This window comes from Pseudomonas capeferrum, from assembly GCF_013523055.1.
GTDB lineage: Bacteria > Pseudomonadota > Gammaproteobacteria > Pseudomonadales > Pseudomonadaceae > Aquipseudomonas > Aquipseudomonas capeferrum_A.
Map to the genome: position 1 here is coordinate 115,065 of NZ_JAAMQM010000008.1, position 112,868 is coordinate 227,932.

Here is a 112,868-nt window from a genome sequence, read left to right on the forward strand (position 1 = left end):
GTCCGAGGCGCCCGGTGATCACCGTCGTAATTCCAAGGCCGCTGAAGACCTGGATGGCTTACTGAACGATCAATGGACCGGCGCAGGCCTGCGCCGGACCCCCGCAGAGGTTGACCGATGAAAACCCTCACTACGACCCCACGCGCCGATGGCTTCCATATGCCCGCCGAATGGGCGCCGCAATCCCAGGTCTGGATGGTCTGGCCCGAGCGTCCGGATAACTGGCGTCTTGGCGGCAAGCCGGCGCAAGCCGCGCACGTGACCTTGGCCAAGGCTATCGCTCGTTTCGAGCCAGTCACCGTGGCTGTCTCAGCCGCCCAATACGAAAATGCCCGCAGTCGCCTGGACCTGCCTAATATCCGCGTCGTCGAAATGAGCAGTGACGATGCTTGGGTACGGGATACGGGCCCGACGTTCGTGATCAATGACGACGGTGAAGTGCGTGGCGTCGACTGGGCGTTCAACGCCTGGGGCGGCTTCGATGGCGGCCTCTATGCACCCTGGAACCGCGATGAAGCGGTGGCGAGCAAGATCCTCGAAATGGAACGCTGCCAGCGCTACCAGACCGAAGGTTTCGTGCTCGAGGGCGGCTCCATCCATGTGGATGGCGAGGGCACGCTGATCACCACCGAAGAGTGCCTGCTCAATCGCAACCGCAACCCGCATTTGGATCGTCAGCAGATCGAGGACATTCTTCGCGATTCGCTCGCGGTGGAACGGATCATCTGGCTGCCCGATGGCCTGTACAACGACGAGACCGATGGCCACGTCGACAACTTCTGCTGTTACGTAAGGCCGGGCGAAGTATTGTTGGCCTGGACCGATGATCCACAGGACCCCAACTACTCGCGTTGCCATGCCGCACTGGAAGTGCTGCAGAACAACCGGGATGCCAAGGGCCGTGAATTCATCGTGCACAAGATGCCGATCCCAGGGCCGTTGTATGCTACCGAAGAGGAGTGTGCAGGCGTTGATCAGGTGGCTGGCAGCCAGGAGCGTAATCCGTCGGTGCGACTGGCCGGGTCCTACGTCAACTTCCTCATCGTCAACGGCGGCATCATCGCGCCCAGCTTCGATGATCCCGCAGACGAGCCGGCCAGAGCGATCCTCGCCGAGATTTTCCCGGACCATGAAGTCATGATGATTCCGGGCCGTGAACTGTTGTTGGGCGGTGGCAATATCCATTGCCTGACCCAGCAGCAGCCGGCGCCGGTTCAGCGCTGACATTAGTTCTGTACAAAAAAGGCCTGTCTTTTGACAGGCCTTTTTGCTGGGCCATCCCCGGCCAATGATTACTCGTTTCTACACGTCGTCCTGCCATAGATGATTCTGACGACCATTATCGACATGACTGACAACTTATTCAGAGAAGACAGATTGCACCATCGTCTCGCCTATCTCCATGAAAATGCACTAGGACGGGACTATTTTTTAGTTATAACGGCCTGCTTTTCACGATTTTTTGACATCTTCGCGCAGAGGCGGATAGGATTCTCGCCAACGCCTGCAGGCCATCCATTGGTCATGCCGCTGGACAAGGCTTGCCATCCGCTCTACGGCAAGCTTTTCAGTTCGGATCCGCGAAGCGTCGAACCTACGTAGGGGCGTTGGTTCCTGGCGTTTGATTACGCAGAGCGTCTTGATTTGATAATAAGGAAAACAACATGTTGAAAGCCAGAATCAGCCTGGTCGCATTGGCACTGATCGCCGCGACCCAGGCACAAGCCAACGAACAGGCCGCAAGCAAGGGCTTCGTCGAAGACAGCAGCATGAAACTGCTGCTGCGCAACGCTTACATCAACCGTGACAAGAAGCACGGCACCAACGACCAGATCGAGTGGGGCCAGGGCTTCATCGCCAACTTCTCCTCGGGCTTCACCCAAGGTACCGTAGGCGTGGGCGTTGATGTCTTCGGCCTGTACGCTATCCGTCTGGACGGCGGCAAGGGTCATAACGGTGGCGGCGGCGTCGACTTCTTCCAGCCAAGCGATACCGCTCCGGCCAACTCGCCGCACAACCTGGCCCGCGGCGGCGCGGCAGTGAAATTCCGCATCTCCAACACCGTGCTCAAGTACGGTGACCAGATGCCATCGCTGCCGGTCCTGCAGCACGACGACGCTCGCCTGTTGCCAGAAAGCTTCACCGGCACCCTGATCACCTCCAACGAGATCGAGGGCCTGGAGCTGAACGCGGGTCGTTTCACCCAGGAAGCGCGCAAGAGCGCCGAGGGTCGCGACAGTGGTGGCCTGAAGTCGATCAACGTCTTAGGCGGCCGCTACAAGTTCACCGACAACCTGACCGCCTCGCTGTACACCTCCGATGTCGAGGACGTGCTGAAGAAGCATTACCTGGGCGTGAACTATGTTCACCCGATCGCCGACGACCAGTCGCTGACCCTGGACTTCAACGGCTACAAGACCGACATCGACAGCAAGTTCGAGCGCGAAGCTGGCCTGACCGGCGACTCCAACACCATCTGGAGCCTGGCAGCCACCTACACCCTGGGCGCGCACTCGTTCACCATCGCCCACCAGCGCAGCACGGGCGACACTGGTTACAACTACGGTTGGTACCAGAACCGTGGCGGCGTGGGTGACGGTGGTTCGACCATCTTCCTGGCCAACTCCTACTGGTCCGACTTCAACGCTGAAGACGAGCGCTCGTGGCAGATCGGCTACGGCCTGGACTTCGGCGCCTACGGCGTGCCTGGTCTGACCTACAACGTGGCCTACGTGCGTGGTGACAACATCAACACCCACGGCTTCGGCGAAGGCAAAGAGCGCGAAGTGTTCAACCAGGTCCGCTACGTGGTCCAGGAAGGCCCGGCCAAGGACCTGTCCGTCAAGCTGCGCAGCTCCATCCTGCGTACTTCGGACAGCGTGCGCCAGAACGAATACAACGACGACGGCAACGAAGTCCGCGTATTCGTGGAGTATCCGATCAGCATCTTCTGATCCTGATGCGGTGCCAACAGCCCCGGCTTATGCCGGGGCTGTTTCGTTTCCGCCCGCGAAATGGCTGGTAGTGGGCTCTTGATAGGCTGGGATGCATGGGAATTCTTCTACAGATTCCATTCATACCTTGAGAACTGGGTACACACCGATTTTCCTGGCTTGCCGGGACGCCTGTGATCGAGTCCGAGGGACTCGCCTGGCAATGCATACCGCCAAATCGTTAGTGGTGGAAAAACCGCCTAGCGCTTAATGCTGGTCAGTTAAGGAAAAGCCATCAAATTTCGTTGGCTGGCGTTCTTGTTTAGCTTCCACATTCTTCAGTGACACTGCTGGCCTATCGCGGGACAAGCCCGCTCGCCACAGGGAACACCACGCACCGGTGGCGAGCGGGCTTGTCCCGCGATAGGCCAGCAATGTCACTGGAAATTCCAGAAGCCGAAGGCTAAGCGCCAGCACGTGAAACGACTGCTTTCCCTCAGCTGGCTAGCATTACTTAGAGCGCCCCATCCTTATGCTGCCTTGTCACCTACGCTCAATCCTCCGCTATCTCATACCTTGTACTCCGTCCACCTCCAGGAAGACGCCGCAATAGTCCCTTGTCCAACAGATCCGCCAGATGCCTGGTAGCGGTCGCCTTGCTCACCTTCGCGACAGCCTGATACTGAGTGGCACTGATCCCACCCTCGAAACCCTTAGGCCCACCATCGAGCAACCGATTGATAACCTTCAACTGCTCCGCAGACAACGGTTTCGAACGATGTGTCTGCCAAAATCGGGTTTTCATCAACACCTGGTCGATTTCCACCATCGCCTGATTCAACGCCGCCAGTAGGGTTTCCAAGAACCATACAAGCCATTCCGTGACATCCAGCATACCTTTCTGAGTCCGTTCCAGAATCTGGAAATAGCTTTGGCGCTTATCAAGAATACTGGCCGACATCGCATAAAAACGGATCGCCTGGTGTTCGCCCTGGGCGAGTGCGAGATCGGTCAGTGCACGTGTCAGGCGGCCATTACCGTCATCGAATGGGTGCAATGTGACGAACCAGAGATGAGCAACCCCGGCCCTGATCAGGGGATCCAGGGTTTTGCTCTCGATGTTGAACCACTCGATGAACAGACTCAGTTCCCGCTCGAGGCCCGTACGTGGCGGAGCTTCGAAATGCACGGTAGGCCTGTCCAGTCTTCTTGAGACCACCTGCATCGGCTCATCTCCTCGCAGCGCTCCAACGTTGGTGAGAGCAGTCGACAGCGAGTCCTTCTGGCCTGGGAAGAGCAGGTCATGCCAGTGCAACAGGCGCTCCAGGGTCAACGGCTGTGAATTATGCCGGGTAGCGTCGACCATCAACTCTGCAAGGCCCTCGCTGCGAGGAGTGTGCCGAACGGTGGTGCTTTCAGCCACACCCAGGCGACGCGCCAATGATGATCGTACCGAAGCTGCGTTCAATGCCTCACCTTCGATGGCGGACGAAGTGATGATGTTTTGAAGCAAAGCATCGAGCATGCTCTGTTGGCTGTGTTCATCGCCAATCGACCCCATTTTTCCCAACAGGCGCCCTTGGTCATGAAGGCATTGACGAAGAAGGCCATCAAGCTTTTCCGCTTGCCATTTAAAGGCAGGCCATGCTGGCTGTTGCCAGATCCAGTTTGGACTATCCATTCACGTCTCTGAAGTGAGCCGAATACAAACGCTATTCGGCTCATTTTTTGAGCCGAATAGATACTTTAATCGGCTCGGGACAGTTAGCAAGTCAGATCTCGAGCCTCCTACGTCAAATCTGGTTGATGTAAATCCAGGTCATGTATACGAGACATGGATCACGCTCTGATCACTCAATGCTTTGGGCAGCAGATCAAAAAAACGGCGCTTGAACCGGGGCCTTACCCAGGCACAAGTGGCTGCGCTGCGGAGATGACTCGACAAAAAGTCATCGCAATCGAGCAGGGCAATCTCTCCGTGGGAATGGCTTCTTATGCTCGCGTCCTGGCGGCGTTGGACAGCGAGCTGCAGGTCATCACCGCTGTGATGCCCACACTGGAAGAAGTCCAGGGGATGTTCGAATGAGCGTGACATTGACGGTAAGCATGTCGGAAGGAGAAAGCGGATCGCTCTTCACAAGCGAACAGGACTACCTGTTTTGGTACCTTGAAAAAGCGTCAAAGCGATCTGCTGTCAGCATTTCTAATGCCCGTGCGCCTTGAGGAAAATAAAAGGGCACGCACACAAAAAAACTGACAGTCTCGAACGCCAAAACGAAAAAACCCGCCAGAAGGCGGGTTTTTCGGGGGTTACAGAGATTTTGAAAGCTTTCTATGGAACCTTGTATGGTGCGGCACCAGGAGTCGAACCCGGGACCTACTGATTACAAGGCACCTGCACACAACAATGAAATCAACGAGTTACGTCACTTTCTTGTTACGCGCTAACGCCTGAAAAACCAGTGTTTTCAGGGGGTTGTGAGGGCTTGTTACGCAAGGGGGTGGGGGCGCTTTGGCGTATCGGAGGGGTCAACCAGAGGGAGGCTGTGGTCATAGATGTCGAGCATTGCTTCGTCCCGGTGGCCGCTGGCCTGTTGCTTCTCTGCTCGGGTATCAACCAGGAAGTGTACGGGCTACCAGAGTGGCTACCGGCGCTGCAGTCGGCGCTGCTCAATGAGGCCGCCACCCTGTTCCGCCGGAAGTACTACCAGAACGGCAGTCATGCCGGCTTCATCCTGTACATGACCGACGCTGCCCACAATGAGGACTTCGTCGATGACTTGCGCAAGGCCATGAAGAACAGCAAGGGGCCGGGCAACTTCCGCAACCTGTTCATGTACGCGCCGAACGGGAAGAAGGATGGAATCCAGCTGATCCCGATCAGCGAGGTCGCCGCCAAGGATGACTTCGGCACCATCAAGAACATCAGCCGCGACGACCAGCTGGCCATGCTACGCATACCACCCCAGCTGATGGGCGTGGTGCCGCAGAACGCGGGCGGCTTCGGTTCGGTCCGTGACGCAACTCAGGTTTGGGCCATGAACGAGCTGGAGCCTGAGCAGGCCAGGCTTTTGCAGATTAACGACTGGCTAGGGGAGGAGGTGGTGCGCTTTAAGCCATATGAAATTGGTGGCTCGGAGTACCAAGTGTAAGAGTTCGATCAGGCGCCTTACATAGGCGCCGTTGACTTCGTTATCTTATGACTTTTGATAAAGCTTGTTTCTTGGGTTGTGTTATATATTTTTGCTGAGGTAGATCTATTTCGGCTGAACTTCCATTTTTCTTTTGCGCAAGTCTTCGTCGAACATGTGTGCTGGCAGTGAAGTGGTTGACAGTTCCATGAGTATTTGAGGATCCATGCCCTTGTTCTTTGCTAGCACTATTGAATGTTTTTTTCCAAATGCATCTGTAAGGATTAGCTTATATTTGTGCCCGTTGATTGTGTACAAATTAGTTGGCCCTAAGAAAGGAGCCCATCCATGCAAGGGGACGCCATGCTTTACTATCCCGCCCTTAGCGTAAATCAGCTGTTCTTTTAGATTGCCAAGGCTTATAGATTCGCCCCCTATGGAGGTTGAATTTATCTTGATGTTTTCTAGTCCATAAGCTCTCGCGGCACGCTTCCAAGTGCTGTACCATCTTTCCTTGTAGAAAAGTTTGTACTCAAGAATGTGAACCTCATTCTTTCTGGCGTTGGTAATATATGGGTACAGAAGTAAGCTTGTGTATATGGTTCCCTCATAGGTTAACTGCCCCTTGAGTACGCCTAATATTCGGCCTACAAATTTTGGTCGAGTTCCAATGTGGTCTAAGTAGACCTTGGTCCAACCTGAAAGCGCTAAAATCGCCCCGATCCACTTAAGTGTTGTCTCAACTTCCATATACTCTCCATTATCTATCGTGCGGTGCCCACTGGGTAGTTGGTTTTCTAACAATGATCATGGTAAATGACGCTCGAACATGATTGCCTATTGTGGCGATGCTTCGAATGAGGCCAATTAAATGTCTAGTTTAGATTGCGGTTTGATATTTTACAAATGGCTGAGTGTTGGTGCCATGGCTTTAATTTAAGCCATGGCGTCCTATTTATTTTATGTTGCTCGTTTTGATTCCTGTATTTTGGAGTTGTAAAAGAACGCTTATGAAGCCCGATTGGTCCCAGTCTGCCTCATAATCTTCATTGAGTAGGTGTCGCAGAGGTATCCCAAAGGCTTCTGCAATAGGTATTAATGTCCAAATGGTTTGAAGGATTACTTGGGATTGCTCATCAGCCTCCTCGCTCGTATCTCTGGTGTACCAAAAGTCATCAGGGTGCGAACCGGGTGGGGAGATACTTTCGTTTGTAAGGCAGATCGGAATGCCATTTTCCGATATTCTCTTAATGAAAAATTCGCAATCTATGTAAGGAATTGTGCGCCAGACGTTAAGCAGTTGAGATTTACTATAGAAGCTCAACGGCCATTTCGCTTGTTTTTGAAGAGCTCTTTGAGCTTCAATTATCCCCATTAACAAGCTAAATAGAATGCTTAAATTCACTACCTTTGTTTGATCTATCTTCGCTCGTTCCAGTATCTGGATGAACTCGTCGCAGTGGTCGTGTTTGTGCAGGTTGCTTTCTATGGTTAAGGTTGATCCGCTTGCAAAACTAAATGGTATCAGTATCTCACCACTAAGGTCTGGGAAGATGTGCCATGTTAGGCCTGTAGAAGTTGGATTTGAGTTGATGCATTGCCGCGCGACGATCCCTTTCGATGAAGTATATATCGTCTCAAATGGTAGAGATGAGCGACGTCCCTCGGCGCGATTGAGCGTGTTTTTTACCATGTCTACATTGAACAAGAAATTTGATCTGGGCATTTTCCAGAGGTTGGGTACTATCATTAGCCTGAGAAACGGAAAGTCAGATTCGCTTTCAGATAGTTCAGGCTTTCGATCTATCCAATCTTTGAATGAATCAATGGTGTCCTTGGATCGCTGAAACATTTTATCAATCATATGTCTATCTGTTTCAGCTACAGGTTCTGACCCGTCAGCTATTCGACGATAAATTACGCCTTTGCTATGAACGTGAGGTGCTTCGATGCTCTGTGGCACCGCTATGCAGATGATACACTTTTGATCGTCTAGCCCTATCTCATTGCAAGGTCCATTTATCGCCCTCGCTTCATAATGGCAGTGTGGGTTAAGTGCTCCTGCGACAGCTTGCCGTATTTTTTGCAGTGATGCGTCGGCATCACTAATGTTAACTCCAGGGAATGCGCCGGCTACCGAATTGCTTTTACTTTCCTCTTGTACGCCATAAAAGATCCAGCCACCGTAACTATTTGCCATCGCGGCAATAGATTTTGCTATGGATTCTGATTTCGGCACTTCCTGCTTGTATTCGATATACCATCCCTCTGCTGTATTACGCAGAGCTTTGAGGTCGCTAGGAAGAAGATCAAATAGCGATTTTTGAAATGGGGAGTAATGACTCATTTGCTAATAATCCATAGTGATTTCCACGCAATAGCGTAGTGGCCACTGGCCTTCGGCACAATGCTTTGAGTGTTAAGCTGCGGCCTCTCTCGGATTGCGCCGTAGGTGCACTGGAGCGGGGAGCTTCAAGAGCGCTCGAACACCCAGCATTTTATGGTCTTGCCTGTGATGCCGCTGTGCACCGCACGGTTCTTATGCAGACAGCGAGGCGAGGTACTTTGCCTGAGCGCCTGTCGAAGGGTGCTGTCGAAACGCATCGGATGGCCGACCTCGATCAGCATCCGGGCCAACTCCGGAAAATTCACTGCAATCAGATTCTGGGAGCGTGCGTGGTTGTAGGTGATGTCTTTGCCGTCCAGATAGGCCAGGGCCTGCCAGAACGGTTGCACTTCGTGTGGAGTCTTGGGCGAAGCATGACCGAGACTGTCCAGGTCCGGTACTGGCAGGCCCAGAGCGTTGGACACGTCAGCCAACTGTTGATGAATCAACAGACGCAGCTCCCGATCGCGGGTCCGATATAGCTCTTTGGCCAAAGACAGACGCAGACGATGATTGGAAATACGAGTGGAGGCTGGCTGTGCGCCAGGATTTACAGCGCAGCCCTTTGTCCAGTAGTCCCACAGCGCATCGTCGCATTCGTTCTGGTAGCGCGTGATCTTCTCACGCAGCTCAGGCTTCACTTTGTTTGGGCTGATTGAGTAAAGCCAGGCTGGCAGCTTGCGCAGAGGGAGGCAGGTCATCCCTCTCAGCTTTCCATCCTCAGCAACTGAGGTGATTTCCACCACACTTGCGTGGAAGCGGTCATTGATCTTGGTGCGCTGGCTGTGCCAATCCAAGCCTATGTTCACCACAAGTGGCTTCATTGCCACATACGGCTCATTGTCTCGGCCGACCAGCAACACCGTGTCTTCGTAGAATGGAACTGGGATCAGTTGCTGTGCTGCGTTCATCGCTGTACTCCTTACAGAATCTCGTCCAATACGTCTTCGGCTTCATCGAGGATGCCTTCGGGCGGCTGCACTAAGCAATGGAGATGGCCACCATCCGGTACCCGGCGCGCGCCCTCGTCCCCCCGCCACGCCTGCGGGCTAAACGTGTCGGAATTTCCGCGCCCCTGCAGCCAGGGTCAAGCCGCCCCGTGTCTGGGCTTGGGCAGGCGATGGGGGGTGGGGGACTTCTGCGAATCCCTGCGGCCGGGGTGTTTTGGTGGCGAAGGGGGGTTGTGCCGTCTCGTTCTCGGGGGAGCCGTGGGAAAAAGGTAAGTTTTAGTTGAGAGGGCTTTGGTGGATCTCAAGTGCCCGGATTTGCTGGGCTTGGTCGCTAACTTTGGACGGTTAGGAATAGTTAGGATTGAGGTTAGGGATTCTCAAGTGCCTGATTTTAAAGGGTTTTATTTTTGAGGAACTGACTATAGATAAAGGTTAGTAAATTACCAATATTTAACCAAAACCTAACTTTTACAGGTCTTCTGGAAGCCAGAAAGGGAGAGGGACGCAGCCTGTTCGCCAAAAAACTAACCGACCTAACCTTTTTCCGATGGGTCAACATCAAACGGCGGTCGCCCCTAGGGGGAGGCTGGTGGAGGGTGACACGCAGATCTGCGCTGACGCACGCCTCTTGTTATGTCGGTTGTTACGCGTACTGCCGTATCTACATGAAGAAACGCGCGTAACACCCTGATAAATATGGTGCCGGCACCAGGAGTCGAACCCGGGACCTACTGATTACAAGTCAGTTGCTCTACCGACTGAGCTATACCGGCAATGGGGCGTCATTATAGCGATCGGTTGGCTGCTGTAAACCACTTCCTTGCATTTGTACTGAAAATCTCTAAGTCACCAGCGCCAAAGGAGATTTTTCCTATCATCTGCCGCCGATCTGTGCCCCGCCTGCCTCCACCCGTCCGGGGTTGAAAAACAGCTTGTGGTTGTCCGCATTACGCTTCGAGGGTGGCGCTATTGGATGCAAGGGCAACCCATGATCGCCGCCCAACTCCATGCATGGCGCGTCCCATTCGAGAGAAGACGACGGAGCTGTAGGACTGTGGCAGCCGATCAATAGCAGAGGCAGCATCAACAACGGTATAAGCGAGATTTGGTTCACGAGGTACACCCATGGTGAAAGGTGGCTTCCAGGTTCATCTACCATCCAAGAGGAATCGTCCCTCGCCTGGAAGGAAGGAACCTGATTCAGAGCACGGGATGATAAGAAATCAGCCAAGGGAGCGCTGGCCAGAAACCTCCATAAATCGTGCAAGACTGTTCCGATAACTCCGCACCAGCGTAGGACCAACCGACCCTTTTTCGCTGCAAGAACCGGAATTTTCCCGACCTGAAAGGCCATATCCAGGCTTACAGGCACGCGCTTCAAAAACCTTATGCACAAAATGAATGTCAGTTCTTCCAATAGCCCATGCCAACGCCCCATACCGTCGGTCTTTGCGCAAATGCCTGTTTTTGCTGGTTTTCAGTTATCGAAAGGAATAATGAAAAGGTTCTGAATACCCTATGGTCCCCAGCAAATCCACACCTCATCAAAAGCTTGTGCACAGACTTATCCACAGGCTGTCCACCGTCACCCGCGGCAATCAGTCGCGCTCTGCGAGGATCATCAGGTTGCGCGGAGTAAGGGGTCGTTCGCAGAATTCGCCCAAGCGCACCCGATAATTCTGTTCACGAAGAAACAAGGCTCGGTCCAGGACCAGCCAGACTTCCAATGGGCGCCGAAAAAGATTACGTACCCGTTCCAGATTGCGGACCTGCGCCAGGCGCTGCCAACCTGCTGCTTCCAGTTCGCTCCAGTCAGGCTCGTCCTCCACCGTGAATCCCTTGAGCTCAGCAAGGTCGCGGCAATATTGTCCGAAGGGCTTCTCCAGCCAGCTCACCGGCAACGAGGGCGTGGGCAGGTAGTCATCGCTCCGCCGTTGCTCGCGTTGCAACAGGTCGAAACCGAGACGGCGGGCCATGGAGCGGTCGCGCTGGCGGCGGACGCGGGCGCTGGAGGTGACGGCCTCGCTCATGGGCAGGCCCAGATCACTCAGGGTCAGCTCCAGCGAGGAATCCGCGGCTGCGGAAGATAGCGGCCGGTACACCTCGGCTTGGGTACGGTTGTAGCAGCACGGTGCCAGCGCCACCTGGCGACAGCCTTGCCGGCTGGCCAATTGGAGCAGGCGTACATGCAGATCGCCGCAGGCGTGAAGAGCGACCACGCTCTTGTCGATGTCCAGATAATGGACGCTGTCGGGTGCAAGGACGTCCTGGTGAACATGCAAGGCAGGCAGATGATGATGATCGCTGAGGCTCTGACCCGCTGCGACCAGTTCGGCATCGTACTCCAGGCAGGTCAAGCGCTGGCCGGGTTGCAGCAGGCGTCGGCCGAGGTGGCCTTTGCCAGAGCACCAGTCGAGCCAATGCCGCGGCTGATCAGCGAAGGCCAGGCGTTGGGTGAAGGCTTCGATCTGTTGCCACTTGCGACCGGGGACATGCACATCCAGACGATGCCCGGCGGGGTGCAGGCCGACATCGGGCAACACACCAATCTCGGAAAGCTGCCGGGATCGAGCGGCCAGCTCGAACAAGGGCGCGGGCAAGGCCTCCAGATGTGCTTCAGCCGCTTCGGCATCCTTTAGCGAACGCTGGCGCAGCCAATTCGACAAATCGGGGTACTGGTCTTCCCATGGCATGCGCAGGTGCATGAACGGGCGGGGTCGCCACAGGTGCTGGTGCCGGCAGATGAACGGGTCGAGTGCCTGGAAGCGCTCGAGCAGTTGTTCATCCTGGAGGAAAGCGGTCGTGCTCATGGGCGATCGTCGGGAAGCGGGGCTGTCACCAGCCCCGAGAGGGTCAGCGGCCCTGGCAGGCGTCGACGCGCAACCAGCGCTCGAGCAGCTTGAAGCCTTGCACCAGGAAGAAGGAGATCAACAGGTAGAATAGCCCCGCGGCAAAGAAGATCTCTACCGGCAGATAGGTGCGGGCAATGATGGTCCTGGCCATGCCGGTGAGTTCCAGCAGGGTCACGGTGCTGGCCAGGGCGCTGGCCTTGAGCATCAGGATCACTTCGTTGCTGTAGGCCGGCAGGCCGATTCGCGCGGCGCGCGGCAGCATGATGTGCACCAGGGTCTTGGCCTGCGACATGCCCAGCGCCCGCGCTGCTTCGATCTCGCCACGGGGGATCGCCTGTAGAGCCCCGCGCAGGATCTCGGCGATATAGGCCGCCGTGTGCAGGGTCATCGTCAGTACCGTGCACCAGAATGGATCGCGCAGGTATGGCCAGAGCGAGCTGCCACGCACGGCATCGAACTGTGCCAGGCCGTAGTACACCAGAAACAGCTGTACCAGCAGCGGCGTGCCGCGGAAGAAGAAGATGTAGCCATAGGGCAGGGCGCGCACGTACCCGTTGCGCGAGGCGCGAGCGATGCCCAGCGGGATGGCCAGGATCAGGCCGGCGATGACCGCGATGGCGACCAGCTCAAGGGTCAGGGTCGCGCCCTGGGCCAGGCGTGGCAGCCACTTGATGATGACTTCCCAGTTCATTGGCTGGCCCTCGCGAAGCCGCGAGCGGCGCGTTTTTCCATGAAGTACATGCCGGTCATGGCCAGGACGGTCAGGCCCAGGTAGATGAAGGCGGCGACCATGTAGAAGGCGAAGGGCTCCTTGGTCACTGTCACGGCGTTTTGCGAATGGCGCATGATTTCTTCCAGGCCGATCACCGAGACCAGGGCGGTATCTTTCATGAGGATCATGAACAGGTTGCCAAGCCCTGGCAGGGCGATGCGCCACATCTGTGGAAGGATGATCCGCGAGAGGATACGTCCACGGGACAGGCCCAGGGCCAGGCCGGCTTCACGGTGACCTTTGGGAATGGCCAGGATCGCGCCGCGAAATACTTCGGTGGCGTAGGCGCCGAAACACAGGCCGAGGGCGATGACGCCCGCGGCGAAGGCGTTCAGCTCCAGGCCGGGAAGGTGCAAGGCCTCGCCCAGCGTGTTCATCAGGCTGACGGTGCCGAAATAGATCAGCAGGACCCAGAGCAGTTCGGGAATGCCACGAACCAGGGTCGAGTAGGTGCCGCCAAGCCATTGCAGCGGCTTGAGCGGAGAAGTCTTGGCCAGGGCGCCGAGCAGGCCGAGGACTAGCCCCAGCAGCAAGGCGCAGAGCGCCAGTTTGACGGTCATCAGGGTGCCGGCCAGCAAGGCCGGACCGAATCCGTGTAGGTCGATAGTCATGGGCAGGTGTGTTCAAGGGACCGGCACCGCCCGTGGGCGGCGCGGGTCGGGCGAATCAATAGATATCGAACGGAAAGTACTTGTCGTTGATCTTCTTGTACGTACCGTCGGCAATGATTTCTTTCAGGGCGGCGTTCAGCCGGGTGCGCAGCTTGTCGTCACCCTTGCGCACGGCGATGCCGATCTCGTCGCTCTCGACAACCGGGTCGCCCTTGAACTCGTAGTTCTTGCCGGCATCGGTCTTGAGCCAGTCATAGTTGACGTACTTGTCGGCTAGGATGGCGTCGACGCGGCCCGAGGTCAGGTCGAGGTAGGCATTTTCCTGGGTATCGTAGAGCTTGATGTCGATGTCGCTGCCGTAGTTGTCTTCAAGCCAGCTACCGGCCAGGGTGGCGCGCTGGGTGCCGATGATCTTGCCCTTGAGCGAAGCCTTGTCGGTCTTGAAGTCGACGTTCTTCGGTGCGATGAACTGCAGCTTGTTGGAGTAGTAGCGATCGGTGAAGTCGACGGCCTGCTTGCGTTCGTCGGTGATCGACAGCGAGGAGACCAGGAAGTCGAACTTCTTGGCGTTCAGGGCCGGGATGATGCCGTCCCAGTCGGAGGTGACCACTTCGCACTCGGCTTTCATCTTGGCGCACAAGGCATCGCCGATGTCCTTGTCGAAGCCGACAACCTGACCGCTGGCGTCCTTGTTGTTGAACGGCGGATAGGCCGCCTCGATACCCATGCGCAATTTTTCCGCAGCCATGGCGTTGGCCGAAAACACCAGCGAGGCGGCAGCTGCCAGAAGGAGTTTCTTGTAGGTATGCATGTGTTGCTCCGTTAGCGGTTGCTGGACATGAATTGCTTACAACGCGCCGAGTTCGGGTTATCGAAAACCTGCTGCGGCGATCCTTGCTCCTCGACCAGCCCCTGGTGCAGGAAGACGACTTCACTGGACACCTGGCGGGCGAAGCCCATTTCGTGCGTCACCAGCAGCATGGTACGGCCTTCTTCGGCGAGCGCGCGGATTACGTTAAGCACTTCCTGGACCATTTCCGGATCGAGGGCCGAGGTCGGCTCGTCGAACAGGATGACCTTGGGTTTCATGGCCAGGGTGCGGGCAATCGCGGCACGTTGCTGCTGGCCACCGGAGAGTTGCGCCGGATAGGCATGGCGCTTGTCGTGGATGCCGACCTTGGCCAGCAGCGCTTCGGCATGCTCGATGGCCTCGGCCTTGCTCTGGCCCAGCACGCGACGGGGTGCCTCGATGATATTGTCGAGGACCGACATGTGCGGCCAAAGGTTGAAATTCTGGAAGACGAAGCCGATCTCGCTGCGCAGCCGGTTGATCTGGCGATTGTCGGCAGCGAACAGCTCGCCGTTCTTGGCGGGCTTGAGCTTGAGCGTTTCTCCCGCGACGAGGATCTCGCCCTTGTGCGGGTTCTCCAGCAGGTTGATGCAGCGCAGCAGGGTGGACTTGCCGGATCCCGACGACCCGAGGATCGAGATCACATCACCGTCACGAGCGGTCAGCGAAATGCCCTTGAGTATCTCCTGCTCACCGTAGCGTTTGTGCAGGTTGCGGATTTCAAGCGCGGGCGTGGCCTGAGCCATGTGCGGTCCTCATGTATTCGGGGGCGGTCCCAGCTGTTGGCGGCCTTCCTGGCGAGCGCCACGCTAGCATAGCGGCGGAATGACAGCCAACCAGGTCGCAGGGGCAACAGGGCGCTGGCGGGGCAGGTGTCGCATCGTTGCAGCACACTGTCGCGCGGATGTCCGGCAAAGGCTCGGTCCGGCGCCAGGCCCCTGATGAAAAAAGGCGCGATGGTGCCAGTTTTGGGAAGGTCTGGGAAGCCGTTTCTGGGCAGGTGGCACTCGGTCGGCAGTTTATCGAGCGCAGGTTGCGCCAAAGGTGACACCCTTCTTGCCTCATTTTTGTGCATGGGTGTTACCTAGGGGCACCTTTGGCGCGTTTGTAAGTGAGTATTTCAGTAATCTTGATTGTTCGACAAGATCCGAGGGGCATTCGGTCACTCAATGGCCGAAAGGCCTGTAAGCCTTATTGCACGGGGGTGTGCGGATTATCGGACGGAAGTCGACTTGGCATGGCGCGGTAATTGCCAGGGGTAGGGTAACGGATGTATGCGAGCTTGAACGATTCAGCGTGGTCAGCTCAAGCCAGTACGCCTAGTCCACTCCTTGCAAAGGTAGTTTTATGAGCGGTATACACAATTCCAACGACCTCGCTCAGGGGCTCAAACAACGGCATGTGACCATGCTTTCCATCGCTGGCGTTATTGGTGCCGGACTGTTCGTCGGTTCTGGCCATGCCATCGCGGAAGCCGGCCCTGCCGTTATTCTGGCCTATCTCGCGGCCGGTACCCTGGTGGTCCTGGTCATGCGCATGCTCGCCGAAATGGCCATCGCCTCGCCGGATACCGGCTCGTTCTCCACCTATGCCGATCGCGCGATCGGACCATGGGCGGGCTTTACCATCGGCTGGTTGTACTGGTGGTTCTGGGTCTTGGTGATCCCCCTGGAAGCCAACGCTGCCGCGGCTATCCTGCATGGCTGGTTCCCCGCCGTGGACCTGTGGATATTCTCCCTGGTCATCACGCTGGCCTTGACCGTGACCAACCTGTTCAGCGTCAAGAACTACGGTGAGTTCGAGTTCTGGTTCGCGCTGCTCAAGGTATTGGCCATCGTCGCCTTCATCGTCGTCGGTTGCGCCGCCATGTTCGGCATGGTGCCCGGCAGCCAGGTCAGCGGCGCCAGTCACCTCTACGATACCCAGGGCTTCATGCCCAATGGTCTGGGCGCCGTATTGGCGGCCATGTTGACCACCATGTTCTCTTTCATGGGCACCGAGATCGTGACCATTGCCGCTGCCGAGTCGAAGGATCCGGGCAAGCAGATCACGCGTGCCACCAACTCCGTTATCTGGCGCATCTGCCTGTTCTACCTGGTGTCGATCTTCCTGGTCGTGGCCCTCGTGCCATGGAACAGTCCTGAGTTGGCGTCTGGTGGCTCTTACCAGACCGTGCTGTCCCTGATCGGCGTGCCCAATGCCAAGCTGGTCGTGGATATCGTGGTACTGATCGCTGTGACCAGTTGCCTGAACTCCGCGCTGTACACTGCTTCGCGCATGCTCTTTTCCTTGAGCAAGCGCGGTGATGCCCCTGCCATGGCGCGTCGCACCACCAAGGCCGGCACCCCACACCGCGCAGTGTTGATGTCTACCGCGGCAGCCTTCCTGACCGTGATCGCCAACTATGTCGCGCCTGCCCAAGTCTTCGAGTTCCTGCTGGCCAGCTCCGGCGCGATCGCCCTGCTGGTGTATCTGGTGATCGCCGTTTCGCAACTGCGCATGCGCCGCCAGCGTGAAGAGCGTGGCGAGCAGATCGCCTTCAAGATGTGGCTGTTCCCAGGTCTGACCTGGGCGGCCATCGTCTTCATCATCGGTGTATTGGTGGTGATGGCGATCCGTCCCGACCACCGTGCCGAGATCATCGCCACCACGCTGCTGAGCGTCGGTGTGGTAGCCGCTGGCCTTCTGGTACACCGTCGGCGCAAGGCCCATGGCCACGCTGGCGCGCGGGTAGCGCTGGATAGCTAAGCTGCCCTGGGCAATACAAAAGGCCGCGTCCGGAGAGGCTGATGTTCGGCTTCCGAATTTTCAATGATGCTGCTGGCCTCATCGCGGGACAAGCCCGCTCGCCACCGGACGCCTGGTCTTTGCTACTCTACCGCGCACTTGTGGCGAGCGGGCTTGTCCCGCGATGAGGCCAGCAATGGCACTGAAAACCCCAAAAGCCGAAGGCTCAGCACCGACATTTGAGCCGGCTGCTTCCCTTAAGTGACTGGCATTAGGGACGCGGCCTCTTTTTTGTTGGGTTGCTCGCAGCGCTTATCGAAATGGGCTGCGAAGACAGCCTGTCAGCCGAACTGCTTTTGCTGTTGCTGCTGCTTGGCCACCACCTCGGAGGCCGCCACGTACGCTTCCTGGAACTCGTCGCTCTCCAGCCAGGCCATGGTGGTGTCTTCGTCGGCACCGTCCAGCCAGGTGCGATAGGCGGTGAACACCAGGACAATGTAGTCGGTCGCGTGTTCTTCCTTGTGGCCCTTGAGAACCAGAGTCAGCAACGGATCGACCAGGAACACCGAAATCATCGGCACCAGGCCGTTCACCTGGGCTTCCTTCATCTTCTCGAACAGGCTGTCGTAGCTGCCCGATTCCATGGCCTTGCCGAATATCTGTTCGACGCTGGCGCTGTCCCCGGCGCTGGCTTTCACGGCTTGGCCGCTGCGCACCATGCGGTTCTGCTTGGCCTTGATGGCGGCGCGCTTGGCGCGCTTCTGTTGCTTGCTGCTGGTGGCCATGGGCGAATCCTTGGTGAGCCGGAAAATTCGGCGTATTGAATCGCAGATGGGCTGGAAACCCAAGGGGTGTCTTATTGACTGAGTAGTGGTCAGCAGACAGATGGCTATCAGGTGCATGCCATTGCATCTCCAGCGCACTGCTTTTCCAGGCATAAACAAAAAACCCCTGAATCTTTCGATTCAGGGGTTTCGATGTTTTGGTGCCCAGAGACGGAGTCGAACCGCCGACACGAGGATTTTCAATCCTCTGCTCTACCGACTGAGCTATCTGGGCAACGGGGCGCATTAAAAGGCTTTTTCAGGATTGGGTCAAGCAATTTTCTAAATTTTTTTTCAATCAATACCGACGCTTACGATTTTCGGCCTATTGAGCAGGCGGAACGTAGCCTTCGGCCTTGGCGTAGTCTTCGCCCGAGAAGTACTTGTCCATCTCGCCCTGGAGGAACTTGCGGTCTTCGCCGTTCATCATGTTCAGGCGCTTCTCGTTGATGAGCATGGTCTGCTCCTTCTGCCAGTCCGCCCAGGCTTTCTGCGAGATGTTCTCGAAGATGTCCTGGCCCTTGGCGCCAGGGTAGGGCGGGCGCTCCAGGCCTGGCAGTTCTTCTTTGTACTTGCGGCACATCACGGTGCGGGTCATTGCGGCTCTCCTGCGATCAGTTCATCGGCCGCGCGTTTGAGCAGTTTCTTCACCGGAGCGGCGAGCCCCAGGCGCGGCGGGGTGGCGAGGTTATACCAGAGCCAGTCCGGCTCGGCCACGTGAGCGCCTAGCGGGTCGACGCGCACCAGCCAGGGTTCGATGGCCAGCTGGAAGTGGCTGAAGGTATGCGTGAGACCGTCCAGGGGGCGGCGCTCGTTCAAACGCAGGCCGTGCTGGTAGGCCAGGTCGTCGAGCTGCTCCAGGTTGTCCAGTTCGGGCAGGCTCCAGAGACCGCCCCAAAGGCCTGTGGAAGGGCGCCGGTAAAGCAGGATGGCGCCTTCGCGGTTGGCCAGCAACGGCATCAATGTGCGCCGCTGTGGAAGCGTCTTGCGAGGCTTGGGCTCGGGGTAATGGGTTTCCTGGCCGAGCATGTGCGCTTCGCAGCCTCGCTGCAGTGGGCAGATCAGGCAACTGGGTTTGCTGCGCGTACAGATCGTGGCGCCCAGGTCCATCATCGCCTGGGTGTAGTGATTGACCCGCGTCAAAGGCGTGAAGCGCTCTGCGCTTGTCCACAACGCATTGGCCACCTTCGGCTCGCCCGGATAACCCGCCTGGGCCGTGAAGCGTGCCAGGACCCGCTTGACGTTGCCATCGAGGATAGGCGCACGCAGGCCCATGCTGATACTGGCGATCGCGCCCGCGGTGGAGCGACCGATACCTGGCAGCTCGATGAGCTGTGCGACACTGCGCGGAAATTCCCCCGCATAGTGTTCGACCACGATCTTCGCGGCTTTCTGCAGGTTGCGCGCGCGGGTGTAGTAGCCCAGGCCGGTCCACAGGTGCAGCACTTCGTCCTCCGGCGCTTCGGCCAGGGCCTGCACGGTCGGCAGGGCCTGCATGAAGCGGTCGAAGTAGTTGAGCACGGTACTGACCTGGGTCTGCTGCAACATGATTTCCGAGACCCATACGCGGTACGGATTGATGTCCTGTTGCCAGGGCAGGTGGTGACGGCCGTGTTGGTCGAACCAGTCGAGCACGGCCGTGGAGAACTGCTGGGGACTCATCGTTTGAACAGCCCCTTGAGCGCATCCTTCAGCTCGGGACTGACCTTGTCGCCCAGCTTCTCGTCGATCTTCTCGTTGAGTTTTTCATTGAGGCGGTTGCCCGCCAGCTTGGCCGCGACCTTGCCCAGGCCTTCCTGGTCCAGGCGACAGGCCTTGGCGCCCAGCTCGAGCGGGCCACGGCAGCGCAGCGGCAGTTCGACGCCGACATAGCGTTCGTTGACCTGGCAGGCGGGATCGGGCATTTCGCGCTGATCGCCTTCGACAATCACCCCGATGCGGTAGTCCATGCCCAGCACCCGCAAGTCCAGATCGCCATTGCCGTTGACGCTCAGGCCCGGAATGCGTGCCTTGAGATCCGGATTGCTGGCGACGCCATTGCGCATCACCAGGCTGCCCTTGAGCTCCTGGAACGGCGTGTCCTTGCCGCGCTGATCGCCGCTGAGCTGCTTGCGGTTGAGTGTGGCGATGGCCTGGCACAGTTGCTGTTCCAGATTGGCGTTGACCAGTACGCCATCGTTGATGGTGAAGCTGGCGTTGCCGTTGAGGGTATCGATCAGTGCCTTCTGGCTGTTGCCGGACGCGGTCATGTCGCCGGACAGGGTCAGCAGGCCCTTGACCGGTGGTACCTGGTCCGGGTTGTCGCTCTTGATGAAGTGCTCCACCGGGACCCGATTGATCCGCGTGCCGACCCCGATCTGCGGGACGGCTGGACGCACGTCGACCGTGCCATGAGCTTCGAAGTCGCCGTTGTAGAGCCCGCCACGTAGGGTCTGCAGGGTCAGCAGGCCGCCCTGGCCGCTGGCCTTGAGGCTGGCGTTGCTGATGGGCAGCTTGTCCAGGGTCAGGGCGCCGAAACTCAGGTCGGCCTGCAGGTCGATCTGCCGCAAGCGATCGACCGGCAGCAGCTTGTCATTGCTCCAGGCGACCTGGGTCGGCGCATTGGGCAGCGGGCTTGCGCCGGCGCCCGCGACGGCGCTGGCTTCCTGCTGCTTGACTTCGGCCTGGCGCGCAGCGGTGGCGCCTTTGGCTTCCTCGCTCTTGGCGGGCAGGTAGCGATCGGCATTGAACGTATCGCCCTTGAGCCGCAGGCGCAGGGCTTGCTTGGTGAAGTCCTCGATGGCCACTCGGCCACTGAAGTTGCTGTCATCCAGTTTTACCGCCAGGTCCTCCAGGGCCAGGCTGTTCTGGCCGCCTTCCAGGCGGGTGACCAGCTCGAGCTTGCCGAAGGCAGTCGGGTCGGCCGTGGCGGGCAGCGGGTGGCCGATGCTGTCGAGGAAGGCGCGCAGGTCGAATTGGGCCAGGGACAGCCCGCCGCTGAGTCTCGGCGCCTTGTCCAGGTCACGCACGTTCAGTTCACCCAGCGCACGCAGCTGATTGGCCGAGATCTTCAGACCGTTCCATTCGGCGACATTGGCCGCCAGGTCGACCAGCAACTGGCCTTGGGCGGCGAATGTCATGGTCTTGCCTGCCAAGGGCTCGCCCGACGTCTCGCCACTCAGGCGCATGTCTTCGAAGGTGTAGCGCTTGAGCTTGCGATCGAAGCGCAGCCCACCCGCCAGTTCGGTGCGGGCCTTGAGGTTCGGCTGGCCGATGCTCAGGAAGGCGGTTGCCTTGACGGGGATGTTGTCGCCCTCGTGGACGGCGCCCGTGCTCAACTGGATGCTCTCGACGGTCAACGTCTGTCCGGTCTTGGCGTCCGTGTACTGCACGCGAGCGTTGTTGACGGTGAGGCTGTCGATGTCCAGCTTGACCGAGCGCTCGTTGGCGCTGTCCTGACCGGATGCTTGGTCAGCTGGCGCAGCGGTCGGCGGGGTGGCCGGCGAGCCATCGGGATTCTTCGCAGGCAGCGGCTTGCCGATGTCTTCCCAGTTGCCGTGGCCGTTCTCGTCCCGGTTCAGGACCAGGTTCAAGCCTTCGACGCGCACGTCGCTCATCTGCACTTCACGACGCAGCAGCGGTAGCACGCGTACCGATAGGCCGAGCATCTGCAAGTCGGCGAATGGGGTCTTGGGGTTGGTCAGCGTGGCGATGCTGGCCTCGTGCAATTCCAGGCCGAGCCAGGGGAACAGGCTCCAGCCGATATCGCCATTGAGGGTCAGCTCAACATGGGCCTTGTCGCGGGCCAGCTGACGGATCTCGTCTTTGTAGTCGTTGGGATCGAACAGATGGGTCAGGGCGAAGCCCAGAGCCACGATGATCAGCAACAACCCGAGAAGCACCAGCCCCAGGATTTTGCCGAACGCTTTCATGGGCGAGTCCTTGTAGTCCAGATTCTGAATTCAAGCGGCAGATTATAGCGCCGCACTCATCACTACCGAGTGTCTGACAACAGACTGCGAAAAAATAACAGTATCAGATTGCCCTCATTGACAACGGCAACTGCTAATCTTGCGCCGATTTTTCAGCAGCCTGCGACTAAATGCCACGTACTTGGCCAAGTGCTCAAGCATCGTCCAGGTACGGCCGTGACCAGGTCGGGTGCTGAATCCTCGCGTGCAGACAATCTACAAAAGGAATGCTTCATGAACAGCAGTATCGCGGCAGAAAGGTTGGCGCCAGCGCCAGGCTTCCTGTCCAAGGAGCGGATCATCGCTCGTCCTGGCTTCAATCGCTGGCTGGTACCCCCGGCAGCCCTGGCCATTCACCTGTGTATCGGCATGGCCTATGGCTTCTCGGTGTTCTGGCTGCCGCTGTCGCAGGCCATCGGGATCAGCGCACCCGTCGCCTGTGCGCCGGACATGGGGGTCATCGCTCGCCTGTTCAGCGCCGACTGCGATTGGCCGATCTCGATGCTGAGCTGGATCTATACGCTGTTCTTCGTCTTCCTGGGTTGTTCGGCGGCGGTCCTTGGCGGCTGGCTCGAGCATGCCGGTCCGCGCAAGGCCGGTCTGGTCTCGGCAGTTTGCTGGTGCGGCGGGCTGCTGATCTCGGCTATCGGGGTCAAGACCCATCAATTGTGGCTGATGTGGCTGGGTTCGGGGGTGATCGGGGGGATCGGCCTGGGCCTGGGATATATCTCGCCAGTGTCGACGCTGATCAAGTGGTTCCCGGACAAGCGCGGCATGGCCACTGGCATGGCGATCATGGGCTTCGGTGGTGGCGCCATGGTCGGCGCGCCCCTGGCGACCGCGCTGATGGGGCATTTCGCCAATGGCCAGGAAGTCGGCGTGTGGCAGAGCTTCGTGGTGATGGCGCTGATCTACTTCGTGTTCATGGTCGGCGGGGCATTGGCCTATCGCGTCCCGCCTACCGGCTGGAAGCCTGAAGGATGGAGCGCGCCGACCAAGAAGGCCGGCAATTCGATGATCACCGATCGCCATGTTCACGTCAGCGTGGCGTGGAAGACACCCCAGTTCGTGCTGATCTGGCTGGTCCTTTGCCTGAACGTGTCGGCGGGTATCGGCATCCTCGGCATGGCGTCGCCACTGCTGCAGGAAGTCTTCGGTGGCCGGTTGCTGGGCAACGAGCTGAGCTTCGGCGAATTGAACAGCGCGCAGCTGGCGCAGATCGCTGCCATTGCCGCCGGCTTCACTGGGCTGTTGAGCCTGTTCAATATCGGTGGGCGCTTCTTCTGGGCGTCGTTCTCCGACTACATCGGCCGCAAGAATACCTACTTTGCTTTCTTCGCCTTGGGCGTGGCGCTCTACAGCCTGGTGCCGAACATGGGCCATCTGGGTAATGTCGCGCTGTTCGTGGCGGCGTTCTGCATCATCCTGTCGATGTACGGTGGCGGCTTCTCTACCGTTCCGGCCTATCTGGCCGACCTGTTCGGTACCCAGATGGTAGGCGCCATTCACGGCCGCCTGCTGACCGCCTGGGCGGCGGCCGGCGTACTGGGGCCGGTGCTCATCACCTATCTGCGCGAGTACCAGCTCGCCCTGGGCGTCGAGCGGGCGGCGGCGTACGACATCACCCTGTATATCCTCGCTGGATTGCTGGTCCTGGGGTTCATCTGCAACGCGCTGGTGCGCCCTGTGGCGGAAAAGTACTTCATGACCGATGCCGAACTGGCCGCCGAACGCGCCCTGAGCCACGACAAAGGTGCCGATGGCGCACGCTCGTTGGAGTGGAAAGCCGCGCCGGGCAGCCTGCCGCTGGCCATCGCCGCCTGGCTGGCAGTCGGTGTGCCTCTGGCATGGGGTATCTGGGTCACGCTGCAGAAGACCGCCGTGCTGTTCCATTGATGGCACGGGCGGGTAGTTGATTGGCGGGCTCTGATGCCCTTTCGCGGGCAAGCGCGCTCCCACAGGTACGGCGGCAGCTTCAGAAATGGTCTGCGCGACAGCGCGGCTCAAGAGGCTGAGAGACCGCTACGGGGCAATGCCTGACCTGGGAGCGAGCTTGTCTCGCAATGCATTCCACCACCATATGTCATCCGCGTTTCAAGCGGGCGCGTTCTAGGCCTATAATGGCCGCCTTTTCGCCCAATGATTCTGCGGAGCTGGTGATGGTCGAACGTAAGGCTTCCGTCGAGCGCAATACCCTGGAAACCCAGGTCAAGGCCTCGATCAACCTGGATGGCACTGGCAAGGCCCGATTCGATATCGGTGTGCCTTTCCTTGAACACATGCTCGACCAGATCGCCCGGCACGGGCTGATCGATCTGGACATCGAGTGCAAGGGCGACCTGCACATCGACGACCACCATACCGTCGAGGACGTCGGTATCACCCTTGGCCAGGCCTTCGCCCAGGCCATCGGCGACAAGAAGGGCATCTTCCGCTACGGCCATGCCTACGTGCCGCTGGACGAAGCGCTGTCGCGCGTGGTCATCGACTTCTCCGGCCGTCCCGGCCTGCAGATGCATGTGCCCTACACCCGCGCATCGGTCGGCGGCTTCGATGTCGACCTGTTCCAGGAGTTCTTCCAGGGCTTCGTCAATCATGCCCTGGTGACCCTGCATATCGACAACCTGCGTGGCCACAACACCCATCACCAGATCGAGACCGTGTTCAAGGCCTTCGGCCGTGCCCTGCGCATGGCCGTCGAGCAGGACGAGCGCATGGCCGGGCAGATGCCGTCGACCAAGGGTTGCCTCTGATGCAGACAGTAGCCGTGATCGACTATGGCATGGGCAACCTGCACTCGGTGGCCAAGGCGCTCGAGCACGTGGGCGCCGGCAAGGTCCTGGTCACCAGCGACGCCGCGGTGATCCGCGAGGCGGATCGGGTGGTCTTCCCCGGGGTCGGCGCGATCCGCGACTGCATGGCCGAGATTCGTCGCCTGGGCTTCGACAGCCTGGTGCGCGAGGTCAGCCAGGATCGACCCTTCCTCGGCATCTGCGTCGGCATGCAGGCGTTGCTGGAGCATAGCGAAGAGAACGATGGCGTCGATTGCATCGGTCTGTTCCCTGGCCAGGTGCGCTTCTTCGGCAAGGACCTGCACGAAGAAGGCGAGCACCTTAAGGTGCCGCACATGGGCTGGAACGAGCTGCGCCAGACCGTCGACCATCCGTTGTGGCACGACATTCCCGAGCGCGCGCGCTTCTATTTCGTGCACAGCTACTACATCGATGCCGGCAAGCCAGCCCAGGTCGTCGGTCGCGGCCACTATGGCGTCGACTTTGCCGCGGCGCTGGCCGAGGGCTCGCGCTTCGCCGTGCAGTTCCATCCCGAGAAGAGCCACACCCATGGCCTGCAACTGCTGCAGAACTTCATCGCCTGGGATGGACGCTGGTAATGGGCAGATCGCGGACCAAGACGCCTTTCATCACCCTCGATCCGGAGCAGGAGCGCGAGGCGCTGCAGACCTTGAAGCGTTTCCTCGAGGAGCGCTTCGAGCTGCGACTGGGGTCGTTCGAGGTGGCCGAAGTCCTCGAAGTGTTCAGCAAGGACATTGCCCCGCACTATTACAACAGGGCGATCGCCGATGTTCAGCTGCATCTCAAGGAGCGCTTCGAGAGCATCGAAAGCGATCTCTGGGCGCTCGAGAAAAACAGCTGAAGGACTGAAAGCGTCGACCGTATTGATCATCCGACACGCATGCTTGCAGCTTGTGGCTTGCAGCTTGCCGCTTGAATTGACGAAGGAAAGAGCATGCTGATTATCCCCGCTATCGATCTCAAGGACGGCGCTTGCGTCCGTCTGCGTCAAGGCCGCATGGAAGACTCCACCGTGTTTTCCGATGACCCGGTGGCCATGGCCGCCAAATGGGTCGACGGTGGCTGCCGTCGTCTGCACCTGGTCGACCTGAACGGCGCCTTCGAAGGCCAGCCGGTCAATGGCGAAGTGGTGACCGCGATTGCCAAGCGCTATCCGAACCTGCCGATCCAGATCGGCGGCGGTATCCGCTCCCTGGAAACCATCGAGCATTACGTCCGCGCCGGCGTCAGCCATGTGATCATCGGCACCAAGGCGGTCAAGCAGCCGGAGTTCGTCGCCGAAGCCTGCCGCGCCTTCCCGGGCAAGGTCATCGTCGGCCTGGACGCCAAGGACGGCTTCGTCGCCACTGACGGCTGGGCCGAGGTCAGCACCGTGCAGGTCATCGACCTGGCCAAGCGTTTCGAGGCCGATGGCGTCTCGGCGATCGTCTACACCGACATCGCCAAGGACGGCATGATGCAGGGCTGCAACGTGCCCTTCACCAAGGCGCTGGCCGAGGCGACCTCGATCCCGGTGATCGCGTCGGGCGGCATCCACAACCTGGGTGACATCAAGGCCCTGCTGGATGCCAACGCACCCGGCATCATCGGCGCCATCACCGGTCGCGCGATCTACGAAGGCACCCTCGACGTCGCCGAAGCACAGGCGTTCTGCGACAACTACGCGGCCGGCGGCCAGCGCTAAGCGGCGAGAGGCGAGAGGAGCAGCGCCGCGGTGTGCTTCTGCTTGCCGCTCGAGGCTTCCCGCTTGCAGCTTCCGTTACGGAGAAGTTCATGGCTTTAGCAAAACGCATCATCCCGTGCCTGGACGTGGACAACGGCCGGGTAGTCAAGGGCGTCAAGTTCGAGAACATTCGCGATGCGGGTGATCCGGTCGAAATTGCCCGTCGCTACGACGAGCAGGGCGCGGACGAGATTACCTTCCTGGATATCACCGCCAGTGTCGATGGTCGCGATACGACCTTGCATACCGTCGAGCGCATGGCCAGCCAGGTATTCATACCGCTGACCGTGGGTGGTGGCGTGCGGACCGTCCAGGACATCCGCAACCTGCTCAATGCCGGTGCCGACAAGGTCTCGATCAATACGGCCGCGGTGTTCAATCCTGAGTTCGTGGGCGAAGCCGCCGAGCGTTTCGGTTCCCAGTGCATCGTGGTCGCGATCGACGCGAAAAAGGTGTCGGGCCCCGGTGAAGCGCCGCGTTGGGAGATCTTCACCCACGGTGGCCGCAAGCCGACCGGCCTGGACGCAGTCGAGTGGGCAAAGAAGATGGAAGCCCTGGGCGCCGGCGAGATCCTCCTGACCAGCATGGACCAGGACGGCATGAAGAGCGGTTTCGACCTGGGTGTGACCCGTGCCATCAGCGATGCCCTGGGTATCCCGGTGATCGCCTCCGGCGGCGTGGGCAACCTGCAGCACCTGGCCGACGGCATCCTGGAAGGGCATGCGAGCGCCGTGCTGGCTGCGAGCATCTTCCATTTCGGCGAATACACCGTGCCGGAAGCCAAGGCGTACATGGCTCAGCGCGGTATCGTCATTCGTTAAGAGAGTGATCCTGTCGCGGTCCGTCCTGGGCGCGACGCACCTGCTACCGGGCGCTGCTGGAATCGCAGCGTTCCAGGTGGCAAGACTTCCCGGCCATGCTCGGACGCGGATGCCCTCCTGCGGGAACGTGCCTGCTCGGGGCGCCTGACCGGCCGCCACCGAGGCTGACGTCAACCGTGGTTCCTGCCCAATAGCGCATGATACAGCTCGCTATCGCCCAGGATCCCCACCACCCGGTTGTTCTCGTGCAGCACCAGCTTGTTGCCGGTCTGGTAGCGGATCTGCAGGGCCTCGCGCATGCCGATGTCGGCATTGACGACGGTAGGCTTGCGGTCAAGCCCTTCTACAGATTCGCCTGGAGTCCAGTTCTGCAGGGAAAGACCGTTGAGACCCTGGCGGGCGCCCTTGATCGTATTGCCCTCGGCCAGGTCGAGCCACGAGTCGCCGCCTGGATCCAGGCATACCGAACCGTTGATCCGCTTGCACTTGTCCAGCGTGCGCATCAGGCTGCGACCGCAGAGCACGTTGAGCGGGTTGGTGTGGGCCACGAAGGTGCGCACATACTCGTCGGCCGGGTTGAGCACGATCTCTTCGGGCTTGCTGTACTGGATGATCCGGCCATCTTTCATGATGGCGATCCGGCTACCCAGCTTCAGGGCTTCGTCCAGGTCATGGCTGACGAAGACAATGGTCTTGCTGAGTTTGCGCTGCAGCTCGAGCAGCTCATCCTGAAGGCCTTGGCGGATCAGCGGATCAAGTGCCGAGAACGGTTCGTCCATCAGCAGGATATCGGCGTCCATGGCCAAGGCTCGTGCCAGCCCGACCCGCTGCTGCATGCCGCCCGACAACTCATCGGGCTTCTTGTTACGCCATTGGGTCAGGCCCACCAGCTCCAGCTTCTCGTCCACTAGCTTGCGTCGTTCCTTTTCCGGACGACCCTGCATCTCGAGGCCGAAGCTGATGTTCTCGCGCACGGTCAACCACGGCATCAGGGCGAACTTCTGGAACACCATGGCGATGCGCTTGGTACGCATCATCTTCAGCTCCGCCGGCGTGCAGTGAGCGATGTCTATATGGCTGCCCTCATGCTCGACGAACAGCTTGCCGCGGCTGACGGTATTCAGGCCATTGATGCAGCGCAGCAGGCTGGACTTGCCCGACCCGGACAGCCCCATCAGCACGCAGATCTCGCCTTTGTCGATATCCAGGTTGGCCTTTTCCACGCCGAGCACAAGGCCGGTCTTCTTCAGGATCTGCTCACGGGTCATGCCCTGATCGAGCAGGGCGAGGGCTTCGCGTGGCTTGTTGGAGAAGATGACGTCGACATCTTCGAAGCGAATGATGCTCATGCTTCACTCCTTGCCTGTGGCTCGGGTTGCTTGCAGATACGGTCGAGCATGATCGCCAGCAGCACGATCGCCAGGCCGGCTTCGAAGCCCAGGGCGATATCGGCGGTGTTCAGTGCGTTGACCACGGGTTTGCCCAGACCGTCCGCGCCTACCAAGGCGGCGATCACCACCATCGACAGCGACAGCATGATGCACTGGGTGATGCCGGCGGCGATGCTGGGCATGGCGTGCGGCAGTTCGATACGCGACAGCAACTGGCGGCGTGAGCAACCAAAGGCCTTGCCGGCGTCCATCAGCTCTTGGGGCACATCGCGAATGCCCAGATAGGTGAGACGGATCGGCGCGGCGATGGCGAACACCACCGTGGAGATCAGCCCCGGTACCACGCCCAGGCCGAACAGCGTCAGGGTAGGGATCAGGTAGACGAAGGTCGGCACCGTCTGCATCAGGTCGAGCACCGGACGCATGGCGGTGTAGAACATCGGCTTGTGCGCTGCAACGATGCCCAGCGGTACGCCGATGGCCACGCAGACGAATGTGGCGAACATGACCTGGGCCAGGGTCTCCATGGTTTCCTGCCAGTAGCCGAGGTTGAGGATCAGCAGGAAGGCGAGGGCGCAGAAAGCGGTCAGTGACCACTTGCGCTGGATCAGATGGGCAAGCGCTGCAATCAGGGCAATCAGGACGAGGGGATTGAACCAGGTGAGAGCGCTGGTCACGCTGTGAATCATGAATTCGAGGCCTTGTGCGATGGCGTCGAAATAGTCGGCGCCATTCTGCGTCAACCATTCGACGAAGGCCGCGATGTACTGGCCCAAGGGTATTTTTTGATCGATCAGCATGATAGCGAGCTTCCACCTGCAAGATTGAAGTCAACCCGGGGCGGGCACGGTCCTGCCCCGAATGGGTGCTTGGGGCTATTGCGTCAGCTTGGCCTTGGCCGCCTCCAGTCCCGGTTTGCCGTCCACGGTGGTCACGCCGGCAAGCCAGGTATCGAGAATCTGCGGGTTGTTCTTCAGCCAGGCTTTGGCGGCCGCATTGGCTTTCATCTTGTCGTCCAGGACGTTGCCCATCAGGGTGCTTTCCATGTCCAGCGTGAAGGACAGGTTCTTGAGCAACTGGCCGACGTTGGCGCATTCCTGGGCATAGCCCTTGCGGCTATTGGTCAGCACGGTCGCCTTGCCGTATTCGGGGCCGAAGAAATCGTCTCCGCCGGAAAGGTATTGCAGCTTGAAGCGCTTGTTCATGGGGTGCGGCTCCCACCCCAGGAAGACGACGGCCTGATCACGCTTCTGTGCGCGATCGACCTGCGACAGCATGCCCGCCTCGCTTGACTGCACCAGCTTGAAGCCGGCGTCCTTCAAGCCGAAGGCATTCTTGTCGATCATGCTCTGGATGGTGCGATTGCCATCGTTGCCTGGCTCGATGCCATAGATCTTGCCGTCCAGTTCCTTCTTGAACTTGGATATATCGGCGAAATCCTTCAGGCCCTTGTCATACAAGGACTGAGGAACAGCGAGTGTGTACTTGGCGTTTTCAAGGTTGACGCGGACGGTTTCGACGGTCCCGGCATCACGATACTGCTTGATGTCGTTTTCCATGGTCGGCATCCAGTTGCCGAGAAATACATCCAGGTCCTTGCCCGTGGCCAATGACTTGTAGGTCACCGGCACCGAGATCATGGTGGTGTGGGTCTTGTAGCCCAGGGCTTCGAGCACGGCGCTGGTCACGGCGGTGGTCACGGTGATATCGGTCCAGCCGACATCGGAAAACCTGACCGTATGACATTGCTCGGGTTCGACGGCCTGGGCTAGCAAGGGGGCACCGAGTAGTGCAACCAGCAATAGCGGTGGTGAACCTTTCATGGTGGACTCCTGTGTTTTTTCTTCGGGTGTCCCGCCTCGCCGTGCTTCTCGGGCATCGGTCGGCTGGGTCTGCCAGGCGGCAAACTACGGGGCCGTATAAATCGAGTCGCCTTCGATAATCCTCCAGTGCCGGGCAAACGCATACAGGCAGGGTCGTATCCAGTGCGGCACGGGTCGCATCCAGTAAGGGCGATGTCGCATATGGAATTTTGCGCCCTCGTACGTGCATTTCCACGCCGACCTATCCCTCGAATACGGCGTCGGAGACCGGAGCCGGGGCGGCGTTGCTGGACAAAAGTACGTCGGTTGGAGACGTCGGGTGCGGGGGTAAAAGCCCGATGATGCATGCACTTACGGCGGCTCGTCGCTTCTAGCCTAGCAGCCCCGCCAGCCTGCGCGCCGCGCGGGGTACAAGCCCAGCAAGAGGTGATTCGACAATGGCCATCAGCGTATTCGACCTGTTCAAGATCGGTGTCGGACCTTCAAGCTCGCATACCGTCGGGCCCATGCGCGCCGCCGCGCTCTTCGTCCAGGGGCTGCGCGAGCGCGGCCAACTGGAGCAGGTACGACGCGTCGAGGTACGTTTGTACGGCTCGCTCTCGGCCACCGGTATCGGCCATGGATCCGACAACGCCACGATCATGGGGCTGATGGGCGAATGGCCCGATGCTATCGATCCTGCCCGGATCGTCCCGCGCATCGCCGATCTGCGGGAAACCAATACCCTGTTGCTGGATAACCGCCTACCGATCGAATTCGTCTGGGCCAGGGACATGCGCCTGCTCGATGAAAACCTGCCCTACCATCCCAACGCCATGACGTTGGTGGCCGAGAGCGAAGAGGGCGAGTTGCATTCGGACACCTACTACTCGGTGGGGGGTGGTTTCGTGGTCGATGCCGCCCAGGCTGCCAGCGGCGTCCTGGACGCTGACAATACCGTGCTGCCCTACGACTTCGACAGCGCGGCGGAACTGCTGCGGCTATGCAAGCAAAACGACTTGCGCGTGTCGCAATTGATGATGGAAAACGAGAAGGTCTGGCGCAGCGAGGCGGAAATCCGCGCAAGCCTGCTCAAGCTCTGGAGCGCCATGCAGGACTGCGTCAGCAATGGCTTGAAACACGAAGGCATATTGCCTGGCGGTCTCAACGTGCGTCGCCGCGCAGCGAAGTTGCATCGCAACCTGCAGGAGCTGAACAAGCCCAACGTGATCGGTTCCACCCTCAGTGCAATGGAGTGGGTGAACCTGTTCGCCCTCGCCGTCAACGAGGAAAACGCCGCTGGCGGACGCATGGTGACCGCGCCCACCAATGGTGCGGCCGGGATCATCCCGGCAGTCCTGCATTACTACATGCGTTTCAGTGACGTGGTGGACGAATCCCACGTGGTCGACTTCCTCCTGGCCGCGGCGGCGGTGGGCATCCTGTGCAAGAAGAACGCTTCCATCTCCGGTGCCGAGGTAGGCTGCCAGGGCGAGGTGGGTTCAGCATGCGCCATGGCTGCGGCAGGCCTGGCCGACGTGCTTGGTGCCAGCCCGGCACAGCTGGAAAACGCCGCCGAAATTGCCCTCGAGCATAATCTCGGCCTGACGTGCGACCCGGTCGGCGGCTTGGTCCAGGTGCCCTGCATCGAGCGCAATGCCATCGCCGCGGTGAAGGCGATCAATGCCGTGCAGATGGCCCTGCGAGGCGATGGCGAGCATTTCATCTCCCTCGACCAGGTCATCCGCACCATGCGGGACACGGGTGCAGACATGCACGACAAGTACAAAGAGACCTCTCGCGGCGGCCTTGCCGTCAGCGTCATCGAGTGCTGATTCCAGTCGGCATGTCTTTCCTCATGGCCGGTTCGCCTCTTGCTGGTGCACCGGCCATCTGCCTTCTGCCCGGTTTGCCCAACTGAGTCGATAATAGAGCCAGTGACATCTGAACCTGTCGTTTATGGACATGTGGCGCTCGAATGCTACCGAAATGCTCATCAATCTAGCGTCCATGCCCTGGCACGTGGCTTTGCAACCGACTGCGACCGCCTCTGCAAGTGCCGTGTCATGGTTGTCGAAGGTCGTTTTTGGTTTAAGTTGTATGGGCGTTCAATTTCAGGCATGGCATTTGCGTAAGATTCGCCAAAAGCTCCTGCATACGAATTGGGGCTATTACAAATACAGTGCCCGCCTGAGGCACCCCTGCATTGTGTGAGGAGAAATCGCGATGACATCGTCCACCTCCGGGCCTCAATCCCAGAACCGCACAGCACCCCAGTCCATTGGATTTCTTCTTCTGGACAACTTCACGCTCATTTCCCTGGCATCGGCCGTCGAACCCTTGCGCATGGCCAATCAGCTCTCCGGTCGGGAGTTGTATCGCTGGCATACCCTTACGCTCGACGGTGGCCAGGTCTGGGCCAGCGACGGTCTGCAGATCACCCCGGACGGCTCGGTTCACAATGCACCCTTGATCGATACGGTCATCGTCTGTGGTGGCGTTGGCATCCAGCGTGCCGTGACCCGTGAACATGTCACCTGGCTACAGAGCCAGGCGCGCCAGTCTCGTCGTCTTGGCGCGGTATGTACCGGCAGCTGGGCCTTGGCCTGCGCGGGCCTGCTGGACGGCTTCGACTGTAGCGTGCACTGGGAGTGCCTGGCATCCATGCAGGAGGCCTTCCCGCGGGTGAACATGAGTACACGCCTGTTCACCCTCGACCGCAACCGCTTCACCAGCTCCGGCGGCACCGCGCCCCTGGACATGATGTTGCACCTGATCAGCCGAGACCATGGGCGTGAGCTGTCCGCGGCAATCTCGGAGATGTTCGTCTACGAACGTATCCGTAACGAACAGGACCACCAACGCGTGCCGCTCAAGCACATGCTCGGTACCAATCAGCCGAAACTGCAGGAAATCGTCGCGCTGATGGAAGCCAATCTGGAAGAACCGATCGATCTGGACGAGCTGGCGGTGTATGTGGCGGTCTCCCGGCGACAGCTCGAGCGATTGTTCCAGAAGTACCTGCATTGCTCGCCTTCGCGCTACTACCTCAAATTGCGCCTGATTCGCGCGCGGCAGCTGCTCAAGCAGACGCCCATGTCGATCATCGAGGTGGCATCGGTGTGCGGTTTCGTTTCCACACCGCACTTCTCCAAGTGCTATCGCGAGTACTTCGGGATTCCGCCGCGGGACGAGCGCGTGGGTTCGAACACCGCCCAGCAGGTGGCGATGATGCCGATACCGCAGGCCATGGTCCTGTCGCCCCATGGCGGTCCGCTCGGTGCCTTGAGCCAGGCGCGCAACGAGTCGACTTTCGCCAGCGTGAGGTTGTAAGACAGGGCCCGGCAAGGGCTTGCAAGAAGTTTCAGGTGGCAGGGAGGGTCAAGGCAGGCGCCTGCCTTGACTGAAAACGCACCGTTAATGTCTGCTGCTGTTGAAGTGGGCCAGAGCGGGGAGCAATTGCTTGTCGATGGCCTGCCGCACGGCTGGGAGGATGGTGGCGCTGCCGGTGTACATCCGCTCGACCATGCTTCGCAGGGCTTTCGCGTTGGCGTCGTTCAGGCCGCGCACGGCATGTTCGCATGCCTGCTCGGCGCTGGCGCCGGCCGGCATTTCGAAGCCAAGGGCGCGCAGGTGGCCAAGCAGGTCATCCTGATCAATCAAATCCGCATGCATCATGGTTTTTATCCTTGTTGACTGCCGTGATCGTCAGCCGATTCTGTTACCAGCCCGAGAGGTCGGCAAGGACTGAATGTTGCGATGACTGCTTTGGCTAAGAACACGTCGTTCTCGGCTAAATCGTCTCGCCGAGAAGTCAGCACACTGGGGTCATTCACCTAACGCGGGGTTTGGTCACCCTGGCTCGTCTCGTGGATGCTGCACGCACTTGGCCCCGGTTGCTCACGGCTCCCGGGGCCATTTTTTTGTAGGGGATGGATCGCCAGGTACCAATTGCACGCAGGCAAAAAAAATCCGATGCCAGGCTTCCGGCATCGGATCTTCGAGCGCTCGGCCAGCAGGTGCTCAGCTGTTGGGCAGCAACCGGCAGGTAATGCTCTTGATATAGCGCGTCTCGGCAATCGCCGGGTGCACCGGGTGATCCGGGCCCTGGCCGCCGCGCTCGAGCAGTTGCAGGTTGCGATCCAGGTGACGGGCGCTGGTCAGAAGAATGTTCTGCAGATCGTCTTCGGGGAGGTGCATCGAGCATGAAGCACTGACCAGGATGCCGTCCTTGTTGAGCATGCGCATGGCCTGCTCGTTCAGTCGACGGTAGGCCGCCTCGCCATTCTTGAGGTCTTTCTTGCGTTTGATGAAGGCGGGCGGGTCGGCGATGATCACGTCGAAGCGTTCTTCACCGGCCTTGAGCTCGCGCAGCGCCTCGAACACGTCACCTTCGATGCAGGTGAGCTTGTCGCTGATGCCGTTGAGCGCGGCGTTACGCTCGACGCCATCGAGGGCAAAGGCCGAGGCATCGACACAGAACACTTCGCTGGCACCGAATACGCCGGCCTGCACGCCCCAGCCACCGATGTAGCTGAACAGGTCGAGGACCCGCTTGCCCTTGACGTAGGGCGCCAGGCGCGCACGGTTCATGCGATGGTCGTAGAACCAGCCGGTCTTCTGGCCTTCGCGCACCGGGGCTTCGAACTTCACGCCGTTTTCTTCCAGCGCGACCCAATCGGGCACCTCGCCATATACAGTCTCGACGTAGCGACCCAGACCTTCGGCATCGCGCGCGGCCGAGTCGTTCTTGAACAGGATGCCGCTTGGCTTGAGCACTTGCACCAGCGCCGCGATGACATCGTCCTTGTGCGCTTCCATGGTGGCCGAAGCCAACTGGACCACGACAATGTCGAAGAAGCGGTCGACCACCAGGCCCGGCAACAGATCGGAATCACCATAGACCAGGCGGTAGCAAGGCTTGTCGAACAGACGCTCGCGCAGCGACAGGGCAACGTTGAGGCGATGCACCAGCAGCGACTTGTCCAACGGCAGCTTGACGTCACGCGACAGCAGGCGGGCGCAGATCAGGTTGTTCGGGCTGATCGCGACGATACCCAGGGGCTTGCCGCCAGCGGTCTCGAGAATTGCCTGTTGTCCGGCCTGGAAGCCTTGCAGCGGGGTCGCGGCGACGTCGATTTCGTTGCTGTAGACCCACAGGTGACCGGCGCGCAGGCGGCGGTCGGCGTTGGCTTTGAGGCGAAGGCTGGGCAGTGACATGACGTCGCTCCGAGAAAAAAGAGCGGGATTATAGCGCGTCGGCCGCGTACCCGGCGCGGCCGACGACAAACAGCTGTCTCAGCCGCGCAGGGCTTCGATCAGCTTGTCATTGAACGCAGGGATATCATCGGGCTGGCGGCTGGTGATCAGGTTGCCATCGACCACCACTTCCTGGTCGACCCACTCGCCACCGGCGTTGCGAATGTCGTCCTGCAATGTCTTGTAGCTAGTCATGCGGCGACCTTTGGCCAGTCCGCAAGAGACCAGCAGCCAGCCTCCATGGCAGATGATCGCCAGCGGCTTGCCGGCCGAGTCGTGGCTTTTGACCAGTTCCTGGGCGCCTGGCAGAAGCCGGATGGTGTCGGAGTTCTGCACGCCACCCGGCAAGACCAGGGCGTCATACAAATCGAGCTTGGCGGCGTCGAAGGTGGCATCGACATCGAATTCGTCCGCGGGCTTGTCGTGGTTCCAGCCACGCACCTTGCCTTCTTTCTCGCTGAGGATATCCACGACCGCGCCGTGCTCGACCAGCGCATCGCGCGGGCCGGTCAGTTCCAGCTGCTCGAAGCCGTCGGTGACGAGAATGGCTACGCGCTTGCCGCTCAGGGATGAGCTCATGGTGTGTACTCCTTTTCTTTAGGGGTTGGAAAAGAGGCCGATCCAGAGCGGTGAAAGTTCCGGGGCAACGTACCAGCGGTTGCTGCCAGAGGTTAGAATCGCGGCTTAATCCCGAGTGTGTGCACATGTCCCAGGAACTTACCGCCGAACAGATCCAGCAAGCCTTGCAGGGCATCAGTATTCCGCCGCAACCGCAGATCATGGTCGACCTGCAGTTCGAGCAGTACATGCCCGATCCGGACCTCGAAACGATCGCCAAGCTGATCTCCCAGGATCCAGGACTGTCCGGCGCCTTGCTCAAGCTGGTCAATTCGGCGCATTTCGGCTTGAGCAACAAGATTGGCTCGATCCAGCGCGCGGTAAATCTCCTGGGCAGTCGGTCGATCATCAACCTGATCAATGCCCAGTCGATCAAGGGCGAGATGAGCGACGAGACCATCGTCACCCTCAACCGCTTCTGGGATACCGCCCAGGATGTTGCCATGACCTGCCTGACACTGGCCAAGAGCACTGGCATACAGGCCGTGGACGAGGCCTATACGCTGGGCCTGTTCCACGATTGTGGCGTGCCCTTGATGCTCAAGCGCTTTCCCGACTACATGGGCGTGCTCGAGGATGCCTACGCCAGGACGAGCGGCACGTGCCGCGTGGTGGATACCGAAAACCGCGCGCTCAATACGAATCATTCGGTGGTGGGTTACTACACGGCCAAGTCCTGGCGCTTGCCGGAGCACCTGACTGCTGCGATCGCCAACCATCACAACGCGCTCGCCATCTTCCAGGACGACTCTTCACGCAATACCTCGCTGAAGAATCTGCTGGCGGTTCTGAAGATGGCCGAGCACATCTGTGCATCGTACCGAGTGCTGGGCAATCAGAGCGTGGATCACGAATGGAACGCAATCGGGCCATTGGTCCTCGATTACATAGGGCTGTCGGAATACGATTTCGACAATCTCAAGCAGATCATTCGTGACATGGGCGGACGCTGAATCATGCCGGAATTGCCAGAAGTCGAAACAACCCGTCGGGGCATCGCGCCTCATCTTGAAGGACAACGTGTCAGCCGCGTGGTGGTACGAGACCGTCGTCTGCGCTGGCCTATCCCGGAAGACCTCGATGTACGCCTGTCAGGGCAACGCATCGTCACGGTCGACAGGCGGGCGAAATACCTGCTGATCAATGCCGAGGCCGGCACCTTGATCAGCCACCTGGGCATGTCCGGCAACTTGCGCCTGGTCGAGCTCGGCATGCCGGCGGCCAAGCATGAGCACGTGGATATCGAGCTGGAGTCGGGGCTGGCCTTGCGCTATACCGACCCGCGGCGATTCGGCGCCATGCTGTGGAGCCTGGACCCACTCAATCACGAGTTGCTGGTGCGTCTGGGCCCCGAGCCCCTGACCGACCTGTTCGACGGTGAGCGCCTGTTCCAGTTGTCGCGTGGCCGAGCCATGGCGGTCAAGCCGTTCATCATGGACAACGCCGTAGTGGTGGGGGTCGGCAATATCTACGCGACCGAGGCGCTATTCGCGGCGGGCATCGATCCGCGTAGAGCAGCCGGCGGTATCTCCCGGGCCCGCTATCTGAAGCTGACGATCGAGATCAAGCGCATCCTGGCACACGCTATCGAACGCGGAGGCACCACCTTGCGCGACTTCATCGGGGGCGATGGTCAGCCAGGTTACTTCCAGCAGGAGCTGTTCGCCTATGGGCGTGGCGGCGCGCCGTGCAAGGTATGCGGAACCCTGCTGCGAGAGGTGAAGCTGGGCCAGCGCGCCAGTGTGTACTGCCCACGATGCCAGCGCTGAGACGCCGGAGGCGTCCAGGAGCATTGAGGTAACGAGCCGCTACTGGCCCTCGCGCTTCAAGCCTTGCCGGTGATCTGACGGTACTTGGCCATCAATTGCTCTTCGCTCTCTGGATGAGCTTCATCCAGCGGGATGCAGTCGACCGGACAGACCTGTTGGCATTGCGGCTCGTCATAGTGACCCACACACTGTGTGCACAGGTTCGGGTCGATCACGTAGATCTCTTCGCCTTGCGAGATCGCGGCGTTCGGGCACTCGGGTTCGCAGACGTCGCAATTGATGCAATCGTCGGTGATGATCAGGGACATGGAGACTCCGGCCGGGGCTCATGGCCCAGGCATGTATAAACCGATGCGCACAATTGTGCCGCATTCGCGCCCGCAGTGCACGCGGGCGCGATGTTCAGGCAGCGGTTGTCATTTCTTGAAGCGTTCGGTCAGGGCTTCGGCCACTACCGGATGGACGAACTTGGTGATGTCACCCCCCAGGGCGGCGATTTCCCGGACCAAGGTCGACGAGATGAACGAATAGCGTTCGGACGGCGTCAGGAACAGGCTTTCGACCTCCGGCGCCAACTGACGATTCATGTTGGCCAGCTGGAATTCGTACTCGAAGTCCGAGACGGCACGCAAGCCTCGAAGAAAGACATTGGCGCCCTGTTCCTTGGCAAAGTGTGCCAGCAAGGTAGAGAAGCCGATGACCTCGACGTTGGGCAGGTGGCTGGTAACCTCGCGCGCCAGTGCGACCCGATGCTCCAGAGGGAACAGGGGGTTCTTCTTGGGACTGGCCGCGACCGCGATGATCACATGGTCGAACAGTCGTGAAGCACGCTCGACCAGATCGCCATGGCCTTTGGTAATGGGGTCGAAAGTACCCGGGTACAACACTCGGTTCATCGCGTCATCCTGGCTTGGAGTGCGTTGGGGGGTCGGATGGTAGCGCAGCGACTGCGCCCGGCCAAGTCACGGAGCCGACTGGAGGCACTATAGACACTGCGGTCATGGCTTGTCATGCCCCTCCAGATGATCTCGTTCGAGATAATCGAGCATCAGGTGCGTGTTGCCTTGGTGCAAAACGGCGGATGCCGTGGTCCCGGGATGCAATTTTTCCTCTGCCTTTGCGGTACATCCGATGTGAAATAAACCGTAAGATGGTGCCATTCCTGCCTGAGCCGTAGACAGAGAACCGGGCAGGGCCACGCGCAGCCAGGGGAAGAAATCTTCATGCGAGATGTCTATCGGGTACTGGTGCTGGAGCCGGGTTTCATCACGCCCGCAGCTCGCCCGGCCGTGGACGCGCCATGCGGTGAATTCCACGTTCCGTTCAACCAGGCCCTGGAGCAATGATCCGGCGCCTTCGCTTACCGTTCAGGAGAAAGTCATGCCTCTCGCGCAATTGATCACCCCCCAGCAATTGGCCGAGCGTCTGGAGTCGCCCGGCCTGGTGATACTCGACTGCCGCTTCGCCTTGGAGGATGTGGATTATGGCCAACGCAGCTATGCCGAGGGTCATATCGCCGGGGCGCATTTTGTCGATCTCGAGCGTGATCTGAGCGGACCGGTGGTAAGGGGCCAGACCGGTCGTCATCCACTGCCCGAGCCAGAGCGGCTCGTCGAGCGCTTGCGCAGTTGGGGCTTGGACGATGACAGCCAAGTCGTGCTGTATGACGACGGCCCAGGTGCCTTTGCGGCGCGCGCCTGGTGGCTGCTGGCCTGGCTGGGCAAGCGTAGCGCGGTGTTCATTCTCGATGGTGGCCTCAAGGCCTGGCATGCCGCGCACCTGCCGCTGAGCCTGGATCCGCCCGAGAAACGCGACGGTCGTTTCAATGGAAAGCCGGACAGCGACCTCTTGATCGACGCCGAGCAACTCGCCGACAGTCTTGGTCAGCCGGAATTGACTTTGCTCGATGCCCGCGCGCTGGCGCGTTTTCGTGGTGAAGTGGAGCCGATCGATCCGGTGGCAGGACATATTCCAGGGGCGGTGTGTGCGGCCTTTACCGACAATCTGGGGCCGGATGGGCGCTTCCTTGCGCCTGAACAGCTGCGCGAGCGCTTTGAAGCGAAGCTGAACGGTCGTGCGCCCGAGCAGATAGTGGCGTATTGCGGTTCAGGCGTGACCGCGTGCCACAACCTGTTCGCCCTGGCCCTGGCAGGCTATCCGCTGGGCCGCCTGTACGCGGGATCCTGGAGTGAGTGGATCAATGACCCGCAACGTGGCGTGGCCACGGGGATCTGAGCGGGCAAGGCGCCTGCATCTGTGTCGGGCTCGGTGTTACCAGGCGCACGCCTGCTCCGCCAGCCACTGTGGAATGCGCCGCTCCAGGTAATACCCGGGATTGCGCAGACTGCCATCGACGAAGCCCACATGGCCGCCTCGGCTGTGCAGCTCCAGACAGGTTCGCGCCGCCAGCTCCCGCTTCTCCGGCAGACTGTGGCTGAAGACGAAAGGGTCGTCGCTGGACTGGATAAGCAGGGTTGGCGTCTGGTTCTCGCCCAGGAAGTATCGGCTCGATGAGCGCCGATAATAATCGTTGGCGCCTTCGAAACCGTTGAGCGGGGCCGTGACCCGCCCATCGAAATCCCAGAAGGTCCGCATATTGCGCAACGGCCCCAGGCGCTCCAGTGCGGCAAGCCCTTCCTGGTGTCCTTGGTGCTGGAAATGCCGTTGCTTGTTCTTCACATAGGCGAGCATGGCGCGCATGAAATGCGCTTGGTAGACCCTTGAGAACCCCAGGCCGATGCGGTCGGCGCATTGATCCAGGCGGAACGGCACGGAGACCGCCACCGCTGCCTGCAATTGACTGGAGGACCCGGTTTCGCCCAGGTACTTGAGCAGGATATTGCCACCCAGCGAATAACCTACGGCATACAAAGGCGCCATCGGGCGCTGGGCACGCAGGTGGTCGACGATTTCGCCAAGGTCCTCGCTGGCCCCCGAGTGGTAACTGCGAGCCAGGAGGTTGGGCTCGCCCGAGCAGCCGCGCCAGTTGGCTGCGACGCTCGCCCAGCCGCGCCGCTGCAATGCTTGTTGCAGGCCTTTGACGTAGGGCGAATCGGCAGAGCCCGTGAGCCCATGAAGGACCAGCACCAGCGGCGCATCGGCCTCGTGCGGATCCAGCCAGTCGAGGTCGATGAAGTCACCGTCGGCCAGCCAGATCCGCTCTCGGGTGCGCGCCAGCGGGGGCATCTTGCGCCAGAGGGGTCCCCACAGGGTCTGCAGGTGTGGATTGGAAAGGCCGAGGGCCGGGTGGAACGAGACAAGGGGGTTGGGCATGCTCGGTGACTCTCGCTGTGCTTGTCCAGGGGGTCATGAAAACACAACCTATCTGAATTGTAGATCAGCGCCCGATCCATCTGGCCCTGGCAACGGTTGTTGCTCGACTGTCGGGCCGACGCTTGCCAGTACTGTGCGGTCAAGGTCGAAGTGACGTTGCAAGGCGTCCCTGACCCCTTCGGGTGTCAGCGCCCGCATGCGGTCCAGGTACGTCGCCAGGTAATTGCTCGGTAGCTTGTCCTGTCCCATTCTCATCAAGGTATCGGCCATCGCCCGGTTGCTCGAGACCGCTTGCAGATACTGGTTGGCCACTTGCTCTACGGCGAGGTCCAGCTCAGCCTGAGTCGGCCCCTGGGCCACGAAGTCCGCCAGCAGTTGCTGCACCAGGTCCTGGGAGGCGTCGGCAAATCGCGCGTCGATGTCCCACTCCATGAGCCATAGGCCGTTGTCTTCCAGCATGATCAGCCCGGCTGAAGGCCGGTAGCTCAACCCTCGCTGCTCGCGCAATGCCTGATGAAAGCGTGAAGGCTGGCTGCTGCCGAGCATCTGTTCAACCACCGTCAGTGCCAGGTAATCGGGATCTCGAGCGTTGATGGCCAGCGGTACGGCAAGCCCGACCCAGTTGCCTGCGCCCGGTCGTTCCAGATGGATGATCTCTGGCTCGCTCACGGCCACGGCAGGCAAAGGCGGTAAAGGGGCGCCCTCTGGCAACGTCTGACTGATCTGCTGCGCGAGCGCTTCAGCTTCTTGCCGAGACAGATCCCCCACGATCGACAGTGTCAGGTTGCGGGCAGTGAAGGCTTGCCGGTGAAAGGCTGCGAGCTGAGCGGTGGTCAGGGCGGCGATCCCTTCCGGGGTGCCCGAGAAGTAGTGGGTCGCATAGGGATGACCGACAAAGATCTGATCGAACAACAGCTTGCGCAACTGGAACACTGGATGGGTGGCGCGCCCTTGCAGGATGTCTTGCCAATGGGTCTTGAGCGTCTCCAGTTCCGACTCGACCATTGCCGGACGCCCGAGCATCGCACTGATCAGATTGACCACCGTGTCCCGCTCGCGGGGCCGGCTGAGACTGCGCACGGCCAGCGTGCTGTGCACCAGGCGTGTCGTGGTGGACAACTGGGCACCCATGTCATCGAGCTGCTCGGCAATCTGCTCGGCGCTCGCCCCCTGCGTGCCCTTTTCCAGCATGCCCAGGGTCAAGGCTGCCAGGCCGGAAGTCTCGCCGTCGCTGGCACTGCCGACAGTGAAACGCAAGCGCAGGTCGATCATGGGCAATTCAGGCGCTTGCACGAACATTACCGAACTGCCTGCTTCGGTGGTCCAGGCCTGAATGTCAGGGGAGACCTGCTTGATCGGCGGCAACGCCGAATCGGTCAGTGATGTCAGTCCACCTGTTCCCTCCTGTGTGGCCATGGCGGGAGGGCTGGCGCAGGCTAGCAGGAAAAGCATGGCCAGCAGGCCGGTCCGGGCTTCATTCATTGGGCTTCTCCTCGTTGCGCAGGTAGGCGACAGTCACCCGATCACGGGTCAGGTAATGCTGGGCAGCCTGCTGCAGCCGCAGCGCTGTGAGGTTCTGCAAGGCTTGGCGATCGTCTTCGAGTCGCTCGGGCGGGACGCCACTGACGGCGTGGCTGCCGATGGCCCGGCCCTGAGCCGCCAGGTCATCGGCGGCGAATACACGCTCGGCCAACTGCCGTGCCTTGGCACGCCGCAGCTCATGCTCGTCGACGCGCACGTACTGGAGTGACTCGATGGCTTCCCAGATGCTGGCTTCGGCGTCCTCTAGACTGACGTGCTGCTCACTGTTCGGGACTGCAATAAGGGTAAGCAGCGAATCCCCCTGCTGTACGAGGGTGTACTCCGCGCGCAGATACTGAAAGGTCGGCGCTGATCCGGTGCGGTGCTTGCGCAGACGAGCGTTGACACCCTCGCTGAGCAACTGAGGCACCAGGCTCAAGGCCAAGGCGTCTTCGGTGTTACCGGCTGTGAACAGGCTGGGCGTGTTGAACGCCATGACCAGTCGTTCCCCAAGACCTGCCTGTGCGATGACCAGGCGACGCTCGCCTGGTGCATCACTTGGCGGTACTGGATCACGGCTGCGCAAGGGTGCTGGCGACAATGTGCCGAAATGTCGTTCGACCAGCGCTTGCAAGGCTTCCAAGGTGGTGTCGCCGACGATCACCAGGGTCGCGTTGTTCGGGTGGTACCAGGTCTGATACCAGACGCGCAGGGTGGCAAGACTCAGGTCTTCCAGATACTGCCGGTAACCGATGACAGGGGTGGCATAGGGGCTATGGCCGTAGGCCAGCGCATGGATGCGCTCCATTGCCAGGGCCATCGGCGAGTCCTCCACTTCGGTACGCCGCTCCGCCTTGATGACCTGCAGCTCACGCGCAAAGTCCGCCTCGCCCAGCGTTGCGTTCTGCATGCTGTCGGCCATTACCTCCAGAGCGATCTCCAGCCTGGAAGCAGGAAGCGTCTGATAGAAAACCGTGGCATCGGCCGTAGTGAACGCGTTGGCTTCCGAGCCTAGCCTGGCGAGGAGAGTCTTGTATTGGTCTGCGGTCAGCTTGCGGGTACCTTCGAAGATCAGGTGTTCCAGGGCATGTGTCAGTCCACTGTGGCCCTCGGGCTCGTGACTGGAGCCGACGTGATACCAGAGCTGCGCGCTGATGATCGGCGCACGGTGATCCTCATGGAGATAGACCTGAAGGCCGTTGTCGAGCCTGAAGCCTTGCAGCGAGGTGTGCGGGGAAGCCGCAGCGGTCAAGGCGAGGCAACTCGTCGCGATGGCTGCGGCTGCTCGCCGCAAGTAGGTGAAGGGCATGTCCGAATACTCCGGCCTGGGTGGATTGCCAGTGGAGTTTCAGGAACAGCAACGGCCCGCGTGCGTTAGATATGTACGCGAGCCGATGTGACGCTTTCTCAGCCGCGCTGCCAGAGCGCGTAATAGACCTGGCCGGTCTTCTTCTCCCGATGCAGGCGCCAGTTACCAGGCATCTGCAGGGTGGACGGAGCTGCTTCGCTCTCGGTATAGATCCAGGCGTTGTCACGCAGCCACTGCCGCTCTTCCAGCAGGTTGCTGGTAGCGGCGAGCATGTCCTGGTTGAACGGCGGATCGAGGAACACCAGATCGAACTGCTGTTTTACCTCGCCCTGCAGGTAGCGCAGGGTGTCGTTCTGCAATACCTGCCCGCGCGGGCAGCGCAGCACCTCAAGGTTGTGCCTGAGGTTGGCGATGGCGGCCGGGTTGCTGTCCAGGGCCACGGCTTCGGCGGCTCCACGAGACAAGGCCTCGAGGAAAAGCGCGCCGCTGCCGGTGAAGGCATCGAGCACGTGGGCGCCCTCGATATGCGGCGCCAGCCAGTTGAACAGGGTTTCACGAACCCGGTCCGGGGTAGGGCGCAGGCCCTGGCCTTCGGGAACCCCCAGGCGCCGGCTGCGCCATTCACCAGCGATGATGCGCAAATGGCCCTGGCCCTGGCTGGCCCCGGCGGGTTTGGTTGGCTTGGCCATTAATGCTCCGGTACGCCAAGCGGTTGCTCGGCGAGTTTGTCTGTTGGCGCAGGCAGCGGCTTTTGCGGCACTTTCGGGCCGGCGGTAACGATCACCAGCTTGTCTGCGGCCAGATGCTTGTTCAGCGCCGCCTTGACCTGATCGACCGTCAGGCTCTGGGACTGCTGCATGAAGTCCTCGAGCCAGGTCAGCGGCAGATCGTAGAAGCCGATGGCGCCCAGTTGGCCGACGATGCTTGAGTTGCTGGCATTGGACAGCGGGAAGCTCCCGGCCAGTTCGCGCTTGGCATCGTCCAGCTCTTGCTGGGTCGGGCCGGTCTTGAGGTAGTCGGCCAGTATATCCTGAACCAGCTTCAGGGTTCCTTCGCTCAGCTCGGCGCGAGTCTGCAGGTTGATCATGAACGGACCGCGAACTTGCATCGGGCTGAATGCCGAGTAGACGCCGTAGGTCAGGCCACGTTTCTCGCGGACCTCGGTCATCAGACGCGTACCGAAGGCGCCGCCGCCGAGGATCTGGTTGCCCATCGACAGGGCAGGCCAGTCCGGATCGTTACGGTCGATGCCAAGCTCGGCGAGCATCAGGTGCGTCTGCTTGGAAGGGAAGTCGATGTGCGTGATACCGGGCTTGGGTGCTTCAGGCTGTTGCGGCTTGGACAGCGCCGGGCCCTTGGGGAGGGCGGCACTGACCTGCGCGGCCACTGCCTGCGCCTCGTCGCGGCTCAGGTCGCCGACCAGGGCGATGACCGCATTGCCGGCGGTATAGGCGCGGGCATGGAAGGCACGCAACTGCTCAAGGCTGATCGGTGCGATGCTCTGGGCGGTGCCGTCGCTTGGATGAGCGTAAGGGTGATTGCCATAGAGATTGGCGAACAGAGCCTTGCCGGCCAGCTTGCCGGGGTTCTGTTTCTCGTACTCGAAGCCTGCCAGCACCTGGTTCTTGATGCGTTTGAGGGCATCTTCCGGGAAGGTCGGTCTGCCCACCACCTCGGCGAACAGCTTCAGCGCCGGCTCACGCTTGTCGGCAGCGCTGAGGCTGCGCAGCGTGGCCACCGCCATGTCCCGGTAGGAGCCATTGCCAAAGTCCGCCCCCAGGCCTTCGAAGCCCTGGGCGATCGCCGTGACATCCTTGCCGGCCACACCCTCGTTGAGCATGGCATTGGTCAGGGTCGCCAGGCCTGGCGTGTCGCCATCCTGGCTGCTGCCGGCGGCGAAGGTCACGCGCAGATCGAACATGGGCAGTTCGCGCGCTTCGACGAACAGCACGCGAGCTCCTTCGGCGGTATTCCAGCTCTGGATGTTCAGTTGGCGACGGCTCGGTGCCTTGCCGTCCAGCTCGGCCAGCGATTGCAGGGTATTGGTCTGGCGGGCCGCACTGTTTTCAGCCTTGGTATCGGCCTGTGCCGGGGAAAAAGCCATGGCCAGGGCCATCAGGATGATGCCCGAGCCCGGCAGGGTGTAGCGGGAAGCGCTGCGATTACTCATTGGGCGGAGTCCTCGGGCAATACATGGGCAACGCTCAGGCGTTCGCGGGTGAAGTAGGTCCGTGCGGCTTCCTGAATGTCCTGCGGCGTCACCTGCTTGAGTTCATCGAGCTCGCTGTCGATGAGCTTCCAGGACAGGCCCACGGTTTCCAGCTGACCGATGGTCGTGGCCTGGCTGCTGATCGAGTCGCGATCGTAGACCAGGCCGGCGATCACTTGTGCACGCACGCGCTCCAGTTCCTCGGCGCTCGGCGCAGTGGTCTTGAGTTCGTCGAGCAGTTGCCAGATGCCTTTTTCGACGTCGTCGAGGGACTTCTGCTTCTGCACGTTCGGTGTGGCGGAGACCAGGAACAGGCTGTCGCCGCGTGTAAAGGCGTCGTAGCTGGTCGAGGCGCCCGCGACCAGCTCCTGGCCGCGTTCCAGGCGTGCCGGCATGCGCGCGCTGTAGCCGCCGTCGAGCAGGGCCGAGATCAGGCGCAGGGCATGCACGCTACGAGGTTTCTCGGCGGTTGCCAGGCCAGGGACGTTGAAGCCGTAGATCAGGCTGGGCAGTTGGGTACGCACATGCAGGGTAAGCTTGCGCTGGCCCGGCTCGGCCAGTTCGAGCGGCAGCTTGGCGGGCGGCACGGCGCGTTTCGGGATGGCACCGAAGTACTTTTGCGCCAGGCCTTTGATCTCGTCGGCCGTGACATCGCCGACTACCACCAGGGTGGCGTTGTTCGGTGCGTACCAGGATTCGTACCAGTGACGCAGTTCCTCGACCTTCATGCGGTCGAGGTCGGCCATCCAGCCAATGGTCGGGGTGTGGTAGCCACTGGCCGGGTAGGCCATGGCCCGGAACAGCTCGAAAGCCTTGGCGTTGGGCTGATCGTCGGTACGCAGGCGACGCTCTTCCTTGATGACTTCGATCTCGCGGCTGAACTCGTCGGCTGGCAGGCGCAGGCTCGCCAGGCGATCGGCTTCCAGCTCGAGGGCGACCGGCAGCCGATCGCGAGCCAGGACCTGATAGTAGGCGGTGTAGTCATCGCTGGTGAAGGCGTTTTCTTCGGCGCCGAGGTCGCGCAGGATGCGTGATGCCTCGCCAGGACCGATCTTCGCGCTACCCTTGAACATCATGTGTTCGAGCGCGTGCGAAAGGCCGGTCTGGCCGGGGGTCTCATAGCTCGAGCCGACCTTGTACCAGATCTGCGAGACGACTACCGGTGCCCGATGGTCTTCGCGCACGACGACCTTGAGGCCGTTGTCGAGGATGAATTCGTGGGTGGGTTGCGGATCGGCGGCCAAGGCCGCAAGCGGCAGACAGAGCGTGCTGAGCAACAGGCCAGCGGCGCGGCGGGCTAGAGCATTCATACGTTGTATAACCTGTAGGACGGCCTGCAGGGTTTAGCGTCGGCAGGCCAGGAGGTGCTAGGATACTGATCCGGTTGCCTGGCGACCATGCCTGTCGCCGTTCTGGCCCGCAGGCCCCACGACAAAATGTTGCGCATGAACCAGCCGGATTCAAAATAGTCTGTTCTGCGTTGAAAGAATTCCCGATGCGCCGCTGAGGCGCATCGCTAGCCTGAGATAGCCGTCTCCCATGTTTGGTTCCAACGACGACAAGAAAGCGCCGGCCGAGGCTGGCGAGAAGAAAGGCCTGTTCAGCTGGTTTCGCAAGAAGCCGCAGCAGCCTGCTCCCGAGCAACCACAAGCGCCTGAACCGGTAGCACCACAGGCCCCGGTCGACGCGCCGGAGTCTGCACCTGCGGTACCGGCCAGCGAAGCGCCACACATAGCGCCGCAGCCAACACCTGCGGCCCCTGTCAGCGAGGCCCCGCAGGCCGCATCCGCCCCGGAGTCAATGCCTGCCGCGCCTGTCGACGAAGCCTTGCCAGCCGTTCCGGTCCAGCCGCGTCCCGCTCAAGCACCGGCGACATTCGGGCCCGAAGCACCGCCAGTGCCTGCCGTCGTACCCGTGGCGCCACCAGCCCAGCCTGCGGTGCCAGTCGTCGAGACTGATGTCCAGGCGAAGCCGGAACCACTGCCTGTACCTATCAGCAACCTGGTCCTGCCAGTCGCGGAAGAGCCGGTGGCCCTGGTGGCGGATCTCGAACCGCACGCGCCCCCCGTCATCCCTCCACGCCCGGTCGAGACGCCTGCATCCGCGGCCATCGAGACCAAGCCGTCGCCGGAACCCGCCGCCGAACCGACCCTGGCCCTCGCTCCGGTCCCGGCGGAGCCTGTCGCCGCGCCCACCGAGCAAGGCAAGCCAGGCTTCTTCGCGCGCCTCAAACAGGGGCTGAACAAGACCAGTGCCAGCATTGGCGAGGGCATGGCCAGCCTGTTCCTCGGCAAGAAGATCATCGACGACGATCTGCTCGAAGAGATCGAAACCCGCTTGCTGACCGCCGACGTCGGCGTGGAAGCCACGTCGATCATCGTCCAGAACCTGACCCAGAAGGTCGCGCGCAAGCAGTTGGCCGATGCCGATGCGCTTTACAAGTCACTGCAAGGCGAGCTCGCCGACCTGCTGCGTCCGGTCGAGCAGCCGTTGCGCATCCAGTCCCAGGCCAAGCCTTTCGTCATCCTCGTGGTCGGCGTCAACGGCGCGGGCAAGACCACCACCATCGGCAAGCTGGCCAAGAAACTGCAGCTCGAAGGCAAGAAAGTCATGCTGGCCGCGGGCGATACCTTCCGCGCCGCCGCGGTCGAGCAGTTGCAGGTCTGGGGCGAGCGTAACCGAATCCCGGTCATCGCCCAGCACACCGGCGCCGACTCGGCCTCGGTGATCTTCGATGCCGTGCAGGCCGCCAAGGCCCGTGGTGTCGATGTGCTGATCGCCGATACCGCCGGTCGCCTGCATACCAAGGACAACCTCATGGAGGAGCTGAAAAAGGTCCGCCGCGTCATTGGCAAGCTTGACGCCGATGCGCCGCACGAGGTGCTCCTGGTGCTGGATGCCGGCACCGGTCAGAACGCCATCAACCAGGCCAAGCATTTCAACCAGAGCGTCGCGCTGACGGGTCTTGCCCTGACCAAGCTGGATGGCACTGCCAAGGGTGGGGTGATCTTCGCCCTGGCCAAGCAGTTCGGCCTGCCGATTCGCTTCATCGGCGTCGGCGAAGGGATCGACGATCTGCGCACCTTCGAGGCCGAGCCGTTCGTCAAGGCCTTGTTCGCCGAGCGGGAGCATCCATGATTCGCTTCGAACAGGTTGCCAAGCGCTATCCCAATGGCCATGTCGGCCTGCATGAGTTGAGTTTCCGGGCGCGCCGGGGCGAGTTCCTGTTCGTGACCGGCCACTCGGGGGCCGGCAAAAGCACCTTGTTGCGGCTGCTGCTGGCCATGGAACGTCCTACCAGTGGCAAGTTGCTGTTGGCGGGACAGGACCTGGGCCAGATCAACAATGCCCAGATTCCGTTCCTGCGACGCCAGATCGGCGTGGTCTTCCAGAACCACCAGCTGCTGTTCGACCGGACCGTGTTCAACAACATCGCCTTGCCGTTGCAGATCCTCGGTCTGTCCAAGGCCGAGATCGCCAAGCGCGTCGATTCGGCATTGGAGCGCGTGGCGCTGGTCGACAAGGCCCAGCTGTTCCCAGGGGATCTGTCCACTGGGCAACAACAGCGCGTGGGCATCGCGCGCGCCATTGTCCATCAGCCGGCACTGCTGCTGGCCGACGAACCCACCGGTAACCTCGACCCTCGTCTGGCGGCCGAGATCATGGGGGTGTTCGAGGATATCAACCGCCTGGGTACCACGGTATTGATCGCCAGCCACGACCTGGCGCTGATCGCGCGCATGCGCCACCGCATGCTCACCTTGCAGCGCGGTCGATTGATCGGCGACGGGGAGGCTGGCCAATGAGCACGACACGTAGTCCCAAGGTATCCGAACGGGTAGCCCCGAAGGGTGCCGATCCCAAGCCTGGGAAGAACAAGCGCGGCGCGAGCGACGACGATGGTCCTGACTTTCGCACCTTGATGCACGCCTGGCTGGAAAGTCATCGGGCCAGCCTGCTGGACAGCTTGCGTCGCCTGGGCAAGCAGCCGATCGGCAGCCTCTTCACCTGCCTGGTCATGGCCGTGGCGCTGAGCATGCCCATGGGTCTGTCCCTGCTGCTGAAGAATGTGGAGCGCTTGGGCGGATCCTGGCAGCGCGCCGCGCAGATATCGTTGTACCTCAAGCTCGATGCCGGCACTCGCGAAGGCGAAGCGCTGCGCGACGAGATCAAGGGCATGCCTGGCGTCAGCGAGGCCGAGTACATCAGCCGCGAGCAGGCACTGGAGGAATTCCAGCAACAGTCCGGCCTGGGCGAGGCCTTGCGTGAGCTTCCCGACAATCCGTTGCCGGGCGTGGTGGTAGTGACGCCTTCGGAAGTCGACAAGCCCGCGTTGGAAGCTCTTCGCCAGCGCCTGGCGGAACTGCCTCGGGTCGAAGTGGCACAGTTGGACCTGGTCTGGGTGGAGCGCCTGGCGGCGATCCTCAAGCTCGGTGATCGCTTTGTCTTCGGCATGGCCGTATTGCTCATCTCGGCCTTGCTACTGGTGATCGGCAATACCATTCGTCTACATATCGAGAACCGGCGTACCGAGATCGAGGTCATCAAGTTGGTGGGCGGTACCGACAGCTATGTGCGTAGGCCGTTCCTCTATATGGGAGCGCTCTATGGCCTGGGGGCTGGCGTTCTGGCCTGGGGCATCCTGGCCTTTTCGATGAGTTGGCTTAATGACGCGGTGGTCGGGCTGTCCGGGCTTTACGGAAGTGATTTCGCCCTCGCGGGTGTACCAGGGTCGGATGGTGTTTCACTCTTGATTGGTGCAGTCTTGTTAGGGTATATCGGTGCATGGATCGCGGTAGCCCGCCACTTGAGTGAACTGGCGCCTCGATAATGTTTTTTGGCCATCATTGACGTAGACGGAACTTGTAAAAGGGTTTTCGGTCAATGGTGGCAGTGCCTGAGGGCACGAGTTCAGTAAGTCGGAGGTTCTTGAATGACCACATCGTTGCAACCTGCCTATGCCTTGGTACCCGGTGCGAACCTGGAAGCCTACGTGCACACGGTCAACAGCATTCCCCTGCTGACGGCCGAGCAGGAGCGTGATCTGGGCGAGCGTCTCTACTATGAGCAGGATCTCGAGGCCGCTCGCCAAATGGTAATGGCCCACCTGCGTTTCGTCGTACATATCGCACGTAGCTATGCCGGCTACGGACTGGCCCAGGCCGACCTGATCCAGGAAGGCAATGTCGGGCTGATGAAGGCGGTCAAGCGTTTCAACCCGGAAATGGGTGTGCGCCTGGTGTCCTTCGCTGTGCACTGGATCAAGGCGGAAATCCACGAATTCATCCTGCGCAACTGGCGCATCGTCAAGGTGGCTACCACCAAGGCCCAGCGCAAGCTGTTCTTCAACCTGCGCAGCCAGAAGAAGCGTCTTGCCTGGCTGAGCAATGACGAAGTGCATCGCGTGGCCGAGAGCCTGGGCGTCGAACCGCGTGAAGTGCGCGAGATGGAGAGCCGTCTGAGTGGCCAGGACATGGCCTTCGATCCGGCTACCGAGGCCGATGACGACAGCGCTTTCCAGTCTCCGGCTCACTACCTTGAGGATCATCGCTACGATCCGGCCATGCAGCTCGAGGATGCCGACTGGAGCGACAACTCCACCAGCAACCTGCATGTTGCCCTGCAGGGCCTGGACGATCGCAGCCGCGACATTCTCTACCAGCGCTGGTTGGCCGAAGAAAAGGCCACCCTGCATGAGCTGGCGGATAAGTACAGCGTCTCGGCCGAGCGGATTCGCCAGCTGGAAAAGAACGCGATGAACAAGGTCAAGGCATTGATCGCCGCCTGATCTGAAACCGCATCGAAAACTTCCAGCAGTGCCGAATGCCAGTCAGTGAATCTGACTGGCATTCGATTTTCAATGCTAAGCATCTTCGACTTCTAAATCCTTCTGTGAAGCTGCCGGCCCATCGCGGGACAAGCCCGCTCGCCACTTGGCTCTGGATGCACCGGTGTGAGTGCCACAAAACCAGTGGCGAGCGGGCTTGTCCCGCGATAGGGCCGGCAGCTTCACAGAAAATCTCGCAACCCTACGATGAGTTGAAAATCCAAACAACGAATGTTGTTTCTTGACGGACTGGCACTACGGCAGTGCCGAAGCTTTTTTATCCACAGATTTACGCAAGAGCCGTCTCATGGCCCACGCGCGGCCTCCAGCTGCATCAGGTACTCAGGCCCGCCCAGCTGGCGCATCTGTACGCGGATCCAGCTGGCGCGATTGGCCACGTAGGCGCTGGGCCGATTGGCGCTCCACTTGATCGGGCTGGGCAAAACGGCCGCCAACTGGCTGGCCTGCTGACGCGACAGGCGACTGGCGTCGATACCGAAGTGATGCTGCGCCGCGGCCTGGGCACCGAATATGCCTTCGCCCCATTCGGCACTGTTGAGGTATACCTCGAGGATCCGCTCCTTGCTCCAGAACAGCTCGATCAGTGCGGTGAACCAGGCTTCAAGCCCTTTGCGGAACCAGCTGCGATCGGACCAGAGGAACAGGTTCTTGGCCACTTGTTGCGTCAGCGTACTGGCTCCTCTGAGCCTGCCGCCGCGTTCGTTGTTGGCAAGGGCAGCCTGGATGGCCGGCACGTCGAACCCCCAGTGACTGGCGAACTTCTGGTCTTCCCCTGCAATGACCGCCACCTTGAGCTCATCGGAAATACGCTCCCAAGGCTCCCAGTCACGCTGCAGGTCGATCGGCTTGCCATCGAGCCAGGATTGCACCTTGCGCTCGACCATCAGAGCGGTACCGGGCGGTGGTATCCAGCGTAGCGCCAGAACCAGCACGATACTGCCGGCGGCGAACCAGAGCAGAGCGCGGACAACATGGCGAATGATGGATGACAGCATGGCGATAGCTTGGCCGGACCGATGGAACGGGCCATTATACAGACCCGTTTCGAGGAGTCGTCCCATGCTTCGCAGCTTCCTGATGCTTGCCGCGTTTTTCGCTTTCACCGGTGTCGCCCTGGGCGCTTTCGCTGCCCACGGACTCAAGGGGCGCCTGACTGCCGACTACCTGGCGATATTCCACACCGGGGTTACCTACCAGCTTGTGCACGCGTTGGCCCTGTTCGGTGTCGCCGTATTGTCCGTGCACCTGCCCGGACGGTTGATCGGCTGGGCGGGCGGCTTGTTCGTTCTTGGCATCCTGCTGTTCTCCGGCAGCTTGTACATGCTGACGCTCAGCGGCTTGGGCAAGCTCGGCATCATTACGCCGTTTGGCGGTCTGTGCTTCCTCGGCGGCTGGCTGTGCCTGGGATTGGCCGCGTGGCGTCTGGGCTGACCAGCCGGTCCGGTATCGGGACGAATGGCGCGGGTCGCCCTTGGGTTTGGGCCATGAACGGGGCTAGAATGCGACCCCCAAAGAACGATGGTGGCCGTGTGCATGCGCATTCAACTGAACGGTGAACCTTACGAACTGCCCGCTGGCGAGACAGTCGCGACCCTGCTGGGCCGACTGGACCTGCTCGGACGCCGGGTGGCGGTGGAACTCAACCTGGATATCGTGCCGCGTAGCCAGCACGAGAGCACCCAGCTGAAAGAAGACGATCAGGTCGAAGTCGTTCACGCCATCGGCGGCGGCTGAGGTCAGGTGATTCACCTGCAAGTCCTTCAATCTTTCCAGAGGATCAACGATGAGCAACGTTCGTAGCGACAAGCCCTTTACCCTGGCCGGACGCACTTTCCAGTCCCGTCTGCTGGTGGGTACCGGCAAGTACCGTGACATGGACGAGACCCGTCAGGCCATCGAAGCGTCAGGCGCCGAAATCGTCACCGTTGCCGTGCGCCGCACCAATATCGGCCAGAATCCGGGCGAGCCGAACCTGCTCGACGTGCTGCCGCCAGACCGTTACACCATCCTGCCGAATACCGCCGGTTGCTATGACGCGGTCGAAGCCGTGCGTACCTGTCGCCTGGCGCGTGAGCTGCTCGACGGCCACAACCTGGTGAAGCTGGAAGTCCTGGCCGACCAGAAAACCCTGTTCCCCAACGTAATCGAGACCCTCAAGGCCGCCGAAGTGCTGGTCAAGGATGGTTTCGACGTGATGGTCTACACCAGCGATGACCCGATCATCGCGCGCCAGCTGGCCGAAGTCGGCTGCATCGCGGTCATGCCTCTGGCGGGTCTGATCGGTACCGGCCTGGGTATCTGCAACCCCTACAACCTGCAGATCATCCTCGAGGAGTCCAAGGTGCCGGTACTGGTCGATGCCGGTGTGGGTACCGCTTCCGACGCCACCATCGCCATGGAAATGGGCTGCGAAGCCGTGCTGATGAACTCGGCCATTGCCCATGCGCAGCAACCGGTGATGATGGCCGAGGCCATGAAGCACGCCATCGTCGCGGGACGTTTGGCCTATCTGGCCGGTCGCATGCCGAAGAAACTCTATGCCAGCGCCTCTTCGCCGCTGGAAGGTCTGATCAAGTAAGAGCCCCTGATGACTGAATCGCAAGACACGCCGATTACCACCGACGGCGAAGCGCGCCCCCAGCGCCGCATCAAGAGTTTCGTAATGCGCGCCGGACGCATGACCGAAGGCCAGCAACGCGGTCTGGATCAGGGCGGCCCCCTGTTCATTCTGCCTCTGGCCGACGGCTCGGTGGACTACGACCAGGTATTCGGCCGCTCGGCGCCGCGTACCTTGGAGATTGGTTTCGGCATGGGCCATTCCCTGCTGGAAATGGCCGCTGCTGCCCCCGAGCAGGACTTCATCGGTGTCGAAGTGCATCGGCCGGGTGTCGGAGCGCTGCTTAACGGCGTGCTGACACAAGGGCTGAAGAACCTGCGGGTCTACGATTGTGACGCGATCGAAGTGCTGAACCGTTGCGTGGCCGACAACAGCCTCGATCGGCTGATGCTGTTCTTCCCCGATCCCTGGCACAAGGCTCGCCACCACAAGCGGCGCATCGTCCAGGCGGGCTTCGCCGAGCTGGTGCGCAGCAAGCTCAAGGTGGGTGGGGTATTCCATATGGCGACCGACTGGGAGCCCTATGCCGAATACATGCTGGAGGTGATGAAGGTCGCTCCGGGTTATCGCAACCTGGCGGCGGACGGCACTTACGTGCCTCGCCCCGAAGAGCGGCCGATCACCAAGTTCGAACGCCGTGGCGAGCGACTCGGGCACGGGGTTTGGGACCTCAAGTTCGAAAAGCTGGACTGATCCGAGGCGGCAGGGCCCCATGTCCGCCGCCGCTGGCTTGCCTGCGCAAGGACGCGGGCGGCTTCAGCGGATTTGCAGGCAGGCGCGCAATCAACGGGCGCCTGTACCGCTTGCGCAGCGGGCTTGGGCGTCGGGCGTGGAGCCACTGGCGCGCTCGGTCACCAAGACGCTTAGCCCCGCCGATCCGCCACCACGCCGATCAACACCAGAACCACCAGCAGCACCGGCGCGAGGGCATAGTTGCCGAACTGGCTCAACCCCTTGACTACCCACGGGGTCGCATAGATCAACGCGGCGCCGCTGCCGATCATCACCAGCAATGCCATGAACGGCACTCTCAAGGCTCCTGCCAGGCCGCCCAGACGCTGTTCTACCCAAGCCTTGATATCGGTACCGAACAGCACCAACAGGCAGCCCACCAGAGCCAGCGAGATTTCCGACAGATTGCCGCGGCTCCAACGGGAAACCGTTGCGAGCAGGTCAAGTACCATGTCCATGGGTCATCCTTAGGTCAAGAAATACTGCAGCAGGTCATTGAGGAACAGTTGTCCGCGTGGCGTGGCCACCAGTCGATCGGATTCGACCTGTAGAAGTCCTTTTTGTTCTGCCTCGCGCCGCGCCGCGGCCAGTCGCTCCAGAGGCAAACCGGTGCGGCGTGTGAATTGCGCGGCCTCCACGCCCTCGGTCAGGCGCAATGCATTCATCAGAAACTCGAACGGCAACTCATCGGGCGTCAGCAGTTTCTCACCGGCCTTGTAGGGCTTGGCCAGGTTCAGGTAGTCCTTGGGCAGACGGGTCTTCCAGGTGCGCAGGATACGCCCATCGGGATGACTGAGCTTGCCATGGGCCCCGGCGCCGATGCCGATGAAATCACCAAAGCTCCAGTAGTTCAGGTTGTGCCGGGCGGCACGGCCCGGTAGAGCGTAGGCCGAAACCTCGTACTGCTTGAACCCATGCGCGGCCATCAGGGTTTGGCCGGCCTCCTGGATATCCCAGAGGATATCGTCCTCGGGCAGCTCCGGTGGCTGGTTCCAGAACACCGTATTGGGCTCCACGGTCAACTGGTACCAGGACAGGTGCATCGGCCCCAGATCGATGGCTTGGCGCAGGTCACCCAGGGCCTCGTCCAGCGACTGATCCGGCAGGCCATGCATGAGGTCAAGGTTGAAGTTGTCGAAGCCGGCGGCGCGCGCCATGTCGGCGGCCCGCACTGCCTCGTCCCCGTTGTGAATGCGGCCCAGGGCTTCGAGCTTGGCCTGCTGGAAGCTCTGCACGCCGATGGACAGGCGATTGATCCCCAACTGCCGGTAGGCCTTGAACTTGTCCTGCTCGAAGGTGCCTGGATTGGCCTCCAGGGTGATTTCGATATCCGGGCTGAACGGGATGCGCTGTTCCACGCCCTTTAGCAGACGACCCAGGGCATGGGTACTGAACAGGCTTGGCGTGCCGCCACCGAAGAAAATCGAACTCAGCGGCCGGCCATATACATTGGCCAGTTCCTGGTCGAGGTCGGCGAGCAACGAGCTGACATACGCCTCCTCGGGCAGGTCAGGTCCGGCGGCGTGAGAGTTGAAATCGCAATACGGGCATTTGCGCACGCACCATGGGATATGGATGTACAGCGCCAGCGGCGGCAGCTCGGTCAGTATCACCGGCGTTACCAGGCCAGCCACACCGGAGTGGCCTGGCAAGGCATCAGGTTTTTCAGTCATTACAGGCCCAGGCGCTGACGCAGGATGGCCATGGCGCGGGCACGGTGGCTGATCTGGTTCTTTTCCGAAGGCCCCAGGTCGGCACTGGAGCAGCTGCGCTCCGGCACCCAGAACAGCGGATCGTAGCCGAAGCCATGTTCCCCGCTGGCCTGGAGCAGGATCCGCCCATGCCAGAGGCCTTCGCAGAGAATCGGCAGCGGATCGTCGGCATGACGCACCAGGGCCAACACACAGACGAACTGCGCGCCACGTTGCGCCTCGGGGACATCCTTGAGCGCCTCGAGCAGCTTGGCGTTGTTCGCCGCATCGCCCTTGCCATCGGCATAGCGTGCCGAATAGATGCCTGGTGCGCCGCCCAGGTAGTCGACGGCCAGGCCCGAATCGTCGGCCAAGGCCGGCAGGCCGGAAATGCGCGCGGCGTTGCGCGCCTTGAGAATGGCGTTCTCGACGAAGGACAGACCGGTTTCCTCGGGCTCCACTTCACTGAATTCACCGATCGAACGCAGGTGCACGGACTCACCGAGCATGGCCTGGAGTTCCTTGAGCTTGCCGGCGTTGTGGCTGGCTAAAACGAGTTGCTGGAATTCTTTCATTTGCCTGGGAACACTTCCTGGTTGAAGCTGAATGTGTGGCTGGCGCCGCCGGTTTCGACCTTGAGATCGAATACCAGGGTTTCTGGCTGTTCGATCTTGAACTGGGCAAGGTAATAGACCGTGCCCTGGCCGGTCATCTGCCTGAATGACAAGGGGCCGCCATGCCCGGTGAGATCCTTGATCGTACCGCTGACCGTCGCTACCTCGGGCTTGCCGCGCTTGAGCACGGTAATGTTGAGCACGCCCTGGTTGCGGCTGCGGATCAGACCGTTGGCGGCGGCCACCTGCGGTTGCAGCATGCTGGACGTGAATGCGCTGTAGTGTACCGTCACATCGCCGAAGACTTCCTTGCGCTCGGGACGGGCGGCATCGGCGGCCAGCGCTGGCAGCGCCAGGCACAGGCTCAACAGGAAAGCGAGTCCACGCATATTGCAGTTCCTCCGGTTGGCGTTCAGATCGCGACCTGATGCTCCTGCAGGGCCGGGCTGCTGACACGATAGATGCCGATCTCCCCCAACAGGTTAGGCCATAGCCGCCCGCCCCACCCATTGCGGTGCAGGCGGTCGACGGCCAGACGATCCAGCACCTTGGCACGCCGTTCGTGGCATAGCGCCTCGAAGTCCTCGAAGGTGCAGAAGTGGATGTTCGGCGTGTTGTACCAGGTGTAGGGCATGAAGTCCGACACCGGCATGCGACCTTTGCTCGCCAGGTACCAACGGCAGCGCCAGTGGCCGAAATTGGGGAAGGTGATGATGCACTGGCGACCGACGCGCAGCATCTCGTCGAGGATGCGGTCGGGATACTCCACGGCCTGCAAGGCCTGGGTCATGACCACTACATCGAAACTGTCGCTGGCGAAGTTGCCCAGGCCTTTGTCCAGGTCCTGCTCGATGACGTTGACGCCTTTGTCGATACAGGCGGCGATGTTGTCAGCGTCGATTTCCAGGCCATAGCCGGTGACCTGCTTGCGGTCACGCAGCGAGGCCAGCAATTCGCCACTGCCGCAACCGAGGTCGAGCACCCGGCTACCGGCGGGGATCCACTCGTGGATGATTTCCAGATCGGCTCTCATGCTGTCCTCAGATGGCGATGCGGTTCATGTAGTTCGAGAAGCCCTGGGTGTAGCGAGGCGTCGGGATCAAAAAGGCGTCGTGTCCGTGCGGCGCATCGATTTCCAGGTAACAGACGTTCTTGCGGGCGGCCATCAGGGCGTTGACGATCTCGCGCGAACGGGCCGGCGAGAAGCGCCAGTCGGTGCTGAAGGACATCAGGCAGAAATCGGCCTTGACCTGTGCCAGCGTGGCGGCCAGATCGCCCCCATGCGCGGCTGCCGGATCGAAGTAGTCCAGGGCCTTGGTCATCAACAGGTAGGTATTGGCATCGAACCGTCCCGAGAACTCTTCGCCTTGATAGCGCAGATAGCTCTCTACCTGGAACTCTACACTGTGGAAATCGTAGTTGAGCTGGTCGCTCTTGAGCTCGCGGCCGAATTTCTCGCCCATCGAGTCATCGGACAGGTAGGTGATGTGGCCTACCATGCGGGCCAGCATCAGGCCGCGCTTGGGGATCACGCCGCGGTCCTGGAACGAACCACCGTGAAACTCGGGATCGGTGAGAATGGCCTGGCGAGCCACTTCGTTGAACGCGATGTTCTGCGCGGAGAGCTTCGGGGCCGAGGCAATGTCGACGCAATGGCGTACACGGTCAGGATAGGTGATGGTCCACTGCAGCGCCTGCATACCGCCCAGGCTGCCACCGACCACGGCAGCCCATTGCTCGATGCCGAGCCGGTCGGCCAGGCGTGCCTGGCTGTGTACCCAGTCTTCCACCGTCAGGACCGGGAAGTCGGCGCCATAGGGCTTGCCGATGACCGGATTGACGCTGCTGGGGCCGGTGCTGCCGTTGCAGCCGCCGAGGTTGTTCAGGCTGACCACGAAGAAACGGTTGGTATCGATCGGCTTGCCTGGACCGATGCAGCTGTCCCACCAGCCGGGCTTGCGGTCGTCGGGGCTGTGATAGCCGGCGGCGTGATGGTGCCCGGACAACGCATGGCAGATCAGTACGCCATTGGTGGCGGTACTGTTGAGGGTGCCATAGGTTTCGTAGATCAGCTCGTAGGAAGCCAGGGAACGGCCGCACGCCAGTGCCAACGGCTCGTCGAATCGAGCCAGTTGCGGTGTTACCAGACCGACGGAATCTTCGGGAAAGACAGTGGACATCGACCCTGCTCACGCGTGAAAGAGGCGTAAGTCTAAAGACCGCTATCCCCAGCGGCAAGCTGCAGCTCGCCGCTGGGGATAATGGCTGGATCAGATCATCCGCCACAGTTCCTGTGGCATGCCGGCATAGGCAGCCAGCGGAGGCATGACGAACGACTGGATCACCTGAATCGCCAGGAAGGCGAAGATGGGCGAAATGTCCATGCCGCCCAGATTGGGGACGATCTTGCGAAACGGCGCAAGAACCGGTTCGCTGATCTGGTAGGCCAGCTCGGCGGCCGGATTGTGGCTGTTGGGTGCGATCCACGAGACGATCACCATGACGATCATCGCGACCCAGAAGATCTTCAGGAACAGCGAAGTCACCCCGATGATCGCCCACATCAGCAGATGCAGAACATCCCCGAAGGTGCCATAGGTCACCATCAGCACGAACGCCATCAGCAGTGCCTGGATGATGATCGACAGCAGCAATGACGAAGTGTCCAGACCGCCGACGCTTGGCACGATACGGCGGATCGGCTTGAGCAGTGGCTGCGTGGCGCGTACGGCGAACTGGCACAGCGGGTTGTAGAAGTCGGCCTTGACCAGTTGCAGCACGAAGCGCAACAGGACGATCACCAGGTAGAGGCTGACCAGGGTCTGCACCACGAAGATCGCGGCGCCGGAAAGTGCATTCATCTGGAGCTCCTTATTTGCCCAATTGTTCTGCCAGCTCGGCCGATCGCCGCGCGGCGGCTTCCAGCGCCTGTTCTACCAGGGCCTCGAAGCCGTTGCTCTGGAACGACTTGATCGCCGCTTCCGTGGTGCCGGCCGGTGAAGTGACGCGACGACGCAGCTCGGCTGCATCCACATCGCTGGCGGCGGCCATGTGCGCGGCGCCCAGGGCCGTCTGCAAGGTCAGCTGCGATGCCGTTTCAGGCGACAGGCCAAGCTTGACACCGGCGGCAGTCATGGCTTCGATCATCAGGAAGAAATACGCCGGACCGCTGCCCGACACCGCAGTGACGGCATCGAGTTGCTGTTCCTGTTCGAGCCACAAGGCAATGCCGACAGCCGATAGCAGTTGCTCGGCCTGCTCGCGCTGACGCGCGGAGACCTCGGCGGTCGCATACAGGCCGCTGACGCCCTTGCGCAAAAGCGATGGGGTGTTGGGCATGCAGCGCACGATAGGCTGGGCACCGAGCCAGGCGTTCATGCTGGCGCAAGTGATGCCGGCGGCGATCGAGACGATCAGTTGGCCGGACTCGAGATTCGGTCGCAGGGCCACGCATACCGCCTTCATGACCTGCGGCTTCACGGCCAGGACGATTACGTCGGCACCTTCGATGGCCTGGGCGTTATCTTCAAAGACTTCTATACCGTGCTCGGCGCCGAGCCGGGTGCGGGTCTCGGCGCCCGGATCGCTGGCGCGGATCTGCGAGGCTTCCAGGCCTTGGGCACGCAGGCCACCGATCAAGCTGGCGGCCATGTTGCCGGCACCGATAAAGGCAATACGCGTGTTGCTCATGTCAGGTCCTTGAGAGAAAGAGTAAGTGAAGCATGGGGTCAGGCGGGGCCGTAATCGCGCGCCCCGAAAAGAGCGGTACCGATACGTACCCAGGTCGCCCCCTGGGAAATCGCGGCTTCGAGGTCATGGCTCATGCCCATGGACAGGGTGTCCAGATCCAGGCCAAGGTCTTGTTGCAGTTGGCGCACGCTGGCGAAGGCCGCTTCCTGGGCCGCACGGTCATCGGTCGGCTCGGGGATGGCCATCAGCCCCCGCAATCGCAAGCCGGGAAGGGCGCTCACGGCCCGGGCGAGCGCTGGCAGGTCCTGCGGGTCACAACCGGACTTGCTGGCTTCGCCACTGACGTTCACTTGCAGACAGATATTCAGCGGTGCCAGACCGGCAGGGCGCTGCTCGGAGAGCCGTTGAGCGATCTTCAGGCGATCCACGGAATGTACCCAGTCGAAATGTTCGGCGATTGCACGGGTCTTGTTCGACTGAATGGGGCCGATGAAGTGCCAGATCAAGGGCAGATCGGATAATTCCCGTTGCTTGCCCAAGGCTTCCTGAAGATAGTTCTCGCCCACGTCACGCACGCCCGCGGCGTAGGCTTCACGCACTGCCTGGGACGGCTTGGTCTTGCTCACCGCCAGCAGGCGGACGCTTGCCGGATCGCGTCCGACGGCGTTCGCGGCGTGGGCGATGCGTGCGTCAAGAAGGGAAATATTGTCTGCTATGGTGGACATTGATCGCTGCCGACGGCTCTGGGGTCTGCGGCATTCTACCTGCTTGATGGCCTTTGGGGAGTCTCATGGACGTGACTGAACTCTTGGCCCGAGCGGTCGCTGCTGGGGCTTCGGACCTGCACCTGAACGCCGGGGAAGTACCGTTGCTGCGGCAGGATGGCGAGCTGCGGCGGATGGACCTCGCCGTCACATCGCCTGTCGTCTTGCGCGCAGGCCTGCTGGCGCTGCTTGGCGAAGCGCGTATCGCCCGGCTAGAGGCGAGGGAAGAGCTGGACCTGGCCCTTGACCTGCCCGCGGTCGGTCGCGTTCGCCTCAACCTGTTCCTGCAGCTCAATGGCCCGGCCGCGGCCTTTCGCCTGATCCCTTCGCAAGTCCCGACGCTGGAAGCATTGGACCTGACAGAAGTGTTTCGACCTGTTGCGCAGTGGACCGATGGGCTGGTCCTGGTAGGTGGCCCGACCGGCAGCGGCAAGACAAGTACGCTCGCCGCCCTTGTCGATCAACTCAATCGCGAGCGATCAGCGCACATCATTACCCTGGAAGACCCCATCGAAGTCATCCACAGGGGGCGGCGAAGTCTCGTCAATCAGCGCGAGATCGGCCGCCATAGCCTCGATTTCGCACAAGGGCTGCGCAGCGCCCTGCGCCAGGACCCGGATGTGATCATGATCGGCGAGTTACGTGATCTGGAGACGGTTCGCCTGGCCTTGCGGGCGGCGGAAACCGGGCACCTGGTACTGGCAACGGTGCATACCCGTTCGGCGGTGAACAGCATCGATCGTTTGGTCGAGGTCTTCGCGGCACCGGAAAAGCCCCTGATCAGAGCGATGCTCGCCGAGTCGTTACGAATGGTCGTGGCCCAGGTACTGGTCAAGCGCAGGGGTGGCGGCCGGGTTGCCGCGCGTGAAGTGCTGGTGGCTACACCGGCAGTGAGGAACCTGATTCGCGAGGGGCGCGGGGCGCAACTCTATTCGGTCATGCAGAGCGGAGCAGCGGCTGGCATGCAGACCATGGAGGCGGCGCTCGGCAAACTGATAGCGCGGCGGCTGATCGAGCCTGGTCAGGCTCGTGAGCGGGCATGAGGGGATATTTTTCGAGGGCGGTCGGAAACGGCACCGCCCCGAGGGCCAATCAACGATTGGCCACGCGCAACCCGGTGTTCTGCTCTTTGGGCAGCACGCGTTTGGCGACGACGTAGTGCTTGTTCCAGTAAGGTTTTTTCAGGCTGTCGATCGAGACGTTCTTGCCGCGCCGTGGCGCGTGAATGAAGCGATCGTTGCCCAGGTAGATGGCCACGTGATTGACTCGGCGGCTCTTGATATTGAAGAACAACAGGTCACCAGGCTTGAGATCGCCCCGCGCCACTTTGACGCCGTGCCCTTGAGCCATGGCGCTGGAGGTGCGCGGCAGGTTCACGTGCGCTACGTCGTTGAACGCGTACTTGACCAGCCCGCTGCAATCGAAACCCTTGCTCGGGCTGCTGCCGCCCCAACGGTAGGGCGTACCGAGGACATTCACGGCACGACTGAGCACCGAGCTGCTTTGCTTGGCTGCATTGGACGCGGTAGCCAGGCTCGGCGACTTGGCAGCATTCGCTGGTCGCGCGCGCAAGGTGCCGTAATGGATCGGCGCACGAGCGACTTTGGCGCTCGCCGATGGCGTGGTAAAGCCGTTGGGAAGACGTTGCTCACGGTTGGTGGCGTGGGCGGCCAGGGGTAATAATAGGCAGAGGGTCAGCCATGTCTTGAATAAAGGTGGCATAGGCGAAGCTCTTATTAGTTGACTATAGGTGTCGGCGCGCAACTTTATAACAGCTTTTTGATCAATTTATGATCCGCTGGTCGATTGCAGAGGGCCATACGTCGGCTTCATTGAGAAAAGTCACATTTTCTCTTATACATTTTTTTCTCAAACCCGAGAGGGGTATGGATGAATAGTTATCAACAGGGTGCTTCCGCCCATGACACTCACAGCAAGGTGCTGGGCTATCTGCTCTGGATCTTCGGCTTCACCGGCTCGCATCGCTTCTACTATGGCAAGCCGATCACCGGAACCATCTGGTTCTTCACCCTGGGCCTGCTCGGCATTGGCTGGCTGATTGACCTGTTTCTGATCCCATCGATGGATCGCCAGGCGGACATGCGCTTCCAGCCGGGCCGTGTCGACTACAACCTGGCCTGGGTGCTCCTGACTTTCCTGGGGATCTTCGGGGTACACCGGCTCTATCAGGGCAAATGGATCAGTGCACTGATCTACCTGTGTACCGGTGGTCTGTTCCTGGTGGGAGTGCTGTACGACTTCTGGACCTTGAATGGTCAGATTTCGCGGGTCAACGCCGAGCGGCGTTGAAGACAAGGGCCCTGGCGCTGCGTCGCGCCAAGGCCCGTTGGCTTACTGGCGGGTCTGGCGCTGCTGCAACAGCAGATTGGCGAATCCGGCGCTGGCCAGTTGCTTCTGGGCAACCGTCAGCTGCTCGCGGTTGCTGAACGGACCGACCAGCACGCGATACCAGGTTTCCTCTTTCACCGTTCCCGATTCTACCTTGACCGACTGGCCGAGCAGGATGATCTGCGCGCGCACTTTGTCGGCATCGGCCTGCTTGCGGAACGAGCCGGCCTGAAGGAAGTACTGGGTAGTCGCCGCAGGCTTGATCACCGGCGGCGCCGGTGGGGGTGTCTGGCCCAGCAAGGCGGCCTGCGCTCGCGCGGTATCGATCTTGGCCGCTTCGGTCGGGGTTACCGGGGTGACCGGCTGGGCCGGGACCGGTGGCGTTTTCTCCGGCACCGCCTCGGTAGGCACGATGACCTCGGATTCGGGCAGCAGGGTATAGAAGTCGTACTTCGGCTTGACTGGCTGTTGCGGAGACGGCGGCGTCTTGCTGGCCTCGGCGATCTTCTCCTGCTTCTGCTGTTCGGCCGTGGTGCGCTTGATGTCACCGCTGCCCGGTTCCAGCTTCATCAGGAAAACGATGAAAGCACCAACGGTCAGCCCGACCGCCAGCCATACCCAGCCAGGGATCGGCTGCTTGGCCGGAGCCTGCTGGCGGCTGGCGCCGCGCTTGGGGGCGGGTTTCTTCTTGGCGGCCAACTTACATGCGCTCCAGGGTTTCCAGGCCCAGCAGCTCCAGGCCTTGCTTGAGGGTGCGACCGGTCAGGGCGGCCAGGCACAGACGGCTCTGCTGTTGCTCCTGGGTCTCGGCGGCGATGATCGGGCAGTGCTCGTAGAAGCTCGAGAACAGTCCGGCGATGTCGTACAGATAGCTGCACAGCACATGCGGCGTGCCCTTTTCGGCAACGTTGTTGAGTACTTCGCCGAATTGCGCCAGGCGCGCGGCCAGGTCCTGCTCGTGAGGGGCCTGCAGGACGATCTCGCCGACCACTTCGTCGAAGCCCTTGCCCAGCTTGCGCAATACGCTCGCCACGCGGGTATACGCATACAGCAGGTAGGGCGCGGTGTTGCCGTCGAAGTTGAGCATCAGCTCGAAGTTGAAGCTGTAGTCGCTGGTGCGGTGCTTGGACAGGTCGGCGTACTTCACCGCGCCGATGCCGACGACCTCGGCAATGTTGCGCAGCTCGTCTTCGGCAAGGGTCGGGTTCTTCTCCTTGACCAAGATGTAGGCGCGGTCCTTGGCTTCATTAAGCAGGTCGACCAGCTTGACGGTGCCACCATCACGGGTCTTGAACGGGCGGCCATCGGCGCCGTTCATGGTGCCGAAGCCCATGTGCTCCATGTGCATCGGATGACCGACGAACCCGGCGCGGCGGGCTACCTCGAAGACCTGGTTGAAGTGCAGCGCCTGGCGCTGGTCGACGAAGTACAGGGCACGGTCGGCCTTGAGCACGTTGCTGCGATAGCGCACGGCCGCCAGATCGGTGGTGGCGTACAGGTAGCCGCCGTCGGCCTTCTGCACGATGACTGGCAGTGGCTCGCCTTCGGCGTTCTTGAACTCATCGAGGAACACGCACTGCGCACCTTGGCTTTCGACCAGCAGGCCCTGAGCCTTCAGGTCGGCGATCACGCTGGCCAGATCGTCGTTATAGGCACTTTCGCCCATTACGTCGGCCATGGTCAGCTTGACGTTGAGCAGCTCATAGGTTTTCTGGCAGTGCGACAGGGAAATGTCCTTGAAGTGCGTCCACAGCGCCAGGCATTCGGGGTCGCCGGTCTGCAGCTTGACGACCAGGCCACGGGCGCGGGTGGCGAACTCCTCGGATTCGTCGAAACGCTTCTTCGCCGCGCGGTAGAAGTTCTCGAGATCGGACAGCTCGTCGCTGGTGATCGGGTTTTCCTGGAGGTACGCCATCAGCATGCCGAACTGCGTGCCCCAGTCACCTACGTGATTCTGGCGAATCACTTCGTCACCAAGGAACTCCAGGACGCGCGCCACGCTGTCACCGATGATGGTCGAGCGCAGGTGGCCGACGTGCATCTCCTTGGCGAGGTTCGGCGCGGACAGGTCCACGACCACTTTCTCCGGCGCGCCGGCCTTGCGTACGCCGAGATGATCGTCCGCCAAGGCTGCTTCCAGGCGATTGGCCAAGGCCTGGGTATTCTGGAAGAAGTTCAGGAAGCCCGGGCCCGCGATTTCGACCTTGCTGACATCGGAGCTGGCCGGCAGCGCGGCGATCAGCTTGTCGGCCAGGTCGCGCGGCTTCATGCCGGCGGGCTTGGCCAGCATCATGGCAATGTTGCTGGCGAAGTCGCCATGGGTCTTGTCGCGGGCGTTTTCCACCTGGATCGCCGGCGTCAGCCCTTCAGGCAGCACACCGTCGGCGACGAGTTGGGTGAGGGCTTGCTGGATCAGCTGGCGAATGGTGTCTTTCATGTGGCTTCTCTTTCGACCGCAAGCGCGGCGGCGCTTCGATGCGCAGGTGGAAAAACTGGGCATTATCCGTTGCCGCGGCCAGGTTGCCAACCTTTGGTACTGCGGCAGCTGTCGTGCGGTACTGGACCCGGGGCCGTTGTCAGTACAGGTCGACCGGGTCCACATCGACCGACCAGCGTACCTGCCGTCCGGACGGCATTTGTTCCAAGACCAGCAACCAGGCACTGATCAAACGGTGCAGTGGCGCCCGCGCATTGGCCTGCAGCAGCAGTTGCGCGCGGAAGCGCCCGGCCCGGCGCTCCATCGGCGCGGGCACCGGCCCGAGCAATTCCACTCCTTGCACTCCCTGCTCGGCCAGCAGCCGTTCGGCCGCGGTGCAGGCCTCGTCGAGGAAGCCTTCCGCCTGGCCGGGCTTGTGCGCCTCGGCGCGCAGCAGGGCGAGGTGAGAGAACGGTGGCAGGCCGGCGGCGCGGCGCTCGCTCAGGGCTTGTTCGGCGAAGGCGAAATATCCTTGTTCGGTCAGTTGCACGAGCAGCGGGTGTTCGGCCAGGTGGGTCTGAATGATCACCTTGCCAGGCTCTTCGGCGCGCCCGGCGCGACCGGCGACCTGGACAATCAACTGCGCCATGCGCTCGCTGGCACGGAAGTCGCCGGAGAACAGCCCTCCGTCGGCATCGAGGATCGCCACCAGGGTGACCCTCGGGAAGTGGTGCCCCTTGGCGAGCATCTGAGTACCGACCAGGATGCAGGGCTGGCCACGCTGGATCGTGGTGAAGAGTTGCTGCATGGCGTCCTTGCGGGCCGTGCTGTCACGGTCCACGCGCAGCACCGGATAATCAGGAAAGAGTATCTTCAGGCGTTCTTCCGCGCGTTCGGTGCCGGCGCCCACGGGCCGCAGGTCGACATGCGCACATTGCGGGCAGTGGTGCGGCAGGCGTTCTTCATGGCCGCAGTGATGACAACGCAACACGCCCGAGCGTTGGTGCACGGTCATGCGCGCATCACAGCGCGGGCATTCCGAGAGCCAGCCGCAGTCGTGGCACAGCAGGGTCGGCGCGAAGCCGCGCCGGTTGAGAAACACCAGCACCTGCTGCCCCGCGGCCAATGTCTGGCCCATGGCCTGTTGCAGCGGTCCGCTGATGCCGCTGTCCAGCGGCCGACTCTTGACGTCCAGGCGCATGAACCGTGGCTGTCGAGCGCCGCCGGCGCGCTGGTTCATGCGCAGCAGGCCGTAACGCCCGGTGTAGGCATTGTGCAGGCTCTCCAGCGAAGGCGTGGCCGAGCCTAACAGGATGGGAATGTTCTCCTGGCGCGCGCGCACCATGGCCAGGTCGCGAGCGTGATAGCGCAGGCCCTCCTGCTGCTTGTAGGAGCCATCATGTTCTTCATCGATGATGATCAGGCCTGGGCGCTTCATCGGCGTGAACAGTGCCGAGCGGGTACCGATGATGATGTCGGCTTCGCCGTCTCGCGCGGCGAGCCAGGCGTCGAGGCGTTCCCGATCGTTGACCGCCGAATGCAGCAGGGCGATACGCGCGTTGAAGCGCTGCTCGAAGCGCGCCAGGGTCTGCGGTCCCAGGTTGATCTCGGGGATCAGCACCAGCGCCTGCCTGCCCGCTTCCAGCGTTTCGCGGATGAGCTGCAGGTACACCTCGGTCTTGCCGCTGCCCGTGACCCCGGCCAGCAGAAACGCATGAAAACCGCCGAATCCCGTGCGTACGGCGTCATAGGCGGTACGCTGCTCATCGTTGAGCGGCAGCTCGGGTTGCGCCAGCCAGTGTTCGTGACGCGCCTGGGGCAGGTGGCGACGTACTTCGACCTGCACCAGCCCCTTGGCCAACAGCAGGTCCAGGCTGTCCTTGTTGAGACCCAGCTTGCTCAGCAGGGCGTGGGCAACCCCATGCGGGTGCTGAGCGAGGGTCTGCAAGGCTTCGCGCTGGCGCGGCGCGCGGGCAATGCGAGGGTCGTCGAGGCGGGCGTCAGGCACCATCTGCCAGAAGCGCTCCTGGCGCATTTCCGCCGGCTCGCCCTGGCGCAACAGGGTCGGCAGGGCCCAGCTGAATGTGTCGCCAAGGCTGTGCTGATAGTACTGGGCCGTCCACAGGCAAAGCTTGAGCAGCGCGGCGGGCATGGGCGAGACCGTGTCCAGCAAGGCACTGGCGGGCTTGAGCTTTTCGGCGGGCACTTCGCTGGTGTCGCAGACCTCGACCAGCACACCGATCATTTCACGACGACCAAAAGGGACGCGAACGCGCATGCCGGGGGTCAGCGTCTTGTGTGCCATGTTTGCCGGTGCCCGATAGTCGAACAGACGACGCAGGGGAGAGGGCAAGGCGAGGCGCAGGATGACGTCGGACACGCGGGAGGTCTCTGAAGGGGAATTCTTGGCCCGGCGAGCCTAGCAGACGACGGTCGGTGCAAGCGACAACTTGCGCCTACGCTGAGCTCTGGTATTATTCACCGCCTATTTACGTGCGGTATTCAACAATGGTGTTGGATGGCGGCACGCAGCCGAGGAAGTGACCATGCAAGATATCCATCCGCAATACGAAGTGATTCCTGTCACCTGCAGCTGCGGTAACAAATTCGAAACCGGTTCGACTCTGTGCAAACCGCTGGCAATCGACGTGTGCTCCGAGTGCCACCCGTTCTACACTGGTAAGCAGAAAGTACTGGACACTGGCGGCCGCGTACAGAAGTTCGCCGATCGCTTCGGCATGTTCGGTGCCAAGAAGTAAGCATGCACATGGCGAACCCTCCGGGTTTCGCGCTGTTGCTGAAGAAGGCGTCCCTTGTGGGCGCCTTTTTTGTGGGCGCGATCTGGCAACTGTCGGCTGAAGCGTTCTGCCCTGCGCCGGAAAAGCCGCGTCAGGTGACAGTGCGTCATGTAGTGGATGGCGACACCCTGCGCCTGGCCGACGGTCGCAGCGTGCGCCTGATCGGCATCAACGCACCGGAAATCGGCCGCAGAGGCAAGGCCAGCGAGCCGTTCGCCGAAGTGGCCCGGCGACGCCTGCAGGCGCTCGTCAAGGCCAGTGACGACCGGATAGGTCTGGTGGCCGGTGCCGAATCCAAGGACCGCTATGGCCGGACGCTGGCGCATGCCTATGGCCGCGGGGGCGTGAATCTGGAGTCCGTCCTTCTCGGCGAGGGGCTCGGCTATCGAATCGTGATACCCCCAAATGGCCGCTTGGCCGATTGCCAGCTCAAGGCCGAACAGGCCGCCCGCAAGGCGCGCCTCGGCGTCTGGCGACAATCGCCAGCGCGAAGACCCAACACGGTCAGGCAAGCGGGTTTTGCGGTTATCGCCGGGCGTGTGTCCAGCATTGAGCGCAATCGCGGCGGCTTGTGGTTGACGCTGGACGGCGCTGTGGTGGTCCAGGTTCCTGGGCGACAACTGAAGCGCTTTCCCTCTGGGTTCTTCGATTCGCTCAAAGGGCGTCAGATCGAGGTGCGAGGTTGGGTCCGCGATCGTTCGAGCCAAGGTGGGCTCAAACCGGATCGGTCTCGCTGGCTGCTTCCACTGACCGATCCAGGCATGCTCGAGGTGTCTCGACGCTAAATAAATGTAGACATTTATTGTCGAGATTGTACACACTCAAGGCGTTGCCCTCCTTGGGTTCTAGCATAAAGTCGTAGGCTTAAGGCCTTGACACTCGTGACCGGGCAGTCTTGTAGCCCTCCGGGTCTTTGCGTATCCTCGGCGGTCCGTCAGAACAGATAAATAGCGGAATGCCCACCATGTCAGATCTCAAAACCGCCGCTCTCGAATATCACGCTCATCCTCGTCCAGGGAAATTGAGCGTCGAGCTCACCAAGCCGACTTCCACCGCTCGCGACCTGTCCCTGGCCTACAGCCCGGGTGTCGCCGAGCCTGTGCGCGAGATCGGCCGTGATCCGGAGCTGGCCTACAAATACACCGGCAAGGGCAACCTGGTCGCCGTGATCTCCGATGGTACTGCCATCCTGGGCCTGGGCAATCTCGGCCCGCTGGCGTCCAAGCCGGTAATGGAAGGCAAGGGCGTTCTGTTCAAACGTTTCGCTGGTATCGACGTGTTCGACATCGAAGTCGATTCCGAAAGCCCGCAAGCGTTCATCGACACCGTCAAACGCATCTCCATTACCTTCGGCGGCATCAACCTCGAAGATATCAAGGCACCCGAGTGCTTCGAGATCGAGCGTACCCTGATCGAGCAATGCGATATCCCGGTTTTCCATGACGACCAGCACGGCACCGCCATCGTGACCGCGGCCGGCATGATCAACGCGCTGGAAATCGCCGGCAAGACCCTCGCTGACGCCAAGATCGTCTGCCTGGGCGCCGGTGCTGCCGCCATCTCCTGCATGAAGCTGCTGGTCAGCATGGGTGGCAAGGTCGAGAACATCTTCATGATCGACCGTAACGGCGTGATCCACGCTGGCCGTGACGACCTGAATCAGTACAAGGCCCAGTTCGCCCACGCTACCGACAAGCGCACCCTGGCCGATGCCCTGGATGGCGCGGACGTGTTCGTCGGCCTTTCCGGTCCGAACCTGCTGAGCCCTGAAGGTCTCAAGTCCATGGCCGCGAATCCGATCGTGTTCGCCTGCTCCAACCCGGATCCGGAGATCAAGCCGGAACTGGCTCACGAGACGCGCAGCGACGTGATCATGGCTACCGGTCGTTCCGACTACCCGAACCAGGTCAACAACGTCCTGGGCTTCCCGTTCATCTTCCGTGGTGCCTTGGATGTCCGCGCCAAGCGTATCAACGAAGAGATGAAGGTGGCTGCCGCCAACGCCCTGAAGGACCTGGCCAAGCTGCCGGTACCGAAGGAAGTGTGCGAAGCCTACGGCGTCGAGTCGCTGGAGTTCGGTCGTGAGTACATCATCCCGAAACCGATGGACGCTCGTCTGATCACCGTCGTGTCCGATGCCGTCGCCAAGGCTGCCATCGAATCCGGCGTGGCGACCCTGCCGTATCCCAAGCACTACCCGCTCAAGAGCGTGGATGACGTGTTCAACGGCTGATCCCAAGCCCAAAAAAACCGGCTCCCAGGAGCCGGTTTTTTTTTGCGTCATGCTTCAGGACCGGCGGCCATGCGCCGCGCGAGTCCTGAAGTTGCCCTCAGAAGAGATCCATCGGCGCTGCTTCGTCCGCGGGTAGCGGGCTGCCGGGGGCGACACCGTTGCCCAGCTCGCTGCCCGACGGAGGTGAGTCCTCGGCCTTGAACAGCTCGAAGTAGGCATTGGGCGTGTCGGGCGTAGCCGCCCGGCCGCTGACCGGATCGACGCGCAGGCTGAGGATTCCCTCAGGCTCGGCAGGCGTGTGAGTGGGCTTGTCCTTGAGCGCCGCGCCCATGAAGCTCATCCAGATCGGCAGGCTCACGGTGCCGCCATATTCGCGTCGGCCAAGGGTTTCCGGCTGGTCGAAGCCGCTCCACACGGTAGTGACGTAGTCAGCGTTGTAGCCCGAGAACCAGGCGTCCTTGGATTCGTTGGTGGTGCCGGTCTTGCCGGCCAGGTCGGTACGGCCCAGCGCCATGGCGCGACGTCCGGTGCCACGCTTGATCACATCCTGGAGCATGCTCGTGAGGATATAGGTCGTGCGCCCATCGATGATGCGTTCGGCCACGACGGGCGCCGGTATGGCTTCAACCGGTTGAGTGGGGGTGGTCGAGGCTTCGCCAGGCAGCTGGACGCTGATCGGCTGTTCCGGCGCGGCAATGCCGGCCTGATCCTGCTCGGGTTGTGGCGTGCGAGCCGGATTGGCAACGAACAGGGTCTCGCCATGACGGCTCTCGATGCGCTCGATCAGGTACGGGCTGACCTTGTAGCCGCCGTTGGCAAAGGTGCTCCAACCGGTGGCGATTTCCATCGGCGTCAATGTCGCCGTGCCCAGTGCCAAGGACAGGTTGCGCGGCAGATCCTGCTTGTTGAAGCCGAACTTGGTGATGTACTCGATGGTGCGGTCGATGCCCATGGCCTGCAGCAGGCGGATCGATACCAGGTTGCGCGACTTGTACAGCGCCTCGCGCATGCGGATCGGGCCAAGGAAGGTATTGGTGTCGTTCTTCGGGCGCCAGACCTTGTCGAGGTATTCATCGACGAAGACGATCGGCGAGTCATTGACCAGGCTGGCGGCGGTGTAGCCGTTATCCAGCGCGGCGCTGTAGACGAACGGCTTGAAGCTCGACCCCGGCTGACGCTTGGCCTGCGTGGCGCGGTTGTAGTTGCTTTGTTCGAAGGAGAAGCCGCCCACCAGGGCACGAATCGCGCCGCTGTAAGGATCCAGCGTTACCAGCGCGCTCTGCGCGCCCGGCACTTGGCTGAACTTGAGGCTGCCATCTTCAAGGCGCTGGAGGCGCACGAGGTCACCCACCTGCGCCACGTCGGCCGGAGACTGCGGCGCTCGTCCCAGGCTGTTGCTGTTGAGGAATGGTCGGGCCCATTTCATGGTATCCCAGGCGACGTCTTCTTCCTTGCCGTTACGGGTCAGGACCTTGAGGCCGGTCTTTTCCACCTGGGTCACTATGCCTGGCTCCAGGCCACCGAAGTTACGCTGCTTGCCCAGTTCCTGCTCCCACGCCGCGCGGGTCTTGCCAGGGAAGCGGGACTCGGGCCCGCGATAGCCGTGCCGTTCGTCGTAAGCCGTCAGACCGTCGCGAACGGCATTGTTGGCGATTTCCTGCAAGTCGCTCGGGACGGTAGTCGTGACCCGGAAACCTTCTGTGTAGGCCTCGCTGCCATAGCGACCCACCATCTCGGCGCGCGCCATTTCCGCGATGAACGGAGCGTTCACTTCCGGGGTCGGCACGTGATAGCTGGCATTCAGCGGCTCGGCCAGTGCGGTCTGGTAGCTGGCTTCGTCGATCTTGCCGAGCTTGTGCATGCGGCCCAGGATCCAGTCCCGGCGCTCCTTGGCACGGACCGGATTGGCCAGCGGGTTGAAACGCGACGGCGCCTTGGGCAGGCCGGCGATCATTGCCATCTGGGCCAGGCTGACATCGCGTATCGACTTGCCATAGTAGACCTGCGCGGCGGCCTCGATCCCGTAGGCGCGGTTGCCCAGGTAGATCTTGTTGACATACAGCTCGAGGATCTCGTCCTTGGTCAGCTCGCGTTCGATCTGCAATGCCAGCAGAATTTCATTGGTCTTGCGCGAGAAACTGCGCTCGCTGCTAAGGAAGAAGTTCTTCGCCACCTGCATGGTGATGGTACTGCCACCGGTCTGAATATGCCCGGTCTTCACCAGCTGCGTCGCGGCGCGCATGAGGCTGCTCGGATCGACGCCATAGTGGTTGAGGAAATTGTCGTCTTCGGCCGACAGAAGCGCCTGAATGAACTGTGGGGGGATTTCAGCGAAGCGGATCGGCGAGCGGCGCATTTCGCCAAACTCGGCAATCAGCTTGCCGTCACTGCTGTAGACCCTCAGGGGGATCTGCAACTGGATGCTTCTGAGCGACTCGACCGATGGAAGGCTGGGGCTAAGATACAGAAACGCACCACTCACACCGAGTACGAGCGCACAGATGACGGCGACGAAAGACCACCAGAAGAACTTCAGCAGGCGTATCAAGGCTTTTGGGTGTCCAGAGTAAGGTGGATTGCAGGCGAGTCCGGCGGGCGGAAAATCGCCGGGCATTATAAGCATTTTTCGCTTGGCGGGGTGACCGGCCAGGCACCGGGCGCGCCACGGATGGCGACGACTGACAACATGGCCACGCACCGATGCTGGCCAGGACAGGGAGATAATCGATGCTTGGACGCTTTGGCAGGGATGCCGGTTCACTGCTGGGGGTGGAAATCGCCCCCGATTCCGTTCGACTCATGCAAGTGCAGCGCCGTCGCGGGCACGCTTGTGTCCAGGCCTGGGCCTTGGAGCCGTTTGAGGCGCAGGCATTTCAAGACGGCTGGATAAGCGCGCCGGAACCGGTGATTGCTGCGCTGCGCACCGCCTGCCGACGGTCCAAGAGCCGCCAGCGCAAGGTCGCGGTGGCCCTGTCCGGCTCTCAGGTCATCTGCAAGGTTCACCACATGCCCGCGGGCCTTGGCGAGGCAACCATGGAAACGCGGTTGCTGGTCGAGGCGGATCGGTTCATTCCCTTTCCCCTCGACGACCTGGCACTGGATTTCCACGTGCTCGGGCCTTCACGCTCGCATCCCGGCCAGGTCGACGTGATGATCGCCGCTTGTCGCCAGTCCTTGCTGGAGCCCTTGGAGCAGCTACTCGAGGCTGCCGGTCTGCGGGCTGGGCGCGTCGAAGTCGACAGCTTTGCCCTCGCATCGGTATTGCCAAGGTCAGGCCAGGAGGCATCGGCAGTGCTGCAGATCGAGACAGGACAGGCGACGCTGCATGCCTGGAATGGCACTGTGCTGCCCCAGCGGCATGAATTGCCGCCAGGGCCGATCGATGCAGCCTGGCTGGACGGGCTTGTCCTACTGGTGGAGGCGCACGCCGCGCGCTGTCCGCTGGAGCGATTGTTGCTCGCCGGCCCTGGGGGTGCGCGGGCAGCGATATTGCCTGCGCTGGAAACTCGGCTGGGCATCGCTTGCGAGGTCATCGATCCGCTGGTCGGCTTGCATCTTGCCGGCGTGTCGAATGCCGACGCCCTCCGCGCACAGGGATCCGCCATGGCGCTGGCCTGCGGACTCGCTTTGGGAGGTCTGGCATGAGCGTACGGCCGAACCTGCTGCCTTGGCGGGAGAGGAAGCGGGTGACAGCCAGCCGGCAAGTGCAGGCCGGGTTGATCGGTGCGTTGCTGCTCGGGCTGGTCATTGTCTGGTCGCTCGATCATGTACAACGACAGCGCTTGCATCGTGCGTCGTTGGCCAATGCCGAGTTGCGCACGACGATCGAAGATGTGCAGCGGCAGCTGGATCGCTTGGCCGACACCGACAACGCCCTTGCCGCGGTGCGGACCCGCCTGGCAAGCATGCGCGAACTTCGTCAGGGACAGGCGCGGGTGCCGGAGTTGCTCGCGGCACTGGAGCGGGTCTTGCCGGGCGGGTTGCAGCTCCATGAGCTGAAACTCGATGCCGGCCGCCTGCACCTTGGCGGCCTCGCGGCATCCGCGTCGGTCATCGCGCGATTCATGCGTGAACTGCAGGGCCTCGCGGTCGTCCGCGAGCTGGAATTGCAGTGGATCAGAAGTCAGGCGGCAGGCGACCGGTTCCAGCTCGTGGGGCAACTGCGGGCAGGGACTCCTTGAGCACCTTCAGGGTACCGAACTGGCACGCGATCGCCGGTTCTCCGCTGGCGCTCAAGATAGGGCTCTGGGTGCTGATCGTGCTAGGCGTTGTCGCATTGGGGCAGGGAGTGCTCCTCGAAGGAAGACGTCAGGAATATCGGCGCGAAGTGGCGCTGAGCCACGAGTTGCAAGCCGAAGAGCAGGCCAGGAAGCTGCAGGTCCGGCAGTTTCAGCCCGTACTCGAGGCGCTCGCGCTGGCCGAGGTCGAATTGCGGGATGCCCGCTGGCGCCTTGCGGCCGGGGGTGGCATGAGCGAGGTGCTCGAGCAGCTGGCGGTATCCGGGCGCGAGCACGGACTGTTGTTCGAGCGGGTAGAGGTGCTCGACGGCACTGCCGAAAACGACCATCGCAGGATCCCCTTGGATGTGCAGGTAGTAGGACGGTATCCGGCCCTGAGGCAGTGGCTGGACGAATGGCTAGGGCAGTTGCGCTTGCTGCAGGTACAGACGTTGCACCTGGCGGCAGTGGATGAGGTCGCGCATCTGCTGCGCCTGAAGCTGCGAATACAGACCTTCGACGCGGGTGCCGACCTGTCGGTCCCTGCTTCGCTGGCCGAAGAACCGGCGCGGCTTGCCGCCGCCGTGCCGGTCCGCGATCCGTTCGCGCACTGGTCTTCCCGGTCCGTGGCGAGCGGGCTCGCCGGCCTGCCCCTGGAACAGCTGGAAATGGTCGGCAGCCTCGGGGGGACGAGAGGTCATCAGGCCCTGGTGCGTTTCGCGGGACGGGTGCACCGGGTAAGGCTTGGCGACCCCCTGGGACGTAACGAAGGCGTGGTGGTACGCATCGACGAGCACCAGGTCGAGGTGCACGAGCGCGTGTTCGTCAGTGATGGCTGGCAGGAGCGCTCGAGCTACCTGGTATTGGTGAAACCTATCGAAGTCGAGGTCGAGGATGAGCGCAGGACGAATAGGCGCAGTGCTGCTGGCGATGTTGTTGACGTGGCAATTGGCGATGGCGTCGCAGCGCAATGAACGCCTGTCGCTGAATTTCCAGGATGTCGAGGTGCGGGCGGTTCTGCAGCTCCTGGCGGACCATGCCGGTGTCAATCTGATAGCCAGCGATTCGGTAAGGGGCAATATAACCTTGCGTCTGCAGGATGTGCCCTGGGAGCAGGCACTCGATCTGGTCCTGCGCAGCAAGGGCCTGGGCCGACGAGAGGAAGGCAACGTATGGCTCGTGGCGCCGGCGGCCGAACTGGCCGATCAGGCTCGCGAGACGCGCCTGGGTCAGGAGCTCGATGCCCAGTTGCAGCCTCTGCAGCGTGAACTTCTGCCGATCCATCACGCCAAGGCCCAGGATCTGGCCGAGCTGCTGCTGGCGACCCTCGCCGATGAGGGCACCCTGAGCGCGCGGGGCAGCCTGAGTGTCGATGCGCGTACCAACACATTGATAGCGACCCAGCCGGCCGATCGTATCGCCGAGCTGCAATCACTGGTGAGCCGGCTCGACGTGCCGGTGCGGCAGGTAATGATCGAAGCGCGCATCGTCGAGGCCAACGTCGATTATGAGCGCAGCCTGGGCGTGCGCTGGGGCAGGTCCCTCTACGGTGAAAGCGCGCGTCTGGGCAGTCAGCTGTTCGTCGATCTCGGCGCCGAACAAGCCACGTCCGCGATCGGGCTGGGCCTGCTGCGCGGCGACGTGCTGCTGGACCTGGAGCTCAGCGCGATGGAAAAGAGCGGCCATGGCGAAATCATTTCGCAGCCCAAGGTAGTCACCGCCGACAAGGAAACCGCGCGGATCCTCAAGGGCACGGAAATTCCCTATCAGGAGACCAGCGGCAGTGGCGCCACGTCGGTGTCGTTTCGCGAAGCTTCTTTGTCGCTGGAGGTCACGCCGCGGATCACGCCGGACAACCGCGTCATCATGGAGGTCAAGGTCACCAAGGACGAGCCCGACTATATAAATGCCTTGAACAACGTGCCGCCGATTCGCAAGAACGAGGTCACCGCCAAGGTCCGGGTAATGGACGGCGAGACCCTCGTCATCGGCGGCGTCTATTCGACGGTGCAAAACAATGTGGTCGACAAGGTGCCATTTTTAGGCGATCTGCCGTATGTTGGTCGGCTGTTTCGACGCGATTTAATACAAGAGAAAAAATCCGAGCTGTTGGTCTTCCTGACTCCGCGTATCATGAATGACCAGGCGATTGCTGTGAGTCGTTGATTCTGTGCGAAATTTGATACTTGTGGGGCCCATGGGCGCTGGTAAGAGCACCATCGGACGTTTGTTGGCCAAAGAAATGCGCCTGCCGTTCAAGGATTCCGACAAGGAAATCGAGTTGCGGTGCGGTGCCAATATCCCGTGGATCTTCGACAAGGAAGGCGAGCCGGGCTTCCGTGAGCGGGAGCAAGCGATGATCGCCGAACTCTGCGCGCTCGATGGTGTGGTTCTGGCTACCGGAGGCGGTGCAGTCATGCGCGAAGCCAACCGACATGCCCTGCATGAAGGCGGCCGGGTCATCTACCTGCACGCCTCGGTCGAACAGCAGGTCGAGCGAACCTCCCGTGATCGCAACCGTCCGCTGCTGCGCACCGCCAATCCGGAGGCCACGTTGCGGGCCCTGTTCGAAATACGCGATCCGCTGTACCGCGAAATTGCCGATCTGGTGGTGGAAACCGACGAGCGGCCGCCGCGCATGCTGGTGTACGACATCTTCGAGCGCTTGCAGAAGTTGCCGCTCCGATAAGCCGGGTCTATCCTCGGCGACCAGCGCCGAGGCAGGGTTGAACGTTTTCGCGCGGATCGCTCCGGCGGTGCCGCGCCTCGTACATTGTGGGGATACATGCAGACATTAAAAGTCGACCTGGGCGAACGTAGTTACCCGATCTACATTGGCGAAGGCCTGCTGGACCAGGCAGAGCTGCTGGCACCGCACATTGCTGGCCGGCAGGTCGCCATCGTCTCCAACGAAACCGTTGCCCCGCTGTATCTGGACCGTCTGAGTCGCACCCTGGGTGCCTATTCGGTACTGCCGGTGCTACTGCCGGATGGCGAGGCCCACAAGAACTGGGAAACCCTGCAGTTGATCTTCGACGCCCTGCTGAGCGCGCGTCATGACCGTCGCACTACGGTGGTGGCGCTCGGCGGCGGTGTGATCGGTGACATGGCCGGGTTCGCGGCAGCGTGCTACCAGCGCGGCGTCGACTTCATCCAGGTGCCGACGACCTTGCTGTCGCAGGTGGACTCGTCCGTCGGTGGCAAGACTGGTATCAACCATCCGTTGGGCAAGAACATGGTAGGCGCTTTCTATCAGCCCAACGCCGTGCTCATCGATACCACCAGCCTCAAGACGTTGCCGTCTCGCGAGCTGTCGGCGGGTCTGGCCGAAGTGATCAAGTACGGCCTGATCCGCGACGAGCCTTTCATCGGATGGCTCGAGACGCACATGGATGCGTTGCGCAGCCTCGAATCCCAGGCCCTGACCGAGGCCATCCGTCGCTCCTGCGCCGCCAAGGCGGCAGTGGTGGGTGCCGATGAGCGTGAGTCGGGCGTGCGCGCGACGCTCAACCTCGGGCATACCTTCGGCCATGCCATCGAAACGCACATGGGCTACGGCGTATGGTTGCATGGCGAGGCGGTGGCCGCCGGTACCGTCATGGCCCTGGAAATGTCCATGCGCCTGGGTTGGATCGACCAGCAGGCACGTGACCGGGGCATTCGCCTGCTGCAGGCGGCGGGATTGCCCGTGGTACCGCCCCTGGAAATGACGCCCGAGCATTTCATGGAGCACATGGCGGTGGACAAGAAGGTAATCGACGGCCGCATGCGCCTGGTGCTGCTGCGCCAGATGGGCGAGGCCGTGATTACCGACGACTATCCGAAAGAGATTCTCCAGGCCACGTTGGCGGCGGATTACCGCGCGATCGTGGCGCAGCTTTGAGGTTGTGACAGCGCGATGACCAGTTTGCATGCCGATGAGGCCTTTCTCGACCATTATCAACTGAGCCATGATCCGTTCGCGGCCAGGGTTCCGGGTTTCAAGTTCTTTCCTGCCCAGCGCAAGCCGGTCCTTGGCCAGTTGCACCACCTGGCTCGCTATAGCCAGCTGATGCTCGTGGTCACCGGCCCGCAAGGCAGCGGCAAGACCTTGCTGCGCCAGGCCCTGGTTGCCAGCACCAACAAGCAGGCCGTGCAGAGCGTAGTGGTTTCCGCCCGCGGCGCGGGCGATGCGGCCAGTGTTCTGGGGCAGATCGCCCAGTCCCTGGGGGTCGCTCAGGCAGAGGTTCCGCAACTCCTTTCGCATGTGGTCCAACTGGCCTTGACCGGTCAGGAAGTCTATTTGCTGGTGGACGATGCGGAACAACTCGACGAGTCGGCACTCCAAGCGTTGCTGGAGCTGGCGGCAGGTGTCCCGGAAGGGCGTCCGCACGTATTTCTGTTTGGCGAACCGTCACTGATCGCTGGGCTGGATGAACTCAATGCCCAAGAGGAGCGGATTCATGTCATCGAACTCGCCCCCTATAGCGAAGAGGAAACCCGTGAATATCTGGAGCAGCGCCTGGAAGGTGCTGGCCGGGACATCGGGGTGTTCACCCGTGAGCAGGTCGCCGAGATCCACGAAAACGCCGATGGTTGGCCTGGCGCAATCAACCAGGTCGCCCGCGATACATTGATCGAAGCCATGATCGCCAGCCGCAGTTCGGCGAAGCGACCATCCATGGGGTTCAATATGCCTAAGAAACATGTGCTGGCACTGTCTGCCGTCGTCGTGGTCGCCGTTGCCGCAGCAGTACTGATGCCCAAGAAAAGTGACAATGCGCCTGCCCAGGCTCCGGCCGAACAAGCCCAGGCAACCCAGGGCCAATCGCCAGCAATCGAGTTCTCCGGGTCCTCGCAGCCGCTGCCGCTGAACGGGCAATCGCAGCCTGTCATGCGCGAACCGCTGGCCCAGGCCGCGGGCATGGGCGAGGGTGAAGAAGGCGCACCGGCCAACGAGACTGCCCTGCAGCCTTCCAATCCACCCACCGTCACCACGACGGCACCGCCCGAGGGCGTGCCGGCCGGTCCCGCACCTACCCCCGTGCAGACGGCCCCCGCGAAGGCGGTTGCACCTCCTTCGAAGCCGGTAGCAACCCAGCCCGCCAAGCCGGTAGCACCCGCTGCCCAACCTGCCCCGACACAGCTGGCCAGCGCGAAACCCGCGGCCAAGCCCGTGGAAAAGGCAGGATCGAGCGGCAATTGGTACACGGGTCAGAAGCCGGGCAACTATGTGGTGCAGATCCTCGGTACGAGCTCTGAAACTTCCGCTCAAGCCTACGTGAAAGCCCAGGGTGGCGACTATCGCTACTTCAAGAAGACCCTGCAGGGCAAGCCGCTCTACGTAGTCACCTATGGCAACTTTGCCAGCCGCGATGCAGCCCTTGCTGCAATCAAATCCTTGCCAGCCAAGGTCCAGGCTGGTAAACCTTGGCCACGTACTGTCGCCAGCGTCCAACAAGAGCTGGCAACGGCTCGCTGATACCTTCCGGGCGGCGCCACCCCGCTGTCCAGTTGCTGAGCGACTCCTGAACTTCACCAAGCCTGCTGCGCACTGTGCGGCAGGCTTGTCTGTCCCAGACTGCCGGCCACAAGCCCTCTCTTGCAGTCATGGCTGAAACGCTTCAGACTCTAGCCAGTCCGCTATCACGGCTTCAGGCTCAAAACATTCAAAATTGCGACATAAGTTTTCAACGATTCGTCGTTAAAATTTGTGAGCTTCCCTGTCGCTGTGCAACAATGACTGGCCATCACTCCCACAAAGCTGGCTTTTGACCGGCGTGGAAGGTAAGTGGTTGTATTAGAAAAAGATTTGCCTTGGTGTAGAGGCGAACCTGGTGAGAATGTGTCTATGAAAACAGGTCTGTACCATCCCGAAGAATTCAAGGATAACTGTGGTTTCGGCCTGATCGCCCATATGACGGGCGAACCCAGCCACCACCTTCTGCAAACGGCCATGCAGGCCTTGACCTGCATGACCCACCGTGGCGGAATCAACGCCGATGGCAAGACCGGGGACGGTTGTGGCCTGCTGATGCAGAAGCCTGATCGATTCCTGCGCGCCGTCGCACAGGATCAATTTGCCGTCGAATTGCCCAGGCAGTACGCCGTCGGCATGGTGTTCTTCAACCAGGATCCAGTGAAAGCGCAGGCTGCGCGCGCCAACATGGACCGCGAGATTCTCGCTGCGGGCCTGCAGTTGGTGGGCTGGCGCAAGGTACCGATCGACACTAGCGTGCTCGGACGCCTGGCCTTGGAGCGCCTGCCGCAGATCGAGCAGGTATTCGTCGGTGGTGAGGGCCTGAGCGATCAGGAGTTCGCGATCAAGCTGTTCAGCGCCCGTCGCCGGTCCTCGGTGGCCAACGCAGGCGATGCCGACCACTACATCTGCAGCTTCTCGCACAAGACGATCATCTACAAAGGCCTGATGATGCCGGCGGACCTCGCCGCCTTCTATCCGGACCTCGGTGACGAGCGCCTGCAGACCGCGATCTGCGTCTTCCACCAGCGTTTCTCCACCAATACCCTGCCGAAATGGCCATTGGCGCAGCCGTTCCGCTTCCTCGCGCACAACGGCGAGATCAATACCATCACCGGTAACCGCAACTGGGCCATGGCCCGGCGCACCAAGTTCGCCAACGAGCTGATCCCGGACCTGGAGGAGCTCGGTCCATTGGTCAACCGTGTTGGCTCCGACTCGTCGAGCATGGACAACATGCTCGAGCTGATGGTCACCGGCGGCATCGACCTGTTCCGCGGCGTGCGCATGATCATTCCGCCAGCGTGGCAGAACGTCGAGACCATGGACGCCGACCTGCGCGCGTTCTACGAATACAATTCCATGCACATGGAGCCATGGGACGGCCCCGCGGGCGTGGTGATGACCGAGGGACGCCATGCGGTCTGCCTGCTCGATCGCAACGGTCTGCGACCTGCTCGTTGGGTCACTACCACCAATGGCTACATCACCCTGGCTTCCGAGATCGGCGTCTGGGACTACAAGCCGGAGGAGGTGATCGCCAAAGGCCGGGTCGGCCCTGGCCAGATCTTCGCCGTGGACACCGAGACCGGTCAGATCCTCGACACCGATGCCATCGACAACCGTCTCAAGTCGCGCCATCCGTACAAGCGCTGGCTGCGTCAGCACGCCGTGCGCATCCAGGCGACCCTGAGCGACGACCAGGGCGTGGCCAGCTACGACGCCGACCAGCTCAAGCAGTTCATGAAGATGTTCCAGGTGACCTTCGAGGAGCGTGACCAGGTTCTGCGCCCGCTTGGCGAACAGGGCCAGGAAGCCGTGGGCTCGATGGGCGACGATACGCCGATGGCGATTCTTTCCCAGCGCGTGCGTTCGCCGTACGACTATTTCCGCCAGCAGTTCGCCCAGGTCACCAACCCGCCGATCGACCCGCTGCGTGAAGCGATCGTCATGTCCCTGGAAATCTGCCTGGGCGCCGAGCGCAATATTTTCCAGGAGTCCCCCGAGCATGCCTCGCGGGTGATTCTCAGCTCGCCAGTGATTTCGCCGGCCAAATGGCGCTCCTTGATGAGCCTGGAGCGTGAAGGCTTCGAGCGGCAAGTGATCGACCTCAACTACGAGCAGGAGCTGGGCCTTGAAGCGGCGATCCGCAACATCGCCGATCAGGCCGAGGAAGCGGTACGCGGCGGCAAGACCCAGCTGGTCCTGAGCGATCGCCTCATCGCTCCCGGCAAGCTTCCCGTGCATGCCTCCCTAGCCGTGGGCGCGGTACACCATCGTCTGACCGAGCAAGGCTTGCGCTGCGACAGCAACATCCTGGTCGAAACCGCGACGGCGCGCGATCCGCACCACTTCGCCGTGCTGCTGGGCTTCGGTGCCTCGGCGGTCTATCCGTACCTCGCCTATGAAGTGCTGGCGGACCTGATCCGTACCGGCGAAGTGCTGGGCGACCTGGATGAGGTCTTCAAGTACTACCGCAAGGGCATCTCCAAGGGCCTGCTGAAGATCCTGTCGAAGATGGGCATCTCGACCATCGCCTCCTACCGCGGTGCCCAGCTGTTCGAAGCCGTGGGCCTGTCGGACGAGGTGGTTCACCTGAGCTTCCGTGGCGTGGCCAGCCGTATCAAGGGCGCGCGGTTCGTCGATATCGAGAACGAACAGAAGCTGCTTGCCGCCGAGGCCTGGAGCGCGCGCAAGCCGATCCAGCAAGGCGGCCTGCTGAAGTTCGTCCACGGCGGCGAATACCACGCCTACAACCCGGACGTGGTCAATACCCTGCAGGCTGCCGTGCAGAAAGGCGACTACGCCCGTTTCAAGGAATACACCGCGCTGGTCGACAAGCGTCCGGTCTCGATGATCCGTGACCTGCTCAAGGTCAAGGTGGCCGACCAGCCCCTGGCCATCGACGAGATCGAGCCGCTGCAGGAGATCCTCAAGCGTTTCGACTCGGCCGGTATCTCCCTGGGCGCGCTGTCGCCAGAGGCTCACGAAGCCCTGGCCGAGGCGATGAACCGTCTGGGCGCGCGCTCGAACTCGGGCGAGGGTGGCGAAGACCCTGCTCGCTACGGCACGATCAAGAGCTCGAAGATCAAGCAGGTCGCCACGGGCCGCTTCGGCGTGACCCCGGAATACCTGGTCAACGCCGAAGTGCTGCAGATCAAGGTCGCCCAGGGCGCCAAGCCTGGCGAGGGCGGCCAGCTGCCAGGTGGCAAGGTCAACGGCCTGATCGCCAAGCTGCGCTACGCGGTGCCGGGCGTCACCCTGATTTCGCCGCCGCCGCACCATGACATCTACTCCATCGAAGACCTGGCCCAGCTGATCTATGACCTCAAGCAGGTCAATCCGCAGGCACTGGTATCGGTCAAGCTGGTAGCCGAGGCAGGCGTGGGCACCATCGCGGCCGGCGTGGCCAAGGCCTATGCCGACCTGATCACCATCTCCGGCTACGATGGCGGCACCGGCGCTTCGCCGTTGACGTCGATCAAGTACGCTGGCGCGCCTTGGGAGCTCGGTCTGGCCGAAACCCATCAGACCCTGCGGGGCAACGATCTGCGTGGCAAGGTTCGGGTGCAGACCGACGGCGGTCTGAAGACCGGCCTGGATGTGATCAAGGCCGCTATCCTTGGTGCCGAGAGCTTCGGCTTCGGCACCGCGCCCATGATCGCGCTAGGCTGCAAATATCTGCGCATCTGCCATCTGAACAACTGCGCCACCGGTGTCGCGACCCAGAACGACAAGCTGCGCAAGGACCATTACATCGGCACCGTCGACATGGTGGTGAACTTCTTCACCTTCGTGGCGGAAGAAACCCGCGAATGGCTGGCCAGACTGGGCGTACGCAGCCTGGGTGAGCTGATCGGACGCACCGACCTGTTGGAAATACTGCCAGGCGAGACCGAGAAACAGCAGCACCTGGATTTGAGTCCTCTGCTGGGCAGTCCGCATGTGCCTGCCGACAAGCCGCAGTTCTGCCAGGTCGATCGCAACCCTCCATTCGACAAGGGCGAGCTTGCCGAGAAGATGGTCGAAATGGCCATGCCGGCCATTCGCGACCGCTCCGGCGGCGAGTTCAGCATGAACATCTGCAACTGCGACCGCTCCATCGGTGCACGTATCTCCGGCGAGATCGCGCGGTTGCACGGCAACCAGGGCATGGCCGGTGCGCCGATCACCTTCCGCTTCAACGGTACTGCCGGGCAGAGCTTCGGGGTGTGGAACGCCGGTGGCCTGAACCTGTACCTGGCCGGTGATGCCAACGACTACGTCGGCAAGGGCATGACCGGCGGCAAGGTCACCATCGTGCCCCCGGCCGGCAGCCCGTTCGAGACCCAGCACAGTGCCATTGTCGGCAACACCTGCCTGTATGGCGCCACGGGCGGCAAGCTGTTCGCCGCCGGTACCGCGGGCGAGCGCTTCGCCGTGCGCAACTCCGGCGCCCATGCCGTCGTGGAAGGCACTGGCGATCATTGCTGTGAATACATGACCGGCGGCTTTGTCTGTGTCCTCGGCAAGACCGGTTACAACTTCGGATCTGGCATGACTGGCGGCTTCGCCTACGTGCTCGACATGGACAACTCCTTCGTCGACAAGCTCAACCACGAGCTGGTGGAAATCCAGCGCATCAGTGGCGAAGCGATGGAGGCCTACCGCACGCACCTGGCGCGGGTCCTTGCCGAATATGTGGAAGAGACCGGCAGCGAGTGGGGGCGCGAGCTCTCGGAGAACCTGGATGACTACATGCGGCGCTTCTGGCTGGTCAAGCCCAAGGCGGCCAGTCTCAAGCACTTGCTCTCCAGTACCCGTGCCAACCCGCAGTAAAGAACAGCTGCAAGTGGCAAACCTCGTGCTGCATCCGCAGCCGAAGGTTTGCCGGGCTTAAGTGATCGTCTTGCAGCGTGCGGCCTACGGCTTGCATCTGCGGTTATGAGGTTTTGAAAAATGGCTGAACGTCTGAGTAACGACTTCCAGTTCATCGAAGTAGGGCGCAAGGATCCGAAGAAAAAGCTGTTGCGCCAGCGCAAGAAGGAATTCGTGGAAATCTACGAACCCTTCAAGCCCCTGCAGACCACCGAGCAGGCTCATCGCTGCCTAGGGTGCGGCAACCCGTATTGCGAATGGAAGTGCCCGGTGCACAACTTCATTCCGAACTGGCTGAAGCTGGTATCCGAAGGCAACATCCTGGCGGCGGCGGAGCTGTCGCACCAGACCAACACACTGCCGGAAGTATGCGGTCGCGTTTGTCCACAGGACCGCCTGTGCGAAGGTGCCTGCACCCTCAACGATGGATTCGGCGCCGTCACCATCGGCAGTGTCGAGAAGTACATCACCGATACGGCCTTCGCCATGGGCTGGCGTCCGGACATGTCCAAGGTCAAGCCGACCGGCAAGCGTGTGGCGATCATCGGCGCGGGCCCTGCCGGGCTCGGCTGCGCCGACGTGCTGGTACGCGCCGGCGTGGCACCGGTGGTTTTCGATCGCAACCCCGAGATCGGTGGCCTGCTGACCTTCGGCATCCCCGAGTTCAAGCTGGAAAAGACCGTACTGAGCAATCGTCGCGAAGTCTTCACCGGCATGGGCATCGAGTTCCGCCTCAACACCGAAGTGGGCAAGGACATCACCATGGAGCAACTGCTCGCCGAGTACGATGCGGTGTTCATGGGCATGGGTACCTACACCTACATGAAGGGCGGCTTCCCCGGCGAAGACCTGCCAGGGGTGCATGACGCACTGGACTTCCTGGTGGCCAACGTCAATCGCAACCTGGGCTTCGAGAAGGCGCCCGAGGACTTCATCGACATGCAGGGCAAGAAGGTCGTGGTCCTGGGTGGCGGCGACACGGCGATGGACTGCAACCGCACCTCGATCCGTCAGGGCGCCCGGACAGTGACCTGTGCCTACCGTCGCGACGAAGCGAACATGCCGGGCTCGCGCAAGGAAGTGAAGAACGCCAAGGAAGAAGGTGTGAAGTTCCTGTACAACCGCCAGCCGATCGCTATCGTCGGCGAAGACAGGGTCGAAGGTGTCAAGGTGGTCGAAACCCGTCTTGGCGAACCGGATGCCCGCGGTCGTCGCAGTCCCGAGCCGATCCCGGGTTCCGAGGAAATCCTCCCGGCTGATGCGGTCGTCATTGCCTTCGGTTTCCGTCCCAGCCCGTCTCCCTGGTTCGAGCAGTTCGATATCCAGACCGACAGCCAGGGCCGTGTCGTGGCACCGGAGCAAGGCACGTACAAGCACCAGACCAGCAATCCGAAGATCTTTGCCGGTGGCGACATGGTTCGTGGTTCCGATCTGGTGGTGACCGCCATCTTCGAAGGCCGCACCGCCGCTGAAGGAATTCTCGACTACCTGGGCGTGTGATCTACCGCTGCGGGATTGACCCGCAGACGCCTCGTTAAAGCAAATCTATCGACTCTATGAGAGTCGATAGACAAAAGGCACGGGATCTACCGTGCCTTTTGCGTTGGTGTCTGAGAAAATGCCCGCACTTTTTTTCCGGATGCCGACATGACTGCCCTGAAGAACGATCGTTTCCTGCGTGCACTGCTCAAGCAACCCGTAGACGTGACGCCTGTCTGGATGATGCGCCAGGCGGGACGCTACCTTCCGGAATACCGCGCCAGCCGCGCCAAGGCCGGTGATTTCATGAGCCTGTGCATGAATCCGCAGTTCGCCTGCGAGGTCACCTTGCAGCCACTGGACCGCTATCCGCTGGACGCCGCGATCCTCTTCTCCGACATCCTCACCATCCCCGATGCCATGGGCCAGGGCCTGTACTTCGAAACCGGCGAAGGTCCGCGCTTCAAGAAGGTCGTCAGCACCCTCGCCGATATCGAGGCCCTGCCGATCCCGGATCCGCACAAGGACTTGGGCTACGTGATGGATGCCGTCAGCACGATCCGTCGCGAACTCAATGGTCGCGTGCCCCTGATCGGCTTCTCCGGCAGCCCCTGGACCCTGGCGACCTACATGGTCGAGGGCGGCTCTTCCAAGGACTTCCGCAAGACCAAGGCCATGCTCTATGACAACCCGCAGGCCATGCACCTGCTGCTGCACAAGCTGGCACAGTCGGTGACCAGCTACCTCAACGGGCAGATCCAGGCCGGTGCTCAGGCCGTGCAGATCTTCGACACCTGGGGTGGCAACCTCTCGGCGGCGGCGTACCAGGAGTTTTCACTGGCTTACATGCGCAAGATCGTCAGCGGCCTGATCCGCGAGCATGACGGTCGCAAGGTGCCGGTGATCCTGTTCACCAAGAACGGCGGCCTGTGGCTGGAAAGCATTGCCGAGGCGGGTGCCGATGCACTGGGTCTGGACTGGACCTGCGACATCGGCGATGCGCGTCGTCGTGTCGGTGACAAGGTAGCCCTGCAGGGCAACATGGACCCTACCGTGCTCTATGCCAAGCCGGAAGCGATCCGCCAGGAAGTCGGGCGCATCCTTGCCAGTTACGGACAGGGCAGCGGCCATGTGTTCAACCTGGGGCACGGCATCACGCCGGAAGTCGATCCAGAGCACGCGGGTGCGTTTATCAACGCCGTGCATGAGCTGTCGGCGCAGTATCACGCGTAGACGTAAGAAAGCCCGGCTATACCCGATGCCGTTCAGTTAGGGAAATATTCGATTCACATGCTGGACTGGCCTTCGGCTTCTGGAATCTTCCGTGAAGCTGACGGCCCTTCGCGGGGCAAGCCCGCCCGCCACTGGGTATGTGTATTAGCTACACTGCGCGTCGGTGGCGAGCGGGCTTGCCCCGCGAAGGGCCGTCAGCCTCACAAAAGCTCTAGAACTGTCATACAAGCTCCAGCATGTGAAATCGAATAGTTTTCCTTAACTGACCGGCATTGGGGTATTAGCCAGGCTTTTCGTATTAAGTTTCAATTCAGGCGCTGGCGCTAATCTGGGTCCATCGAAATCAACACAGGACCCGCCCTCATGAAAACCCGTTACCTCGCCTTCCTGCTCGCTCCTCTGTTCAGCACCGCCGCATTGGCCGCCGGCTACACCGGTCCTGGCGCTCAGCCCGTCACGACCGTCGCTGCCGCCAATGAAGCCGCCGATGACACGCCGGTCACGCTGCAGGGCTTCGTGACCAAGAAGATCAACAACGACGACAAGTATGAGTTCAAGGACACCACCGGCACCATCACCGTCGAGATCGACGATGAGGACCTACCCATGAAGCAGTTCAATGAAAAGACCAAGGTCAAGCTGACCGGCGAAGTGGAAAAGAACCTCATGAGCCGTGAAGTGGATGTCGATGTAGTCGAAATCATCGACTGATAGCCCTCTGCAGAGCGTCAACTGGTGGATGGGGCCGTCTGGTCCCTCCACAAGCTGTTCCTCGCCACGCTGTGATACAGCGCCTCTAGGAAACCTTCAGCGGCAATCGACTCAGTCGCACCGCCACCAGCAGGGCTATCGCCAGCAGGCTGCCGATGAACAGGCCGACCCCATTCCAGCCGCCGTGGTGCCAGAACATCCCGCCAGCCGTACCGGCCACGCTCGATCCCGCGTAGTAGCAGAACAGGTACAACGACGAGGCCTGACCCTTGGCCTTGAGCGCGCGTCGGCCGATCCAGCTGCTGGCTACCGAATGGGCGCCGAAAAAACCGAACGTGAAGATCAGCATGCCGACGATCACCAAGGCCAGCGGGCTGGTCAGCGTCAGCAACATGCCGGCGGCCATGACCAGGATGCTTGCCCAGAAGACCTTGCGCCTGCCCAGCTTGTCGGCCAGCGCGCCGACCTGCGCGGAACTGTAGATCCCTGCCAGGTAGACGACCGATAGCAGGCCGACCAGTGCCTGGTTCATGTGGTAGGGCTCTGCCAGCAAGCGATAGCCGATATAGTTGAACAGGGTGACGAAGGCGCCCATCAACAAGAAGGCCTCGAGGAACAGCCAGGGCAGCCCCGCATCCCGGAAATGCATGACGAAGCCGTCGATCAGGTTGCGTGGGTTCAGCGCCTGGGGGCGAAAGTTGCGCGACTCTGGCAGGACTTTCCAGAACACGATAGCGGCGATCAGGGCCAGCCCGCCGATGACCAGCATTGCCGTGTGCCAACTGACGAAGTCGATCAGCACACCCGTGATCAGGCGACCGCACATGCCACCGATGGCATTGCCGCCGATGTACAGACCCATGGCCAGGCCGATGTGCTGCGGGTGGATCTCTTCGCTGAGATAGGTCATGGCCACTGCCGCGAGGCCACTAAGGGACAAGCCGACCAGGGCGCGGGTTGCCAGGACGGTTTCCCAGGTAGGCATTACCGCGCTGGCCAGCGTGCTCAGGGCCGCGCACACCAGCGCGAAGACCATCACCGGCTTGCGCCCGATGCGGTCGGAAATGGGTCCCGTGATCAGCAGGCCGACTGCCAGCAACCCGGTGGACACGGAGAGCACCAGGCTGCTCTGCGCCGCGTTGATATCGAACTCCTTCGACAGCAAGGGCATCATCGGCTGCACGCAATAGAGCAGGGCGAAGGTGGCAAAGCCGCCGCTGAACAGGGCCAGAACCGTCCTCATGAAGGCAGGCGTGCCCTTTTCGATCCAAATGTCGGAAGATGTCGGACGCATTGACGGCTCGGGCTTGACTGACAAGGGGACTATGGCTGATTTCACGGACGTATGACCTCGGCGTCAAACAGAGCAATGGAAAATCATATAGCTGGCTAATGATTAGATCCAATATATTGTTCGACCTGTTTGATAGCTTTTACGACCTATTTGGAATCGACATGGAACTGCGCCATTTACGTTACTTCATCGCCGTGGCTGAAGAACTGCATTTCGGCCGTGCCGCCCAAGTACTGGGGATCTCCCAGCCACCGCTCAGCCAACAGATTCAAGCATTGGAGCAGGAACTCGGGGCCCGTCTGTTCGAGCGCACCAATCGTCGGGTGGAGTTGAACGAGGCTGGTCGGCTGTTTCTCGAGGAAGCCAGGCTGGTCTTGGCTCAGGTGGAAAAAGCGGCGGATGTAGCGCGACGTGCTCAGTTAGGCGAACTGGGAGAAATGAAAATCGGCTTTACCTCCTCTGCACCTTTCAACTCGAACATTCCCAAAGCCATCCATGCTTTTCGCCAGCGCTTTCCGGCAGTTCATCTGGATCTCAGGGAGATGAGTAGCCGCGATGTCGCCCAGGCAGTCTTCGATGAAGCTATCGAGTTGGGGTTGATGCGCCCCATGCCGTTACCGGATGGTCTGGTAGCCACCGAGTTGCTGCGAGAGCCCTTGGTGGCGGTGCTCAATGTCTCGCATCCGTTGGCGACGAGCAGTGATCAGGGCCTATATCTGGAAAGCCTCGCCAATGAACCTTTTGTGTTCTTTCCTCGCAGCTATGGCAGCGGCTTGCACGCGCAATTGCTGAATCTGGCTCGCCAGGCAGGCTTCAATCCTCATTTCGCCCAGGAGGCGCGTGAAGTAATGACGATTATTGGCTTGGTATCGGCTGGGCTGGGCGTATCGGTACTGCCTGCTTCCTTCCAGCGCATGCGCATTGATGGGGTGGTCTACCGGACACTTCTGGACGAGGGTGCCATGACAGCCGTCTGGCTGGTACAGCGCAAGGGAGCATCTTCACCGATGGCCGAGGCCTTTGCGCGACTGCTGACGCATCAGGCCCCGACCCGTCTTTCAGGGTCAGTCGACGCGTGACAGGTCGCCCTTGATGGCGACGCCGGCAATGACTGCACCGGCGTGGCATTCGTAGGTTACCGGGTTTTTACGCTCGTTTTTCTTGTAGTAGCTAGCAATGTTCGTCACGGCGTTGGCGCCGGCCTTGCGGGCTGCGTCCTGCATGGTCAGCAAGGCGGACTGCAAGGCCCATTCGCAGGCGGCTTCATCGCTCTTGTTGAAAGCATTGGTCTTCTTGTTGGTGAACTCATTGGCGCGCAACACCTCCACTTTGCCCTTTGGTTGGACGCCAGCCAGATAGAACTTCACCGAGCCGTCTAGCTTCCTCTCACTGAGCATCTGCTGAACGACTTTTTCAAAAGGCAAGTTGAGGGTCGTGTCGCGGGCCTGGCTGAGGCCGGGCAGCATGCACAGCAGGATGGCCGATGTGGCGGTCCAGGTCTTCAAACGCATGATTTCATTCCTTGATGGCTTTCAATTGAGGTGTGTGTCATGTGCATGCAGCGCGCGCTGTGGTTCCTGCAGAGCACGCTGGTTCTTCAGCTCGCGCAGAATGTCGATGTCCAGTGCGTTGACCCAACGGTTGTAGTTGCGGTGGATCTTGCCGTCCTTGTAGTTCAGCTCGCGGCTATCGCGATAGCTGATGCGATAACCGTTAGCGCTGTAGTCGACATCGACGGCAGCGTAAAACGTGTTGCGCACGAGAATGTCGGCTTGAACCTGTTGCGCGTTCACTTCGCGCACTGTCCAACCGCGCTTGATGGCGGTCTGCACGATCGCTAGCTTGACCTGCTCAGCACTGACCGGTGGATTCAGGCTGATTTGTTCTTGTGGTGTGAGCAGTGGTTTTGAAGTACAGCCCACGACGCCAATCAGTAGCAGACCAAGCAATGCAGTACGCACGAACGAAGACATTCCATTCTCTCCAGCAGGTGGACAATCAGTTCCAGCGGCGGAAGATCAACGAAGTGTTGACGCCGCCAAACGCGAAGTTGTTGTTCATCACATAGTCATTGCACAGGTAGCGAGGCTCGCCGCGCAGGTAGTCCAACTCGCCGCACAGCGGATCGACGTTATCCAGGTTGAGCGTGTGGACGTACTGGTCACGGTTCATCATTTCGATGCTGAACCATGATTCCAGTGCTCCGCAAGCGCCCAAGGTATGACCGAGGAAGCTTTTTTGCGAGCTGATAGGCATCTGTGCGCCGAACAGCTTATTGGTGGCCAGCGTCTCGGCGATGTCGCCTTGTTCGGTAGCGGTACCGTGGCCGTTGACGTAGCCAATGGCTTTCGGCGACAGATCGGCATCTGCCAGTGCCAATTCCATCGCCCGGCGCATGGTCGACTCTTCAGGCCGGGTCGTGTGCTGGCCATCGGCATTGCTGCCGAACCCGACGATCTCGGCGTGGATGGTCGCGCCGCGCGCCAACGCATGTTCCAGCTCTTCGAGCACCAGCATGCCGGCACCTTCGCCAATGACCAGGCCATCACGCGCGCTGTCGTAGGGGCGCGGACTAAGGTGCGGGGTATCGTTTTTCAAGCTGGTGGCGTACAGCGCATCGAAGACCATCGCCTCGGTGGGGCACAGCTCTTCCGCGCCACCGGCGAGCATCATCGGCAGGCGACCGAACTTGATCGCCTCGTAGGCATAGCCGATGCCCTGACTGCCACTGGTGCAGGCGCTGGAGGTCGGGATCAGGCGGCCCGTCAGGCCGAAGAAGATGCTGATGTTGGCCGCGGTAGTATGCGGCATCATACGCACATAAGAGTTGGCGTTGAGGCCGTCGGCTACGGAGTTGAGCAGCATGTTGCCGAACGCCTTGATTTCCTCGGTGCTGCCGGTGGACGAGCCGCAAGCCACGCCCATGCTGCCGTCGCGGATGCTCGGATCATCAAGCAGGCCTGCGTCGGTCAAAGCCCGCTCGGCGGCGGCTACGGCCAGTCGCGACACCCTGCCCATGCTGCGTAACTGCTTGCGGGTCCAGTGTCCAGGAACCGTGAAGTCATCGATAGGCCCGGCCAGACGGGTATTCAGTTCTTCGAAACGGTTCCATTCATCCATGCGCCGGATGCCGCTACGGTTGGCCGCGAAATTTTTCGAAATCGTGGCCCAGTCTCTGCCCAATGAGGTTATGCCGGCCATGCCGGTGATCACTACGCGCTTCATCAACACAGGCCTCCATTGACTGCGATGACCTGACGGGTGATGTACGCGGCTTCTTCGGACATCAGGAAATTCACGACACCGGCGACTTCTGCAGGGGTGCCCATGCGTTGCGCGGGAATCATTTTCAACAGTTCTTCGACAGGCACGTTTTCGTCCAGCATCGCTGTATCGATCAGGCCTGGGGCCACACAGTTGACGGTAATGCGACGTTTGCCCAATTCGATGGCCAAGGCCTTTGCGGCGCCGATCAAGCCTGCCTTGGAGGCGCTGTAGTTGACCTGACCACGGTTCCCGATCAAGCCCGAAACCGAGGTGATGCAGACGATGCGGCCCGGCGCGCGGCGGCGGATCATGGGCATGGTCAGCGGGTGCAGGACGTTGTAGAAACCATCCAGGTTGGTACGAATCACCTGATCCCAGTCGTCATCGGTAAGCGCCGGGAAAGCACCGTCACGGGTAAGGCCTGCATTGCAGACCACGCCGTAATAGGCGCCGTGAGACTCGACATCCTCAACGAGAGTTGCCGCGCAGGCGGCCCGGTCCGCAATGTCGAACTGCAATACCCGCGCCTGTTGGCCCAGGGCCCGGACGTGCTCGGCGACGGCGTCGGCCTCGCTGCGGCCGTTGCGACAATGCAGGACCAGATCGTAGCCAGCACGGGCCAGGCGCAAGGCGATAGCCTGGCCGATGCCACGGCTGGAGCCGGTGACCAGAATGGTGTCAGTCATGGGGAGACTCCTCAGGGCCCGCTTCGGCCAGGTAGCTGGCCGCCTGTGGCGGGCGGTACACATTCAGACGAGCGCTGGCATGAATGCCAGGGCCGCGCAGGTGACATTCGAACACTCCCATGCCGTTATCGTCTTCCAGCGACCGCAAGGCGTGAACCTGCAAAACGGTGTCGGCCGGAAAGTGTTCCACATTGCACTCGAACTTGCGCGTGCCGAGCAGAAAACCCAGCTCCACGTCTTGGCCAAGGCGGTGCGCGCGGCAGCCCGCGTAAGCCGCGACACTCTGGGCCATCAGTTCTATGCCGAGCCAGGCTGGCAGGCTACCGTCGGGGCGATTGAACAGGCCGCCGGAGCGAACCGTAAGGCGCGTATGAATCTGCTCGTCGTCGCAACTGTCGACCTCATCGATAAGGATCATGTCGCCAGCATGCGGCAGCAATTCGGCCAAGGACCAGGTGATCATGGGGTATCTCCGAGAATCAGGCTGATGTTGTTGCCACCGAAGGCGAACGAGTTGCTCATCAGGCGGCGCAGGCCCCTGGTGGGCAGGCGCTGGCTGCCATCGGCCAGATTGAGGGCGGGCAACTGCGGGTCGGCATGACCGTCCCATACATGAGGTACCAACCGCCCCTGCTGGTTTTCCCGGCTTAGGGTCAACCAGCAGAAAGCGGCTTCCAGCGCGCCCGCGGCGCCCAGGGTATGCCCGGTCATCGGCTTGCTTGAGGAGCACACCAGCGTATCGCCGAACAGCTGCTCTACGGCAAGGCTCTCCATGGCATCGTTATGTCGGGTGGCAGTGCCATGCAGGTTCAGGTAATCAATCTGTGTCGGAGCCAGGCCAGCATTCTTCAGGGCTTTGACCATGGCCTGGAAGGCGCCCTTGCCGCTGGGCTCCGGAGCCGAGATATGGTGCGCGTCGGAACTGGCGCCGACGCCGAGCAAAGCGATCGACTGACCCTCGCGTTGCGGCTCGCGACTCATCACGAACAATGCCGCCCCTTCGCCGATGTTGATGCCATCGCGGTTCGCCGAAAATGGATTGCATCGCTCTGTGCTGAGCGCCTCCAGTGCCGAGAAGCCGTTGAGAGTAAGGCCGCACAGGCTGTCTACTCCGCCGCACAGAACCGCGTCGCACAGGTTCAGGTCGAGCAGCCGACGAGCACTGAGCAGCGCCCTGGCGCTGGAGGTACAAGCTGTGGAGATGACATGAGCCGGCCCGCTGAGCTGCAGCCAGTCAGCCAGGAAGTTGGCCGGCGCGCTGAGCTCTTGCTCGACATAACGGTAATCTGCCGGAAACCGCTGGGTCTGAAGATACTGAGCGACACCGTCGGCGGCTTCTGCGATTCCAGATGTACTGGTGCCCAGGACGATACCGATACGGTGCCGACCATGACGCTCAATGGCCTGTCGGATGTCGGTCTCGATCTGCAGCGCTGCCGCATACAGCAGCTGGTTGTTGTGGCTCTGCGACTTGGGCAGGGGCAACTGCGGCAAGGGACCGACCACGGCGCCTACCGGAAGACGGCGGCCAGGTATCCAGCCATCCTGTAGCTGCATACCACTGCAGTCGCCGGCGAACAGTCGGCGCGCTACCTCTGCCTGGTCGCCGCCGAGCGTGCAGACCAGGCCAAGGGAATTGAGGTAGGCGGTCATGGCGCAGTCTCGCTAGGCAGGGGTCTGACTAGATAACGCAGGCCTTGCTCAAGGTTCAAGCTGAAGTCGTCGGCATGCCGATAGGTGACCTGCCAACGCGTTCCCAACCAGCGTTGGTTGCCCTGGTGTCGTGCCTGTGGATAAAGTTGCTGCAGATCTGCCTCGGGCGTCAGTGCAAACAACACGGCGGCGAACAGTTCGCGGGCCGCGGGATTGGGTGGCAGCAGACCATCGGTCTGCCATCGCTGCCTGTCGAGCAATTGTCGCGCCTGTGGAATACCCAGCAGATCGAGCAGCGACCAGCGTAACGTGCTGTCCTCGCGCTGGATCACCAGCAACCAGTCCTGGCGCTCACCGACTTGCTCACGCTGCACATGCAGCTGCATAGGCAGCGTCAATGGCGGCAACTGGCTGGGCAGCGGCGGGCGTGAGGCACAGGCACTCACCAGCAGCGCCGCGAGCACGAGCAAAATTGCTCTCATGGCTGCTCCACTCGTCGCTCGAGCGGCTTGCGAGCGACCACGTTGACCAAGGTTTCCTCGCGTTGGCCGACGGCGGGTGGCTTGCGCAAACCTAGCCGTTCGAGCAGGCCGAAATCTTGCGAGCGGCTCCACCAGAGGTAGGGAAACGACACGTTATGCGAGGCAAATGCGAAGCCCTGATCGCGCAGCATCTGAAGATACCGTGCAGCGCTCTTCTGTACGTGCATGGGGTGACGGAACAGCCAACGGATCACCCAGGTGTCGATGTACGCCTCGGTAGACTCGGCAAACAGCAGGTAACCACCAGGCTTGAGTACTCGGTAGAACTCGGCCAAGGCCTTTTCCTGCTCGACCAAGTGATGAAACGTCTGATGGCAGAACAGGATGTCCACACTGGCGTCGGCCAACTGCAGTTCTGCGCAGTCACTACCCAGCAACTCCACGCGAATTCCCTGGCGCTCTGCCTCCGCCGAACTCAGGGCGAGGCTGCGTGGGTCGGCATCGATTCCCACTAGACGCGAGGGTGCGAATACCTGCTCCAGATACTGGAATGACTTACCCTGGCCGCAGCCGGCGTCGACCAGCACCGGCGCAATGGGAGGTTCGTCCTCGAAAAGACCGCGCAGGTCGTTGATCGCTACTCGCAACACGTGATGCTGCCACGTGTGACTGCGCAGGAACCAGAAGCCGAAGCGCGTTTCCTCGACGTAAGTCTCACTGAGAAACGGTCCGTTCATGCTGGCGTCCTCGCGCAGATTTCGGCCAGGGTACGCAGGCGCCTCTTAGGTTCGGCGACGAAGGGGTTACGCAGGTCCCAAGCGTAACCGGCGAGGATCGAGCTGATCATGGCGCGGATCTCCGGCGAGCTGGCCGGATGGTAGATCACGTCCTGGAAACTGCCGTCGTACCAGCCCTCGACATAAGCCCGGAAGGTGTCCACACCGCGCTTGAGCGGCTCGGCGAACTCGCCCTGCCAATCTACCTGCTCACCCTGCAGTTGGCGATGCAACAGCCCCGCAGCCATGCTGGCCGACCGCATGGCGATGGTTACACCCGAGGAAAACACCGGATCGAGGAATTCGGCGGCATTGCCCAGCAGCGCAAAGCCTGGTCCATGCAGCGCCTTGACGTTGGCCGAATAGCCGCCGATGGTCCGCGCTGGGGTGTCCCAGACTGCGTTGCCGAGTACCTTGCGAAGGCTGGGTGTCTGTTCGACGAACTGCTTGAGGCAAGCATCGAGGTCCTGGGGCGCGACCTGGAAATGTTCGTCGGCGGCGACCACGCCCAGCGAACAGCGGCCATCGCTGAAAGGGATGGTCCAGAACCAGATGTCGCGGTGCTGGGGGTGGGTGGTGATGAGGATTTTATCGCGATCGAATGACGGGGCGCTGATGCGGTCTTCGATATGGGTAAATACTGCCCGACGCGCCGGGAAGTTCGATGGTGCCTCAAGGTCAAGCAGGCGCGGCAGCACCCGTCCGTAGCCGCTTGCATCGAGGACGAAAGCGGCTTCGACCAGGTATTCGCTGCCATCGAGACGCCGGGCACGGAGCAACGGTCGCTCGCCGCTCATGTCGGCGCTGATGATCTCGTGCTCATAGCGGATTTCTACGCCCTGGGCCTCGGCCTGATCGGCCAGTAGCTGGTCGAAGCGCGCACGCTGAACCTGGAAGGTGCCGGGCTTGCCTTGGGTAAAGGTCTGGCCGAAATCGAAGTCCGAATATTCCTCGCCCCAGGCGAACGCGGCGCCGTTCTTGTGCTGGAAACCGGCCGCTTCGAGGGCTTCAAGCATACCGGCTTCTTCGACGAAGTCCAGGCAGTGGGCTAACAGGCTTTCACCAATGGAAAACCGCGGAAAGCGCTGGCGCTCGAGGATCAGCACATCGTGGCCGTTGCGCTTGAGCAAGGCGGCGGCGATGGCACCGGAAGGGCCGGCGCCAATGACCAGTACCCGGCGTTTTTGCAATTCAGTGTTCGGCATGATGCCTCCTTGGCGTTGGCGCAGTGGTCAGGGGAATTCGGTGCAGGCCGGCCAGTGCAGGCATCAGAGTGGCGACCAGGCTCATCAGCATCAGGGCGAAATACAACGCCGGGCTGATCAATTGCTGTTGCAGCAGCAGGTTGAGAAAGATGATTTCGCTCAAGCCTCGAATGTTCAGCAGCAGGCTCTCGCGCCACTTGCTGGCGCCGACGAACGAGGGTGTAGCCCAGCTCAGACCCAACCAGTTGCCTAGCAGCTTGCTGACAATGGGCAGCACCAGCAGCGCCCCGAGCTGCAGGGCGTCGAAACCCTGCAGAGCCTGGTGAATATCGATTTGAACGATGCCAAAGGTAAGTATCAGCGGGATCGCCACGGTGTGCTGCAAGCGGCGGTTCCACAGAGCCGGAATAGGCAAGCACATCGGTACCTCGAGCCGGCTCAGGCAAGCCAGATAACCGATGCCGAAGATCAACGCGTTCAGCCGGTAATGTTCGCAAATGAACAGCAGGACAAAGAACAGCAGGCTATAGGCGCGTGGTGCGCGCAAGCCCAGCGCATGCAGGGGCAGTACAAGAAAGGCGCCGAGCAGTGGCAGAATCAGAGTGCTCGGTTGCAGGCTGCCTTGGCCAAGGCCCAGCAAGAGCCAGCAGAGCAGGTCGATAAGAATGGCCGATTGCATCAACCGACGACTGGCAGCCACTGGATAATCAATGGCCTGCAGGTATAGATAGAGCACCGGGATTGCTGTAATGGCGAACACCAATCCCAGAGCCAGGGTGCCGACCGGCGTTTGCTCGGATAGCAGAAACAGGGCGCAGGCGGTGCCGCAGGCGAACGGGACAAGAAAGCTGGGCAGGGCGATCTTGAGACTCTGCGGATCAAAGCGCAATTCCACGACATCCGTGAGAATGTGCCCGAGCAACAAGGCGAAGCCAAGGCCGTACATAATCCTCAGCCAGGTCGGTGCGACCAGTTCAGCGCCGCTGAGCTGCCAGTGCGGCTCGACCCAGAACAACATCAGTAATGGCAGGCCCAAGGTGGCGAGCAGTAACTGACTGACGATGGGGATCAGGCCCAGGCGCTTGCCGACCGTGCTGGCAACCAGGAATAACACAAAAGCAAAGGCCCAGAATAGGAACACAGTCATGGCTGATGCGCTCCATCGCGATGGGCCGCCCAGGGTGCCAGGAGGAAACTGAAAACAAGGCCCAGGCTTACCGCCAGGCCGAAATGACTCACTGCCGGGGTGCTCGACAAACCGAGCAGGCCAAAGGACAGCCAAGTGGTCAAGGCGGCTAGCAAAGTGCCCAGCAAGCTGACGGCGGCACCGCCGACCTGCTCGTGCATGAGGATCGCGTAGTCGACGCTTATCGCCGTCACTAGCAAGAGGCCGAATACGCCGAACAGGGTCAGGGGCTGACCAAGCCAGCCAAGGCTGGCCAAGCTACAAAGGGCAGCGAGCAATGGCAGGGTAACGATGCGTAGAGCGCTGTTGAAGCCGAAGGGTAGCGCCAGCAATATCAAGATCAGCGCGCAAGACAGCAGTTTCAGCTCTGCGGCGCTGACCTGCGTGGCCGCGAACAGCTGGTTCAACTCGCCAAGGCGGTCGACCAGTTGCACGCCGTCCAGCGCTTGGGTTTGCAAGCGCAGCAATGATGAATCGGCCTGACCTTGCAGACTGACGATCGTCGCCACGCCCGTCCCATCCTTACCTAGCCACAGAGGACGCCAAGCTTCACCCAGCGGCCCTGCCAATACAGGATCGATGCCCATCGTTGGCAGTGCCTGCAAATGCTTCAGTTCCGCTACCAGCGCCTGTTCAGGCACGCCCAGCGCCAGCAACGGCTGCCAGTGTTCTGGCAGGCCGCTCACGGCCTGGCGTGCCTGCAGTTGCCGCGCAGGGCTGGCGACCAATTGGCTAAGCGACATGTAGCCCTTGAGCTTGCCCTGCGCAACCAGCTCATCGAGCCGGCCGTCCAATACTTGCAAACGATCGAGCAACTGCTCCTGATCGCCTGCGCGAACAAGATAAAACTGGCTGGTGGGTTGATAGCCGGTGATCCGTGCCACAGCTCGGGCTTCTTCGAGCAACTGCACAGGGCTTCCAACCCACTGGCGGATGTCATTATGACTATTGAGTTTCCAGACTCCGGTTGCGCAGAACAGCAGTAGCAAACCGAGCAGAACCGTGCTTGAAACCTTCTGTAAGAGGCGATGGCGTAGTTCTATCAGTCTCTGGGCGAGGTCCAGCGGCCATTGTGCCGGTTTCAGTTCGACTTCCTTGAGCAGCGTCGGCAGCAGACACACTGCACACAGGTAGGCACCAATCAGTCCCGTAGCGGAGAACGCAGCTATCTGAGTCAGCGCAGGAAAAGGAGTCCACGCCAGCGCTAGGTAACCTATGCAGCTGGTGGTCAGGCTCAAGCTTAAGCCGGGCAGAGTCAGGCGCAGCGCTGACCAGCTGTGCCAGGGGCGCAGGCTCCAACTCTTGGACAGGTAATGCAGGGGATAGTCGATGGCAACGCCGATCAGGCTAGAGCCCAGTACCAGGGTCATGACGTGCATCTGACCGAACAGCGCCACGCAGGCCACGCTACCGAACAGCATCCCGACCAGGACCGGCACGAAAGCCAATAGCACCTGCCAGCGACGAAAAGCCAGCAGCAATAGCAGAAGGATCCCGAGTGTGGCGCCGCCCCCGACCCAGGTTATTTCCTGACTGGCCTGGCGCTGGCCATTGGCGGCATACAGCAGGCCGCTGGCCGCCAGCAATCGCGCGCCGACTGTATCGCTCTCGATGCGGCTGCTGGCCAGTAGGTCGGCAACCTCCAGCGGCAAGCGCATGTCGAAAGCATTACCTAAAGTGCGAGCGCGCAGTAAAACCCAATTCCGGCCGTCCGACTCGGCGACCAACGCACCGCTGGCAGTGTCTAGTTGCACGTTGGCGGGTCTTGGTTGGCTTTCCTGGATACGTCCGGTCAAACCTAGCCAGTCATCCTGACTGGCGACCAGGCTGACCCCGGCGAAGGGATCGAACAGACTTTTGATTCGTTGTTCGATGAAGCGCTGGGGCTGCTCGATCAATTGCTTGCGGTCTGCCGAGGAGAGCATCGCCAGGCGTCCCTGGAGCAGCTGCTGTCGTAGCGCCTGCAAGTCAGTCTGCAGGCTCCATTGGACCTTCTCGAACAGTCCGCTTGCTTGCCACTGTTCACCCAACTGGCGTGCCAGGTCCAGCGCGCGCTGGCGCTCGGGGTGTCCGACGAGAACCAGAATTTCGCGGTTCAGCGGCTCCTGTATGCGCTGCTCGGCGCGTTGCACGGTCGGGTCCTGTGTGGCACCGGGGACCAAGCTCATCAGGTCGGCCGTCAGCGGTGCGCCGCTGTGCCATTGCCAGCCCGCAATGGCGAGCGCCGCCAGCAGCAATGCCAGGAACAGACGCGGTAGCAGACGCTCATTCAACAAGATCACGTTGCTCCACGTCGTTCAAGCGGTCAGCGCTGCTGCTCTGCGGCATACGCAAGACGGTGCTGTCGCCCTGCGTTTCTCGCAGCACGATCCGCTCGACGAAATCTGCGCCGGTGATATCGATGCGTGTGAAGATTTGCTTGAGCAACAGCGAGCGCGGTATCAGGCGCAACTGCCAATGCGCGGCATCGCCTTGCAAGCTCAGTTCGAAATCGCGCTCAAGGCCACTGCTGTCGCCCTGCAGAACCGCGAAGAACAAGCGATTCTGCTCGGCTGCGGTACTTTTGCCCGGTAGTGTCTGCCAGCCATTGGGGTCGCGGCGAGCGATGCCTTTTGCATTGATCCGATAATCCTGCTGCAGTGGCGTCTGCAGCCGCCACAGCAGGCCATGGTCGCGGGCCAGGACAAAGTGTCCTTTGCTCAGCAGCGGCTGCGGTAGCGCGCGCAGGTGTTTCTCCTGAACGAACGGGCCCTGGATCACGGCCGGTGCACTCAATTGTCTTTGCAGGTCGTTCATGTCGAACGCCAGCGCCAGCGGGCTGACCATCAGCAGCAGGCAACCCAGGCTACGCAGCAAACGGCTCATGTCAGTACTCGCTGAACGGCGTCGAGTAAAACCTGGGGCGATGCCAGTTGCATCTCATTGCTGTCGATCTTTACCGCGACCTGTATCGAGCTTGCACGCGTCATGCGCTCACCGCTTGCGGCATCGCTGATCAGGTAGTTGATCTTCAGGCGATTCTCCCATTCCACGAGGCTGGCGCGCACCGTCAGGCGTTGGCCGAAGATGGCGCCGCGGATATAGCGCACTTGCAGATCGATCACAGGCCAGGCATAGCCTGATTCGCGCATCTGCAGGTAGTTGTGGTCGAGGCTGTCGAGCAGCGCGCAGCGGGCAACCTCCAGGTACTTGACGTAATGGCCGTGCCAGACGATGTGCATGCTGTCGACGTCGAAGAAGGGCACGATGACCACGGTGTCGAGGTGGTAGACGCCTGCCTTACGCATGCAGCCTCCAGTGCCGTTCGGCAATACGTGCAAGGCACAGGCGCAGGTCTGCTTCCAGTGCGCGGTCTTCGACGACCGGGGCGAAGTCTTCCAGCAGTTGCCGGTGCATGTGCGCCAAGGCTGCCGGTAACGATCGCGCATCGGCTTCACGTGCGCGCAACCAGACGCCCTGGTTGGCGGCCAGCAAGCTCGCGGCGGCGACTTGTTCGGTCAGCTCCAGTACGCGCAGGGCGTCGCGAGCGGCGATGGTGCCCATGCTCACCTTGTCCTGATTGTGGCATTCGGTGGAACGCGAGAATACGCTGGCTGGCATGGTGTGTTTCAACGCTTCGGCAGTCCAGGCGCTGGCGCCGATCTGTACAGCCTTGAAACCGTGGTTGATCATGGCGCGTTCGGCGCTGGCGCCGGACAAATTGCTCGGCAGCCCATGGTTGTAACGCACGTCCACCAGCAGGGCCAACTGCCGGTCGAGAAGATCGGCGACATTGGCCACCAGCGTCTTCAAGCTGTCCATGGCAAAAGCGATATGTCCGCCATAGAAGTGTCCGCCATGCAGTACACGCTCGCCGTCGCCATCGATGATCGGGTTGTCGTTGGCGCTGTTGAGTTCGGTTTCGATGAAGCCGCGCAGCCAACCCAGGCTGTCGGCCAGCACGCCCAGCACATGAGGCGCACAACGTAGCGAATAACGATCCTGCAAACGGTGCAACGACGCGGTAGGTGCGTCGATGGCCAGGTCCTGGCGCAGCCAGGCGGCGACTTGTATCTGCCCAGGGTGCGGTTTGGCGGCGAACAAGCGCTCGTCGAAATGTTCCGGGTTGCCTTGCAGGGCGATGACGTTCAGCGCGGTGATTCGCGTGGCCAGCTTGAGCAGGTAGTCGGCGCGGGCGAAGGCCAGGCAGGCAAGACCGGTCATCACCGCGGTGCCGTTCATCAGGGCCAACGCTTCCTTGGGGCGTAGCACCAGCGGTTGCCAGCCTAGTTCGCGGTGCACATCGACGGCGCTGTGACGCTGGCCTTGGTAGAGCACTTCACGCTCGCCCGAGAGGGCGGCGGCCACATAGGACAGCGGCGTCAGATCACCGCTGGCTCCTACCGAACCCTCTTCAGGTATCAGCGGCAGGATGTCGTGCACAAGGAAAGCCTTCAGACGCTCCAGCAGTTCCAGGCGCACCCCGGAAACGCCATGACATAACGACTGCAGGCGCGCCGCGAGCACGGCGCGCGTCGACTGGGCGTCGAGCAGCCGTCCCAGGCCACAACCATGGAAGGTGTACAGATGACGCGGCAGGGCTTCGACATGTTCCAGTGGTACGGCTACCACGCACGAGTCGCCATAGCCGGTAGTGACGCCATAGATCACTCCTTCCTTGTCCAGCAAGGTTTCAAGGAACTGCGCACCACGAGCGATGCGCTGACGATAGGCGGGGTCATCCTGCAGCTGCGGGTCGGCCTGGCGCTGGGTCAGCGCGAGGATGTCCTCGATCGAGAGCGGCGATTCGCCGAAGGTTACAGGCTCATGCGTATGGGTCGTCATCGGACTTCCAGAACGGGTAGAAATTGAACCATTGCCTTGGCGCTTGCAGGCAATAGTGGCCAAGACGATCGGCATAACGTGAGGTCCATTCGGCGATTACCTGATCGCGCTGGCTACGGCGCCACTGCACACGCTGCGCGAAGGGTTCAAGGGTGACCTGATAGCGTCCCTGGTGCTTGAGGCAGAACAGCAGGTTGAGCGGACAGCCAAGCAGGCCGGCCAGCAACCAAGGCCCCTGAGGAAAGGCAGCCGGGTGGCCGAGGAAATCTACCTCGACGGTACGCGCGCCATGCAGCGGCACCCGATCACCCGCGATAGCCAGCCACTCGCCGCGCTCCAGGCGCTGACTCAGCTGGAGCATGATGGCCGGGTCCAGTTCGCTGACCTGGATGAGCCGCAGGTTGCTTGCGCCTGCCTCGCCCAGCAGGCGGTTGAAACGTTCGGCATGGCGAGTGTGCACCAGCACGTTCATGGTCACCTGCTCGCCCAGTTCGGCCAGGGCACGGCATACCTCCAGGTTGCCCAGGTGTGCACCCACCAACATCTGCCCGCGCTCACCGCGCAGTTGCTGGCGCAACTGACCGGGGTCGATGATCTCGATATCCTCGATGCCCAGTCTGCCGTTCCATACGTCGAGCTTGTCCAGCAGGGCTTCGGCGAACGCCATGAACTGAGTGAACACGTGCCAGTGACTGGGTGCTGGCACGCGCGCGCCGCTCCACTGCGACAGGCGCTGCTGATATTGCCAGGCGGCGCGCCGGGCGCGCCGACCAAAGAGGAAGAAATACAGCACGATCGCGTAGATCACTGGGCTGAGCAGGCGTCGGCCAAACAATCGCACCAGTAGCGCGGTGAGCTTCATCAGCCAGAAGCTGCCGCGTTCTTCATGGTTGGCCCAGTGTCGCTCTTGGCTGCTCATCCGCGCCACCGTCGCCAGAGAATCAAGGGTGCCCGCAGGAGCATGCCGAAGAACAGCTTGGTATGCATCTTCGAGATCAGTGCATTGTCGTGGAACAGGCGAAAGTGCGAGATTCCGTCCTTTGGGTAATGCACCCGGGTAGGCAACCAGCACATGGGCTGGTTACGCCAGGACAGGCGCACGAGAATCTCTGGATCGAAGTCCATGCGTCGCCCAAGCGCCACTGAGTCGATCAGCGCCAGCGTGGCGGGTAGGGGGTAGACTCGAAAGCCGCACATCGAGTCAGGGATGGCCAACGACAGACTGTTGATCCAAACCCAAACATGGGTCAGGTAACGAGCGTAAAGGCGCGCCTTGGGCACGCTGTCGTCGTATTGCGGATAGCCCCCTACCAGCGCCTGGGGGTGTGCCTGCGACTGCGAGATGAAGGAGGCAACGTCGGCCAGGTCGTGCTGACCGTCGGCGTCGACTTGCAGGGCATGACTGAAGCTCAGGCGACCAGCTTCGCGCAGCCCTGCCATCACCGCACCGCCCTTGCCCTGATTCTGCATGAGCTGGACCAGGAAAACCTGTGGGTGCTCCGCTAGCTGACGTAGCACCGTCGCGCACGCGGGGTCACTGGCGTCATCCACGAGTACGCAGGGCAAGCCGGCAGCCAACAGGTCAGAAACGACCGTGGGCACCGCATGCTCGTGGTTGTATACCGGAATCACCGCGCAGGGCTTATGCACTGGCAGCCTCCAGTACGATACGGCCACTGGAACAAGCTCGCCCGGCGCAGGTGTAGGTGAAATAAAGTTTATTGCGCTCATGATCGAAGCGCAGGGTCAAGTCCAAGGTATCGCCGGGGCGCACCAGTTGCTGGAACTTGAGTACTTCCATGCCGACGAAGCGTTGCTGGGCGCCGATCAGGGGGGCGGCCAGGGCAATTGCCCAGTCGATTTGGACTACGCCGGGTAATACGGGAGTCTTCGGAAAATGTCCTGTAAAGCAAGCGAGATCAGCCGGCACGCACAGGCGCATACGCAGCTGGCCGTCTTCGCAGGTTTCATCGAGTACTTCCGGCGCCATGCCGCGCGGCGCTTGCAACAAGTCCTGTAGTGCTGCCTGAGTGAGTTTGCCCTGGGTATTGAGCGGCAGTTGCCGCAACAGGCGCCAGCGCCGTGGCAAGGCCAGTGTTTCGCAGTGCTGGGCCAGATGTTGGCGCAAGGTCTCGAGCAAGGTACGACGGCCCAGGTTGCGCAGCGCGTGCATACCACTGGGCGTTAGCACCAGTAAGGCTCCAAGCGAGGCACGGCGCTCCTCGATCATGCCGAGCCGAACTTCGGCCACCCAAGCATGGCTGCACAAGGCCTTTTCGAGCATGGGCAGAGAAACGCGCTTTTCTTCCAGTTTGACGATGCGATCGACACGGCCGAGCAGTCGGAAGCGGCCATCTTTCTCGATCTCGATGGCATCAGCGCCCTGTTCCACCTGACCGGGCTGCAGGTAAGGGGAGATGATGCGCATGGTGCCCTGTGCGTCCGGTGTCAACTCGACGCCAGCGAATGGCTGCCAAAGGTTGTCGCCTTCGCGCCAGGCTATGCCGCCGGTTTCCGAGCTGCCGAGGATTTCCATCGGCCACTGGCCCAGCCGCTGTCGCAATGCCTGGGCGGCATTCAGTGGCAATGCGCCGCCGGAGGAAAACACTCGGCGGACATGGCTCAGGGCGGGCCAATCGAGGTTGTCGCTCATGCGCTTGAGTAGCGCTGGGCTAGCCACCCATGCGAACTGCGAATGTTGACGACTGGCGCGTTGCAGGTCTTCGGGAAAGGGCAGCTGGCGGCGGGTGAAGCCGCGCCCGGAGCACAGCGGCCAGAGTACCCGGAACAGCAGGCCATAGATGTGCTGGGTAGCGACGCTACCGATGATCCATGCATTGTCCAAGTCGCGGCCCCAGAGTTGTTCCAGGGCTGTCACTTCGTTGGCCAGCTGACGCAGTTGCTTGTCGATACGCTTGGGCTCACCGCTTGAACCGGAAGTGCACAGGCTGATCGTGCAACGATCGAGGTCAAGTTCCTGGACCGGCAAGGCCTCGGCGAACAACGCTTGCAGGTCGCAATCGCCAGGTGCATCGCTGAGCCAGAGGTCGACCTGCTCATGCCAGCGCTCACGCGTCTGCGCCTGCAGGTCGGCCGGCATCAGGACCTGAACGCCAGCACGCCATGCACCAAGCAGGGCAACGGCCAGCTCTCCGGCGTCCTCCAGATACACGGCCAGGCGCTGCACACCGCGCTGGCGCAAGCCGCCCGCCAGTTGTAGCGCCTGCCGGCAGAGTTCTGCATGGTCGAGCGCAGGCTCCAGGGTCACCGCGCGCGGCGCATCCAGCGGGCGCAGCAGGTGCTCAAGGTTGATCCATTTCATGAGCGTCCTCGCACATGTTGTCTTATCAGCCATTCGATGGCGAACAGCAGGCCCATCACGACATAGGCGATCAGGCCGTTGTATAGCGTCCACCAGCTCAAGGGTGCCCACAGGGTCAAGCAGGTGCCGATCAGGCCATTGACCAGGAAGAACAGGCTCCAGACCTGGGTCACGCGGCGGGTGTAGCGGATCGCCACGGGCGGCAGCTGCGGATCGCGCAGGCGCGCCAGGCGCTCGACGACCGGTGGCCCGTATTTCAGGCTGAGGCCAAACAGCACGAGCAGGAAGGCGCTGATCAGCACTGGATACCAGCGCAGCAACTGCGGGCTGTCGGACAGCGCGAGCACGCCACAGAACCCCAATGCCAGAACGGCCATCCACAGGCTGCCTGGGCGACGCGGAGTGCTCAGCGCGCGGGCCATCCACAGGACGCCGAGGAGCAGGCCATACTGCCAGGGAGCAAAGTGGGCCATCCCGAAATACACCGCGAACGGGTAGAGCAGACCGGCCAGAAGCAGGCCCAGGCCGATCAGTCGTTTCATGTCGTCGGGTTTACCAGGCGATAAACGGCTTCGACCACATCGTTGACGGTGCGCACCGATTTGAAATCATCGGCGGCGATCTTCTTGCCCGTCTTGCGCTTGATATGGTCGATCAGGTCGACGGCGTCGATGCTGTCGATCTCCAAGTCCTGGTAGAGATTGGAATCCAGAGTGATGCGCGCGGGGTCCTGTTCGAACAGTTCGACCAGAGCATCGCGCAGCGTGTTGAAGATGTCTTCACGGTTTTGCATGGTGCGGTCTCAGGCTGCCTGTCGGGCGGTGACGAAGGCCACGAGGCTAGCCACGTTAGTGAAATGGTTGCGAGTATCCTTGGCGTCGGCGTCGATCTTGATCCCGTAGCGTTTCTGGATCGCCAGACCCAGTTCGAGCGCGTCGACCGAGTCCAGTCCTAGTCCTTCGCCGAACAGTGTCTGGTCATCCTCGATGTCCTGAGCGCTGATATCTTCCAGGCCCAGGGAATCGATGATCAACTGCTTGATGTCGCGATTAAGTTCTTGCTGTGGAACGCTCATCTTCGGCGAGCTCCTTGGTGAAGTGCAGATGCAGAAAGTCGTTTAGCCGGCGCGATGCAAGCGGTGCCGGGCCCAGACTGATAAAGGTCTGTGGCTCGATATCGTTGCCCACGCTCAGGTGAAAGTGCACGCGTCGCAAAGGGATTCGGTACCAGGGCTCATTCTTGGTCAGAGTGACAGGAGCCACCGTGATGACCACTGGGGTGATGACCTTCGCACCGCGCAATGCAATCGAGGCGGCGCCACGATGGAAGGCCGGTGCCTGGCCGGGCGGAGTACGGGTACCTTCGGGGAAGATGATCAGCGTCTGGCCTTCCTGTAGGCTCGTCACGGCGGTATCGAGCATGTCCATGCTGCCATCATTGGCAATGTACTGTGCCTCCCTCACCGGACTACGGGTGAAGGGATTGACGAAAAGACCGTGCTTGACCACGCAGTTGGCTTGGCGCACCAGGCCGATAAGAAACACCACATCGATCAGCGTAGGGTGGTTGGCGATGATTATCTGACCTGGTCTGCCGAGGCGCTCACAGCCGGTGATCTCATACGTCAGGACACCGCTGGCAGACATGAAGCGGACAAACCGCCAGAACAGCCATCCGATGGTTTGACGAGCGCGGTGACGGTGACGGACCGCATCGCCGGGCAGACGGGACAATAGGGGAAATACCAATGCGCGCAGGCACAGGCCGCCTACACCGAACAGGAAAAAGCTCAGGGCCGTTGCCAGCAGTCGCCAGTAATAAGCATCGCGAGGCTTGCTCACGGCCGGTGCTGCCAATTCCATGTACAACGCTTCCCTGAGTGAATAAAACCGTTCTGGCCATTGAGCGTGGCGCGAAGCCAGCTCAGGGCATGGGGCAAGTCGGCTGCCGGTACATCAGCGGCAACACTCGAGCTCAATTGCCACTGTTTGCCAGGTGTCAACAACAAGCCCACGGCGTAGGCGAATGGTACGTCATCGATCCACTGACGGTACGCCGCCGGTGGCGCATCCTCGGCGATGATCAGCAGAACCGCCGGTGAACCATCATTCAACAGGCCCGCGGCCTCGAGCATGCCGTGCTCGAAACCGTCATCTGTTGCGGCAATGGCGGTCATTTCGCTGGTTTCACCGCGCATGATCGACCATAAGCCGATCACCGCGTTGTGCACTGACAGGCTGAACTGCGTGGGTGACAGAGGCTCTTGGCGGGCCAGCTCGCTGAGGATCGCGAAAGTGCGCGGGGTTTCGCCGTGACGCGAAACAAAGACCAGCGGTAACTTTTCAAGACCCTCAGCCAATGGCCAGCCCACGGCAAATGCCATCCGCGCCAGTGTGCTCAGGCGGCGGCGTTGCAAGGCGGGCAAGAACGAGACATCTGGCGCCTGCGTTACCGCCGAAGCCGAGACATTTCCTGTCGCCCATGCTTGCCAGTCGGCGCGCGTCTGCAGGCCTGGAGCCCAGGCACACCACTGGCTGATATTGACTGTGATCACAACGTTCTACTTCTCGCCCTGAGGGACTTCCTGGTCTTGGCAGTGACTCGGAAACGACCTGAAAGGCTGTGGTGTATTCGGCGAGTGGCGCGCATTATCCCGGTGCTTGGGGTGTGTAGCAAATACTGGTTACATATTGGCCATAGGATAAATGCCCTACAAAGCGTGAGGCAGGGCGGGTAGGCCTGTGAGAAATACCCGATAAGCGGTCTCACCAACCTACTGGTCGCCCTGCTACAGCCTTGAGCACGACAAGGCTGGTCACGCCGGCGTGACCACCACATACTCGCTTATCCCAGTCCAAGGAGGTCTTCCATGCGGCGCGTGGTATTCAATCAGAAAGGTGGTGTGGGCAAATCGAGCATTGCTTGCAATCTCGCGGCAGTCAGCGCTCACGAAGGCTACCGGACCCTGTTGATCGACCTGGATGCACAGGCCAATTCGACCCAGTACCTGACGGGATTGACGGGCGACGACATCCCGATGGGTATTGCCGATTTTTTCAAGCAGTCACTGTCCAGTGGCCCCTTCGGGAAGAAGAACAAGGTCGATATCTACGAGACGCCTTTCGACAACCTGCACGTCGTGACGGCGACGCCGGAACTGGCGGACCTGCAGCCCAAGCTCGAAGCCAAGCACAAGATCAACAAGTTGCGGAAGTTGCTCGACGAGCTGGATGAAGATTACGAACGGATCTATATCGACACGCCGCCAGCATTGAATTTCTACGCGGTGTCAGCGTTGATTGCCGCCGACCGGGTACTGATCCCTTTCGATTGCGACAGCTTTTCGCGTCAGGCGCTCTATGGGCTGTTATCGGAAATCGAAGAGCTCAGGGAGGACCATAACGAAGACCTGATAGTCGAGGGCATCGTGGTCAACCAGTTCCAGTCAAGAGCCAGCCTGCCTCAGCAGATGCTCGACGAGTTGCTGGCAGAGGGCTTGCCGGTGTTGCCGGTGTACTTGAACAGCTCGGTGAAGATGCGCGAGTCGCATCATGCGAGCTTGCCGCTGATACATCTGGATCCCAGGCACAAGCTGACGCAGCAGTTCGTGGAGTTGCATTCGTTTCTGGAGGAGGCTGGAACCTAGGTGTGACAGGATAGTTGGGGCGTGCGGCTTAGTTGTCCAGGTCCGTGCATCCAAGACCAGCGTGCAGGCTTGTGCTTTTCCTTGCCAGGCGAGTCCTTCGGCCTCGATCGCGGGGCAAGCCCGCTCGCCACCAGTGCGCGGTGTAGCTAATGCACATACCCGGTGGCGAGCGGGCTTGCCCCGCGATCGAGGCCGAAGGGCTCGCCTGGCAATACCAATGGACATTCAGCTTCGCCAGCGGTGGCTATTCAGAACCTGGGGCGTCCACTGCCTTCGATCCGCCCTCAACTCACGCCCTCATGACGAACAACTGATCTCCAGATGCT

General features: G+C 61.3%; 105 protein-coding genes, 2 tRNA genes and 4 pseudogenes (1 of these 111 only partly in view). 43 read left to right on the forward strand and 68 right to left on the reverse strand.

Going from position 1 to position 112,868, the window contains the following annotated elements; all coding sequences use genetic code 11:
- Positions 1-117 precede the first annotated feature (117 nt).
- Together aguA and G7009_RS11005 are read left to right on the forward strand one after the other, a co-directional pair.
- The gene (gene aguA, locus G7009_RS11000) at positions 118-1,224 is read left to right on the forward strand and encodes an agmatine deiminase (protein WP_181130102.1); all 1,107 of its coding nucleotides are present in this window, start codon (positions 118-120) and stop codon (positions 1,222-1,224) included.
- Between the two features lie 440 nt (positions 1,225-1,664).
- Positions 1,665-2,954: an OprD family porin gene (locus G7009_RS11005; protein ID WP_181130103.1), complete on the forward strand. Its 1,290-nt coding sequence runs from the start codon at positions 1,665-1,667 to the stop codon at positions 2,952-2,954.
- Positions 2,955-3,486: 532 nt separating this feature from the next.
- Here the strand turns inward: G7009_RS11005 and G7009_RS11010 are convergent.
- Entirely contained in the window at positions 3,487-4,614 is a 1,128-nt protein-coding gene (locus G7009_RS11010) for a Fic family protein (protein WP_181130104.1), read from the reverse strand.
- A 153-nt stretch (positions 4,615-4,767) separates the two neighbouring features.
- Here G7009_RS11010 and G7009_RS11015 point away from each other — a divergent pair.
- Positions 4,768-5,019, forward strand: a pseudogene (locus G7009_RS11015) (helix-turn-helix domain-containing protein).
- A 526-nt stretch (positions 5,020-5,545) separates the two neighbouring features.
- Positions 5,546-6,085, forward strand: a pseudogene (locus G7009_RS11020) (phage portal protein); the annotation flags it as partial.
- 105 nt (positions 6,086-6,190) lie between these two features.
- Here G7009_RS11020 and G7009_RS11025 read toward each other — a convergent pair.
- From G7009_RS11025 to G7009_RS11065, 9 genes are all read right to left on the reverse strand, one after another.
- Positions 6,191-6,814: a hypothetical protein gene (locus tag G7009_RS11025; RefSeq protein WP_181130106.1), complete on the reverse strand. Its 624-nt coding sequence runs from the start codon at positions 6,812-6,814 to the stop codon at positions 6,191-6,193.
- Between the two features lie 205 nt (positions 6,815-7,019).
- Complete coding sequence (locus tag G7009_RS11030; protein WP_181130107.1) at positions 7,020-8,411, reverse strand: AlbA family DNA-binding domain-containing protein; 1,392 nt, start codon at positions 8,409-8,411, stop codon at positions 7,020-7,022.
- Positions 8,412-8,536: 125 nt separating this feature from the next.
- Positions 8,537-9,361: a phage antirepressor N-terminal domain-containing protein gene (locus G7009_RS11035; RefSeq protein WP_181130108.1), complete on the reverse strand. Its 825-nt coding sequence runs from the start codon at positions 9,359-9,361 to the stop codon at positions 8,537-8,539.
- A 736-nt stretch (positions 9,362-10,097) separates the two neighbouring features.
- Positions 10,098-10,173 (reverse strand) — tRNA-Thr (locus G7009_RS11040).
- A gap of 825 nt (positions 10,174-10,998) precedes the next feature.
- The gene (locus tag G7009_RS11045; protein ID WP_181130109.1) at positions 10,999-12,210 is read right to left on the reverse strand and encodes a methyltransferase; all 1,212 of its coding nucleotides are present in this window, start codon (positions 12,208-12,210) and stop codon (positions 10,999-11,001) included.
- A 43-nt stretch (positions 12,211-12,253) separates the two neighbouring features.
- On the reverse strand, positions 12,254-12,943 hold the full coding sequence (locus tag G7009_RS11050) for an ABC transporter permease (RefSeq protein WP_181130110.1): 690 nt from the start codon (positions 12,941-12,943) through the stop codon (positions 12,254-12,256).
- Positions 12,940-13,635, reverse strand: coding sequence for an ABC transporter permease (locus G7009_RS11055; RefSeq protein ID WP_181130111.1), 696 nt, complete (start codon positions 13,633-13,635; stop codon positions 12,940-12,942). Before G7009_RS11055 ends, G7009_RS11050 begins: the two co-directional genes overlap by 4 nt.
- Positions 13,636-13,690: 55 nt before the next feature.
- Positions 13,691-14,446 (reverse strand): ABC transporter substrate-binding protein, encoded by a 756-nt coding sequence (locus G7009_RS11060; protein WP_181130112.1) that lies wholly within the window; start codon positions 14,444-14,446, stop codon positions 13,691-13,693.
- A gap of 11 nt (positions 14,447-14,457) precedes the next feature.
- A complete protein-coding gene (locus G7009_RS11065) occupies positions 14,458-15,231 on the reverse strand; it encodes an ABC transporter ATP-binding protein (RefSeq protein ID WP_181130113.1) in 774 nt (257 codons plus the stop codon).
- 601 nt (positions 15,232-15,832) lie between these two features.
- Between G7009_RS11065 and gabP the strand changes: the two genes are divergently transcribed.
- Positions 15,833-17,233, forward strand: coding sequence for a GABA permease (gabP, locus tag G7009_RS11070; protein ID WP_181130114.1), 1,401 nt, complete (start codon positions 15,833-15,835; stop codon positions 17,231-17,233).
- Between the two features lie 320 nt (positions 17,234-17,553).
- Here gabP and G7009_RS11075 read toward each other — a convergent pair whose 3' ends face one another.
- From G7009_RS11075 to G7009_RS11095, 5 genes are all read right to left on the reverse strand, one after another.
- The gene (locus G7009_RS11075) at positions 17,554-17,997 is read right to left on the reverse strand and encodes a hypothetical protein (RefSeq protein WP_181130115.1); all 444 of its coding nucleotides are present in this window, start codon (positions 17,995-17,997) and stop codon (positions 17,554-17,556) included.
- 198 nt (positions 17,998-18,195) lie between these two features.
- Positions 18,196-18,271: transfer RNA gene (locus G7009_RS11080), tRNA-Phe, on the reverse strand.
- Positions 18,272-18,361: 90 nt separating this feature from the next.
- The gene (locus G7009_RS11085) at positions 18,362-18,634 is read right to left on the reverse strand and encodes an oxidative damage protection protein (RefSeq protein ID WP_181130116.1); all 273 of its coding nucleotides are present in this window, start codon (positions 18,632-18,634) and stop codon (positions 18,362-18,364) included.
- Positions 18,631-19,698 carry an A/G-specific adenine glycosylase gene (gene mutY / locus G7009_RS11090; protein ID WP_181130117.1) on the reverse strand — a complete coding sequence of 356 codons (1,068 nt, stop codon included), beginning with the start codon at positions 19,696-19,698 and terminating at the stop codon, positions 18,631-18,633. The genes G7009_RS11085 and mutY overlap by 4 nt, the downstream gene beginning before the upstream one ends.
- A complete protein-coding gene (locus tag G7009_RS11095) occupies positions 19,695-21,947 on the reverse strand; it encodes an AsmA family protein (protein ID WP_181130118.1) in 2,253 nt (750 codons plus the stop codon). Before G7009_RS11095 ends, mutY begins: the two co-directional genes overlap by 4 nt.
- Before the next feature lie 273 nt (positions 21,948-22,220).
- Between G7009_RS11095 and G7009_RS11100 the strand changes: the two genes are divergently transcribed.
- The 6 genes from G7009_RS11100 to hisF all read left to right on the forward strand — a co-directional run bounded on the left by G7009_RS11100 (position 22,221) and on the right by hisF (position 27,343).
- The gene (locus tag G7009_RS11100; protein WP_181130119.1) at positions 22,221-23,882 is read left to right on the forward strand and encodes an OFA family MFS transporter; all 1,662 of its coding nucleotides are present in this window, start codon (positions 22,221-22,223) and stop codon (positions 23,880-23,882) included.
- Between the two features lie 263 nt (positions 23,883-24,145).
- Positions 24,146-24,739, forward strand: coding sequence for an imidazoleglycerol-phosphate dehydratase HisB (gene hisB, locus G7009_RS11105; RefSeq protein ID WP_181130120.1), 594 nt, complete (start codon positions 24,146-24,148; stop codon positions 24,737-24,739).
- Complete coding sequence (gene hisH / locus G7009_RS11110) at positions 24,739-25,377, forward strand: imidazole glycerol phosphate synthase subunit HisH (protein ID WP_181130121.1); 639 nt, start codon at positions 24,739-24,741, stop codon at positions 25,375-25,377. The genes hisB and hisH overlap by 1 nt, the downstream gene beginning before the upstream one ends.
- Positions 25,377-25,640 (forward strand): DUF2164 domain-containing protein, encoded by a 264-nt coding sequence (locus tag G7009_RS11115; RefSeq protein WP_181130122.1) that lies wholly within the window; start codon positions 25,377-25,379, stop codon positions 25,638-25,640. The genes hisH and G7009_RS11115 overlap by 1 nt, the downstream gene beginning before the upstream one ends.
- 93 nt (positions 25,641-25,733) lie before the next feature.
- Positions 25,734-26,483: a 1-(5-phosphoribosyl)-5-[(5-phosphoribosylamino)methylideneamino]imidazole-4-carboxamide isomerase gene (gene hisA, locus G7009_RS11120; protein ID WP_181130123.1), complete on the forward strand. Its 750-nt coding sequence runs from the start codon at positions 25,734-25,736 to the stop codon at positions 26,481-26,483.
- A gap of 89 nt (positions 26,484-26,572) precedes the next feature.
- Positions 26,573-27,343 (forward strand): imidazole glycerol phosphate synthase subunit HisF, encoded by a 771-nt coding sequence (gene hisF, locus G7009_RS11125; protein WP_181130124.1) that lies wholly within the window; start codon positions 26,573-26,575, stop codon positions 27,341-27,343.
- 170 nt (positions 27,344-27,513) lie between these two features.
- On the opposite strand, the gene choV is transcribed toward hisF, so the two are convergent.
- The 3 genes from choV to G7009_RS11140 form a co-directional block, all read right to left on the reverse strand.
- Complete coding sequence (gene choV, locus G7009_RS11130) at positions 27,514-28,692, reverse strand: choline ABC transporter ATP-binding protein (protein ID WP_181130125.1); 1,179 nt, start codon at positions 28,690-28,692, stop codon at positions 27,514-27,516.
- Positions 28,689-29,537 carry a choline ABC transporter permease subunit gene (gene choW / locus G7009_RS11135; RefSeq protein ID WP_181130208.1) on the reverse strand — a complete coding sequence of 283 codons (849 nt, stop codon included), beginning with the start codon at positions 29,535-29,537 and terminating at the stop codon, positions 28,689-28,691. Before choW ends, choV begins: the two co-directional genes overlap by 4 nt.
- Positions 29,538-29,609: 72 nt before the next feature.
- Positions 29,610-30,557, reverse strand: a complete 948-nt coding sequence (locus G7009_RS11140; protein ID WP_181130126.1) for a choline ABC transporter substrate-binding protein — start codon at positions 30,555-30,557, stop codon at positions 29,610-29,612.
- Between the two features lie 437 nt (positions 30,558-30,994).
- Here G7009_RS11140 and G7009_RS11145 point away from each other — a divergent pair, with 437 nt between their 5' ends.
- Together G7009_RS11145 and G7009_RS11150 are read left to right on the forward strand one after the other, a co-directional pair.
- Positions 30,995-32,371, forward strand: a complete 1,377-nt coding sequence (locus G7009_RS11145; RefSeq protein ID WP_181130127.1) for an L-serine ammonia-lyase — start codon at positions 30,995-30,997, stop codon at positions 32,369-32,371.
- Between the two features lie 391 nt (positions 32,372-32,762).
- On the forward strand, positions 32,763-33,869 hold the full coding sequence (locus G7009_RS11150; protein ID WP_181130128.1) for a choline metabolism transcriptional regulator GbdR: 1,107 nt from the start codon (positions 32,763-32,765) through the stop codon (positions 33,867-33,869).
- An 84-nt stretch (positions 33,870-33,953) separates the two neighbouring features.
- On the opposite strand, the gene G7009_RS11155 is transcribed toward G7009_RS11150, so the two are convergent.
- From G7009_RS11155 to G7009_RS11165, 3 genes are all read right to left on the reverse strand, one after another.
- Positions 33,954-34,214, reverse strand: coding sequence for a hypothetical protein (locus G7009_RS11155; RefSeq protein WP_181130129.1), 261 nt, complete (start codon positions 34,212-34,214; stop codon positions 33,954-33,956).
- Between the two features lie 345 nt (positions 34,215-34,559).
- Entirely contained in the window at positions 34,560-35,756 is a 1,197-nt protein-coding gene (locus G7009_RS11160; protein WP_181130130.1) for a class I SAM-dependent rRNA methyltransferase, read from the reverse strand.
- A 78-nt stretch (positions 35,757-35,834) separates the two neighbouring features.
- Positions 35,835-36,374, reverse strand: a complete 540-nt coding sequence (locus G7009_RS11165; RefSeq protein WP_181130131.1) for a type 1 glutamine amidotransferase domain-containing protein — start codon at positions 36,372-36,374, stop codon at positions 35,835-35,837.
- Positions 36,375-36,553: 179 nt separating this feature from the next.
- On the opposite strand from G7009_RS11165, the gene G7009_RS11170 reads away from it, so the two are divergent.
- The gene (locus tag G7009_RS11170) at positions 36,554-37,366 is read left to right on the forward strand and encodes an HDOD domain-containing protein (RefSeq protein WP_181130209.1); all 813 of its coding nucleotides are present in this window, start codon (positions 36,554-36,556) and stop codon (positions 37,364-37,366) included.
- 3 nt (positions 37,367-37,369) lie between these two features.
- Positions 37,370-38,182 carry a bifunctional DNA-formamidopyrimidine glycosylase/DNA-(apurinic or apyrimidinic site) lyase gene (mutM, locus tag G7009_RS11175; protein ID WP_181130132.1) on the forward strand — a complete coding sequence of 271 codons (813 nt, stop codon included), beginning with the start codon at positions 37,370-37,372 and terminating at the stop codon, positions 38,180-38,182.
- Between the two features lie 56 nt (positions 38,183-38,238).
- On the opposite strand, the gene G7009_RS11180 is transcribed toward mutM, so the two are convergent.
- Together G7009_RS11180 and coaD are read right to left on the reverse strand one after the other, a co-directional pair.
- Positions 38,239-38,490 carry a YfhL family 4Fe-4S dicluster ferredoxin gene (locus G7009_RS11180; RefSeq protein WP_181130133.1) on the reverse strand — a complete coding sequence of 84 codons (252 nt, stop codon included), beginning with the start codon at positions 38,488-38,490 and terminating at the stop codon, positions 38,239-38,241.
- 108 nt (positions 38,491-38,598) lie between these two features.
- Entirely contained in the window at positions 38,599-39,078 is a 480-nt protein-coding gene (coaD, locus tag G7009_RS11185) for a pantetheine-phosphate adenylyltransferase (protein WP_181130134.1), read from the reverse strand.
- Between the two features lie 303 nt (positions 39,079-39,381).
- Between coaD and G7009_RS11190 the strand changes: the two are divergent.
- Both G7009_RS11190 and G7009_RS11195 read left to right on the forward strand, forming a co-directional pair.
- Positions 39,382-39,528 (forward strand): annotated as a pseudogene (locus G7009_RS11190) (TetR/AcrR family transcriptional regulator); the annotation flags it as partial.
- A gap of 34 nt (positions 39,529-39,562) precedes the next feature.
- On the forward strand, positions 39,563-40,417 hold the full coding sequence (locus G7009_RS11195) for a sulfurtransferase (protein ID WP_181130135.1): 855 nt from the start codon (positions 39,563-39,565) through the stop codon (positions 40,415-40,417).
- A gap of 36 nt (positions 40,418-40,453) precedes the next feature.
- Here the strand turns inward: G7009_RS11195 and G7009_RS11200 are convergent, their stop codons facing one another.
- The 6 genes and pseudogenes from G7009_RS11200 to G7009_RS11225 form a co-directional block, all read right to left on the reverse strand.
- Complete coding sequence (locus tag G7009_RS11200; protein WP_181130136.1) at positions 40,454-41,455, reverse strand: hydrolase; 1,002 nt, start codon at positions 41,453-41,455, stop codon at positions 40,454-40,456.
- A 48-nt stretch (positions 41,456-41,503) separates the two neighbouring features.
- On the reverse strand, positions 41,504-42,937 hold the full coding sequence (locus G7009_RS11205) for a M16 family metallopeptidase (RefSeq protein ID WP_181130137.1): 1,434 nt from the start codon (positions 42,935-42,937) through the stop codon (positions 41,504-41,506).
- Entirely contained in the window at positions 42,930-44,285 is a 1,356-nt protein-coding gene (locus G7009_RS11210; RefSeq protein ID WP_181130138.1) for a M16 family metallopeptidase, read from the reverse strand. Before G7009_RS11210 ends, G7009_RS11205 begins: the two co-directional genes overlap by 8 nt.
- Before the next feature lie 98 nt (positions 44,286-44,383).
- On the reverse strand, positions 44,384-44,974 hold the full coding sequence (gene rsmD / locus G7009_RS11215; RefSeq protein WP_181130139.1) for a 16S rRNA (guanine(966)-N(2))-methyltransferase RsmD: 591 nt from the start codon (positions 44,972-44,974) through the stop codon (positions 44,384-44,386).
- Positions 44,974-46,326: pseudogene (locus G7009_RS11220) on the reverse strand (M16 family metallopeptidase); the annotation flags it as partial. The pseudogene G7009_RS11220 and the gene rsmD, both read right to left, overlap by 1 nt.
- A 125-nt stretch (positions 46,327-46,451) precedes the next feature.
- A complete protein-coding gene (locus G7009_RS11225) occupies positions 46,452-47,804 on the reverse strand; it encodes a M16 family metallopeptidase (protein ID WP_181130141.1) in 1,353 nt (450 codons plus the stop codon).
- Between the two features lie 229 nt (positions 47,805-48,033).
- Here G7009_RS11225 and ftsY point away from each other — a divergent pair, with 229 nt between their 5' ends.
- The 4 genes from ftsY to rpoH all read left to right on the forward strand — a co-directional run bounded on the left by ftsY (position 48,034) and on the right by rpoH (position 52,282).
- Positions 48,034-49,632 (forward strand): signal recognition particle-docking protein FtsY, encoded by a 1,599-nt coding sequence (gene ftsY / locus G7009_RS11230; protein ID WP_181130142.1) that lies wholly within the window; start codon positions 48,034-48,036, stop codon positions 49,630-49,632.
- Complete coding sequence (ftsE, locus tag G7009_RS11235; RefSeq protein ID WP_181130143.1) at positions 49,629-50,300, forward strand: cell division ATP-binding protein FtsE; 672 nt, start codon at positions 49,629-49,631, stop codon at positions 50,298-50,300. Before ftsY ends, ftsE begins: the two co-directional genes overlap by 4 nt.
- Positions 50,297-51,325 (forward strand): permease-like cell division protein FtsX, encoded by a 1,029-nt coding sequence (gene ftsX, locus G7009_RS11240; protein ID WP_181130144.1) that lies wholly within the window; start codon positions 50,297-50,299, stop codon positions 51,323-51,325. Before ftsE ends, ftsX begins: the two co-directional genes overlap by 4 nt.
- Positions 51,326-51,427: 102 nt before the next feature.
- Positions 51,428-52,282, forward strand: a complete 855-nt coding sequence (gene rpoH / locus G7009_RS11245; protein WP_181130145.1) for an RNA polymerase sigma factor RpoH — start codon at positions 51,428-51,430, stop codon at positions 52,280-52,282.
- A 344-nt stretch (positions 52,283-52,626) separates the two neighbouring features.
- Here rpoH and mtgA read toward each other — a convergent pair whose 3' ends face one another.
- A complete protein-coding gene (mtgA, locus tag G7009_RS11250; RefSeq protein ID WP_181130210.1) occupies positions 52,627-53,337 on the reverse strand; it encodes a monofunctional biosynthetic peptidoglycan transglycosylase in 711 nt (236 codons plus the stop codon).
- A gap of 64 nt (positions 53,338-53,401) precedes the next feature.
- Here mtgA and G7009_RS11255 point away from each other — a divergent pair, with 64 nt between their 5' ends.
- From G7009_RS11255 to trmB, 4 genes are all read left to right on the forward strand, one after another.
- Positions 53,402-53,773, forward strand: coding sequence for a DUF423 domain-containing protein (locus G7009_RS11255; protein WP_181130146.1), 372 nt, complete (start codon positions 53,402-53,404; stop codon positions 53,771-53,773).
- A gap of 102 nt (positions 53,774-53,875) precedes the next feature.
- A complete protein-coding gene (gene thiS / locus G7009_RS11260) occupies positions 53,876-54,076 on the forward strand; it encodes a sulfur carrier protein ThiS (protein ID WP_181130147.1) in 201 nt (66 codons plus the stop codon).
- Between the two features lie 49 nt (positions 54,077-54,125).
- Positions 54,126-54,920 carry a thiazole synthase gene (locus G7009_RS11265; RefSeq protein WP_181130148.1) on the forward strand — a complete coding sequence of 265 codons (795 nt, stop codon included), beginning with the start codon at positions 54,126-54,128 and terminating at the stop codon, positions 54,918-54,920.
- 9 nt (positions 54,921-54,929) lie between these two features.
- Complete coding sequence (gene trmB / locus G7009_RS11270) at positions 54,930-55,652, forward strand: tRNA (guanosine(46)-N7)-methyltransferase TrmB (protein WP_181130149.1); 723 nt, start codon at positions 54,930-54,932, stop codon at positions 55,650-55,652.
- Between the two features lie 170 nt (positions 55,653-55,822).
- On the opposite strand, the gene G7009_RS11275 is transcribed toward trmB, so the two are convergent.
- The 9 genes from G7009_RS11275 to G7009_RS11315 form a co-directional block, all read right to left on the reverse strand.
- Positions 55,823-56,149: a DUF3392 family protein gene (locus tag G7009_RS11275; protein ID WP_181130150.1), complete on the reverse strand. Its 327-nt coding sequence runs from the start codon at positions 56,147-56,149 to the stop codon at positions 55,823-55,825.
- Between the two features lie 9 nt (positions 56,150-56,158).
- On the reverse strand, positions 56,159-57,364 hold the full coding sequence (hemW, locus tag G7009_RS11280) for a radical SAM family heme chaperone HemW (RefSeq protein WP_181130151.1): 1,206 nt from the start codon (positions 57,362-57,364) through the stop codon (positions 56,159-56,161).
- A complete protein-coding gene (gene rdgB / locus G7009_RS11285) occupies positions 57,364-57,957 on the reverse strand; it encodes an RdgB/HAM1 family non-canonical purine NTP pyrophosphatase (protein WP_181130152.1) in 594 nt (197 codons plus the stop codon). The genes hemW and rdgB overlap by 1 nt, the downstream gene beginning before the upstream one ends.
- Positions 57,954-58,385, reverse strand: coding sequence for a DUF4426 domain-containing protein (locus G7009_RS11290; protein WP_181130153.1), 432 nt, complete (start codon positions 58,383-58,385; stop codon positions 57,954-57,956). Before G7009_RS11290 ends, rdgB begins: the two co-directional genes overlap by 4 nt.
- A gap of 23 nt (positions 58,386-58,408) precedes the next feature.
- Positions 58,409-59,029 (reverse strand): methionine biosynthesis protein MetW, encoded by a 621-nt coding sequence (metW, locus tag G7009_RS11295; RefSeq protein WP_181130154.1) that lies wholly within the window; start codon positions 59,027-59,029, stop codon positions 58,409-58,411.
- A gap of 7 nt (positions 59,030-59,036) precedes the next feature.
- A complete protein-coding gene (gene metX, locus G7009_RS11300; RefSeq protein ID WP_181130155.1) occupies positions 59,037-60,176 on the reverse strand; it encodes a homoserine O-succinyltransferase MetX in 1,140 nt (379 codons plus the stop codon).
- Between the two features lie 90 nt (positions 60,177-60,266).
- Positions 60,267-60,857, reverse strand: a complete 591-nt coding sequence (locus G7009_RS11305; RefSeq protein WP_181130156.1) for a YggT family protein — start codon at positions 60,855-60,857, stop codon at positions 60,267-60,269.
- A 10-nt stretch (positions 60,858-60,867) separates the two neighbouring features.
- The gene (proC, locus tag G7009_RS11310) at positions 60,868-61,686 is read right to left on the reverse strand and encodes a pyrroline-5-carboxylate reductase (protein WP_181130157.1); all 819 of its coding nucleotides are present in this window, start codon (positions 61,684-61,686) and stop codon (positions 60,868-60,870) included.
- 38 nt (positions 61,687-61,724) lie between these two features.
- Positions 61,725-62,411, reverse strand: coding sequence for a YggS family pyridoxal phosphate-dependent enzyme (locus G7009_RS11315; RefSeq protein WP_181130158.1), 687 nt, complete (start codon positions 62,409-62,411; stop codon positions 61,725-61,727).
- A gap of 65 nt (positions 62,412-62,476) precedes the next feature.
- Here G7009_RS11315 and G7009_RS11320 point away from each other — a divergent pair, with 65 nt between their 5' ends.
- A complete protein-coding gene (locus G7009_RS11320) occupies positions 62,477-63,493 on the forward strand; it encodes a type IV pilus twitching motility protein PilT (RefSeq protein WP_181130159.1) in 1,017 nt (338 codons plus the stop codon).
- 49 nt (positions 63,494-63,542) lie between these two features.
- Here the strand turns inward: G7009_RS11320 and G7009_RS11325 are convergent, their stop codons facing one another.
- Positions 63,543-64,172: a C40 family peptidase gene (locus tag G7009_RS11325; RefSeq protein WP_181130160.1), complete on the reverse strand. Its 630-nt coding sequence runs from the start codon at positions 64,170-64,172 to the stop codon at positions 63,543-63,545.
- Positions 64,173-64,340: 168 nt separating this feature from the next.
- On the opposite strand from G7009_RS11325, the gene G7009_RS11330 reads away from it, so the two are divergent.
- Positions 64,341-64,760, forward strand: a complete 420-nt coding sequence (locus G7009_RS11330; RefSeq protein ID WP_181130161.1) for an NINE protein — start codon at positions 64,341-64,343, stop codon at positions 64,758-64,760.
- 42 nt (positions 64,761-64,802) lie between these two features.
- On the opposite strand, the gene G7009_RS11335 is transcribed toward G7009_RS11330, so the two are convergent.
- The 3 genes from G7009_RS11335 to G7009_RS11345 all read right to left on the reverse strand — a co-directional run bounded on the left by G7009_RS11335 (position 64,803) and on the right by G7009_RS11345 (position 69,595).
- Positions 64,803-65,498: an SPOR domain-containing protein gene (locus G7009_RS11335; protein ID WP_181130162.1), complete on the reverse strand. Its 696-nt coding sequence runs from the start codon at positions 65,496-65,498 to the stop codon at positions 64,803-64,805.
- Between the two features lies 1 nt (position 65,499).
- On the reverse strand, positions 65,500-67,236 hold the full coding sequence (argS, locus tag G7009_RS11340) for an arginine--tRNA ligase (RefSeq protein WP_181130163.1): 1,737 nt from the start codon (positions 67,234-67,236) through the stop codon (positions 65,500-65,502).
- A gap of 139 nt (positions 67,237-67,375) precedes the next feature.
- Positions 67,376-69,595, reverse strand: a complete 2,220-nt coding sequence (locus G7009_RS11345; RefSeq protein ID WP_181130164.1) for a primosomal protein N' — start codon at positions 69,593-69,595, stop codon at positions 67,376-67,378.
- 166 nt (positions 69,596-69,761) lie between these two features.
- On the opposite strand from G7009_RS11345, the gene rpmE reads away from it, so the two are divergent.
- The 3 genes from rpmE to G7009_RS11360 all read left to right on the forward strand — a co-directional run bounded on the left by rpmE (position 69,762) and on the right by G7009_RS11360 (position 72,246).
- Positions 69,762-69,974, forward strand: coding sequence for a 50S ribosomal protein L31 (rpmE, locus tag G7009_RS11350; RefSeq protein WP_181130165.1), 213 nt, complete (start codon positions 69,762-69,764; stop codon positions 69,972-69,974).
- A gap of 2 nt (positions 69,975-69,976) precedes the next feature.
- Positions 69,977-70,798 (forward strand): thermonuclease family protein, encoded by an 822-nt coding sequence (locus G7009_RS11355; protein WP_181130166.1) that lies wholly within the window; start codon positions 69,977-69,979, stop codon positions 70,796-70,798.
- Positions 70,799-70,977: 179 nt separating this feature from the next.
- Complete coding sequence (locus G7009_RS11360; RefSeq protein ID WP_181130167.1) at positions 70,978-72,246, forward strand: malic enzyme-like NAD(P)-binding protein; 1,269 nt, start codon at positions 70,978-70,980, stop codon at positions 72,244-72,246.
- Between the two features lie 97 nt (positions 72,247-72,343).
- Here G7009_RS11360 and G7009_RS11365 read toward each other — a convergent pair whose 3' ends face one another.
- Positions 72,344-74,794 carry a penicillin-binding protein 1A gene (locus G7009_RS11365; protein ID WP_181130168.1) on the reverse strand — a complete coding sequence of 817 codons (2,451 nt, stop codon included), beginning with the start codon at positions 74,792-74,794 and terminating at the stop codon, positions 72,344-72,346.
- Positions 74,795-74,973: 179 nt separating this feature from the next.
- Here G7009_RS11365 and pilM point away from each other — a divergent pair, with 179 nt between their 5' ends.
- The 11 genes from pilM (at position 74,974) to G7009_RS11420 (ending at position 90,201) form a co-directional block, all read left to right on the forward strand.
- Complete coding sequence (gene pilM / locus G7009_RS11370) at positions 74,974-75,891, forward strand: type IV pilus biogenesis protein PilM (RefSeq protein ID WP_181130169.1); 918 nt, start codon at positions 74,974-74,976, stop codon at positions 75,889-75,891.
- On the forward strand, positions 75,888-76,427 hold the full coding sequence (locus G7009_RS11375; RefSeq protein WP_181130170.1) for a PilN domain-containing protein: 540 nt from the start codon (positions 75,888-75,890) through the stop codon (positions 76,425-76,427). The genes pilM and G7009_RS11375 overlap by 4 nt, the downstream gene beginning before the upstream one ends.
- Positions 76,424-77,437, forward strand: a complete 1,014-nt coding sequence (locus G7009_RS11380; protein ID WP_181130171.1) for a pilus assembly protein PilP — start codon at positions 76,424-76,426, stop codon at positions 77,435-77,437. The genes G7009_RS11375 and G7009_RS11380 overlap by 4 nt, the downstream gene beginning before the upstream one ends.
- Positions 77,358-78,629, forward strand: a complete 1,272-nt coding sequence (locus G7009_RS11385) for a type IV pilus secretin PilQ (protein ID WP_181130172.1) — start codon at positions 77,358-77,360, stop codon at positions 78,627-78,629. The genes G7009_RS11380 and G7009_RS11385 overlap by 80 nt, the downstream gene beginning before the upstream one ends.
- 4 nt (positions 78,630-78,633) lie before the next feature.
- On the forward strand, positions 78,634-79,152 hold the full coding sequence (gene aroK / locus G7009_RS11390) for a shikimate kinase AroK (protein ID WP_181130173.1): 519 nt from the start codon (positions 78,634-78,636) through the stop codon (positions 79,150-79,152).
- A gap of 96 nt (positions 79,153-79,248) precedes the next feature.
- Complete coding sequence (gene aroB, locus G7009_RS11395; protein WP_181130174.1) at positions 79,249-80,346, forward strand: 3-dehydroquinate synthase; 1,098 nt, start codon at positions 79,249-79,251, stop codon at positions 80,344-80,346.
- 15 nt (positions 80,347-80,361) lie between these two features.
- Positions 80,362-81,924, forward strand: coding sequence for an SPOR domain-containing protein (locus G7009_RS11400; RefSeq protein WP_181130175.1), 1,563 nt, complete (start codon positions 80,362-80,364; stop codon positions 81,922-81,924).
- Positions 81,925-82,293: 369 nt separating this feature from the next.
- Positions 82,294-86,739, forward strand: coding sequence for a glutamate synthase large subunit (gene gltB, locus G7009_RS11405; RefSeq protein ID WP_181130176.1), 4,446 nt, complete (start codon positions 82,294-82,296; stop codon positions 86,737-86,739).
- A 120-nt stretch (positions 86,740-86,859) separates the two neighbouring features.
- Positions 86,860-88,278: an FAD-dependent oxidoreductase gene (locus tag G7009_RS11410; protein ID WP_181130177.1), complete on the forward strand. Its 1,419-nt coding sequence runs from the start codon at positions 86,860-86,862 to the stop codon at positions 88,276-88,278.
- 147 nt (positions 88,279-88,425) lie between these two features.
- Positions 88,426-89,490 (forward strand): uroporphyrinogen decarboxylase, encoded by a 1,065-nt coding sequence (hemE, locus tag G7009_RS11415; protein ID WP_181130178.1) that lies wholly within the window; start codon positions 88,426-88,428, stop codon positions 89,488-89,490.
- Positions 89,491-89,853: 363 nt separating this feature from the next.
- Complete coding sequence (locus tag G7009_RS11420) at positions 89,854-90,201, forward strand: YgiW/YdeI family stress tolerance OB fold protein (RefSeq protein ID WP_181130179.1); 348 nt, start codon at positions 89,854-89,856, stop codon at positions 90,199-90,201.
- A gap of 85 nt (positions 90,202-90,286) precedes the next feature.
- Here G7009_RS11420 and G7009_RS11425 read toward each other — a convergent pair whose 3' ends face one another.
- A complete protein-coding gene (locus tag G7009_RS11425; protein ID WP_219856539.1) occupies positions 90,287-91,495 on the reverse strand; it encodes an MFS transporter in 1,209 nt (402 codons plus the stop codon).
- Between the two features lie 161 nt (positions 91,496-91,656).
- On the opposite strand from G7009_RS11425, the gene G7009_RS11430 reads away from it, so the two are divergent.
- Complete coding sequence (locus tag G7009_RS11430; protein ID WP_181130211.1) at positions 91,657-92,574, forward strand: LysR family transcriptional regulator; 918 nt, start codon at positions 91,657-91,659, stop codon at positions 92,572-92,574.
- Here the strand turns inward: G7009_RS11430 and G7009_RS11435 are convergent.
- Genes G7009_RS11435 through G7009_RS11540 form a run of 22 tightly spaced genes read right to left on the reverse strand, consistent with a single transcriptional unit; the run spans position 92,560 to position 111,450 of the window.
- Entirely contained in the window at positions 92,560-93,006 is a 447-nt protein-coding gene (locus G7009_RS11435; protein WP_181130181.1) for an excinuclease, read from the reverse strand. The two genes, G7009_RS11430 and G7009_RS11435, sit on opposite strands and share 15 nt — an antisense overlap.
- A 21-nt stretch (positions 93,007-93,027) precedes the next feature.
- A complete protein-coding gene (locus G7009_RS11440) occupies positions 93,028-93,468 on the reverse strand; it encodes a hypothetical protein (protein ID WP_181130182.1) in 441 nt (146 codons plus the stop codon).
- 25 nt (positions 93,469-93,493) lie between these two features.
- Positions 93,494-94,720, reverse strand: coding sequence for a beta-ketoacyl-ACP synthase (locus G7009_RS11445; RefSeq protein ID WP_181130183.1), 1,227 nt, complete (start codon positions 94,718-94,720; stop codon positions 93,494-93,496).
- A complete protein-coding gene (fabG, locus tag G7009_RS11450) occupies positions 94,720-95,448 on the reverse strand; it encodes a 3-oxoacyl-ACP reductase FabG (RefSeq protein WP_181130184.1) in 729 nt (242 codons plus the stop codon). The genes G7009_RS11445 and fabG overlap by 1 nt, the downstream gene beginning before the upstream one ends.
- A complete protein-coding gene (locus G7009_RS11455; RefSeq protein ID WP_181130185.1) occupies positions 95,441-95,911 on the reverse strand; it encodes an ApeP family dehydratase in 471 nt (156 codons plus the stop codon). Before G7009_RS11455 ends, fabG begins: the two co-directional genes overlap by 8 nt.
- A complete protein-coding gene (locus tag G7009_RS11460) occupies positions 95,908-97,101 on the reverse strand; it encodes a beta-ketoacyl-[acyl-carrier-protein] synthase family protein (RefSeq protein ID WP_181130186.1) in 1,194 nt (397 codons plus the stop codon). Before G7009_RS11460 ends, G7009_RS11455 begins: the two co-directional genes overlap by 4 nt.
- Entirely contained in the window at positions 97,098-97,583 is a 486-nt protein-coding gene (locus G7009_RS11465) for a hypothetical protein (RefSeq protein WP_181130187.1), read from the reverse strand. The genes G7009_RS11460 and G7009_RS11465 overlap by 4 nt, the downstream gene beginning before the upstream one ends.
- Positions 97,580-98,320: a class I SAM-dependent methyltransferase gene (locus tag G7009_RS11470; RefSeq protein ID WP_181130188.1), complete on the reverse strand. Its 741-nt coding sequence runs from the start codon at positions 98,318-98,320 to the stop codon at positions 97,580-97,582. The genes G7009_RS11465 and G7009_RS11470 overlap by 4 nt, the downstream gene beginning before the upstream one ends.
- The gene (locus tag G7009_RS11475) at positions 98,317-99,564 is read right to left on the reverse strand and encodes an NAD(P)/FAD-dependent oxidoreductase (protein WP_181130189.1); all 1,248 of its coding nucleotides are present in this window, start codon (positions 99,562-99,564) and stop codon (positions 98,317-98,319) included. Before G7009_RS11475 ends, G7009_RS11470 begins: the two co-directional genes overlap by 4 nt.
- A complete protein-coding gene (locus tag G7009_RS11480; protein WP_181130190.1) occupies positions 99,551-100,711 on the reverse strand; it encodes a sodium:proton antiporter in 1,161 nt (386 codons plus the stop codon). Before G7009_RS11480 ends, G7009_RS11475 begins: the two co-directional genes overlap by 14 nt.
- Complete coding sequence (locus G7009_RS11485; RefSeq protein WP_375139549.1) at positions 100,708-103,032, reverse strand: MMPL family transporter; 2,325 nt, start codon at positions 103,030-103,032, stop codon at positions 100,708-100,710. Before G7009_RS11485 ends, G7009_RS11480 begins: the two co-directional genes overlap by 4 nt.
- Complete coding sequence (locus G7009_RS11490; RefSeq protein WP_181130191.1) at positions 103,016-103,615, reverse strand: outer membrane lipoprotein carrier protein LolA; 600 nt, start codon at positions 103,613-103,615, stop codon at positions 103,016-103,018. Before G7009_RS11490 ends, G7009_RS11485 begins: the two co-directional genes overlap by 17 nt.
- Positions 103,612-104,037, reverse strand: a complete 426-nt coding sequence (locus G7009_RS11495; RefSeq protein ID WP_181130192.1) for an acyl-CoA thioesterase — start codon at positions 104,035-104,037, stop codon at positions 103,612-103,614. Before G7009_RS11495 ends, G7009_RS11490 begins: the two co-directional genes overlap by 4 nt.
- A complete protein-coding gene (locus tag G7009_RS11500) occupies positions 104,030-105,574 on the reverse strand; it encodes an HAL/PAL/TAL family ammonia-lyase (RefSeq protein ID WP_181130193.1) in 1,545 nt (514 codons plus the stop codon). The genes G7009_RS11495 and G7009_RS11500 overlap by 8 nt, the downstream gene beginning before the upstream one ends.
- On the reverse strand, positions 105,555-106,493 hold the full coding sequence (locus G7009_RS11505) for an LpxL/LpxP family acyltransferase (RefSeq protein WP_181130194.1): 939 nt from the start codon (positions 106,491-106,493) through the stop codon (positions 105,555-105,557). Before G7009_RS11505 ends, G7009_RS11500 begins: the two co-directional genes overlap by 20 nt.
- Positions 106,490-107,224: a glycosyltransferase family 2 protein gene (locus G7009_RS11510; protein WP_181130195.1), complete on the reverse strand. Its 735-nt coding sequence runs from the start codon at positions 107,222-107,224 to the stop codon at positions 106,490-106,492. The genes G7009_RS11505 and G7009_RS11510 overlap by 4 nt, the downstream gene beginning before the upstream one ends.
- Complete coding sequence (locus tag G7009_RS11515) at positions 107,217-108,896, reverse strand: AMP-binding protein (RefSeq protein WP_181130196.1); 1,680 nt, start codon at positions 108,894-108,896, stop codon at positions 107,217-107,219. The genes G7009_RS11510 and G7009_RS11515 overlap by 8 nt, the downstream gene beginning before the upstream one ends.
- Positions 108,893-109,438, reverse strand: a complete 546-nt coding sequence (locus G7009_RS11520) for a COG4648 family protein (RefSeq protein ID WP_181130197.1) — start codon at positions 109,436-109,438, stop codon at positions 108,893-108,895. The genes G7009_RS11515 and G7009_RS11520 overlap by 4 nt, the downstream gene beginning before the upstream one ends.
- Complete coding sequence (locus tag G7009_RS11525; protein WP_181130198.1) at positions 109,435-109,689, reverse strand: acyl carrier protein; 255 nt, start codon at positions 109,687-109,689, stop codon at positions 109,435-109,437. The genes G7009_RS11520 and G7009_RS11525 overlap by 4 nt, the downstream gene beginning before the upstream one ends.
- Before the next feature lie 9 nt (positions 109,690-109,698).
- Positions 109,699-109,971: a phosphopantetheine-binding protein gene (locus tag G7009_RS11530; protein WP_181130199.1), complete on the reverse strand. Its 273-nt coding sequence runs from the start codon at positions 109,969-109,971 to the stop codon at positions 109,699-109,701.
- On the reverse strand, positions 109,946-110,758 hold the full coding sequence (locus tag G7009_RS11535) for a lysophospholipid acyltransferase family protein (protein ID WP_181130200.1): 813 nt from the start codon (positions 110,756-110,758) through the stop codon (positions 109,946-109,948). The genes G7009_RS11530 and G7009_RS11535 overlap by 26 nt, the downstream gene beginning before the upstream one ends.
- The gene (locus G7009_RS11540; protein ID WP_181130201.1) at positions 110,734-111,450 is read right to left on the reverse strand and encodes a beta-ketoacyl synthase chain length factor; all 717 of its coding nucleotides are present in this window, start codon (positions 111,448-111,450) and stop codon (positions 110,734-110,736) included. Before G7009_RS11540 ends, G7009_RS11535 begins: the two co-directional genes overlap by 25 nt.
- Positions 111,451-111,765: 315 nt before the next feature.
- Between G7009_RS11540 and G7009_RS11545 the strand changes: the two genes are divergently transcribed.
- Positions 111,766-112,542 (forward strand): ParA family protein, encoded by a 777-nt coding sequence (locus G7009_RS11545; RefSeq protein WP_181130202.1) that lies wholly within the window; start codon positions 111,766-111,768, stop codon positions 112,540-112,542.
- A 297-nt stretch (positions 112,543-112,839) separates the two neighbouring features.
- On the opposite strand, the gene selO is transcribed toward G7009_RS11545, so the two are convergent.
- Positions 112,840-112,868, reverse strand: partial view of a protein adenylyltransferase SelO gene (selO, locus tag G7009_RS11550; protein WP_181130203.1) — the 3' end only. Its footprint extends 1,432 nt past the window's final position; 29 of the gene's 1,461 nt are visible here — the last part of the coding sequence; its start codon lies beyond the right edge, outside the window; its stop codon occupies positions 112,840-112,842.

What these genes read in the sequence shown, in the direction of transcription:
- aguA (WP_181130102.1), top strand. Translation starts at nt 118, where the DNA reads ATGAAAACCCTCACTACGACCCCACGCGCCGATGGCTTCCATATGCCC.
- G7009_RS11005 (WP_181130103.1), top strand. Translation starts at nt 1,665, where the DNA reads ATGTTGAAAGCCAGAATCAGCCTGGTCGCATTGGCACTGATCGCCGCG.
- G7009_RS11010 (WP_181130104.1), bottom strand. Translation starts at nt 4,614, where the DNA reads ATGGATAGTCCAAACTGGATCTGGCAACAGCCAGCATGGCCTGCCTTT.
- G7009_RS11025 (WP_181130106.1), bottom strand. Translation starts at nt 6,814, where the DNA reads ATGGAAGTTGAGACAACACTTAAGTGGATCGGGGCGATTTTAGCGCTT.
- G7009_RS11030 (WP_181130107.1), bottom strand. Translation starts at nt 8,411, where the DNA reads ATGAGTCATTACTCCCCATTTCAAAAATCGCTATTTGATCTTCTTCCT.
- G7009_RS11035 (WP_181130108.1), bottom strand. Translation starts at nt 9,361, where the DNA reads ATGAACGCAGCACAGCAACTGATCCCAGTTCCATTCTACGAAGACACG.
- G7009_RS11045 (WP_181130109.1), bottom strand. Translation starts at nt 12,210, where the DNA reads ATGAGCACGACCGCTTTCCTCCAGGATGAACAACTGCTCGAGCGCTTC.
- G7009_RS11050 (WP_181130110.1), bottom strand. Translation starts at nt 12,943, where the DNA reads ATGAACTGGGAAGTCATCATCAAGTGGCTGCCACGCCTGGCCCAGGGC.
- G7009_RS11055 (WP_181130111.1), bottom strand. Translation starts at nt 13,635, where the DNA reads ATGACTATCGACCTACACGGATTCGGTCCGGCCTTGCTGGCCGGCACC.
- G7009_RS11060 (WP_181130112.1), bottom strand. Translation starts at nt 14,446, where the DNA reads ATGCATACCTACAAGAAACTCCTTCTGGCAGCTGCCGCCTCGCTGGTG.
- G7009_RS11065 (WP_181130113.1), bottom strand. Translation starts at nt 15,231, where the DNA reads ATGGCTCAGGCCACGCCCGCGCTTGAAATCCGCAACCTGCACAAACGC.
- gabP (WP_181130114.1), top strand. Translation starts at nt 15,833, where the DNA reads ATGAGCGGTATACACAATTCCAACGACCTCGCTCAGGGGCTCAAACAA.
- G7009_RS11075 (WP_181130115.1), bottom strand. Translation starts at nt 17,997, where the DNA reads ATGGCCACCAGCAGCAAGCAACAGAAGCGCGCCAAGCGCGCCGCCATC.
- G7009_RS11085 (WP_181130116.1), bottom strand. Translation starts at nt 18,634, where the DNA reads ATGACCCGCACCGTGATGTGCCGCAAGTACAAAGAAGAACTGCCAGGC.
- mutY (WP_181130117.1), bottom strand. Translation starts at nt 19,698, where the DNA reads ATGAGTCCCCAGCAGTTCTCCACGGCCGTGCTCGACTGGTTCGACCAA.
- G7009_RS11095 (WP_181130118.1), bottom strand. Translation starts at nt 21,947, where the DNA reads ATGAAAGCGTTCGGCAAAATCCTGGGGCTGGTGCTTCTCGGGTTGTTG.
- G7009_RS11100 (WP_181130119.1), top strand. Translation starts at nt 22,221, where the DNA reads ATGAACAGCAGTATCGCGGCAGAAAGGTTGGCGCCAGCGCCAGGCTTC.
- hisB (WP_181130120.1), top strand. Translation starts at nt 24,146, where the DNA reads ATGGTCGAACGTAAGGCTTCCGTCGAGCGCAATACCCTGGAAACCCAG.
- hisH (WP_181130121.1), top strand. Translation starts at nt 24,739, where the DNA reads ATGCAGACAGTAGCCGTGATCGACTATGGCATGGGCAACCTGCACTCG.
- G7009_RS11115 (WP_181130122.1), top strand. Translation starts at nt 25,377, where the DNA reads ATGGGCAGATCGCGGACCAAGACGCCTTTCATCACCCTCGATCCGGAG.
- hisA (WP_181130123.1), top strand. Translation starts at nt 25,734, where the DNA reads ATGCTGATTATCCCCGCTATCGATCTCAAGGACGGCGCTTGCGTCCGT.
- hisF (WP_181130124.1), top strand. Translation starts at nt 26,573, where the DNA reads ATGGCTTTAGCAAAACGCATCATCCCGTGCCTGGACGTGGACAACGGC.
- choV (WP_181130125.1), bottom strand. Translation starts at nt 28,692, where the DNA reads ATGAGCATCATTCGCTTCGAAGATGTCGACGTCATCTTCTCCAACAAG.
- G7009_RS11140 (WP_181130126.1), bottom strand. Translation starts at nt 30,557, where the DNA reads ATGAAAGGTTCACCACCGCTATTGCTGGTTGCACTACTCGGTGCCCCC.
- G7009_RS11145 (WP_181130127.1), top strand. Translation starts at nt 30,995, where the DNA reads ATGGCCATCAGCGTATTCGACCTGTTCAAGATCGGTGTCGGACCTTCA.
- G7009_RS11150 (WP_181130128.1), top strand. Translation starts at nt 32,763, where the DNA reads ATGACATCGTCCACCTCCGGGCCTCAATCCCAGAACCGCACAGCACCC.
- G7009_RS11155 (WP_181130129.1), bottom strand. Translation starts at nt 34,214, where the DNA reads ATGATGCATGCGGATTTGATTGATCAGGATGACCTGCTTGGCCACCTG.
- G7009_RS11160 (WP_181130130.1), bottom strand. Translation starts at nt 35,756, where the DNA reads ATGTCACTGCCCAGCCTTCGCCTCAAAGCCAACGCCGACCGCCGCCTG.
- G7009_RS11165 (WP_181130131.1), bottom strand. Translation starts at nt 36,374, where the DNA reads ATGAGCTCATCCCTGAGCGGCAAGCGCGTAGCCATTCTCGTCACCGAC.
- mutM (WP_181130132.1), top strand. Translation starts at nt 37,370, where the DNA reads ATGCCGGAATTGCCAGAAGTCGAAACAACCCGTCGGGGCATCGCGCCT.
- G7009_RS11180 (WP_181130133.1), bottom strand. Translation starts at nt 38,490, where the DNA reads ATGTCCCTGATCATCACCGACGATTGCATCAATTGCGACGTCTGCGAA.
- coaD (WP_181130134.1), bottom strand. Translation starts at nt 39,078, where the DNA reads ATGAACCGAGTGTTGTACCCGGGTACTTTCGACCCCATTACCAAAGGC.
- G7009_RS11195 (WP_181130135.1), top strand. Translation starts at nt 39,563, where the DNA reads ATGCCTCTCGCGCAATTGATCACCCCCCAGCAATTGGCCGAGCGTCTG.
- G7009_RS11200 (WP_181130136.1), bottom strand. Translation starts at nt 41,455, where the DNA reads ATGCCCAACCCCCTTGTCTCGTTCCACCCGGCCCTCGGCCTTTCCAAT.
- G7009_RS11205 (WP_181130137.1), bottom strand. Translation starts at nt 42,937, where the DNA reads ATGAATGAAGCCCGGACCGGCCTGCTGGCCATGCTTTTCCTGCTAGCC.
- G7009_RS11210 (WP_181130138.1), bottom strand. Translation starts at nt 44,285, where the DNA reads ATGCCCTTCACCTACTTGCGGCGAGCAGCCGCAGCCATCGCGACGAGT.
- rsmD (WP_181130139.1), bottom strand. Translation starts at nt 44,974, where the DNA reads ATGGCCAAGCCAACCAAACCCGCCGGGGCCAGCCAGGGCCAGGGCCAT.
- G7009_RS11225 (WP_181130141.1), bottom strand. Translation starts at nt 47,804, where the DNA reads ATGAATGCTCTAGCCCGCCGCGCCGCTGGCCTGTTGCTCAGCACGCTC.
- ftsY (WP_181130142.1), top strand. Translation starts at nt 48,034, where the DNA reads ATGTTTGGTTCCAACGACGACAAGAAAGCGCCGGCCGAGGCTGGCGAG.
- ftsE (WP_181130143.1), top strand. Translation starts at nt 49,629, where the DNA reads ATGATTCGCTTCGAACAGGTTGCCAAGCGCTATCCCAATGGCCATGTC.
- ftsX (WP_181130144.1), top strand. Translation starts at nt 50,297, where the DNA reads ATGAGCACGACACGTAGTCCCAAGGTATCCGAACGGGTAGCCCCGAAG.
- rpoH (WP_181130145.1), top strand. Translation starts at nt 51,428, where the DNA reads ATGACCACATCGTTGCAACCTGCCTATGCCTTGGTACCCGGTGCGAAC.
- mtgA (WP_181130210.1), bottom strand. Translation starts at nt 53,337, where the DNA reads ATGCTGTCATCCATCATTCGCCATGTTGTCCGCGCTCTGCTCTGGTTC.
- G7009_RS11255 (WP_181130146.1), top strand. Translation starts at nt 53,402, where the DNA reads ATGCTTCGCAGCTTCCTGATGCTTGCCGCGTTTTTCGCTTTCACCGGT.
- thiS (WP_181130147.1), top strand. Translation starts at nt 53,876, where the DNA reads ATGCGCATTCAACTGAACGGTGAACCTTACGAACTGCCCGCTGGCGAG.
- G7009_RS11265 (WP_181130148.1), top strand. Translation starts at nt 54,126, where the DNA reads ATGAGCAACGTTCGTAGCGACAAGCCCTTTACCCTGGCCGGACGCACT.
- trmB (WP_181130149.1), top strand. Translation starts at nt 54,930, where the DNA reads ATGACTGAATCGCAAGACACGCCGATTACCACCGACGGCGAAGCGCGC.
- G7009_RS11275 (WP_181130150.1), bottom strand. Translation starts at nt 56,149, where the DNA reads ATGGACATGGTACTTGACCTGCTCGCAACGGTTTCCCGTTGGAGCCGC.
- hemW (WP_181130151.1), bottom strand. Translation starts at nt 57,364, where the DNA reads ATGACTGAAAAACCTGATGCCTTGCCAGGCCACTCCGGTGTGGCTGGC.
- rdgB (WP_181130152.1), bottom strand. Translation starts at nt 57,957, where the DNA reads ATGAAAGAATTCCAGCAACTCGTTTTAGCCAGCCACAACGCCGGCAAG.
- G7009_RS11290 (WP_181130153.1), bottom strand. Translation starts at nt 58,385, where the DNA reads ATGCGTGGACTCGCTTTCCTGTTGAGCCTGTGCCTGGCGCTGCCAGCG.
- metW (WP_181130154.1), bottom strand. Translation starts at nt 59,029, where the DNA reads ATGAGAGCCGATCTGGAAATCATCCACGAGTGGATCCCCGCCGGTAGC.
- metX (WP_181130155.1), bottom strand. Translation starts at nt 60,176, where the DNA reads ATGTCCACTGTCTTTCCCGAAGATTCCGTCGGTCTGGTAACACCGCAA.
- G7009_RS11305 (WP_181130156.1), bottom strand. Translation starts at nt 60,857, where the DNA reads ATGAATGCACTTTCCGGCGCCGCGATCTTCGTGGTGCAGACCCTGGTC.
- proC (WP_181130157.1), bottom strand. Translation starts at nt 61,686, where the DNA reads ATGAGCAACACGCGTATTGCCTTTATCGGTGCCGGCAACATGGCCGCC.
- G7009_RS11315 (WP_181130158.1), bottom strand. Translation starts at nt 62,411, where the DNA reads ATGTCCACCATAGCAGACAATATTTCCCTTCTTGACGCACGCATCGCC.
- G7009_RS11320 (WP_181130159.1), top strand. Translation starts at nt 62,477, where the DNA reads ATGGACGTGACTGAACTCTTGGCCCGAGCGGTCGCTGCTGGGGCTTCG.
- G7009_RS11325 (WP_181130160.1), bottom strand. Translation starts at nt 64,172, where the DNA reads ATGCCACCTTTATTCAAGACATGGCTGACCCTCTGCCTATTATTACCC.
- G7009_RS11330 (WP_181130161.1), top strand. Translation starts at nt 64,341, where the DNA reads ATGAATAGTTATCAACAGGGTGCTTCCGCCCATGACACTCACAGCAAG.
- argS (WP_181130163.1), bottom strand. Translation starts at nt 67,236, where the DNA reads ATGAAAGACACCATTCGCCAGCTGATCCAGCAAGCCCTCACCCAACTC.
- rpmE (WP_181130165.1), top strand. Translation starts at nt 69,762, where the DNA reads ATGCAAGATATCCATCCGCAATACGAAGTGATTCCTGTCACCTGCAGC.
- G7009_RS11355 (WP_181130166.1), top strand. Translation starts at nt 69,977, where the DNA reads ATGCACATGGCGAACCCTCCGGGTTTCGCGCTGTTGCTGAAGAAGGCG.
- G7009_RS11360 (WP_181130167.1), top strand. Translation starts at nt 70,978, where the DNA reads ATGTCAGATCTCAAAACCGCCGCTCTCGAATATCACGCTCATCCTCGT.
- pilM (WP_181130169.1), top strand. Translation starts at nt 74,974, where the DNA reads ATGCTTGGACGCTTTGGCAGGGATGCCGGTTCACTGCTGGGGGTGGAA.
- G7009_RS11375 (WP_181130170.1), top strand. Translation starts at nt 75,888, where the DNA reads ATGAGCGTACGGCCGAACCTGCTGCCTTGGCGGGAGAGGAAGCGGGTG.
- G7009_RS11385 (WP_181130172.1), top strand. Translation starts at nt 77,358, where the DNA reads ATGAGCGCAGGACGAATAGGCGCAGTGCTGCTGGCGATGTTGTTGACG.
- aroB (WP_181130174.1), top strand. Translation starts at nt 79,249, where the DNA reads ATGCAGACATTAAAAGTCGACCTGGGCGAACGTAGTTACCCGATCTAC.
- G7009_RS11400 (WP_181130175.1), top strand. Translation starts at nt 80,362, where the DNA reads ATGACCAGTTTGCATGCCGATGAGGCCTTTCTCGACCATTATCAACTG.
- gltB (WP_181130176.1), top strand. Translation starts at nt 82,294, where the DNA reads ATGAAAACAGGTCTGTACCATCCCGAAGAATTCAAGGATAACTGTGGT.
- G7009_RS11410 (WP_181130177.1), top strand. Translation starts at nt 86,860, where the DNA reads ATGGCTGAACGTCTGAGTAACGACTTCCAGTTCATCGAAGTAGGGCGC.
- hemE (WP_181130178.1), top strand. Translation starts at nt 88,426, where the DNA reads ATGACTGCCCTGAAGAACGATCGTTTCCTGCGTGCACTGCTCAAGCAA.
- G7009_RS11420 (WP_181130179.1), top strand. Translation starts at nt 89,854, where the DNA reads ATGAAAACCCGTTACCTCGCCTTCCTGCTCGCTCCTCTGTTCAGCACC.
- G7009_RS11425 (WP_219856539.1), bottom strand. Translation starts at nt 91,495, where the DNA reads ATGCGTCCGACATCTTCCGACATTTGGATCGAAAAGGGCACGCCTGCC.
- G7009_RS11430 (WP_181130211.1), top strand. Translation starts at nt 91,657, where the DNA reads ATGGAACTGCGCCATTTACGTTACTTCATCGCCGTGGCTGAAGAACTG.
- G7009_RS11435 (WP_181130181.1), bottom strand. Translation starts at nt 93,006, where the DNA reads ATGCGTTTGAAGACCTGGACCGCCACATCGGCCATCCTGCTGTGCATG.
- G7009_RS11440 (WP_181130182.1), bottom strand. Translation starts at nt 93,468, where the DNA reads ATGTCTTCGTTCGTGCGTACTGCATTGCTTGGTCTGCTACTGATTGGC.
- G7009_RS11445 (WP_181130183.1), bottom strand. Translation starts at nt 94,720, where the DNA reads ATGAAGCGCGTAGTGATCACCGGCATGGCCGGCATAACCTCATTGGGC.
- fabG (WP_181130184.1), bottom strand. Translation starts at nt 95,448, where the DNA reads ATGACTGACACCATTCTGGTCACCGGCTCCAGCCGTGGCATCGGCCAG.
- G7009_RS11455 (WP_181130185.1), bottom strand. Translation starts at nt 95,911, where the DNA reads ATGATCACCTGGTCCTTGGCCGAATTGCTGCCGCATGCTGGCGACATG.
- G7009_RS11460 (WP_181130186.1), bottom strand. Translation starts at nt 97,101, where the DNA reads ATGACCGCCTACCTCAATTCCCTTGGCCTGGTCTGCACGCTCGGCGGC.
- G7009_RS11465 (WP_181130187.1), bottom strand. Translation starts at nt 97,583, where the DNA reads ATGAGAGCAATTTTGCTCGTGCTCGCGGCGCTGCTGGTGAGTGCCTGT.
- G7009_RS11470 (WP_181130188.1), bottom strand. Translation starts at nt 98,320, where the DNA reads ATGAACGGACCGTTTCTCAGTGAGACTTACGTCGAGGAAACGCGCTTC.
- G7009_RS11475 (WP_181130189.1), bottom strand. Translation starts at nt 99,564, where the DNA reads ATGCCGAACACTGAATTGCAAAAACGCCGGGTACTGGTCATTGGCGCC.
- G7009_RS11480 (WP_181130190.1), bottom strand. Translation starts at nt 100,711, where the DNA reads ATGACTGTGTTCCTATTCTGGGCCTTTGCTTTTGTGTTATTCCTGGTT.
- G7009_RS11490 (WP_181130191.1), bottom strand. Translation starts at nt 103,615, where the DNA reads ATGAGCCGTTTGCTGCGTAGCCTGGGTTGCCTGCTGCTGATGGTCAGC.
- G7009_RS11495 (WP_181130192.1), bottom strand. Translation starts at nt 104,037, where the DNA reads ATGCGTAAGGCAGGCGTCTACCACCTCGACACCGTGGTCATCGTGCCC.
- G7009_RS11500 (WP_181130193.1), bottom strand. Translation starts at nt 105,574, where the DNA reads ATGACGACCCATACGCATGAGCCTGTAACCTTCGGCGAATCGCCGCTC.
- G7009_RS11505 (WP_181130194.1), bottom strand. Translation starts at nt 106,493, where the DNA reads ATGAGCAGCCAAGAGCGACACTGGGCCAACCATGAAGAACGCGGCAGC.
- G7009_RS11515 (WP_181130196.1), bottom strand. Translation starts at nt 108,896, where the DNA reads ATGAAATGGATCAACCTTGAGCACCTGCTGCGCCCGCTGGATGCGCCG.
- G7009_RS11520 (WP_181130197.1), bottom strand. Translation starts at nt 109,438, where the DNA reads ATGAAACGACTGATCGGCCTGGGCCTGCTTCTGGCCGGTCTGCTCTAC.
- G7009_RS11525 (WP_181130198.1), bottom strand. Translation starts at nt 109,689, where the DNA reads ATGCAAAACCGTGAAGACATCTTCAACACGCTGCGCGATGCTCTGGTC.
- G7009_RS11530 (WP_181130199.1), bottom strand. Translation starts at nt 109,971, where the DNA reads ATGAGCGTTCCACAGCAAGAACTTAATCGCGACATCAAGCAGTTGATC.
- G7009_RS11535 (WP_181130200.1), bottom strand. Translation starts at nt 110,758, where the DNA reads ATGGAATTGGCAGCACCGGCCGTGAGCAAGCCTCGCGATGCTTATTAC.
- G7009_RS11545 (WP_181130202.1), top strand. Translation starts at nt 111,766, where the DNA reads ATGCGGCGCGTGGTATTCAATCAGAAAGGTGGTGTGGGCAAATCGAGC.